The sequence below is a fragment of the bacterium genome (assembly GCA_037127815.1).
Lineage (GTDB): Bacteria > Patescibacteriota > Minisyncoccia > Phycocordibacterales > CAIZLB01 > CAIJKW01.
The window spans coordinates 57,672-173,014 of the sequence record JBAXXP010000001.1; the positions used below are offsets into that span (position 1 = coordinate 57,672).

122 protein-coding genes, 7 tRNA genes and 1 other RNA gene (2 of these 130 cut by a window edge) are annotated in these 115,343 nt (G+C 36.0%); 41 read left to right on the forward strand and 89 right to left on the reverse strand.

The features are described 5' to 3' along the window. The 11 genes from WCQ00_00340 to pilM all read right to left on the reverse strand — a co-directional run. A protein-coding gene (locus WCQ00_00340; protein MEI6042006.1) for a prepilin-type N-terminal cleavage/methylation domain-containing protein crosses the window boundary here: on the reverse strand, nt 1-133 show its 5' end (the start). Its footprint begins 569 nt before the window's first position; only the first 133 of its 702 coding nucleotides appear in the window; its start codon is at nt 131-133; its stop codon lies off the left edge, out of view. A gap of 41 nt (nt 134-174) precedes the next feature. After that, nucleotides 175-1,179, reverse strand: a complete 1,005-nt coding sequence (locus WCQ00_00345) for a prepilin peptidase (GenBank protein ID MEI6042007.1) — start codon at nt 1,177-1,179, stop codon at nt 175-177. A gap of 33 nt (nt 1,180-1,212) precedes the next feature. Beyond that, nucleotides 1,213-1,638 carry a type II secretion system protein gene (locus WCQ00_00350; protein MEI6042008.1) on the reverse strand — a complete coding sequence of 142 codons (426 nt, stop codon included), beginning with the start codon at nt 1,636-1,638 and terminating at the stop codon, nt 1,213-1,215. Nucleotides 1,639-1,844: 206 nt separating this feature from the next. Then, the gene (locus tag WCQ00_00355) at nt 1,845-3,056 is read right to left on the reverse strand and encodes a type II secretion system F family protein (GenBank protein ID MEI6042009.1); all 1,212 of its coding nucleotides are present in this window, start codon (nt 3,054-3,056) and stop codon (nt 1,845-1,847) included. 20 nt (nt 3,057-3,076) lie between these two features. Beyond that, a complete protein-coding gene (locus WCQ00_00360) occupies nt 3,077-4,138 on the reverse strand; it encodes a PilT/PilU family type 4a pilus ATPase (protein MEI6042010.1) in 1,062 nt (353 codons plus the stop codon). 24 nt (nt 4,139-4,162) lie between these two features. Continuing rightward, nucleotides 4,163-4,579, reverse strand: a complete 417-nt coding sequence (locus tag WCQ00_00365) for a response regulator (GenBank protein MEI6042011.1) — start codon at nt 4,577-4,579, stop codon at nt 4,163-4,165. A 91-nt stretch (nt 4,580-4,670) separates the two neighbouring features. Next, nucleotides 4,671-6,398, reverse strand: a complete 1,728-nt coding sequence (locus WCQ00_00370) for a GspE/PulE family protein (GenBank protein ID MEI6042012.1) — start codon at nt 6,396-6,398, stop codon at nt 4,671-4,673. A 10-nt stretch (nt 6,399-6,408) separates the two neighbouring features. After that, a complete protein-coding gene (locus WCQ00_00375; GenBank protein ID MEI6042013.1) occupies nt 6,409-6,951 on the reverse strand; it encodes a hypothetical protein in 543 nt (180 codons plus the stop codon). 4 nt (nt 6,952-6,955) lie between these two features. After that, complete coding sequence (locus WCQ00_00380) at nt 6,956-7,513, reverse strand: hypothetical protein (protein MEI6042014.1); 558 nt, start codon at nt 7,511-7,513, stop codon at nt 6,956-6,958. A 1-nt stretch (nt 7,514) separates the two neighbouring features. After that, on the reverse strand, nt 7,515-8,186 hold the full coding sequence (locus WCQ00_00385) for a hypothetical protein (protein MEI6042015.1): 672 nt from the start codon (nt 8,184-8,186) through the stop codon (nt 7,515-7,517). Between the two features lie 100 nt (nt 8,187-8,286). After that, entirely contained in the window at nt 8,287-9,408 is a 1,122-nt protein-coding gene (gene pilM / locus WCQ00_00390; GenBank protein MEI6042016.1) for a type IV pilus assembly protein PilM, read from the reverse strand. A gap of 118 nt (nt 9,409-9,526) precedes the next feature. Between pilM and WCQ00_00395 the strand changes: the two genes are divergently transcribed. Beyond that, on the forward strand, nt 9,527-10,216 hold the full coding sequence (locus WCQ00_00395) for a hypothetical protein (protein MEI6042017.1): 690 nt from the start codon (nt 9,527-9,529) through the stop codon (nt 10,214-10,216). A 126-nt stretch (nt 10,217-10,342) separates the two neighbouring features. Then, the gene (locus WCQ00_00400) at nt 10,343-11,671 is read left to right on the forward strand and encodes an aspartate kinase (GenBank protein ID MEI6042018.1); all 1,329 of its coding nucleotides are present in this window, start codon (nt 10,343-10,345) and stop codon (nt 11,669-11,671) included. Between the two features lie 62 nt (nt 11,672-11,733). Here WCQ00_00400 and WCQ00_00405 read toward each other — a convergent pair whose 3' ends face one another. Next, entirely contained in the window at nt 11,734-12,162 is a 429-nt protein-coding gene (locus tag WCQ00_00405; protein MEI6042019.1) for a hypothetical protein, read from the reverse strand. A 2-nt stretch (nt 12,163-12,164) separates the two neighbouring features. After that, a tRNA-Ser gene (locus WCQ00_00410) sits at nt 12,165-12,256 on the reverse strand. Between the two features lie 391 nt (nt 12,257-12,647). Here WCQ00_00410 and WCQ00_00415 point away from each other — a divergent pair. Further along, on the forward strand, nt 12,648-12,890 hold the full coding sequence (locus WCQ00_00415; GenBank protein MEI6042020.1) for a glutaredoxin domain-containing protein: 243 nt from the start codon (nt 12,648-12,650) through the stop codon (nt 12,888-12,890). A 40-nt stretch (nt 12,891-12,930) separates the two neighbouring features. Here WCQ00_00415 and ung read toward each other — a convergent pair whose 3' ends face one another. Continuing rightward, complete coding sequence (ung, locus tag WCQ00_00420; GenBank protein MEI6042021.1) at nt 12,931-13,611, reverse strand: uracil-DNA glycosylase; 681 nt, start codon at nt 13,609-13,611, stop codon at nt 12,931-12,933. A gap of 80 nt (nt 13,612-13,691) precedes the next feature. Here ung and WCQ00_00425 point away from each other — a divergent pair. Further along, a tRNA-Ser gene (locus tag WCQ00_00425) sits at nt 13,692-13,778 on the forward strand. A gap of 366 nt (nt 13,779-14,144) precedes the next feature. Here WCQ00_00425 and WCQ00_00430 read toward each other — a convergent pair. Together WCQ00_00430 and WCQ00_00435 are read right to left on the reverse strand one after the other, a co-directional pair. Continuing rightward, complete coding sequence (locus WCQ00_00430) at nt 14,145-14,423, reverse strand: hypothetical protein (GenBank protein MEI6042022.1); 279 nt, start codon at nt 14,421-14,423, stop codon at nt 14,145-14,147. A gap of 5 nt (nt 14,424-14,428) precedes the next feature. Beyond that, nucleotides 14,429-14,851: an Hsp20/alpha crystallin family protein gene (locus tag WCQ00_00435; GenBank protein ID MEI6042023.1), complete on the reverse strand. Its 423-nt coding sequence runs from the start codon at nt 14,849-14,851 to the stop codon at nt 14,429-14,431. Nucleotides 14,852-14,986: 135 nt separating this feature from the next. Between WCQ00_00435 and WCQ00_00440 the strand changes: the two genes are divergently transcribed. Continuing rightward, nucleotides 14,987-15,505, forward strand: coding sequence for an NADAR family protein (locus tag WCQ00_00440; GenBank protein ID MEI6042024.1), 519 nt, complete (start codon nt 14,987-14,989; stop codon nt 15,503-15,505). A gap of 54 nt (nt 15,506-15,559) precedes the next feature. On the opposite strand, the gene WCQ00_00445 is transcribed toward WCQ00_00440, so the two are convergent. From WCQ00_00445 to WCQ00_00470, 6 genes are all read right to left on the reverse strand, one after another. Next, nucleotides 15,560-15,976, reverse strand: coding sequence for a type II toxin-antitoxin system PemK/MazF family toxin (locus tag WCQ00_00445; GenBank protein MEI6042025.1), 417 nt, complete (start codon nt 15,974-15,976; stop codon nt 15,560-15,562). A gap of 71 nt (nt 15,977-16,047) precedes the next feature. Then, nucleotides 16,048-16,452 carry a large conductance mechanosensitive channel protein MscL gene (gene mscL / locus WCQ00_00450; GenBank protein MEI6042026.1) on the reverse strand — a complete coding sequence of 135 codons (405 nt, stop codon included), beginning with the start codon at nt 16,450-16,452 and terminating at the stop codon, nt 16,048-16,050. Between the two features lie 74 nt (nt 16,453-16,526). Beyond that, complete coding sequence (locus WCQ00_00455; protein MEI6042027.1) at nt 16,527-16,949, reverse strand: cupredoxin domain-containing protein; 423 nt, start codon at nt 16,947-16,949, stop codon at nt 16,527-16,529. Between the two features lie 26 nt (nt 16,950-16,975). After that, nucleotides 16,976-18,103, reverse strand: a complete 1,128-nt coding sequence (locus WCQ00_00460) for a sulfite exporter TauE/SafE family protein (GenBank protein MEI6042028.1) — start codon at nt 18,101-18,103, stop codon at nt 16,976-16,978. Between the two features lies 1 nt (nt 18,104). Next, nucleotides 18,105-20,462, reverse strand: a complete 2,358-nt coding sequence (locus WCQ00_00465; protein ID MEI6042029.1) for a heavy metal translocating P-type ATPase — start codon at nt 20,460-20,462, stop codon at nt 18,105-18,107. A gap of 81 nt (nt 20,463-20,543) precedes the next feature. Next, nucleotides 20,544-20,834, reverse strand: coding sequence for a metal-sensitive transcriptional regulator (locus tag WCQ00_00470; protein MEI6042030.1), 291 nt, complete (start codon nt 20,832-20,834; stop codon nt 20,544-20,546). 139 nt (nt 20,835-20,973) lie between these two features. On the opposite strand from WCQ00_00470, the gene WCQ00_00475 reads away from it, so the two are divergent. Together WCQ00_00475 and recG are read left to right on the forward strand one after the other, a co-directional pair. Continuing rightward, complete coding sequence (locus WCQ00_00475; GenBank protein MEI6042031.1) at nt 20,974-21,489, forward strand: hypothetical protein; 516 nt, start codon at nt 20,974-20,976, stop codon at nt 21,487-21,489. 7 nt (nt 21,490-21,496) lie between these two features. Next, on the forward strand, nt 21,497-23,692 hold the full coding sequence (gene recG / locus WCQ00_00480) for an ATP-dependent DNA helicase RecG (protein ID MEI6042032.1): 2,196 nt from the start codon (nt 21,497-21,499) through the stop codon (nt 23,690-23,692). Nucleotides 23,693-24,260: 568 nt separating this feature from the next. Here the strand turns inward: recG and WCQ00_00485 are convergent. Beyond that, nucleotides 24,261-24,333, reverse strand: a tRNA-Ile gene (locus tag WCQ00_00485). A gap of 74 nt (nt 24,334-24,407) precedes the next feature. Then, a complete protein-coding gene (ftsH, locus tag WCQ00_00490; protein MEI6042033.1) occupies nt 24,408-26,459 on the reverse strand; it encodes an ATP-dependent zinc metalloprotease FtsH in 2,052 nt (683 codons plus the stop codon). A gap of 626 nt (nt 26,460-27,085) precedes the next feature. On the opposite strand from ftsH, the gene smpB reads away from it, so the two are divergent. Then, nucleotides 27,086-27,535 (forward strand): SsrA-binding protein SmpB, encoded by a 450-nt coding sequence (gene smpB, locus WCQ00_00495; protein ID MEI6042034.1) that lies wholly within the window; start codon nt 27,086-27,088, stop codon nt 27,533-27,535. A gap of 43 nt (nt 27,536-27,578) precedes the next feature. Then, nucleotides 27,579-27,977, forward strand: a transfer-messenger RNA (tmRNA) gene (ssrA, locus tag WCQ00_00500). 276 nt (nt 27,978-28,253) lie between these two features. Here ssrA and WCQ00_00505 read toward each other — a convergent pair. Continuing rightward, complete coding sequence (locus WCQ00_00505; protein MEI6042035.1) at nt 28,254-29,033, reverse strand: hypothetical protein; 780 nt, start codon at nt 29,031-29,033, stop codon at nt 28,254-28,256. A gap of 1,055 nt (nt 29,034-30,088) precedes the next feature. Between WCQ00_00505 and WCQ00_00510 the strand changes: the two genes are divergently transcribed. The 5 genes from WCQ00_00510 (at nt 30,089) to rplT (ending at nt 32,715) form a co-directional block, all read left to right on the forward strand. Then, nucleotides 30,089-30,451 carry a hypothetical protein gene (locus WCQ00_00510; protein ID MEI6042036.1) on the forward strand — a complete coding sequence of 121 codons (363 nt, stop codon included), beginning with the start codon at nt 30,089-30,091 and terminating at the stop codon, nt 30,449-30,451. Between the two features lie 110 nt (nt 30,452-30,561). After that, nucleotides 30,562-30,849 (forward strand): DUF2103 domain-containing protein, encoded by a 288-nt coding sequence (locus tag WCQ00_00515; protein MEI6042037.1) that lies wholly within the window; start codon nt 30,562-30,564, stop codon nt 30,847-30,849. A 566-nt stretch (nt 30,850-31,415) separates the two neighbouring features. Beyond that, nucleotides 31,416-31,934, forward strand: a complete 519-nt coding sequence (gene infC / locus WCQ00_00520; GenBank protein ID MEI6042038.1) for a translation initiation factor IF-3 — start codon at nt 31,416-31,418, stop codon at nt 31,932-31,934. Between the two features lie 158 nt (nt 31,935-32,092). After that, complete coding sequence (locus tag WCQ00_00525; protein MEI6042039.1) at nt 32,093-32,278, forward strand: 50S ribosomal protein L35; 186 nt, start codon at nt 32,093-32,095, stop codon at nt 32,276-32,278. A gap of 44 nt (nt 32,279-32,322) precedes the next feature. Next, nucleotides 32,323-32,715 (forward strand): 50S ribosomal protein L20, encoded by a 393-nt coding sequence (gene rplT / locus WCQ00_00530; protein MEI6042040.1) that lies wholly within the window; start codon nt 32,323-32,325, stop codon nt 32,713-32,715. Between the two features lie 80 nt (nt 32,716-32,795). Here the strand turns inward: rplT and WCQ00_00535 are convergent, their stop codons facing one another. From WCQ00_00535 to WCQ00_00725, 39 genes are all read right to left on the reverse strand, one after another. Then, nucleotides 32,796-33,455 (reverse strand): hypothetical protein, encoded by a 660-nt coding sequence (locus tag WCQ00_00535; GenBank protein ID MEI6042041.1) that lies wholly within the window; start codon nt 33,453-33,455, stop codon nt 32,796-32,798. 43 nt (nt 33,456-33,498) lie between these two features. Then, nucleotides 33,499-34,920, reverse strand: a complete 1,422-nt coding sequence (locus WCQ00_00540) for an MBL fold metallo-hydrolase (GenBank protein ID MEI6042042.1) — start codon at nt 34,918-34,920, stop codon at nt 33,499-33,501. Between the two features lie 4 nt (nt 34,921-34,924). Then, nucleotides 34,925-35,323: a hypothetical protein gene (locus WCQ00_00545; GenBank protein ID MEI6042043.1), complete on the reverse strand. Its 399-nt coding sequence runs from the start codon at nt 35,321-35,323 to the stop codon at nt 34,925-34,927. A gap of 347 nt (nt 35,324-35,670) precedes the next feature. Continuing rightward, nucleotides 35,671-36,291 (reverse strand): nucleoside-diphosphate kinase, encoded by a 621-nt coding sequence (locus tag WCQ00_00550; protein ID MEI6042044.1) that lies wholly within the window; start codon nt 36,289-36,291, stop codon nt 35,671-35,673. Between the two features lie 38 nt (nt 36,292-36,329). After that, on the reverse strand, nt 36,330-39,182 hold the full coding sequence (locus tag WCQ00_00555; GenBank protein MEI6042045.1) for a TraM recognition domain-containing protein: 2,853 nt from the start codon (nt 39,180-39,182) through the stop codon (nt 36,330-36,332). Between the two features lie 8 nt (nt 39,183-39,190). Then, the gene (map, locus tag WCQ00_00560) at nt 39,191-40,027 is read right to left on the reverse strand and encodes a type I methionyl aminopeptidase (GenBank protein MEI6042046.1); all 837 of its coding nucleotides are present in this window, start codon (nt 40,025-40,027) and stop codon (nt 39,191-39,193) included. Between the two features lie 85 nt (nt 40,028-40,112). After that, on the reverse strand, nt 40,113-40,709 hold the full coding sequence (locus WCQ00_00565; protein MEI6042047.1) for a nucleoside monophosphate kinase: 597 nt from the start codon (nt 40,707-40,709) through the stop codon (nt 40,113-40,115). 60 nt (nt 40,710-40,769) lie between these two features. Continuing rightward, nucleotides 40,770-42,581 carry a tetratricopeptide repeat protein gene (locus WCQ00_00570; protein ID MEI6042048.1) on the reverse strand — a complete coding sequence of 604 codons (1,812 nt, stop codon included), beginning with the start codon at nt 42,579-42,581 and terminating at the stop codon, nt 40,770-40,772. Between the two features lie 111 nt (nt 42,582-42,692). Next, on the reverse strand, nt 42,693-43,967 hold the full coding sequence (gene secY, locus WCQ00_00575) for a preprotein translocase subunit SecY (protein ID MEI6042049.1): 1,275 nt from the start codon (nt 43,965-43,967) through the stop codon (nt 42,693-42,695). Between the two features lie 50 nt (nt 43,968-44,017). Next, a complete protein-coding gene (locus tag WCQ00_00580) occupies nt 44,018-44,458 on the reverse strand; it encodes an uL15 family ribosomal protein (GenBank protein ID MEI6042050.1) in 441 nt (146 codons plus the stop codon). Between the two features lie 24 nt (nt 44,459-44,482). Next, entirely contained in the window at nt 44,483-45,199 is a 717-nt protein-coding gene (locus WCQ00_00585; GenBank protein MEI6042051.1) for a 30S ribosomal protein S5, read from the reverse strand. 6 nt (nt 45,200-45,205) lie between these two features. Then, the gene (gene rplR, locus WCQ00_00590; GenBank protein MEI6042052.1) at nt 45,206-45,553 is read right to left on the reverse strand and encodes a 50S ribosomal protein L18; all 348 of its coding nucleotides are present in this window, start codon (nt 45,551-45,553) and stop codon (nt 45,206-45,208) included. A gap of 27 nt (nt 45,554-45,580) precedes the next feature. Next, on the reverse strand, nt 45,581-46,114 hold the full coding sequence (gene rplF / locus WCQ00_00595; GenBank protein ID MEI6042053.1) for a 50S ribosomal protein L6: 534 nt from the start codon (nt 46,112-46,114) through the stop codon (nt 45,581-45,583). A gap of 10 nt (nt 46,115-46,124) precedes the next feature. Continuing rightward, nucleotides 46,125-46,514, reverse strand: coding sequence for a 30S ribosomal protein S8 (gene rpsH, locus WCQ00_00600; protein ID MEI6042054.1), 390 nt, complete (start codon nt 46,512-46,514; stop codon nt 46,125-46,127). Continuing rightward, complete coding sequence (locus tag WCQ00_00605; GenBank protein MEI6042055.1) at nt 46,508-46,693, reverse strand: type Z 30S ribosomal protein S14; 186 nt, start codon at nt 46,691-46,693, stop codon at nt 46,508-46,510. Before WCQ00_00605 ends, rpsH begins: the two co-directional genes overlap by 7 nt. A 49-nt stretch (nt 46,694-46,742) precedes the next feature. Then, a complete protein-coding gene (gene rplE, locus WCQ00_00610) occupies nt 46,743-47,294 on the reverse strand; it encodes a 50S ribosomal protein L5 (protein ID MEI6042056.1) in 552 nt (183 codons plus the stop codon). 23 nt (nt 47,295-47,317) lie between these two features. Beyond that, complete coding sequence (rplX, locus tag WCQ00_00615) at nt 47,318-47,617, reverse strand: 50S ribosomal protein L24 (GenBank protein ID MEI6042057.1); 300 nt, start codon at nt 47,615-47,617, stop codon at nt 47,318-47,320. A 39-nt stretch (nt 47,618-47,656) separates the two neighbouring features. Then, nucleotides 47,657-48,025 (reverse strand): 50S ribosomal protein L14, encoded by a 369-nt coding sequence (gene rplN / locus WCQ00_00620; protein MEI6042058.1) that lies wholly within the window; start codon nt 48,023-48,025, stop codon nt 47,657-47,659. 9 nt (nt 48,026-48,034) lie between these two features. Next, nucleotides 48,035-48,304 (reverse strand): 30S ribosomal protein S17, encoded by a 270-nt coding sequence (gene rpsQ / locus WCQ00_00625; protein ID MEI6042059.1) that lies wholly within the window; start codon nt 48,302-48,304, stop codon nt 48,035-48,037. Between the two features lie 18 nt (nt 48,305-48,322). Further along, nucleotides 48,323-48,538: a 50S ribosomal protein L29 gene (gene rpmC / locus WCQ00_00630; protein ID MEI6042060.1), complete on the reverse strand. Its 216-nt coding sequence runs from the start codon at nt 48,536-48,538 to the stop codon at nt 48,323-48,325. A 20-nt stretch (nt 48,539-48,558) separates the two neighbouring features. Continuing rightward, nucleotides 48,559-48,981, reverse strand: coding sequence for a 50S ribosomal protein L16 (gene rplP / locus WCQ00_00635; GenBank protein ID MEI6042061.1), 423 nt, complete (start codon nt 48,979-48,981; stop codon nt 48,559-48,561). Nucleotides 48,982-48,998: 17 nt separating this feature from the next. Next, entirely contained in the window at nt 48,999-49,655 is a 657-nt protein-coding gene (rpsC, locus tag WCQ00_00640) for a 30S ribosomal protein S3 (protein ID MEI6042062.1), read from the reverse strand. 17 nt (nt 49,656-49,672) lie between these two features. Continuing rightward, nucleotides 49,673-50,131: a 50S ribosomal protein L22 gene (gene rplV, locus WCQ00_00645; GenBank protein ID MEI6042063.1), complete on the reverse strand. Its 459-nt coding sequence runs from the start codon at nt 50,129-50,131 to the stop codon at nt 49,673-49,675. A gap of 20 nt (nt 50,132-50,151) precedes the next feature. Further along, nucleotides 50,152-50,502 carry a 30S ribosomal protein S19 gene (gene rpsS, locus WCQ00_00650; protein ID MEI6042064.1) on the reverse strand — a complete coding sequence of 117 codons (351 nt, stop codon included), beginning with the start codon at nt 50,500-50,502 and terminating at the stop codon, nt 50,152-50,154. 298 nt (nt 50,503-50,800) lie between these two features. Further along, nucleotides 50,801-51,241 carry a hypothetical protein gene (locus WCQ00_00655; GenBank protein ID MEI6042065.1) on the reverse strand — a complete coding sequence of 147 codons (441 nt, stop codon included), beginning with the start codon at nt 51,239-51,241 and terminating at the stop codon, nt 50,801-50,803. Between the two features lie 191 nt (nt 51,242-51,432). Then, nucleotides 51,433-51,858, reverse strand: a complete 426-nt coding sequence (locus WCQ00_00660; GenBank protein MEI6042066.1) for a hypothetical protein — start codon at nt 51,856-51,858, stop codon at nt 51,433-51,435. 184 nt (nt 51,859-52,042) lie between these two features. After that, nucleotides 52,043-52,885, reverse strand: coding sequence for a 50S ribosomal protein L2 (gene rplB / locus WCQ00_00665; GenBank protein MEI6042067.1), 843 nt, complete (start codon nt 52,883-52,885; stop codon nt 52,043-52,045). 31 nt (nt 52,886-52,916) lie between these two features. Then, on the reverse strand, nt 52,917-53,213 hold the full coding sequence (locus tag WCQ00_00670; GenBank protein MEI6042068.1) for a 50S ribosomal protein L23: 297 nt from the start codon (nt 53,211-53,213) through the stop codon (nt 52,917-52,919). A gap of 23 nt (nt 53,214-53,236) precedes the next feature. Beyond that, nucleotides 53,237-53,989 (reverse strand): 50S ribosomal protein L4, encoded by a 753-nt coding sequence (gene rplD / locus WCQ00_00675; protein MEI6042069.1) that lies wholly within the window; start codon nt 53,987-53,989, stop codon nt 53,237-53,239. A 29-nt stretch (nt 53,990-54,018) separates the two neighbouring features. Then, nucleotides 54,019-54,621, reverse strand: a complete 603-nt coding sequence (gene rplC / locus WCQ00_00680; GenBank protein ID MEI6042070.1) for a 50S ribosomal protein L3 — start codon at nt 54,619-54,621, stop codon at nt 54,019-54,021. 30 nt (nt 54,622-54,651) lie between these two features. Then, nucleotides 54,652-55,005, reverse strand: coding sequence for a 30S ribosomal protein S10 (gene rpsJ / locus WCQ00_00685; GenBank protein ID MEI6042071.1), 354 nt, complete (start codon nt 55,003-55,005; stop codon nt 54,652-54,654). A gap of 44 nt (nt 55,006-55,049) precedes the next feature. After that, entirely contained in the window at nt 55,050-56,243 is a 1,194-nt protein-coding gene (gene tuf, locus WCQ00_00690) for an elongation factor Tu (GenBank protein ID MEI6042072.1), read from the reverse strand. 395 nt (nt 56,244-56,638) lie between these two features. Then, nucleotides 56,639-56,878, reverse strand: a complete 240-nt coding sequence (locus WCQ00_00695; protein ID MEI6042073.1) for a hypothetical protein — start codon at nt 56,876-56,878, stop codon at nt 56,639-56,641. A 1,057-nt stretch (nt 56,879-57,935) separates the two neighbouring features. Continuing rightward, nucleotides 57,936-58,694 carry a helix-turn-helix domain-containing protein gene (locus WCQ00_00700; GenBank protein MEI6042074.1) on the reverse strand — a complete coding sequence of 253 codons (759 nt, stop codon included), beginning with the start codon at nt 58,692-58,694 and terminating at the stop codon, nt 57,936-57,938. A gap of 79 nt (nt 58,695-58,773) precedes the next feature. Further along, a complete protein-coding gene (locus tag WCQ00_00705) occupies nt 58,774-59,856 on the reverse strand; it encodes a hypothetical protein (GenBank protein MEI6042075.1) in 1,083 nt (360 codons plus the stop codon). 73 nt (nt 59,857-59,929) lie between these two features. Continuing rightward, nucleotides 59,930-62,083 (reverse strand): elongation factor G, encoded by a 2,154-nt coding sequence (gene fusA, locus WCQ00_00710; GenBank protein ID MEI6042076.1) that lies wholly within the window; start codon nt 62,081-62,083, stop codon nt 59,930-59,932. Between the two features lie 89 nt (nt 62,084-62,172). Beyond that, on the reverse strand, nt 62,173-62,643 hold the full coding sequence (rpsG, locus tag WCQ00_00715) for a 30S ribosomal protein S7 (GenBank protein ID MEI6042077.1): 471 nt from the start codon (nt 62,641-62,643) through the stop codon (nt 62,173-62,175). A gap of 129 nt (nt 62,644-62,772) precedes the next feature. After that, nucleotides 62,773-63,189, reverse strand: coding sequence for a 30S ribosomal protein S12 (gene rpsL / locus WCQ00_00720; GenBank protein MEI6042078.1), 417 nt, complete (start codon nt 63,187-63,189; stop codon nt 62,773-62,775). A gap of 105 nt (nt 63,190-63,294) precedes the next feature. Next, nucleotides 63,295-63,915 carry a site-2 protease family protein gene (locus WCQ00_00725; GenBank protein ID MEI6042079.1) on the reverse strand — a complete coding sequence of 207 codons (621 nt, stop codon included), beginning with the start codon at nt 63,913-63,915 and terminating at the stop codon, nt 63,295-63,297. 14 nt (nt 63,916-63,929) lie between these two features. Between WCQ00_00725 and WCQ00_00730 the strand changes: the two genes are divergently transcribed. Continuing rightward, the gene (locus WCQ00_00730) at nt 63,930-64,184 is read left to right on the forward strand and encodes a bL28 family ribosomal protein (protein MEI6042080.1); all 255 of its coding nucleotides are present in this window, start codon (nt 63,930-63,932) and stop codon (nt 64,182-64,184) included. A gap of 47 nt (nt 64,185-64,231) precedes the next feature. Here the strand turns inward: WCQ00_00730 and WCQ00_00735 are convergent, their stop codons facing one another. After that, on the reverse strand, nt 64,232-65,326 hold the full coding sequence (locus WCQ00_00735; protein ID MEI6042081.1) for an MBL fold metallo-hydrolase: 1,095 nt from the start codon (nt 65,324-65,326) through the stop codon (nt 64,232-64,234). 131 nt (nt 65,327-65,457) lie between these two features. Between WCQ00_00735 and WCQ00_00740 the strand changes: the two genes are divergently transcribed. Next, nucleotides 65,458-66,057 carry a Fe-Mn family superoxide dismutase gene (locus tag WCQ00_00740; GenBank protein MEI6042082.1) on the forward strand — a complete coding sequence of 200 codons (600 nt, stop codon included), beginning with the start codon at nt 65,458-65,460 and terminating at the stop codon, nt 66,055-66,057. Nucleotides 66,058-66,186: 129 nt separating this feature from the next. Here WCQ00_00740 and WCQ00_00745 read toward each other — a convergent pair whose 3' ends face one another. The 3 genes from WCQ00_00745 to recJ all read right to left on the reverse strand — a co-directional run bounded on the left by WCQ00_00745 (nt 66,187) and on the right by recJ (nt 70,301). Then, entirely contained in the window at nt 66,187-67,614 is a 1,428-nt protein-coding gene (locus WCQ00_00745) for a ComEC/Rec2 family competence protein (GenBank protein MEI6042083.1), read from the reverse strand. A gap of 114 nt (nt 67,615-67,728) precedes the next feature. Then, nucleotides 67,729-68,529, reverse strand: a complete 801-nt coding sequence (locus tag WCQ00_00750) for a ribonuclease H (protein ID MEI6042084.1) — start codon at nt 68,527-68,529, stop codon at nt 67,729-67,731. A 5-nt stretch (nt 68,530-68,534) separates the two neighbouring features. Then, nucleotides 68,535-70,301, reverse strand: coding sequence for a single-stranded-DNA-specific exonuclease RecJ (recJ, locus tag WCQ00_00755; GenBank protein MEI6042085.1), 1,767 nt, complete (start codon nt 70,299-70,301; stop codon nt 68,535-68,537). A 23-nt stretch (nt 70,302-70,324) separates the two neighbouring features. On the opposite strand from recJ, the gene WCQ00_00760 reads away from it, so the two are divergent. Continuing rightward, the gene (locus WCQ00_00760; GenBank protein ID MEI6042086.1) at nt 70,325-70,783 is read left to right on the forward strand and encodes an HIT family protein; all 459 of its coding nucleotides are present in this window, start codon (nt 70,325-70,327) and stop codon (nt 70,781-70,783) included. A gap of 10 nt (nt 70,784-70,793) precedes the next feature. On the opposite strand, the gene WCQ00_00765 is transcribed toward WCQ00_00760, so the two are convergent. The 10 genes from WCQ00_00765 to WCQ00_00810 form a co-directional block, all read right to left on the reverse strand. Next, complete coding sequence (locus WCQ00_00765) at nt 70,794-71,324, reverse strand: ORF6N domain-containing protein (protein ID MEI6042087.1); 531 nt, start codon at nt 71,322-71,324, stop codon at nt 70,794-70,796. Nucleotides 71,325-71,393: 69 nt separating this feature from the next. After that, nucleotides 71,394-72,629, reverse strand: a complete 1,236-nt coding sequence (gene pgk / locus WCQ00_00770) for a phosphoglycerate kinase (protein ID MEI6042088.1) — start codon at nt 72,627-72,629, stop codon at nt 71,394-71,396. Nucleotide 72,630: 1 nt separating this feature from the next. After that, nucleotides 72,631-73,443 carry a triose-phosphate isomerase gene (gene tpiA, locus WCQ00_00775; GenBank protein MEI6042089.1) on the reverse strand — a complete coding sequence of 271 codons (813 nt, stop codon included), beginning with the start codon at nt 73,441-73,443 and terminating at the stop codon, nt 72,631-72,633. A gap of 101 nt (nt 73,444-73,544) precedes the next feature. Further along, nucleotides 73,545-74,705, reverse strand: a complete 1,161-nt coding sequence (locus tag WCQ00_00780; GenBank protein MEI6042090.1) for a hypothetical protein — start codon at nt 74,703-74,705, stop codon at nt 73,545-73,547. A gap of 29 nt (nt 74,706-74,734) precedes the next feature. Further along, nucleotides 74,735-75,238 (reverse strand): hypothetical protein, encoded by a 504-nt coding sequence (locus WCQ00_00785; GenBank protein MEI6042091.1) that lies wholly within the window; start codon nt 75,236-75,238, stop codon nt 74,735-74,737. Nucleotides 75,239-75,269: 31 nt separating this feature from the next. Beyond that, nucleotides 75,270-75,818, reverse strand: a complete 549-nt coding sequence (locus WCQ00_00790; protein MEI6042092.1) for a hypothetical protein — start codon at nt 75,816-75,818, stop codon at nt 75,270-75,272. Between the two features lie 12 nt (nt 75,819-75,830). After that, nucleotides 75,831-76,301 carry a prepilin-type N-terminal cleavage/methylation domain-containing protein gene (locus WCQ00_00795; GenBank protein MEI6042093.1) on the reverse strand — a complete coding sequence of 157 codons (471 nt, stop codon included), beginning with the start codon at nt 76,299-76,301 and terminating at the stop codon, nt 75,831-75,833. 3 nt (nt 76,302-76,304) lie between these two features. Next, complete coding sequence (locus WCQ00_00800) at nt 76,305-77,516, reverse strand: type II secretion system F family protein (GenBank protein ID MEI6042094.1); 1,212 nt, start codon at nt 77,514-77,516, stop codon at nt 76,305-76,307. A 44-nt stretch (nt 77,517-77,560) separates the two neighbouring features. Next, on the reverse strand, nt 77,561-79,345 hold the full coding sequence (locus WCQ00_00805; protein ID MEI6042095.1) for a GspE/PulE family protein: 1,785 nt from the start codon (nt 79,343-79,345) through the stop codon (nt 77,561-77,563). Between the two features lie 103 nt (nt 79,346-79,448). Next, nucleotides 79,449-81,299: an ABC transporter ATP-binding protein gene (locus WCQ00_00810; protein ID MEI6042096.1), complete on the reverse strand. Its 1,851-nt coding sequence runs from the start codon at nt 81,297-81,299 to the stop codon at nt 79,449-79,451. A 358-nt stretch (nt 81,300-81,657) separates the two neighbouring features. Here WCQ00_00810 and nusA point away from each other — a divergent pair, with 358 nt between their 5' ends. The 3 genes from nusA to WCQ00_00825 all read left to right on the forward strand — a co-directional run bounded on the left by nusA (nt 81,658) and on the right by WCQ00_00825 (nt 84,659). Next, nucleotides 81,658-82,923 (forward strand): transcription termination factor NusA, encoded by a 1,266-nt coding sequence (gene nusA, locus WCQ00_00815; protein ID MEI6042097.1) that lies wholly within the window; start codon nt 81,658-81,660, stop codon nt 82,921-82,923. 110 nt (nt 82,924-83,033) lie between these two features. After that, on the forward strand, nt 83,034-83,582 hold the full coding sequence (locus WCQ00_00820) for an inorganic diphosphatase (GenBank protein MEI6042098.1): 549 nt from the start codon (nt 83,034-83,036) through the stop codon (nt 83,580-83,582). A 27-nt stretch (nt 83,583-83,609) separates the two neighbouring features. Further along, nucleotides 83,610-84,659: a trigger factor gene (locus WCQ00_00825; GenBank protein MEI6042099.1), complete on the forward strand. Its 1,050-nt coding sequence runs from the start codon at nt 83,610-83,612 to the stop codon at nt 84,657-84,659. Nucleotides 84,660-84,749: 90 nt separating this feature from the next. Here the strand turns inward: WCQ00_00825 and WCQ00_00830 are convergent, their stop codons facing one another. After that, entirely contained in the window at nt 84,750-85,601 is an 852-nt protein-coding gene (locus tag WCQ00_00830; protein MEI6042100.1) for an RsmE family RNA methyltransferase, read from the reverse strand. Nucleotides 85,602-85,817: 216 nt separating this feature from the next. Between WCQ00_00830 and WCQ00_00835 the strand changes: the two genes are divergently transcribed. From WCQ00_00835 to WCQ00_00845, 3 genes are all read left to right on the forward strand, one after another. Then, nucleotides 85,818-86,399 carry an ATP-dependent Clp protease proteolytic subunit gene (locus WCQ00_00835; GenBank protein MEI6042101.1) on the forward strand — a complete coding sequence of 194 codons (582 nt, stop codon included), beginning with the start codon at nt 85,818-85,820 and terminating at the stop codon, nt 86,397-86,399. Between the two features lie 9 nt (nt 86,400-86,408). After that, the gene (rny, locus tag WCQ00_00840) at nt 86,409-87,962 is read left to right on the forward strand and encodes a ribonuclease Y (GenBank protein MEI6042102.1); all 1,554 of its coding nucleotides are present in this window, start codon (nt 86,409-86,411) and stop codon (nt 87,960-87,962) included. 218 nt (nt 87,963-88,180) lie between these two features. Beyond that, nucleotides 88,181-88,453, forward strand: a complete 273-nt coding sequence (locus WCQ00_00845; GenBank protein MEI6042103.1) for an HU family DNA-binding protein — start codon at nt 88,181-88,183, stop codon at nt 88,451-88,453. A gap of 131 nt (nt 88,454-88,584) precedes the next feature. Here WCQ00_00845 and WCQ00_00850 read toward each other — a convergent pair whose 3' ends face one another. Beyond that, complete coding sequence (locus tag WCQ00_00850; protein ID MEI6042104.1) at nt 88,585-89,604, reverse strand: C39 family peptidase; 1,020 nt, start codon at nt 89,602-89,604, stop codon at nt 88,585-88,587. A 53-nt stretch (nt 89,605-89,657) separates the two neighbouring features. After that, nucleotides 89,658-89,731, reverse strand: a tRNA-Gly gene (locus WCQ00_00855). 159 nt (nt 89,732-89,890) lie between these two features. Between WCQ00_00855 and WCQ00_00860 the strand changes: the two genes are divergently transcribed. Beyond that, a complete protein-coding gene (locus tag WCQ00_00860; GenBank protein MEI6042105.1) occupies nt 89,891-91,033 on the forward strand; it encodes a serine protease in 1,143 nt (380 codons plus the stop codon). Here WCQ00_00860 and WCQ00_00865 read toward each other — a convergent pair. The 5 genes from WCQ00_00865 to WCQ00_00885 form a co-directional block, all read right to left on the reverse strand. Beyond that, on the reverse strand, nt 91,011-91,388 hold the full coding sequence (locus WCQ00_00865) for an RNHCP domain-containing protein (protein ID MEI6042106.1): 378 nt from the start codon (nt 91,386-91,388) through the stop codon (nt 91,011-91,013). The genes WCQ00_00860 and WCQ00_00865 overlap by 23 nt on opposite strands. Before the next feature lie 35 nt (nt 91,389-91,423). Continuing rightward, nucleotides 91,424-91,496, reverse strand: a tRNA-Pro gene (locus WCQ00_00870). Between the two features lie 105 nt (nt 91,497-91,601). After that, a complete protein-coding gene (locus tag WCQ00_00875; GenBank protein ID MEI6042107.1) occupies nt 91,602-92,213 on the reverse strand; it encodes a YraN family protein in 612 nt (203 codons plus the stop codon). Nucleotides 92,214-92,728: 515 nt separating this feature from the next. Next, nucleotides 92,729-92,799: transfer RNA gene (locus WCQ00_00880), tRNA-Gly, on the reverse strand. Between the two features lie 41 nt (nt 92,800-92,840). Continuing rightward, nucleotides 92,841-92,912: transfer RNA gene (locus WCQ00_00885), tRNA-Arg, on the reverse strand. Nucleotides 92,913-92,993: 81 nt separating this feature from the next. On the opposite strand from WCQ00_00885, the gene WCQ00_00890 reads away from it, so the two are divergent. Beyond that, the gene (locus WCQ00_00890) at nt 92,994-94,520 is read left to right on the forward strand and encodes a CCA tRNA nucleotidyltransferase (GenBank protein ID MEI6042108.1); all 1,527 of its coding nucleotides are present in this window, start codon (nt 92,994-92,996) and stop codon (nt 94,518-94,520) included. Between the two features lie 599 nt (nt 94,521-95,119). Here WCQ00_00890 and WCQ00_00895 read toward each other — a convergent pair. Both WCQ00_00895 and xerA read right to left on the reverse strand, forming a co-directional pair. After that, entirely contained in the window at nt 95,120-95,920 is an 801-nt protein-coding gene (locus tag WCQ00_00895) for an exodeoxyribonuclease III (GenBank protein MEI6042109.1), read from the reverse strand. 19 nt (nt 95,921-95,939) lie between these two features. Beyond that, the gene (gene xerA / locus WCQ00_00900) at nt 95,940-96,884 is read right to left on the reverse strand and encodes a site-specific tyrosine recombinase/integron integrase (GenBank protein ID MEI6042110.1); all 945 of its coding nucleotides are present in this window, start codon (nt 96,882-96,884) and stop codon (nt 95,940-95,942) included. A gap of 124 nt (nt 96,885-97,008) precedes the next feature. On the opposite strand from xerA, the gene rpsO reads away from it, so the two are divergent. The 5 genes from rpsO (at nt 97,009) to WCQ00_00925 (ending at nt 101,473) form a co-directional block, all read left to right on the forward strand. After that, on the forward strand, nt 97,009-97,287 hold the full coding sequence (gene rpsO / locus WCQ00_00905) for a 30S ribosomal protein S15 (GenBank protein MEI6042111.1): 279 nt from the start codon (nt 97,009-97,011) through the stop codon (nt 97,285-97,287). A gap of 209 nt (nt 97,288-97,496) precedes the next feature. Continuing rightward, entirely contained in the window at nt 97,497-98,204 is a 708-nt protein-coding gene (locus tag WCQ00_00910; protein ID MEI6042112.1) for an NYN domain-containing protein, read from the forward strand. 8 nt (nt 98,205-98,212) lie between these two features. Continuing rightward, nucleotides 98,213-99,337 (forward strand): hypothetical protein, encoded by a 1,125-nt coding sequence (locus tag WCQ00_00915; protein MEI6042113.1) that lies wholly within the window; start codon nt 98,213-98,215, stop codon nt 99,335-99,337. A 112-nt stretch (nt 99,338-99,449) separates the two neighbouring features. Further along, the gene (locus WCQ00_00920; GenBank protein ID MEI6042114.1) at nt 99,450-99,803 is read left to right on the forward strand and encodes a TraR/DksA C4-type zinc finger protein; all 354 of its coding nucleotides are present in this window, start codon (nt 99,450-99,452) and stop codon (nt 99,801-99,803) included. Between the two features lie 86 nt (nt 99,804-99,889). Next, the gene (locus WCQ00_00925) at nt 99,890-101,473 is read left to right on the forward strand and encodes an ATP-binding protein (GenBank protein ID MEI6042115.1); all 1,584 of its coding nucleotides are present in this window, start codon (nt 99,890-99,892) and stop codon (nt 101,471-101,473) included. 65 nt (nt 101,474-101,538) lie between these two features. On the opposite strand, the gene WCQ00_00930 is transcribed toward WCQ00_00925, so the two are convergent. Continuing rightward, the gene (locus WCQ00_00930; GenBank protein ID MEI6042116.1) at nt 101,539-102,546 is read right to left on the reverse strand and encodes a peptidoglycan DD-metalloendopeptidase family protein; all 1,008 of its coding nucleotides are present in this window, start codon (nt 102,544-102,546) and stop codon (nt 101,539-101,541) included. A 372-nt stretch (nt 102,547-102,918) separates the two neighbouring features. Here WCQ00_00930 and WCQ00_00935 point away from each other — a divergent pair, with 372 nt between their 5' ends. The 11 genes from WCQ00_00935 to WCQ00_00985 form a co-directional block, all read left to right on the forward strand. Further along, complete coding sequence (locus tag WCQ00_00935; protein MEI6042117.1) at nt 102,919-104,895, forward strand: UvrD-helicase domain-containing protein; 1,977 nt, start codon at nt 102,919-102,921, stop codon at nt 104,893-104,895. A 53-nt stretch (nt 104,896-104,948) separates the two neighbouring features. After that, nucleotides 104,949-105,857 (forward strand): 16S rRNA (adenine(1518)-N(6)/adenine(1519)-N(6))-dimethyltransferase RsmA, encoded by a 909-nt coding sequence (rsmA, locus tag WCQ00_00940; GenBank protein ID MEI6042118.1) that lies wholly within the window; start codon nt 104,949-104,951, stop codon nt 105,855-105,857. Beyond that, entirely contained in the window at nt 105,857-106,696 is an 840-nt protein-coding gene (locus WCQ00_00945; protein ID MEI6042119.1) for a hypothetical protein, read from the forward strand. The genes rsmA and WCQ00_00945 overlap by 1 nt, the downstream gene beginning before the upstream one ends. A gap of 10 nt (nt 106,697-106,706) precedes the next feature. Next, entirely contained in the window at nt 106,707-108,536 is a 1,830-nt protein-coding gene (locus WCQ00_00950; GenBank protein ID MEI6042120.1) for a transglycosylase SLT domain-containing protein, read from the forward strand. Between the two features lie 82 nt (nt 108,537-108,618). After that, nucleotides 108,619-111,099: a hypothetical protein gene (locus tag WCQ00_00955; protein ID MEI6042121.1), complete on the forward strand. Its 2,481-nt coding sequence runs from the start codon at nt 108,619-108,621 to the stop codon at nt 111,097-111,099. Nucleotides 111,100-111,101: 2 nt separating this feature from the next. Then, on the forward strand, nt 111,102-111,800 hold the full coding sequence (locus WCQ00_00960) for a hypothetical protein (GenBank protein ID MEI6042122.1): 699 nt from the start codon (nt 111,102-111,104) through the stop codon (nt 111,798-111,800). A gap of 31 nt (nt 111,801-111,831) precedes the next feature. After that, a complete protein-coding gene (locus WCQ00_00965; GenBank protein ID MEI6042123.1) occupies nt 111,832-112,179 on the forward strand; it encodes a hypothetical protein in 348 nt (115 codons plus the stop codon). A gap of 26 nt (nt 112,180-112,205) precedes the next feature. After that, nucleotides 112,206-112,661, forward strand: a complete 456-nt coding sequence (locus WCQ00_00970) for a PrgI family protein (GenBank protein ID MEI6042124.1) — start codon at nt 112,206-112,208, stop codon at nt 112,659-112,661. Between the two features lie 8 nt (nt 112,662-112,669). After that, entirely contained in the window at nt 112,670-113,326 is a 657-nt protein-coding gene (locus tag WCQ00_00975) for a hypothetical protein (protein MEI6042125.1), read from the forward strand. A gap of 60 nt (nt 113,327-113,386) precedes the next feature. Continuing rightward, on the forward strand, nt 113,387-115,234 hold the full coding sequence (locus WCQ00_00980) for a DUF87 domain-containing protein (protein ID MEI6042126.1): 1,848 nt from the start codon (nt 113,387-113,389) through the stop codon (nt 115,232-115,234). A gap of 84 nt (nt 115,235-115,318) precedes the next feature. Beyond that, nucleotides 115,319-115,343 carry the beginning of a hypothetical protein gene (locus WCQ00_00985; GenBank protein ID MEI6042127.1) on the forward strand. It continues 437 nt past the right edge of the window, so 25 of the gene's 462 nt are visible here — the first part of the coding sequence; its start codon is at nt 115,319-115,321; the stop codon falls past the right edge of the window.

Consider the following 115,343-nt stretch of genomic DNA (forward strand, 5'->3'; position numbering starts at 1 on the left):
CAGTCTGATTAAATAATGCAGCACCCATAATTACAGCAAAAATACCAAGAACAACAATAAGCTCAATCATAGTAAACCCCCCATTCTTTAGCTTTACAATCTGCTTATTTTTTTTAGAAAAAATTACCTTCATTAGCTATATTGTAACACAACAGAAAACAAGAAAATAGTAAATTATGAATTAAATATCGCAAGAAAATCCATTACAGAAATATTTAAGAAGAATACAATCAACAGTCCAAGTATTAGGAATGGTGCAAACGGTATCTCACTTTGAAATTTAACAGAATACAGTTGCTTGAAATCACTTTGTATTCCCATTCTATTCTTTCTGTTTGCCGTCTTTTTTGATATAAATTTCATCACAGCAACGCCTCCCATTGCAATAAGTGATATTATTGCTCCAATCCAGAAGGCAAAAACAACAGCTGAGAAGCCATATTTAACTCCAAGAAGCCATCCGATTCCTAACCCGAGCTTTGCATCACCAAGTCCCATCCACTTCCCTCCTGAGATAAGCCAAATGAAATAGAATGGAAATGCAACGAAGATTCCAGAAAGTAGCATCATATACCCATCAAAGTTCAGTGGTATGCCAAAAAGAATACTAGAAGTTTCATAATTGAAGCTGAGAAAAATCTGAAGAAATGCTATAGCAGCAAATGCGTATGAGAATTCATCGGGAATAATTTTATGCTTGAAATCATAAACTGTCATCAGAACCAGCAAACACATAATTATTAAAGATACCCCTACAGATACACCAAAAATTAATGGCGACACCTCAAGTATTGCTGCGTTTTTTAAATATACAAACAAAAACAGAACGGCAGTGAAAATCTCTACCAATACATATTGTGGAGATATCTTACTTTTACACGTTCTACATTTTCCTTTTAGGAATATCCAACTGAAAATTGGGAACAGGTCTATTACAGACAATGTTCTTCTGCACGATGGACATTTAGAGCGACCCCCCAACCCCCTCCCTGTATTAAATCTATATAAAACTACATTCAAGAAACTTCCAATAATGGCGCCAAAAATAAAAAAGGCAAATGATAAGAAAATGGTCATGTCTATATAATACATTATTATTGGTGTGCTGGCGATTGGGTAGTTTCCAGCTGTATTTTGTGATTTTAGAACAACAAAAAAACCGAGCCGGAATATCTCCAAACTCGGTTTTTAATTCTCCCAAACTATGTCAAATTAACTTCCACAAACACCCCCCGTAACTGTATTTCCTGTTGTAGAAGCTGATTTTCCAGTACTATCTACACACCAATATGCGCCAGACGTCTTTGCTGCTACAGCCCAAGCTGTAGTTGATGCGGTACAATAAACGGAATTTACTGGTGAAGTTTTTGTCTTAACATCCGTTATAAGAGTTTTTAAGCCTGTATCTGCGATAAAAATACCACCGGTACAGTCAGCAGAACTACTGTAACTTCCAGCTGTCGAATAATACAACTCCGCCTGAGCTCTCATGTTTGAAAGCTCAGATTGGATAGCTGCATCCTGTCCTTTTGTTCTCGCTGTTGTAAGTGAAGCTAACACAACAGATGAAAGAATACCGATGATAGCAATAACTACCAAGAGCTCGATCAATGTGAAACCTTTATTTGAATTTTTCATAAACTATTTTTAAATTTAATTGTTATAACAATGAGACTGGCCGAAAACCGAAACTGATTTTTAACTTGATTTTGATTTCAAAATTACGTGAGTGTCTTAAATAGACATTCACGTATGTTTAATTATATACTATATATACAAATAGGCTATTTTGATGTGTGGATAGGTCATTTGCGTCCATTACTTTTTTCCTTCTTTCCCAATTACTACATAGATGAAGACACGTTGTAAATAGGAATCAAAACTGACGCGAGCAAGAATCCAACACCAAGACCAAGTGCAACAATCATAATAGGTTCAATCAAGTCCACAAGTGTATCAACTGCTTGCATAACCTCTCTTTGATAGAATTTAGCAAGAGTCTTTAGAATTCCACCCACATCTCCCGTCTCCTCTCCAACCTTAACCATCTGTACCATAATTCCTGGAATTTCTTTTTGATAGGGCATCAATGAATCAGACAATGACTTACCACCTCTAACCGCTTCCAATGCGTCATTCAACAAATCTTCATAAACTTTATTGTCCACAACCTTACTTGTAAGTTCAAGTGCTTTAACCATAGGAACACCAGAAATTAGCTGTGTGTTCATGTTATCTGCAATTCTTGAAAGATACAGTTTCTTATACAAACTACTTACATAAGGAATCTCTAATTTAAATTTTGCAAACGAGTCCTTGCCAGCTGGTGTTCTTGCGTAATAAATAAGTAAAATAATTCCTGCAATGAACACCGCCAAAAAGAAGAATCCATATCTCACCATAAAATTACTAAGTCCAATAACAATTTTTGTATAAATAGGAACCTCTTGTCCAGAATCAAGAATAATTGAAGAGATTTTTGGAATAACCACAGTAAGCATCAGAATCATAACGGCAAAGAATGTGAAGATAACAAAGGCTGGATAAATTAAGGCATTCTTAACCTTTGATGAAACTTCATAACTTCTATCAAGATAGTCAGCTAGGTATTCAAATGTCTCATCCAACTTACCAGACTCCTCCCCCGCCTTGATCATGTTTGTATAAAAAGAGGAGAAAACTCTTGGATGCTTTGACAAAGCAGATGACATGGATGTACCACCCTGAATATCTTCTGCAACTTCTGAAAGAATTATTCTAAGATTCTTATTCTCCATTTCCCCCGCTAGCAATCTAAAGATTCTAAGAGCAGAAACCTGCGCAGTAAAGAGTGTAGCCAACTGACGAGACAAAATAACAATATCCTTGTTTGAGATACCTGTACCAAAAATAGCCAAATCTCTACTTAAAAGACCTTTATCTTCAGCTGGCTTAATTGAGGAAATTGTCAGATTTCTTCTTTGAAGAGAGTTTATGGCAATATCAACATTGATTGCATCAATTGTTCCTTCACTCTCGGCTCCACCTTCTCCTATTGCTTTGTATTTGAATAACATCTTTTTTAGATTTGTTTAAATTATACCATTCTTTCTAGATTTTTTGGATTCAAAGAATGCTTATATGCAGATTCAATTGAAATTTCCCCACGTCTTACTAGCTCCGCAAGGGACCTATTCATATCAATCATACCATCACCCATTCCCGTTTCAATTACGGTATTTATTTCATATGATCTTTTCTCTCTAATTAAGTTTGCTGTTGCGTTGTTTGCAATCATAAGCTCAAAGGCAGGAACCATTCCACCTGAAATTTTTGGAATTAATCTTTGTGAAAATATTCCGGTTAAGGATGATGCCAGCTGTGTTCTAATTTGATCCTGTTGTTCAGGTGGAAATGAATCTATAATTCTATCAATGGTTTGCGATGCATTATTAGTATGAAGTGTTGAAAGAACTAAGTGACCAGTCTCGGCTGCTGTTACCGCAGCTGATATTGTCTCCGTATTCCTCATCTCTCCCAATAGAATAACGTTAACGTCTTGACGCAAAACTGAGGTTAGTGCAGCTTCAAAACTATTTGTATCAACAAAAATCTCTCTTTGGTCAATAATAGATTTCTTTTGTTCATACAAATATTCAATGGGGTTTTCAATTGTGATAATATGTTCTGCTCTTTCTTGATTAATAAGTTCAACCATAGACGCCAGGGTTGTTGACTTGCCTTGTCCAACTGGACCAACTACCAAAAAGAAACCTTGCTTCATTCTGGCAAAGCTTTCCAGAATTTCTGGTAACCCTAACTCCTTAAGTGTCTTTATTTTATTTTGAATAAGTCTAAGTGCAATAGTATGAGCACTTCTTTGTATATACGCATTACCTCTAAATCTTGACACTTCATTAAACTGATACGAGAAGTCCAACTCTTTATTGTCTAAAAATCTTTTACGAGAAGCTTCATCTATCATTAAATTTAACAAGGAATCAATATCATCATGTGTAAGAAGTGGTTTTTTAACTAATGGAATTAAAACCCCATTAACTCTAACTGTTGGATGTCTACCCTCAGACAAGTGTAAATCAGACGCCCCCTCTAGGGTAACTGTTGATAAAAGGTCTTTTAATTCTTGTTCGTAATTCATATTTTTTATTTTAATAGTTTAAAATTATATAGAAACACCTACCCTTCTATCTTTTGTTCTCTCTAAAAGAGCAAAAACTTCTGTGACAATTTCTGATGGAATAGATGTTGCCTTAACAATATAACCATCAACACCAAGACTTTTGGCCTTCTCAATATCAGATGGCTGTCCTTGATTACTAAGCATCATAATAGCAGCTCTCTTTGCTAGGCCGTCCACCCTGATTGCGTTCAACGCCTCTATGCCATCCATTACAGGCATTACAACATCCAGAAGAATGACATCAGGTTCGTATCCATCCTTTAGTTTGGTAACAGCAACCAAACCATTGCCAGCTAAAGTAACATCAAATCTATTATTGGTAAATTTTATTGAATACATATTCAATAAAAACTTATCATCATCCACAATCATTACTTTAAATGGTATATCTCCGTTCATGTTTTTATTATATCACAAAACAATTACAAAAAAATGTAGATAGTAACATTCCAACATAAAAAAAACACTTCTCTCTACGCAATAGATCTTACTAAACTTTACTGATTTCTTCCATCGGAATAACTTTATTTAAAGCCTTGATTGTAGCATCCTCTTTCATTAAAATCATACCTTGAGTTCTTGCATATTTTGTAATTGCAATTTCAGTTGGCTCTTTTAGAATAATTTCCTGCATTGTTTTATCCACCTCAAACATTTCAGTTACAGCGATTCTTCCTTTTGTTCCACGTGGACAATCTGGAGTGGGACTAATTTTATAGACGTCCTTCATTTCAGGAATAACCCCTCTAAATTCTGTTGGGATTTCTTCAAGGAATTTGTCAAAAATTGTCTTAATACTTCCTTCTACTGGAATTGTCGTAACAGCAGATTCATATGACTTACCAACAAGACGCTGTGCCATTCCCAAAATCAACGTAGGAGCAATAAGATAAGGGTCAATTCCCATGTCCACAAGTCTAGGGATAATACCAACAGCTGAGTTGGTGTGAATTGTTGATAGCACCAAGTGACCAGTAAGAGCGGCTTGAATAGCCAACTCCGCCGTCTCCTTATCTCTAATCTCTCCAACCATTATAATATCTGGGTCCTGGCGAAGAGTAGTACGCAATCCAGTTGCAAAAGTATATCCAATTTCTGGTCTAACCTGAGACTGACTTAATCCCTCAATATTATATTCAACCGGATCCTCAAGTGACAGCACATTGTTTTCTTCCAAATCAAGCTCCTTAACCATAGAATAAAGGGTTGTTGTCTTTCCAGATCCTGTAGGACCAGAAATAAGGATTAACCCATAAGGCTTATCTAATGCCTCTTTAATTAATTTAAGATTTCTCTCTGGAAACCCTAACTCATCAAGTTTTTGAACACTTTTTTGTTGATCCAAGATACGCATTTCAACTTTTTCTCCATAATATGTTGGAAATGTAGATACACGAAAGTCAATCTTTCTTCCGTCAATTCTTGCGGAAAAACGGTTATCTTGTGGCTTACGTTTTTCATCGAGCTTAATATTGGAAAGAATTTTAATACGCGCAACAAGAGCGTCGTGAACTTTTGCAGGCAAAACAATACTTGTATATAAAACACCGTCTACTCGGAAACGAACACGAACTCTATCCTTCATTGGTTCAATATGAACGTCAGATACTCCTCCCTCAATTGCATAACGTAAGATTGTTGCAACAATTTTTGTAACTGGCGCGTCTTCAATTATATTAGGTGCTCCCCCAACAGCAGGAGCCTTACCAAGATCACCTCTATCCTTCATCATTTCAACCTCTTCTGCTGAAAATTCAGTCTCTAAATCACCGAGAGCTTTATTAACTTCTCCGGCAATTCCATTATAAGCGGCTAATGCCTGGGTGAAATCATCCTCAGAGATAAGGAAGATTTTAAAAGGCATATTTGTCTTATTTGAAATAAAATTAAGAGCGTCTCTCGCCTCAATATTCTCAGGATCCACAATTCCAACCTCAAGAACTCCATCGGAAATACCAAGTGGAATAATTTTATAGTGATTTGCAGATTCTTCTGGAATATATTTTAAAACATCAAAAGCAATGTCCTTTCCGTCAAGTTCTCTTGTTGGTATTTTAAGATACTCACCTTTTGCTTTTACTATTGCTGTATTACTAATCTGTTTGGCACGCAAAATATCCTCTACAGATTGACCTGTGGTTGTTGCTTCATCTGATATGTATGGGATATCCTCCGCTGATATCACATTTTGCTTTGCTAATACGTCTAAAAAACTCATATTTATTTTATTATTGTGGAAGTGCCACTGGAACAGCTTTCTTTTTAGTAGCGCTTGATGTTGCGGCCGCTGGAGCGCTTGATGTTGCAGTTTTTGGAACGAGCACTGGAGATTTTACAGCGGAGGATGTAGCGGTTGAAGTTCCAGCCGTATTTGTAATATTACCAGATATATCCTGGAAACTACCTGATGATTGTCCGGAATCAGATCCGATTGGTGCAAAAGGATTTGGTCTACCAATTTCTTGGACTTGTATTTCTAGGTGATTATCAACTAACCCTAAAAATATAGGGTCCTTAAAGTAGGCCACTTTTAAATCAACACTTTGTATTGCAAGTAATTGATCAACGAAGCTCTTAGCTAATTCATTATTAGGCACAACAGAACCGGTAGATGCAGCGCCTGTAGTTGATGTATCAACAGAAGTTTTCTGAAGTGTTGAAGAGTCCGTAGTTGGAGCGCCGCTTGTGTAGATAGTATAAGCAATAAAAGCAACAATCAAAACTACGATTATGATGATTAAATATTTAAATTTTTTAAGTGTTTCAATCATGTTTTTATTTTAGCCAATAAGTCTGCAGGGTCACATTAAAATCATATTTATCATTGTCTGCTGCTGTAAAGGAAATTTCTGAAACATCAACTAGACGAAGGTTATCTTCAAGACTTTGTAGAAATAGAATAAACTGATCATATGATGTTGTGACGCCAAAGTTAAGCGCGATTGTTCCATATTTTTTGTTATCAGACCCTATGCTTGGTGAAGCATTCCCTGTAGCTCCAGTCTTAGATGCACCTCCGATAACCTTTGCGCCTCTTATATTTTGAGACAAAACAAGATTGGCGATGTGTTGAATATCGATAATAAGCTTAACGTTTTCTACTCCATCTGGGAGAAACTTATCTAGATTTTTTAATTGAACATCATCAATTTTCTTTCTATCAGATGTCAATTTCTCTCTCTTAACCCTTAACTCCATAGCCTTACCGTTTGCTTCATCTAATTTTTGAAGATCAGCTTGCTTTTGCTGAATTAATGCATAGTTTGGATTTATATAGAAAATAAACGCAGCTACGGCCGAAGCTATAAAAAATATTTGTGCGAGGGTTTTCATATTATTGTCCTGTTACATTAGCTGGTTGAGTAGTGTCGACCGTAGTATCAGATGGAGGAGTCCTCTTGTAAACCTGATTATTTGGATCAGACTTCATCTTGTAATAATTCAAAAGAGTAGGGTCAACTCCAGTTGTGAAAGAGAACACAGCTTTACCAGAAGCAGTTAGGTCAGGGTCACTAAAAATAGTGTTTCTAAAAACATTTCTTAATTTAGGATTAGTAAAAGCACTAGCTTGAAGCGCAACAGCTTCATAACTAACAGCCTCGCCACTCATGGAAATAGAAATTTTATCACCACCAGCGTTTGTATATTTGAAATTTGTGAATCTTGCATTCTTAAGTGTTGTATCCCCTATCACTCCAAATAGTACTGATGGAGCAACGTGTTGTCTCAAAAGAAAATCAGCGGAATTTATTTTATCATTTAAATGAGTAAACTCTTTGATGGTATTTTGATCGAATGAATTTCTGGCCAAATTTAAACTATTGTTTGTTGCTGCAATTTTGCTATCCAATTGATTGCTCCACAAATAGACAGCACCAGATGCCACACCACTTGCAATAAAAATCAAAAAAGAAATCAAGAAGAAAATATTTGAGCCAGCTCTTGACCTAACTGGTTCGTTAACCGGTTGCTTTGGTATAAATGATGATTGGAACTTTGTTTCCATAAGAATTATTTAAATATAGTATACCACTAATTGCAATTTTAATGCATTGTTTTTCAAAAGTTTTCCACAAGTAAAATCGTTTTTCACTCTTATACAGCTTTTATGACACCTCCTGAAGTCTTCTTAGCGCAATCCCAACAGCAACAGCAAATTCTAGCCCCGCATTCTTCAATACCCCCTCCAAAAAAGCAGGTGCCTCAACTTTACTGAATGGATCTCCAATCTCTACGGTTGTTTGAAAGTTTGCTGCGGCCATTTCTACAATCCCCTTCATAGCAACACCACCTCCTGTTAAAATAACCTTTGAGACAGTTTTATTAAATCTTTTTTGGTAACTCAAAAGTACACTATTTGCTTCTGAAAAAATATAATCCATAGTAAGAGAAATAATTTCATATATTTTTTGCTCATCAGCTGGAGCTAGGGTTCCAAGAGACCTTTTCATATGCTCAGCACTATCAAAAGTAACATTCATTCCCTTAGAGATACTAGTGCTAACCTCTTGAGATCCTTTATTTATTATATGCGATGATTTAATTATACCTCTTTCAATCATATAAATTTTTGTAGCCGCTGCGCCCATGTCAAAAATCATCACAGGCTCAATTTCCCCAGAAATCAAAGCTCTTGTACTACTGAACATCTCAATTTCAAAAAAACCAGTATCAAGCCCAGCTTGATTTACAATAGAACTATAATTACTGAGAACTTCATTATGAATTGATACAACCAAAACCTGTACCTTCTGTGGCACGTTTGTTTTTTCACCCTCTTCATCTTCTGCGTCCACAAAATCTAAATCACCATGTTCATTAGGGATTACCCACCAATCCATAGTCACTTCACTTATTGGAACAGGGATATATTTTCTTGCCTCAAGGGGAATCATTTCTTTTAGCTCCGCATCACTCACTTTTGGTAACTCAATAAGGGAAACAAGACTAGATTTAAATGGAATTGAAACTCCAGAAATAAGACTTGTGACATTCGCTTCCTTAATAATATCTTTTATAGCCTCTGCAATTTTCTCAGCAGGCAGGACTGCTACCTGCCCAACCTGAAGACCTGCATATGGAGCAAGGGCAATTTCTCCATATGTTTCAAGTACGGCCTTGCCACGATGCTTTTTTAATTGCACAACCTTGATAGAAGAAGAGCCAATATCAACACCAATGACGCTTTGGTTGTTTTCTTGGAAAATTCTTTGGAGAAAATTTGACATAGGTGTGTTATGTAAATGTATACAGTGTTGTCTTTACTATTTATACAATAAATAGCCATACAGACATTCTACTGTGCGTAACATTATTATTAATAGTATACACCATAAAAAATAAAATATGAACAATAAACAAATTAATTGTGAAGAAAAAGAAGACAAAAGAGAAAATAGCAAAATTAAATCTATTTTTTGCTATGGAGACGCCGATGTAAAGAAAATGATATGGTCATTTAAGACCGATAAGACATTTTATAAATCGCAAGACAGCCTTATTCCACTAAGGGCTGTAGCTAAAGAACTTGTGAATGAAAATTTGCAAAATATCATTATTTGCGTGCCTTCATCCTCATTTTGGCATAATAAAAAAAGTTTTGACCATATGCACTTATTTATAAGGAATTTAAGAAGATTTTTTGAAGGAATTTGTAAAAACAAATCATTTACAATCACAGATAAGCCGGTTTGCTCAAACTTTGAATATATCCCCTATTCAATAATTCCTCATTTGAACAAGGATTTACAGAAGGGATTAAATAAAAATGAGCGCAGTATACAAACAGTCGGAGCATATCAATTAAGTTATTATTTTAAATTCCGTATAAAATTACTCCTGAAAAAAATAACTAGTCAAACCAATCAAACAGATCAAAACAAGAGTCCTATATTGCAGATTTTAATTATGGACGATGTGATGACAACAGGCTCAACAATAAAAGAGTGCCGTAGGGTTGTATATGAATACTTACAAAAAATAGAGGCGGATGAAGTGGTGCATGTAAACTGTTTAACACTAGCTTATGAAGCCTAATATCGATAAAATACAAAGAAATGAAAAAATGGACATTAGACCTTAAATTATGTAGTATTTTGACCAGATAGATAGTAGTAAATTAAATCAATAAATCAACACACAACCAATAGAAATAGACACGCAATGAAACGTAAAGGTATAAATGCAAACATTAAAGTCGCAAAGTTTGGTGGAACCTCGCTTGCTGACGCAAATCAGATAAAGAAAGTTTTGGCCATCATTCAAGCAGACAGTGAGCTTCAATACATTGTAGTCTCTGCCCCAGGTAAGCGACATTCCAAAGACAAGAAAATTACGTCCCTTTTGGAGAAATGGCATCAGCTTCACAAAAACGGCCATTCCTACGCAAGAGTACAGAAAATTGTTAGCAATAGATTTTCTAAAATAGTTCAAGAGCTTGGAATCAAGCTGGATATTCATGCAGAAATGGTAGAAATTGCGCACTGGATTAACTCTGGTGCAACATTAGACTATGCAATCAGTAGAGGTGAATACCTTATGGGCAAAATTATTGCCATTGCTCTTGAATATGATTTTGTGGACCCAGCAACTTGCATTAATTTTAACAGGCAAGGACAACACATTGAGGATTATAAGCAGATTGGAAAAATCCTCAAAGGCAAAAAAGCTGTCATCCCAGGATTTTACGGCGCCTCGCAAGATGGATTCATAAAGACTTTTTCTCGAGGTGGCTCTGACATAACGGGGGCAATAATTGCCTGCGCAGTTAGAGCAGCTGTCTACGAAAACTGGACCGACGTGTCAGGCTTTCTAATGGCAGATCCCAGAGTGGTTGAGAGGCCGATGAAAATTGAATCAATGACTCACCGTGAACAACGTGAACTTTCCTATATGGGAGCCGGTGTATTTCATGAAGAAGCAATGTTCCCTCTTCGAAACACAGGGACTGCTATCAACATAAGAAACACCAATGATCCTAGCAATAGTGGAACGCTCATTGTTGCTGATGGTGGACAAGGAAGAAAACCGTGGGTTATCACGGGCGTTGCTGGTCGCAAAAACTTCACGTCAATTAGAGTGGAAAAGGCGATCATGAACAGACAGGTTGGATTTGCTAGAAAAATTCTCACCATACTTGAGAAAAATGATATCAGTTTTGAGCACATACCAGGGGGTATTGATACGTTAAGCATCATCATTAATGACAAACAACTTTATGGAAAAAAACAAAAGGTTGTGCGAGAAATTAGAAAGATATGTTCACCAGATTTGATTAAAATAACCTCGGGAATGGCTATGATTGCAATTGTCGGACAGGCCATGGTCCACCGTCCTGGAATTGCCGCAATTGTTTTTACAGCGCTCGCAAATGAGAAAATTAATGTGAAAATGATCAATCAGGGATCAAGTGAAATCAGTATTATCATCGGCGTCAAAAACGACGATTATGAGAATGCTGTACGCGCGATCTACGAGGGTTTTGTAGGATAGGGATTTTTCACAATCAACTTGGCCGCTTTGCGTTTTACGCAAAGCGGCCATTCTTTTGTTTATCATTCTACGCTAATCAATCCTTGAACAAATTTAAATATCTTTTCATAAGTATCCTTTGCAATTTCTGCTGTAACAAATTTTGGATCCTCCACTTTCCACCAAATAACTTTTTTATCATTCCTCAGAAAATCTGGAATATATGGCTCTTGTGCCATTGAAACAACAACGTTATGTTCTTCTAGCATCTCTGGGAGTAATCGTCTTGTCTTATTCATTCTTATATTCATGCCATTCAATTCCATTAAATCAAAGAAGTCTTCTGTTAAAAACACATTACACAAAAGCTGCCCCTCAGGTTCATCTACCGCCCCCGTATAAGTACCTGCTGAGTCAGAGTCGTTTGAATCTGTAAGCTTATTATAAATAGACATAGCCATCTGACTTCTGAACATATTTCCCTTGCATATGAATAAAACTTTTTTAGGCATTTTGGCGGAGACGGAGGGATTCGAACCCTCGGTGCCGTTTAAAGGGCACACCTCTTTAGCAAAGAGGCACGTTAGACCACTCTGACACGTCTCCAACATCATTAAGATAGCACAAAATAGAGTATTTTACTACATGATAATTACGACCAATTCAAGGTTTGACACCATCGGTAATTTAATATATCATTCAAACATGCATTTGAATGAATTAGCCAAGTTAATACGCACAGCCGGTGATGAAAGTAGGCTCAAAATCCTATGCATTATTTTTAATAAGAAGAAAATATGCGTATCTGACCTAGCAGAAGAATTGCATATGGGCATAGCCATCGTATCCCATCACCTTCAAGTCATGTCTCGTGAAGGACTAGTAATCCCTGTACGGGACGGCAAAAGAATTTGTTACGAGCTTCCCAAAGAAGCATTTATTAAAGACTTAAAAAAATTTATTTGTAAATACAAATAATAGACTAAAAAATTAAAATATGAATACAACAAATCACAAAGTTATAGTTTACGGAACTCAAACATGTCCATACTGTATATACGCAAAAGATTACTTCAATGAAAATAATATCCCCTTTGAAGACATTGATGTAACAAAGGATCAAGTAAAGGCACAAGAAATGATTACCAAAAGTGGCCAAATGGGAGTACCTGTAATTGATATAGATGGAAACATATTAATTGGATTCCAGCCTGAGGCTTTTGCAGAACTACTAAAATAGCTTATTTGGGGTCAGGCACCATGGTGCCTGACCCCAAATATTATTTCCAATCAATCTCCCTTACTCCACGTTTCTTAAGATATTTATTTGTCTTACTAAAATGCTTGGTACCAAAGAACCCCTTGTATACTGAGAATGGCGATGGATGCGCTGCCTCAAGTACAAGATGTTTTTTTGTATCAATTTTTTTACCCTTCTTTTTTGCATAATTTCCCCACAATATAAAAACCAAGCCTTCTCTCTCAGAAGATAACTTTTCAATTACAAAATCTGTAAATTCCTCCCACCCCTTTTTCTGATGTGACCCTGGAGCATGCGAACCAACAGTTAATGTCGCATTCAAAAGAAGCACCCCTTGTTTTGCCCATCTAGATAAATCTCCACTTTTCTGTGGAACTATATGTAAATCGTTCTCAATTTCTTTATAAATATTTTTTAACGATGGAGGTGGCGTAACCCCATCGTTAACAGAGAAGCACAGCCCATTTGCCTGATTTGGACCATGATATGGATCCTGACCAATAATCACCACTTTCACATTCTCAAACGAACATAAATTGAAGGCTCTAAAGATGTTTTGTTTTGCTGGATAAGTTTCAACTCCACCCTTCAAATACTCTCCATGAACAAAACTAGATAAAGCCTTAAAATACGGCTTTTTAAACTCACCCAAAAGAACCTTCTTCCAGGAATCTTCAATTTTGACTTCCTTATCAAACATTAGCTGTATTATAGGTAAAAAGGCAAAAAATTCAAATAAGTTTGAAATATCTCAAAAATAAGATATACTGCCACATACAAGGAGGATTGGATGAGCGGCTTAAATCAACAGTTTACTAAACTGTCGGCTTGGAAACAGGCCCGTGAGTTCGAATCTCACATCCTCCGCAAAATAATGGGCATAGCCCATATATTTTGCGAGAGTGCAGAATAGGTTGCGAAGCGACCGTAATTCTGCCTCCGCAAGTCATATTACCCTTAAAATTTGACACCCTCTGTATCTTTGTTAAACTATAGGTACAAATAGACTTTTAGTCGCAACCCCAAGCTTTTCCAAGAAGCTTGGGGATTAAATTTACAACATTTTCTATAATCTTATTATATTCAGAAGTATTTAGCCTACCCATTCTTAAGCCTAATCTTTTTGCATCATATAGCGCGGCAGAGACACCTGAAAAATAAAAAACCCACCCAATAGCTGACCCCTAGGCCTAAAACTATTGTGTGGGTTATTTTTATGTCAACCTTCCCCAACTAGCGAGTCAACACTCCAGTCCGATGAAACCAATTCAATAGCATTGCTGTTAACCATCCAACCACATACCCAACAATGAATGTAAATATAATCAAAGTCAGAGCGATACTAAATGAAAATGGCTGTACCTGAAATGGATTGTTAACAAAATGTAATCCAAATATCCAATCCATATAAATCTGGGCCCATCCGATAAGCACAAAAAGACTCCAACATAAGTGAAATCCTCCCATTATACTTCCTGTAGCTAGACCTACTTTATTTTTATTAAGATTCATGAGTGTTATTTATTAAGTTTTATTTTTACTGATTTCTCCTTTGACCCCTCAACAACGGGCATCGTAACCACAAGTACACCATCCTTATATTCCGCTTCTGTCTTAGAAGAATCTACAGCTTTTGGTAGTCTTACAGATCGAGAAAAGGAACCCCTCTTTATCTCCTTACTGTAGTAATCCTTTTTATCAACCTCCTTTTCTTCCTCCCTGCTGCCAGAAATTGTTAACATGTCATCCTCCAGTGAAATATCAAGTTCGTCAGACTTAATTCCAGGCAAGCTCATTTTTGCAATAACTTTATCTTTTTCTTCGTAAATATCGACAGCAAGATCCATACCCAATTTAGGCATAACCGGAAAAGATGGGAAAATGCGATCATCAAAAAATTTATCTACCTCACCAAATGGTTCCCATTTAATTATTTGCATAATATTAATTATTTTAATCGTTCCACTAATATAATATACTATCGCTCTAGGCAATTGATGATCGACCTATATATGGTAATTATCTCGCACTGCAAAAAAAAAGCAAACTATGCATAAATAATGTATAGTTTAAATATGAAAAAATTGCTTTATACAGAAGCTGGGCCAAATGGAACTGCATACAAAAAAGGAGAATGGGAGAAGTTTGCCATACACAATGAAAATGAAATAAAGGGCTTTTTTGGCGAATACAGATTTCTGAGTAATTTCTGGCCAGCAAAAGTATTTCTAGATAATGTAGAGTATTCAAGCGTAGAACTTGCATATCAGGCGGCAAAATGGAAACCTGAGTCCAGACAATTTTTCTCTACATGTACAGAATTAGATTCAATAGATTTCAATAGACAAAATATACCAGATGGATACCCTACAGCTATATGGGATTCAATAAAACTATCTATAATGGAAGATTTAGTTAAGCAAAAATTTGACCCAAAAATTAATCCTGAGAATTATCAAAAACTCCAATCTACAAACAACAAACATCTTGAAGAAATGAATTGGTGGGGTGACATATTTTGGGGAACAACAGAAAATGGAGATGGAGAAAATAATCTCGGTAAACTACTAATGGCAGTACGCAAAAATATCTAACTGTGTATTTGACATCCTTGTTTGATTTGATAGAATTCAAATACAAATCGACGCTTAGTCGCTACCCCAAGTCTCCACCAGAGGCTTGGGGATAAAATTTACTATATTTTTAATAACATCGTTATACCCTATTTTATCCAGCTTTCCAATTCTAGGACCTAGCCTTCTACTATCATAAAGCCTTATATGAGAAATCATTACTGATCTAGTCACTGATTTTAATTGGACTTTAATATAATACTTATTATCCTTATTTTGACTAGTCAAAGGAATACCCAAAAATAAATTTCTATTAAACTTTTTAAACACCAAAACGGGTCGTGAAAAAGTATCGCTTTTCCCGTTCTCTTCATCACCTATGTTTACTCCAATTGAACACCAAAAAACATCCCTTTCTTTAATTGAAGGAAATCTTAATCTGACATCTAAACCACTCTTTTTCACAGACCATTTTTCGAAGTCTTTTTCCACTAATTAATTTTAGCAAAATCACATGAGTTTTTGATAAATAAATTCTAAAGAAAAACGAAACAAAATAATTACTAGGAAAGCTTGGATGTACAGAAAGCACACCTTGTTGCCTCTTTTGGAATCTCACTCAAACATTCCGGGCATTCCTTCTTTTTTGGTTCCAACTTTTTCAAATCGCGCTTAGCTCTTGCGATTAATATATTTATTGGAGTTAGAACAAAAAAATAAACAGAGAAAACGATTATGAAAAATGACATTAGTGAATTTATGAAGTCTCCAACCATAAATTTACTGTCGTTGATTGTAAAGAAGATGCTTGAAAAATCAGGAGACTTAACCACAGCCCCAATCAAAGGAGTAATCAAGTCCTTAACAATAGCTTCCACAATCTTACTGAAAGCAGCTCCAACAGCAACTCCAACTGCCAAAGTAATCATGTTATCTCTTAATATAAATTCTTTAAATCCTTTTATCATATTTTTTTATTATATTCCTATTCTATCCTTAAACAGAATAACGTCAACTTTTAGCTCCCTATTATTTGCAGATATTAATTGAAATCTACTTCAAATCTATACATTCCCATTCCACATGTTCCATTTAGTATACCGGCAGCTTGGCTTCCAACATCAATATCCGTTGAACCAGTTTGTGGTAATATTTGATTAACATTCAAACTTGCAATTCTTATAGACGAGGAGCAATCAAATGTACCTCTAGTTTTGAATCTTATACTAGTTGGAATACCAGCCTTAGCTATACTCTTACTAGGATTATATCCACCCCTAACATCAATTTCAATAATTTGCTTTCCATCTACCACCGTGACATTACTCGCGTTACTATCTGTTTCTCCTGTTCCATTCACACCCCCAGTAATTCCAGACGCCCCATTGTTTCCACTCGATGAAACTATGAATGCCACTATAATTAAAAGTAAGGCAAATATTACTGCTGCTATGGTTGTTTTCATATATTGTGTTTTATCGGACATAAAGATTAAAAATTAAAGATTGGTGAAATAAACCCAATCGCCACCAAGCTATTTATTAAATTGAAGATAGCAAACATAATTACAATAAGACCAGCCGTCTTAAAGAATATCCCCTGTTTTGTGCTATTTTTTATACTAAATGAACTAAAGCTAATAAGTGCGAGAACTGGAAGCGTACCTAACGCAAAGGAAAGCATTGTTAAGGTACCGCCCATAAAACTACCTGTTGTTAAACTATATAATTGCATTGACTGAGTAAATCCACAAGGTAAAAAGAAAGTTGCAATACCTACGAGTAATGGAGTTAAGGTGTGATTTAATTTTGATACGCCGTGCGCTCTCTGTGAAATAAATCTTGGCATCCCCGGTTGTAGTTTTTTAGCCCAAGGAAAAACATCGAGCAAATTTATACCTAAGATGAACATTACAACGGCTATCAATATTCCGAGAATAAATGTTGCATAAGCACTTAATGTAAATGCACTTCCTACAGCACCAATTACTCCACCCAAAATAAAGAACGATATCAAACGCCCTCCATGAAACATTATTTGAGGTTTAATTCTATCTCCTTCTTTTGCAAAAGTAGCAGACATTGAAAGTAATAGACCACCAACAACTGCCATACATGATGAAAGTGATGCAATTATTCCGACTACAAACGATGTACCATATGTCACATTTCCTCCGCCAACAAGATTTATAAGGCCAACTTTTTGAAGTAGTAAAAATAAAATTAGAAAACCAAGTGCGACAGGACCTGCGATTTTAAAATCAGACCATTTTGAAACGCTTGCTCCTTTTGTGTGCTGAGAATTCAGAACACCTCCATCTTTAGACCCAAACACTTCTTTATGTTCCTCTCCAGAAGAAATTTTATATCCATGCTTTTCTACAAGTAACGACAACTCTTTTGCAATATCTTCCTCACTCTTACCTTTGAAATTTCCAATCACTTCAACACATCCCCCACCTAAATTTGCTACAGCTTTTTCCACCATTGCATGATCATTTAATTCAGTTTCAGTTAGAAGTACACAGGCGTTACAATGCATTCCCTTGATAAAGAATTTATATTTTTTAGACCCATCTATTTCTTCCTGCATTCTACCCGTATTATTTTGATTATGCATATTATTTTAATTTTTTAGTTTCAAGTCTTAGTGAGTTTGTCACAACAGAAACACTACTTCCGGCCATTGCCAATCCTGCGAAAACGGGATTCAGAGTTATACCCCATATTGGATACAGTAACCCAGCAGCTACAGGAATTCCAATTATATTATAAATAAATGCCCAGAAAAGATTTTGCTTTATTGTTCTCATTGTAGTTTGAGAAAGATCAAACGCCTGTGACAGTTTATTTAAGTCCCCATGTAAAAGCGTAATGCCAGATGACTCAATAGCAACATCAGTTCCTGTAGCCATAGCGATTCCAACATCAGCTTGAACCAAAGCCGGAGCATCATTAATTCCGTCTCCCACCATTGCTACTTTTTTACCTTCTGCCTGAAGCTCTTTAATTTTTCCAGCCTTCTCAGCAGGTAATACTTCTGAAATCACATTATCGATATTTGCTTGCTTGGCAATATACATTGCTGCCAAATGATTATCTCCGGTAAGCATCACTACTTTGATTCCACGCTTATGAAGTTTTGAAATCGCCTCCACTGACTCTTCTTTTAGAGTATCGCTAAGTGCAATTAATCCAATTTTTTGCGAATCAATCTCCACAATAACCACGGTCTTACCTTGTTCTTGTAATTCTTTTATCTTTTCGATTTCTTGCCCTCTACCAACATGACTTATCTCATTTAAATTTGGTTTGTGAACATAAATAATTTTCCCCTCACCTTCTCCTCTCACACCAACTCCTTCAAGTGCAATAAAATTTTCTATCTTAATAAGAGTAATATTTTTTTCAATTGATTTATTAACGATAGCTTCAGCAAGAGGGTGTTCTGAAAGTTTTTCAACACTGGCTGCAAATTGCAAAATATGATCATCGCTGAATTCCTCATGCAAAATAATAACATCAGTTACTTCTGGCTTTCCTTTTGTAATTGTTCCTGTCTTATCAAGTACCACCGTATCAACATTACTTAATTTCTCAAGAGCCTCAGCATCCTTAATCAGGATTCCGTATTCAGCCCCCTTCCCAACCCCAACAATGATTGCTGTTGGAGTTGCAAGTCCTAGGGCACATGGGCAAGCAATAACTAATATTCCAACAAAAGCTAAAATTCCAAAAGAAAGTGCCGACGAGAAACCAAGAAACATTGTTCCAACAGTTAGCCATACAGCAAGAGTGAGTATTGATACACCAAGAACAATAGGAACAAATACTGCAGATATTTTATCAGCAAGCGCTTGTATGGGTGCTTTGGAGCCCTGTGCCTCCTCTACCATTCTAATAATTTGTGACAAAAGTGTGTCTGCGCCAACTTTTGTGGCAATAAATTTAAAATTACCTTGTTTGTTAATCGTTGCACCAACAACCAAATCTCCAACTTTTTTTTCAGCAGGAATAGACTCCCCAGTAATCATAGATTCATCTACGCTAGACACACCTTCAATTATTTTCCCATCAACTGGAATTTTTGCTCCGGGTTTCACGATAACGATATCTCCAATCTGCACTTCATTTATAGATACTTCAACTTCAATTCCATCTTTTAAGACAAGAGCTATCTTTGCCTGCAGTCCAATTAATTTTTCTATTGCCTCTCCTGTTTGAAGTTTAGATTTTGCTTCAAGATATTTTCCAAATATTACAAAACCAATTACAACAATCGTAACATCAAAATATGTATATTCTGGAAGTTGCAACGCAAAAGCGGCTTGAGGAAATAGAGTTATAAAAATACTGTAAATGTATGCAGTTAATGTTCCAATACCAATAAGCGTATCCATATTTGCAACCCTGTATTTTATGAATCTAATAACCCCTTGCAGGAATGGTTGTCCAATCCAAAAAAGAACTATTGTTCCAAGTATCATTGTAATTGAATTAAACAATGACATTGAAATAGGTACCTCTGAAATGTACGATGAAAGCAAAGTCTTCATCAAGATATTCCACACCATGACAATAAATACTAAAATAGCCACGGGCAAAACAAACCAAATTTTATACCTCATCTCTGACAGCTCCTTATTTTTTTCTTCTTTTGATTGTCCAATACCTGTGTGAACACGATGTTCCTCCTCACTCATATTCTCCATACCTGGTCCCATACCATGATCTTCTACACGACTCATACCGTGAATTGCACTTTCATTTTCACCACTAAGTGTATAGCCGAGTTTTTCTATTTCATTATTCATTCTTTCTATTGATGTTTTTTCTGGATCAAATTCAACTACCGCTTTTTCAGTTGCAATGTTAACATTGACGTCCCCCACCCCATCTAATGTACCAATCTTTTTTGAAATTATTGCAGCACAACTAGCGCAATGCATACCTTTGATTTTTAATATTTGTTTTCTCATGTTTATATATAGTGAATTTTGAATTTTGGGGTCAGGCGATTTTGGTCGTAGACCTAAGTCGTGTGCCTGACCCCAAAACTTTTATTTTCTCTTAAGCTTATATACTTTTAGAATCTCAGCTTTTGCCTTTTCTGTTTGACCTTGTGCAACCTGCCTAAGAACACAATGTCCCAAATGATGCTCTAAAAGAAGATCTTCAACGTTAGATAGACCTTGTTTTGCAGCTGAAGTCTGAGTAATTACATCGATGCAATATGTATCGTTTTCGATCATTTGATATAACCCTCTGATTTGACCTTCTATTAATTTTAGACGGCGCAGAATTTTATCTTTCTTTTCATCTTTCTTGATATCTGTTTTTACTGATTTCATATTTCATATTTTATACCCCCTAGGGGGTATAGTCAATTACCTATAACTAGATCCTTCTAAAATCATAAGTTTGGTATTTCTTTATATTTTCTTTATAAACACAGGTCCTGCTGGATATGGTAAACTTAGGTACATAGACATGAAAAAAGAACCAAAAACAATAGCAGTAAATGACAAAATGCAGAAGAACTATACATATGCATTGGTTGAACCTGTTGGTAAAAATTTTGACCCTATCTTCAAGCCTCAACTTACACCTAAAGAAATGCTTGAACTGGGTGTTTTTGGTGGAAAGTACATGACAGACTGTGGTAAGGAGTTTCCTAAGGACTGGTACAAAGAAGCAAAACTCTCCCCTCTCAAATACGATGCCAAAATTAATTATTTTAAAACAAGAGCAAGTCAACCACTTTCTGTTTGGCGTGCCAAGGGATGGATTTATAAAGAAGATCCAAGAGGTTGGTTTCAATGGTATTGCAGATATTATATGGGGAGAAGGATTCCTGCTGAAGATAAAAGACAAATAAAAAGATGGTTTAATATGAGACGTCATGTTTCTCAAATAGTTAACAATTGTAGAACAGCAGATTTTAGCTGTCACACCAGACAGAGGCAAGCAGTTCTTCACTGGGCATATGATAGTAGAAAATTTTAAATAAAAAATGACAGAAAAATCCACACACCTTAAATTCATAGACTATCCCATTTCATCAGTAATCAGGGTTACTCCTGATCAAGTTCCACACCTTAAAAAATTAAACCTTTTTACTGTTGGTGATATTCTAAGGCACTTCCCCACAAGATATGGTGGAACATCTGAAGCCCAATATATCAAAGACCTAATGGTGGGCCAAAGCGCTACAATATACGGAAGAATTGGAAAACTAAAAACGGGTAAAAGTTTTAAGAGTAAGATGGCAATGGCCGAGGGCGTGGTAACCGACAACACCGGAAACATAAAAGTCATATGGCTTCATCAACCTTACATTGCAAAACTAATTCAAGAAGGAAGTTTGGTGAAAGTTACAGGTAAGGTTACAAAAAGAGGTGAAACAAATGGAATGATGAATCCAGAAATAGAATCTGTTGGAACTCTGCCAGACCAAATTGGTAGAAACCTTTTTGCAGGCAGTGAAACACCAATAGAACATTTTTCGCCAGTATACCCAGAGACAAAAGGGGTGACATCAAAATGGATTTATCACACACTTCAGAGAATTTTTAAGAATCCCCTTTTTGAATCAATAGAGGACCCAGTTCCCGCTGACATTCTTAAGAAATATAATTTACCAGCACTTAAAACATCTCTTGTTTGGATTCATACTCCTCAAAAGGAATCTGATGCTCAGGTCGCTAGAAAAAGATTTGCATTTGAGGAAGTGTTTTATATTCAAATTAAAAATCAACAAGTTAGAGCTATGGCTGAAAAAGAAAAGGCTTACATAATTGAACCATCAAAAGAGACTCTTGGAGAATTCACTAGCAGATTCCCCTTTGCATTAACCACCTCTCAACAAAAATCAATTAAAGATATTTTGAACGATTTTAAAAAAGGCACCCCAATGTCCCGACTTCTTGAAGGAGATGTAGGTTCAGGAAAAACAGCCGTTGCAGCAACTACAGCATACGGAGTTGTGACAACAAGACCAAAAGGCAAGGACTCAAAAACACAAAACTTTGGAAACTTACAGGTTGCATACATGGCCCCCACAGAAATATTAGCAAAACAACACTTCGAATCTTTTATTCAGTATTTCAAACATATGCCAATTTCTATTGGTTTTATAAGCGGAACGGGATGCAGAAAATTTCCTTCAAAGGTTAATCAAGGTGGATGGACCGATATTTCAAGATCACAATTATTGAAATGGGTTGAGGGTGGTGAGATTGCAATACTAATTGGAACTCATGCATTAATTCAAAAGACAGTAAAATTCAAAGATCTGGCGTATGTAATAATTGATGAGCAACATAGATTTGGAACAGCACAGAGACAGAAGTTAGCACGCAAGCATGATGTTGTCCCCCATTTACTATCAATGACGGCAACACCAATTCCAAGAACTCTTGCCCTAACTCTTTATGGGGATTTAGATTTATCTTTGATTGATCAAATGCCCACAGGAAGAAAACCAATTATTACGGAAATTATTACTGAGCCAAAAAGAGATGCAACATATGAAAAAATCAAAAAAGAACTTGCTGAAGGAAGACAAGTTTATGTTATTTGTCCAAGAATAGAAGAAGCTGATCCTGACAAGGAGCAAGCTCTGAATGTTAAATCTGTTGTAGAGGAAGCAAAAAGACTAAAGCAAAAAATATTTCAAGAATGGAATATCGATATTCTTCATAGTAAAATGAAGCCTAAAGAAAAGGATGCGGTTATGCAGAGTTTTGAAAGAAAAGAAATTGATATCTTGGTTGCAACAAGTGTTGTTGAGGTTGGGGTGAATGTTCCAAATGCAACAATCATTTTAATTGAGGGTGCTGAGAGATTTGGTCTTTCACAACTTCATCAGCTTCGCGGGCGTGTTATCAGAAGTAATCATCAAGCATATTGTTATGTACTAAGTGACAGCAAGAGTGACAAAACAGTTGAACGTCTCAAGGCACTTAATACTGCAAAGAATGGATTTGAATTATCGGAGATGGATTTGAAGTTGAGGGGTACTGGAGAACTTTATGGAGGTAAACAATGGGGAGTAAATGATATTGGAATGGAAGCAATAAAAAATATTAAAATGGTGGAGGCAGCGCGAGCTGAGGCACAGAAATTAGTTAAGGAAGACTCTACCCTATCAAAATACCCTATACTTAAAAAAACAATTGATTCAAAAAGAGAAATACATTTTGAATAGAGAAAGTAGAAAAAAATAAACAAAATTGGAAATAGAAATACCCGGCCTCTCTTCGAGAGGCCGGGTATGTTTCTGAACATTCAGCCTCAGCTGAATGCGAACTCCCGCTGGAGAATATCATTAGCAGGCACAGACTTTACTGTGCGACTACGTGCAATTTGCTCGGAATCATAAATCATTTGATCAATGTACTGTCTCCATGTGGAAACGTACCTCAGCCCCCTCAGGCTGACACAGAACTTCAAATGTCTTTCCTCGCAGACTATTTCAACAACCTGAACAGACCCCTCCTCAGTACCACACTCCACATGAGATATTTCATCCAGCACCCTCATGTAACTTGTGTTTGAAATTGGGTATTCAACATCATTAACAACCAAGATGTGAACCTGACGTCCCACAACATGGTGTCCTGACAATGAACATTTAAACGACAATGAGCTAGTTTTCATCACATAGTTTCTGGTTAGTATGAATTATAGAATGAAGAAAAATCAGTGCATCTCACTGATTTAAATCCGTTTTTTATTATATACCTCTCCAAAAAATATTCAAGAAAAACCTTTTGTGCGAGCACTAGGATTCGAACCTAGGACCGGTCGTGTATAAGACGACTGCTCTACCAACTGAGCTATGCTCGCATGTGCCCATATTACACCACTTTTAATCTTTAGAAAAGGGCTGTAATAAATAGGTAGTCAACCCCATCTCACACCTATATAATCTCCGACTTCTTCTTTGGCATAATTCCATTAGCAACCAAAATTGCATCAAAATCAGCTTGTTCCAAAGTTTCTTTATCTATCAATGCAACTGAAATAGCATCCAAAACATTACGCTTTTCAGTTATAACATCAAGCGCAATCTTATATGAATCATTCATAATTTTTGAAATTTCTTGATCAATCACAGCTGCGGTTTGTGCAGAATATTCTTGCTCCCCCACCCCTCTTCCAGACATAGCTCTACCGTTTCCCTCTAGTGCGATTGGACCAATTTTATCTGACATACCATATCTTGTAACCATGTCGCGCGCCAAGGCACTTGCAACCTGCAAATCATTTGATGAACCAGTAGTTAACTCGTCAAAAATATGTTTCTCAACAACATATCCACCAAGTGAAACAACAATGTCATCCAAGAATTCTTTTTTAGATTGTAACTTTCTATCCTCAAGAGGAAGCTTCATTGTGTATCCAGCTGCACGACCACGAGAAATTATGGAAACCTTGTGAACAGGATCTGCATGTTCTAGAACTGACGCAAGCAAAGCATGTCCCGCCTCATGATATGCAGTCAATTCCTTTTCCTTCTTTCCCAATAAATGACTTTTTCTTTCAGGACCTAATAATACTTTTTCAATTGAACGAATCAAATCATATTGCCCCACCTTAGTTCTATCTTCTCTTGCTGCAAGAATTGCAGCTTCATTAACCAATGAATGCAAATCTGCACCAGACAGACCTGATGTACGTGATGCAATAACATCCAAATTAACATCCTCAGCAAGTGGCTTATTTTTAGTATGAACCTCAAGTATCGCTTCTCTATCTTTTCTATCTGGTAGATCAATAATTACTCTTCTATCAAATCTTCCAGGACGAAGAAGTGCGGGGTCAAGAACATCCGGTCTGTTTGTTGCAGCCATCATAATAACTTTTTCTGTTGGTTCAAAACCATCCATCTCAACAAGAATTTGATTGAGTGTTTGTTCACGTTCATCATTTCCTCCGCCAATTCCAGTTCCTCTAACGCGTCCTACTGCGTCAATTTCATCTATGAATATAATTGCAGGCGCAGATGCTTTTGCTAGCTTAAATAAATCTCTTACACGAGACGCTCCAACTCCAACAAACATTTCCACAAACTCTGCACCAGACACAGAAAAGAATGCGACACCAGCCTCCCCTGCTACAGCGCGGGCCAAAAGAGTTTTTCCAGTTCCAGGAGCACCAGTTAATAATATTCCCTTTGGAATTCTTGCTCCAATTTTAATAAATTTTTCAGGATTTTTTAAGAAGTCTACAATCTCCGCCAATTCTTGCTTTGCTTCTTTTGCTCCGGCAACGTCTTTGAATGTAACTTTTGCTTTTGTATCATCAGGAGAAATCATTCTTGCTCGAGTTTGTCCAAAGCTCATTGCTTGCATATTGGCACCACGTGCTTGTTTTGATATGTACCAAATTATGAAAATCAAAAATACTATAGGTAGTGCAAAGGGAATAATATTTGCAGCCCAGAACCATGCACCTCTATCATCCTTATTCTCTATTTTTACTTGAGATAATTTCAAAGGATCAACGCCAAGATTTTTTAATGAATCAGAAAGTGAACTTTGCGCTTCTTTTTGAGTTGTTTTCTTTAATACAGATGCAATTGCAGCAATAGAAGTTGACGACGTAGTCGCTGGGGTACCTACGGGAATTACTTCAGCAATTGCAGTTGATGAAGTTGCTACACCCAGGTATTCAATATTAACCTTATCCCCCACAACCTCAACTCTTGAAACTTTTCCATCATTTATATCTGTTGCAAGTTCTGACAAACTTATTTCCTTTATAACCTCAGGAGTACTGTAGAACAAAACGTACATAGCAATGATTGCTATGAAGATAAGGAATGTGGCAAAAAAATTATTTAATATTAAACCACCAACCTCGGGCATCTTTCTAGGTACCTTTGGTGACTTAGGTGTTTTTGATCCTAGCTTAGACTTTTGCGATAAGTCCTTACCCTGATTATCTTGCTTATTGTTGTCTTTTGTCATTTGGGCGAAGTATAGCAAATAAGAACTAAATTTACCACAATATACATTGACAAAATCCTAAAATTATGTATTATATGGTTCCCATTAGATGGGTTCTCAGGACGCCACGTCCCATAACCGACTCACGTTAGTTATTTGGCTTCTGCAGATTGCGTAAAGACCAGCTAGACGATACCTAGGCTCCAGCAGGACGAGCCTAAAGCTTTAACCGAAAAGCTGCCTAGGTGTTGTCAATCTTTCAAAATGAAGAATTGGCTAAAAGAGAGGTGTATGTTCTGCTCATGCCGTGCATCAGACAATCTAAAACACCCACAAATGTATTCAGTTTGTTTGTTTGACTGAATGCAAGAACGCAATAGGAATAGTTTACGTCACAATGAGATTTAGGCGGAACTAAAACCATATTGTTGCGGAAAGTTTGCTGACAACTGATTTGACTCTGCCCTCATCTGGTCACTTCAGGTCTCAGTAATTCTCTTTTAAGGTCTCTTCGCCACTATGGCGGGGAGACCTATTTTTTTACCTAAACAATCCTTAAATACCAACGCCTCGTCATTAATACTGCTTTCAAACTGTTTGGATATGATATAATACCAAAGCCCCATCAGACACCAAGGTCAATCAAAATGAAAATTTTAGTCAAAAATCAAAAAGTCTTCTTTAATTACGATATACAGGACAAACATGTTGCTGGTATTGAGCTTTTTGGTCATGAAGTAAAATCAATCAAGGGAGGCCGAGGTAGTATGGAGGGTTCATATATTATAGTTAGAGGAGGAGAAGCCTTTATAATAGGGCTAGATATACCAGCTTTTCAGGCAAACAATACACCTGATGGGTATGACCCAAAAAGGAACAGAAGATTATTGCTAAAGAAGAAGGAAATACTAGCTTTAGCAGAAAAGGAGAAGGAAAAAGGCTTGACGATAGTACCAATATCGTTGTATAATGATGGGCGCAGAATCAAACTTGAGTTTGGTATTGCAAAGGGAAAGAAGAAATTTGACAAACGTCAGACTATCAAAACCCGCGAGAGTAACAAGGAAATCCTTAGAACTCTCAAGGACGGAAGATAGGTACCCCCCTAATCAAAATAGGAGTACGGTCTGACAATAATATGGGGATGACATGCTTCGACACATGTCTGTATTCTTTATGTGCGTAACCGAGTGTCCTAGAATCTCGTTAAACTTCAGGAAACCTTAGATGCAAAAGCCCAAAAAGCAGTTGTTTCTCCATTTTTTGGAGTAAACAGCTTTGCATTTGCAACGGTTAGAGCCTAGCTCGCCCTCTTGCAACGTTCTTGTCTACTCTTTCTGTAGGTAGATAAAGGGCGCAATATATACAGGATAGGTTTGTAGAGTTTCTTAGACTACAATCCAAAATCAATAAGATCGGTGACGCTGCGTTTTGATACTTTTATAGTATCGTCACTTAAAACCAAAAAATTGTCTACGTTACGTAGACTCATAAAGAAACAACGTGTGCACGCGGGTTCAATTCCCGCCATCTCCACCGACAAACATAAGCCACCAAGCGTAAGCGAGGTGGTTTTATGTTTGGCGGATAAAGATGACCGCCAGGAATTGAAAGGCGGAAGAAAAGCTCTGGGAGAGGTTTTCTGAGCCGGGGTCGCGAGTACTTAGCGAAGACGAGCCATGCGAAGTCTGAGCTTAGTAACTCGTGACCAATTCCCGCCATCTCCACAAAAAAATCTAACCGCCGAAAGGCGGTTAGATTTTTGTAGTATGCTGCCGAACGCAGCCAGAGAATCGCAACATAACTTTGATTAAATTAATTTAAGTATAAAGTTTTAGTTTCTTTATTTAAAATATAATAAAGCATTCTTTTGTCATTTTCTCTAAGGTACCCCAATTTATTAAATAGAACTGAATAATTTCCAAAACTTGTATTATTCAACCAAACTGTCGCAGTAACATCAAGAGAGGTTCCATTGGCTATAAAACAGTATTGATTGCCTTCAAAGGGAATATTTTTCTTTGAAGTAGAGCAATTAACTTTGGATGATTGTATCCCCTTAAATTCCCCTCCTTTAATTGAATAAGAAATTCCAGTCAGACCCTTAGTTGAATCTGTTGTGGTCATTGGGATGTAAAAATCATCCCCTTTTGCAGTAACACGCAGACGAATTTCATAACCTCCATATCCAGGATATATTGTTTGCATTAAGTTTGGTTCTTCAACGACAAGGTTTGGATTGTTGTCTTGGACAGCCTCTGTGTAAGCTGGTTTTACTATTTGCTTGTCTTCAGTGGGAGACACAACTGTTGTCTTCTTATTTACAGATGTATTTGTATTAACATTAGATTTCGTAGTGGCTTTAATATTAGACGTAGATGAAGTCGACCTTTCCATGGTCTTATTATCATCTTTTAATTTATTTTCCAACTCTGCAATTTTATTTTCTAATAAAGAATTTTTTATCATCATGTCTTTTTGATAATCTCCATTATTTTTCCAACCAAAAATGTTTCCAAAATAAACAAGTGCCCCACAAATAATTAAAATGGTGACAACAATGGTTATTAGATAAATCATGAATTTATTTTTCATACTATAAGATTAAACTAAACTATAAAATTTACAAGTTGATTGTCCTAAAATATCATTACCTTAGCCTACTAGTGCGAGTTTAATTCCCCTATTGTAATACCTAAAATACAAAATACTACCTACAAACATAACTGTTATTTAACTGTTGTTGCATTAAAATCGCCTCAGACGCCTCAAATACCAAAGAACGTAGTTGGTTCCAACTTTCAGATACAATGTCCACAAAATTAAGGAACGAAGTGACTATAATTTTGTAGGACTCATCCGAGCACAAGCGAGGAGGAGTATCACAAAAAAATAGTTAAAACCCGTGCAAGCGGGTTTTTCCTTTACACAATAATTACACCGTAGAGGAAAACCGTACATATTTTACAAACCCCACATTGACAAATCTCAATTAAATGCTTTAATAATACTTGAATCAGCAGATCTTTGAGTGACGCATGGGGGGGGTGGAATTTGACGGTATCTTTGAGGATATTTATATGTCTTTAAAGTTGCCGTCAAACAAAACAGCAATCAACAACAAACCATTGTCACACATACAAAAATGAAAATATCGACGTTCCTCCTAATTGTCATAAGCGCAATTTTAATCAAGGCATTCACCCTACACATAGAATCCTCAAAAATTATATATGAACAACTCCGGTATTCCGAAGTTCAAACGGACAGGGCGCTAGAAAACCTTACTGCTTCAAACCCAACATTGACCAACGATTACTTGGTGTCAATGAAGGAATTGTCTAGTCAGATTAAGAAGGCTAATGATTTTAATCGCAAGACCAATGCAATTTTTGGCAGCACATTCTTCTTTCTTTTTCTACTTTTATACAATCTCGCTGTGCTCCCTATCTTTCGATGGAGGCGGCATCAGAGAAGAGTAAGACGTTTACTTGAAAGACAACATGCAACAGCACAGTCCGCAAGCGCGTAATTACCCCCCTGCATCATTCTGATGCAGGGGGGTTTATTGACACCTCTACCCTTCCGCTATAAGCTATCATCAGCTAAACAAACTGCCAGCGACAGTACAAAACAGAACCTTTAAAATCATGGACTCATTCAATGACCGTCTACTTTATTATATTGGTTTACTTTCCAATGCTGACGACTCATACTCCCCCATTCAAATTAAATCACTAGCACTCGGCGTGTTTGTCACCGAAGACCGTCGTAATAGAGTTACTATCTTCTTTGATTCAGAAGAGTGGGAACTTGTGGACAATGGACAACAACAATGGATTACAGCAGGTAAAGTAAGTAAATATTATGGTATTGGAGCATTATGTTTTAATGGACATGAAATGAACTTCTCTAATGTTTGTCGTTGGGCGAAAAAGAGCCTCCGTCCAATTTTTACAGGCACATGGAACCCCAAAGATACCCAAGCTAATATCCGTCTAGCGTTGAGCTAAAAATCCCCTGCAACCAACAAAGTCCCCTATGGCCTAATTGGCTACGGGGGATTTTATTTTAGATAATTACACAACAATACAACATGCTATACTAATCATAATATAAAAATATGGCTCCAAAATTCTCTTCCAAAAAACTAACCAGAAGTCACACTACCCTAACAGATGCAGCTGGTGTAATTGTTAAGCATGCATCTCAAATGCCGGAGGTTTCAAAGATAAGTTTGGGAATTATCAAACCAATTTCTGTTGGAAAACAGAGAATAAAATTCCTCCCCATAACTGGTGGTGTAAAATCTATAATTCGAGGAAACTCATCGATTCAAGAAATTTTTATATATACAAAAGAACCTAAAACTACAATCAAAGTTTTAACGGATTATTTTAATAGTAAGTAAGGATGTTGGGTAAGAATTAAAAAAATCTGTCCATCAAAAAATACTTGACACTTTTTTAGATAGTAGTAATATTCAAATTACCACAAAACGTGCTAGCGCACACAGTGGCTGTAGGAGTCTCCCTTAAGCTATGGGTCCAAACCCCATCAGACAAACGAGATGAATAGATGTGCCAAGTGGCCCCCGAAAGGGCAACCACCACAAAAGCAGTCAAACAGCCAATCAAGTGGTCACGGGCAACGGACGCAAACCAACATGAGGGATTCAATCATCCAATGGTAAACGTAACGCCCCAAGTTTTCTGTCCGGAGTGTGTTCCTCCCCGTGCTGGGTCAAGCAAGCTTTGTTCTTGGCGATCAACAGCTTAATCCAGCACGGGCGAGTTTCCCACTCTATCAGTCTGACTAGTTCAGACTCACGCCGTCCAACCAATAGGTTGGCGGTTTTTTATTACCAGTTTTGTCACCAGATTTTTATCACTAGTTTTATTACTAGAAACAACGTTCTTTTGACAATGTATATAGCCAAACTTTAAATCAAGTGCTATACTGCTTTTAATACAAAATATGGCAACACAAACAACACACGTAAGAATCAATCATCAAATACGCGCCTCAGAACTGCGTATGTTAGGACCTGAAGGAGAAAACTTTGGAATAATGAAATTTGACGACGCCATGGCCAAAGCCAGGGAGCTTGGAATGGATTTGATAGAGATATCCCCTAGAGCCAACCCACCAGTTGCAAAAATCATGGATTATGGTAAATTTCAGTACGACGAAAGCAAAAAACAGAAGCAGGCTAAAGCCAATGCAAAGAATTTTGAAGTTAAGAGTTTACAGGTAAAAATAGGCACAGGAGAGCATGATCTAGCTTTAAAGGCTAAGAAAGCCTCTGAATGGCTTGCGGAAGGTCATAGAATCAAGTTTGACCTCTTCCTACCTGGTAGAACTAAGTACCTAGATGAGAAGTTCTTGAAAGAGAGAATGGACCGTTTACTACACTTATTAAGCACTGACTACAAAATAGCAGATCCAGCTAAGAAAAGTCCAAAGGGTTTAACAATCATTTTGGAGAAGGCATAGTTGGTACTTTGCAGGTTTTATCCTCGCCTACCTTGTGATAGAGGGCTGTGGGCTCCTTACTCCACCTGTACATCAATCACGTTCGTCTTAAATTATCAGTTAGTAATAAATGAATCAGTCTATAGTACCTAGTATTAAGTCTAGTTCAAATCAAAAATATGAAGACAAATAAGTCCTATTCAAAACGTCTTAAGGTCACTAAAAATGGTAAAATCATTTCAAGAGCCAAGGGACAAAACCACTTCAATTCAAAAAACAGTGGTAGACAGGGAATCGCAAAAGGTCGTACAGTAGAATTTGTTATGAGCACTCGTGATAGACGTCGTTTCTTGGCGCAATCATAATTTCGCATAATCTTAAAAGATTTTAAAAACATAATCAAAAATATATGGTACGTATAAAAAAAGGTGTTACAGCTCTTAAAACAAGAAGATATATTCTTAAAGCAGCTAAGGGATTCAGAGGACCACGTAAGAGTAAGGAGAAGCTAGCAAATGAACAACTTGTTCATTCATACGCAGCAGCTTTTGCTCACAGAAGAGACAAAAAGGGAGATTTCAGACGTTTATGGAATGTTAGAATAAACGCAGCAATCAGACCTTTCGGAGTTTCTTACAGTAAATTCATAGGAATGCTAAAGGCACAAAACATTGAGCTAGACAGAAAGACTCTTTCTGAAATGGCCCAAAATGCTCCAGCTTCATTTGAAAGAGTTGCAAAGCAAGTTCTAGCTAAGGCTGGAACTGAGGCAAAGGAGGTAGTAGAGATATTAGAGGCGTAAGTTTCAAAATAACTAAATAAAAAAATACCCTGAGTTCATCACTCAGGGTATTTTTTTATGCCCCCCCATCTTACCTCATTCTACAAAACTCGCTCCCCTTTGCTTCCGCCCACTCCATCATCGTTCTTGTAAGCATGTAAATGTTTCTTCTCTTTTGGTAGCATATCTAGCAGTCTTTCAACAAGACGCTTTGGATTATCATCAAAAATAACATGAGTATTTGGTCTATGACTTTTCTCCATGAATATTTTAAGCAAATCCCCTGTCTCCCACTCCTTACTTGTAAGTATTCCAAGAGGTTTTTGATCTTCATAACAAACTGCGAACTCATGAAGTGTTCCAATTCTACCAGGGCCGATAATCACAGCGTCACATGAGCGTGTAAAAAGTAGATCTCTGCCGTTGTATCCAAAACCTGTATAGATTATAAAATCCATATAGTCCACAGGTAATCTGTAAACATTTATATGCTCATCAGCACTGGATGCTGGTGAAAAACCAACGGAAATACCACCGGATTCTTTACAACCAACAGCTGACCAGTATGGAAAACCTGTTGTTGCCCCCGTTATAAGTATTGCTCCTTGTCTTGTTATCTCTCTTCCAACCTCTTTTGCAGAAAGGTATACATCCTCATTTAGAAAACCCATGTCCGCAGCACCAGATACACCAATTTTTGGTATCAGGTGATTTTTTTTATTGGTGTTATTTAAGGAATTAGTTAAAGGATTGGGGTTCATATTTATTTTATTATACAGCTAGTTATCTAAAAAACAAAATAAATTATTCAAGCACTACAACATCCCCCTCTTCTGGATGTACAGCATTAACTCCATCGTAATCTCTTAGGCGTTGAGCAAGAAACAATGATGCATTAGTCTCTCCCATCACAACAAAAACTTTTTTCACAGTTTCAGCTGTATCTTTCACAAATTCAATCAAGTGATCAGAATCCTTATGAGATGAGTATCCATCAATATGTTCTATTCTTGCAGCAATCTTCACAAGTTGATCACCAATTTCAACTTCACTTGCTCCTTCGCTAATTTTTCTGCCCAAAGTTCCAACGGCTTGATACCCCAAAAACAAGATTGTATTATTTTTATCACCTAAGTAGTTTGCCTCATGATGAATTATTCTTCCACCATTAGACATTCCAGATCCTGCCATTATAACTTTTGGATTTGGTTCCTTAAGTATCATTTTCGACTGTTCCGCAGAATCGCTTATTCTTAGGCCTGGAAAGGCGAAAATATCATGCTTCTTTGAATCTATGGTTGCTTCTGAATTAAAATCCTTTCTCATCTTTCTGTAGATTTCTGTAACCTTCAAAGCAAGTGGTGAATCTAGATAAATTCTCATTGAAGGAATCTCCTTGTGATCCATAAGTTTATGAATTTCAAATAGAATCTCCTGAGTTTTCTCTAGAGAAAATGATGGCATAATTAATGTTCCATTTCTATTGAAATTATCAATTAAAACTTTCTTTAGCTTTTCCAATCTTACTTCATTATCCTCATGGTTTTTATCTCCATAAACACTTTCCATTACCAAATAGTCAGCGTCTGTAATTTTTTCTGTGTCATGCAAAAGTGGTGTTGGACTATTTCCTAGATCTCCTGTGAAAATAACTTTTCTTGAGTATTCCTTTCCTCCTACCTCCCCCTTGTAAGTAACCTCAAACATTGAAGCACCGAGTATGTGTCCAGAATCTTTTACGTAAACAGAATAGCCTGGAGCCAGTTCTAGATTTTTGTGATATTCAATTGTTTTCCAATTTTTAAAAGAATCCTCAACATCATGGGCGTCATAAAGCGGAACAAGTTGCTTTCTTTCTGCATCTTGAGTCACAATTTTAAGAGCGTCAGCTAACATTATTTTTGTAAGAGCTAGCGTTTCCGGAGTGGAATAAATAATGCCTCTAAAACCTTCTTTTACCAACTTTGGAATTCTTCCTATGTGGTCCATGTGGGAGTGAGTTACTAGCAGAAAATCACAGTCAGCAGGATCATATATAAAATCTTTATGATTATTAGCATCAGCATCATGACCCCCCTGCTCTAATCCACAATCAACAAGAATACTTGTGCCGTCTGGCCCAGTTAGCAAAAAGTTTGCCCCAGTTACAGAGCCTACTCCTCCACAAAAAGTTAGTGTTAACTTACCATCTGTATTAACTTTACTGTCCTGTTTTTTATTTGTCATGTTTTTATTTTTGCTGAATTTTTGTTTTATTAAATAAGAATCTCCAAAACCAAATTGATAAAGCTCCTCCGATTATATCATCAATTACATCTTTAATCGTATCTATTCTAGATAATGGACCAAGCCCGTCTGTAATTCTAAAGTACCATTCAACACATTCCCAAAACACACCAACAGCTATAGCTCCTAAAAAAACCAATAAAACTCTGTTCTTATTAATTTTACGATTATTAAAGTGCTCAATTCCCGTTTGAACAAATAGTCCAACCATTATTCCACCAAGAATATGCATCGGTATATCAAACCATGGAAAAAGCCAATAAACTTGGTAAAAATTGGCATAGTAATTCACCGTGATAATAAAAAAAGCTACAAATAATGAAAAGTAAAATTTTGTTCGCATAATGATATTAGGCTTATAATAACATTATTATTTCTGCTAATCTATTTTTCGACAGAAACACAACACCCCTTGCTTTTAGACAAGGGGTGTAATGTGAGATGCTGCAGGTGTCGTCCCTAGAGATAAACTAGGTGGGTGTTCTACAGTTAAAGCTGAAAGCCTTAAGTGACGCGAACTCCCTGATTAAAAAATCAAGCTAAGTCGACAAATGCGGCACCTCACCCATCATTATATTCTAATTAACAGTTTTGTAACTATTTACAAAACGATAAAATCTTAGCCTATTTCTGCCGTATATTTCTGCCGTATATTACAGGCTCATTAACAAGAATCCGTTTCTATAATATCTACGCCATTAAATCACTGAAATCCTGATACATAATTTGTTCATGAATTGCCTTATATTCTATAACTTCATTAGAATTAAACCATTGTCCAATTTCAATTTGCGCCTCATCTACTGTACCTGATGCATGTACAACATTTCTAACAGCTCTTGATTGTGCTTCTGCCATCTCATAGGAGTCTAAAACGAAGTCACCTCTGATTGTTCCAACATCTGACGTTAGAGGCTCTGTGCCTCCAGTTAATTTTCTAACCACCGAGACCGCATGAGCTCCCTGCCACACCATTACAACAACAGGCCCCGATGTCATAAAGCTAACTAGTTTATTAAGAATATTATGACCCATTTCAACAGCGTTTGTTGTAGGTGGTTCTATTCCTTTATCCATAAACGATTTAATACTCTTTGAGCCAGCCTTTTCAAACCACTCTGGGTCATTTGTATAGTGCTTTTGAACCATCTCTCTATTTGGAACAGTAAACTTCAAAGCTACCATTTTTAGCCCTACCCTCTCAAACCTCCTAATAACCTCCCCCGTCAAACCTCTCTGTACACCATCTGGCTTAACAATAACTAGTGTTTTTTCATTTCTGTGCCCCGTCTCTTTAATTAGAATATCCATATTTAATTTATTACCTAATAAACTATATGATATTCCTATTAAACCAAATCAGCAAATGGATTATTTCTTGGGGCGGGAGTTGGTAACTCCTCTTTTTTGAATTTTTTAGCAATTTCCTCCTCAACAACGGCTCTATCTTGACCATACTTAAAGTACGAAAGTTCCTTTAGACTTTCAACAATCTCTTTTCTACTGCCAGTTGCCCATGTGAATTCTACACTAAAGGGCCTTACAGGCTTACCATTTGAAAGCATTTTGAGATACACATTCATATTGTCTATGTTCATAATATCTTTTGCTGTAAAGACTGGAGAGAATTGTTTTTCTAAAATCTCTGCATCCTCAGCACCAACACGAAGTGCTGCAATTGTTCCTACGTTTCCAAAAACAGAGTCCTTAATTTTATCATCCAACTGACTAATATACTGATTAGCAATATTTAATGATAGTTTATATTTTCTAGCCTCAGAAAGAATCGTAGAAATTGAAGGTGTGGTTACGTTTTGGAACTCGTCAATATATAGATAGAATGGAGGAAAATCTTTTCCAAATGAGTCAACTCTAGAAAGTGCGGCCATCAATATTTTACCAACCAAGACAAGTCCAATTAGTGATGAGTTAATGTCCCCCAATGATCCTTTTGCTAAGTTAACAAGCAAGATCTTTTTATTATCCATCACATCTCTGAAGTTGAAACTAGATTTTTCTTGCGCGATTATTGGACGCATAATGTCATTAGCAAGGAAAACGTCAAACTTAGATGTAATATAGGGAACCATGTTAGCAAGTGATGCTTCTCCCCCAGCCTTCTCAGCCTGTTCTGTCCAGAATTGAACAACCACAGGATTCTTACATCTTGAAACCTTCAAATCTCTAAACTTTTTATCAGCCATCACTCTTGAAACATCAAGTAATGTACATCCGGTTTCTGGATCTTCAACAACAAGCATGGTTGCATTTCTAAAGTATTGCTCAAACATTGGACCCATTGATTCAGGGGATCCAGCATATAGTTTTTGAAAAATACCGAACAACTCATTCACCACAAATATTTTTTGCTGAGGAATATCTTTATTGTATTCCAACATATTAAGAGCCATAGGCCTATCTACATAACTTGGGTCGAAGTAAATAACATCGTCATATCTCTCGGGTGGAATATGAGACAAGATATCTTGGACGTCACTTCCGTGTGGATCTATAAAACAAATACCTTCACCATTTTTAATATCCTGAATCATCATATTTTTCAAAAATGAAGACTTACCAGTACCAGTTTGTCCAACGGCATAAAGGTGTCTTAATCTATCCTCCTTACTAAAATAAATTGGGGTCTTTAGATTTCTGTGAACGTTATCACCTAGATAAATTCCTTCCTTCGATAATCCAACAGGAGCAGGCCCTGTACTTGCTCTTGTTTGTCTTAATTGAGAATCGATAACAACACTCTCCACAGGGAAATGCATCACTGTTGTTAACTCCTTCAGGGACAGTGGTAGTATAGTATTTTTATTGAAAACTCTATATGAGAAATCATGAACTAAATCAGCAAGAGAAGAATCTTTACTTCTTTTAAAGATTAGTGCATTTCCAAGGGAATTATTAAATTGACTGAACGATGACTCTATTTCAGTAAGCGTAGCATCCGCCTTCTCTCTACTTGCTGCAGAAACAATAATTCTAATATTCGATTCTATTACGGGCGAAGATAGTTTATTGGTTATTTGCTCAACAGCAATAGTATCAACAGGTTTTGGCTTGTCGCCTTCATCTTTCTTCTGACCCAGAATCATTTCTTTCCAAACTGTTTTAAACTCTTGTTTTGCAGTCTTTTTCAATTCGCCCATTACTGTGTGTTGAATATCAATTGCGTCCTTTAACTTATCTCCTTTTTGAATATCATTCAATGACTTTCTGTAAATTTTATTATAGTAGTCCCCGATTGGATTAAAGATGACTTGAATTGCTGCCCCTTCACCAAATTTATCCATTTTACTAAAAGTATTCAAAATAACATTCAATGGATCATAATCAAATTGTTCGTAAGTTTTGATTGGATAAACTTCTTTTTTAGAAAGAGTCGCTTCTGATCCTAAGGTAACTCCATCTGGATTAAAGATATTATATTCATCCTTCTTTTCTACAATTTTTGCATCTGGAAATATTGAAAGAAATTGTTTTTCAAAAAGTTGGTTTTTCTTGTCCGGAATTGCAACATAGAAGATAAATTCTTCACCTCCTTCTGACATTGATAGCTCAATTGAAAATTGATCACTTTCATCTGTTTGCCCTGTAGAACCACCACCAGAGACAGCAAGCATTCCGGCATAGAATTGCTCCATTGATGACAACAACTCCTTAAGAGGGCGCTTAGAATCGCCATCCTTACTCTTATTTTCAGGAAGTTGAATCTCATATACTGTCTTTCTCAAAATATTATCAAGAGGACTTTTTCCCTTAAGCCCAGGAGTTACATAACCTTTCTTAACATACTCCACAAGAAACCTATGAAAATCACTATCGATATGAGGACTACCAAAACCTCTGGCGATGTTCACGGCATTTAGAATCCCCTTCTCCAGAAGAATAGTCAGCAACTCCTCCATTTTCTTATCATGAGTTTCTGGAGTTAAATCTAAAATAATTTCTTCTGCCTTTGAATCAGCTATTTGAAAATCTTCATGCAAAACTTTTTTAGCATCAGCTAAAGTATAGTCTTGTATTTCTCTTTCTATCAAATCTTCTTTCTGCTCAAATCTCTCAGGACTTTCTGGGTGAGAAGTCAGGCCCGATTCTTTCTTGGCAATTAATGCCCTTAAATATTCCAACTCCTCTTGTGGAGAAGAAAAATTTTTACCTTCATGAGTTTCATTTGAAAAATTTGGTTCCATTAACTATATTATATAGTGGTCAACACTTCTGCGCCAGAGTCTGTAATCAAAATAGTATGCTCAGAATGAGTTGCTCTTTTTCCATCCTTTGTTCTGTATGTATAACCATCGTCATCAATTTTAACAACACCCTTTCCTTCTGCAATAATTGGCTCAATTGCAATAACCATTCCAGGTTTTAAAATTACACCTTGCCCTTTCATTCCATAATTGGGAATAAATGGATCTTCATGAACAGAATATCCAACACCATGTCCTCCAAATATTTCTACAATATTAAAGCCATATGTTTTTCTATAAAATGCTAACGCCTTTTCTACAGCATATCCAACGTCACCCGTTTTAATCCCTTTAGGATGGTCCTTTGGCCAATTCTTTAATGCCTCTATTGCAGCATCAAGACAAGCCTCTCCAGACTCTATTAGTTTTCTTCCTTTAATATCCACCTCGCCAACGGGGATTGTAATAGCGGCGTCAACAAAAAGGTTCTTATATGAAATACCCATGTCCAATGTAAGTACATCTCCTTCCTTTATGATAAAAGGTCTTTCATTTGGAATACCATGAACAACTACATCATTGCAAGACAAACAAAGTGCAGCAGGATATGGACGGTGAGCAATAGCTGGGGTGTATCCTAGAAATGATGGCACAGCGTCCTCTGCCTCAGTTAGTTCCCGTGCCAAATCCTCAAGCTCAGAAGATGACATATTGATTCTTACAGACTTCTTCAGGGAATCAAGAACGCGAGCCAGTTTCTCTCCAGCAACCCTTAGAATAGCAATGTCTTCTAATGGCTTAATAGTTGTTGTTTTTAAAGGCTTTTTTGGCGATGTCTTTGTCATATATATTACTTTACTCCTAAAGATACTAAATTACTAGCAGGCCGCTTCCACCCTATAATTACAAGGCGGCCTTTACAAAATCAGATTACCAGCTTAACTGAGCTGTTATATCAATAAATACTTTCTCAATTGTTTGCTCTCCATCCACCTCTATAAACTGATAACCTGGGTGAGATTTGAAATAATTAATAGCAGGAATCACCTCAGTATCAAACCAAGATAGTCTTCTTTCAAGAACTTCAGGCTGTATATCATCAGCTCTTCCTCTAAGGACTAATCTCTTTCTTGAGTGATCTTTATTTACATTAATATAAATAACAGTTGGTTTTGCAATTTTATAAAAGTCTATTGCTGTATCAAAAATAACAGCCTCTTGATATGAACGGGGCATACCATCTACAATCAAATGTTTCTCTGAATCCATTTGATCCACAAAAACTGAGGCCCAATTCCAAATAGCCAAAAAATCTGGTTGCCTTTCTCCATCCTGCAAAAGCTTAGCAGCGAGTTTGTTTGAATATTTATCACCCTTAATGAACTCACGAAACTTTGCACCAGTTTCAAGATAGAATGTTGGTCTTTTTTCTGGATCTCTTATTTCAATTTCCTGAATCAAAAGCTTGGCTTGTGTTCCCTTTCCACATCCAGATCTACCAATAAAAATAAAAGTACGTTGTGACATACTTTTATTATCGCATATATTTTGTTAAATCGAAACTTTTATTGGTCTACCCGATTTTAATTATTTTTCAGTAGAAACAGCATTAGAATAACAAGTACTCGTACCCACGACAACAAACTTATCCACTGCGTCTTTTGATAATTCATCTATTCCTAAGCCTAAACAAAATAATCTGTGTGTACCGACTGAAACAGATTCTGTAGAAGAACTATTTATTTTATTACCTACAACAGCTAAGGCGTCTGGTTGTACTGAAACCTGACCATATTTATTTCTTACATAACACTTTGTAACATTCTCAACCTGTAGCTGTATTGGGCATTTTTTGCCTTCATCTACTGTATTTGGGATAACTTTGAAGGACTTAACATTTATCTTAGGAAGTAAGACTGTGGTGTCAAAACCATTATTCCCTCTTCCGTCAATCCACCCTATCTTGTCTGTATTATTTGTTCCATCCTTATTACAATCAGGTGATGTTGTCTCTGAAGGTTTCCAATCTGTTCCAACACAGGAAAATCTCGTTACAATACCGTTATAACAATAACTAGTCTTTCTAGACGTTCTACATCCAATCTGTGCTGTACAACTATTTGAACCGCTTACTCCGTCACTATCTGTTACGGTTACGGAAGGACCTGAATGTCCACCGTATGTATCATAACCTGCGGTAGTGAAGTTTACCCCACCATTTGCAGGTGTTCCCAAGACTCCTGACCAGGTGTAAGTAGGAGTAAGAACACCAGATGGTGACGCTGTGTATGTAACGGGTTTATTAATTCCAACAGGATCAGGATTTAAGCAAGATACAGTCACGGGAACTCGATAGTCGCAAGTACCCGATGTAGCGCCACCGTTTGAACCAGCACATGTCCAACTGTTATGAACACCAGAAAGACTGACGCCATTGGACGATCCAGAGGAGCAAGCACCAGCTGACCCAGTTCCACAGACACCAGCAATAGGAGGTGTAACCACACCAGTTCCGCCTGTGCCACCAGAAGTGCCACCACCATTACAACCCTTAGCCATAAAACCCCCGACACCAACAGAATCTAAAACTCCACAAGAAAACACATCTGCTACAGTCTGCACAATTTTAGACACAACGTTTGTTACGGCTTTCCAGAGACTCTTAAACCAACTTGCATGAGCTGTTTTTGGCAGAAAAATATAGGCTAGCCCATTATTACCATATAAAACTGATTGTGTAAAAGTGAGATGTTCCTCTGGTTCTGAAATAGTTTTACTTAGAATACTGTTTACAATATTCTTATACGGCTGATAATCGGCAAGGTTCTTAAATGACTCAGTACTTTTTTTACTTTGGAAGAAAGATTTTACAACAAAATTTGCAGCAGGATCAACTCCTTCTGAAGCGCTCTGTATAGCAAGCACAGCTTTATCATTTTGTTTAAGATCATTATACACAAAAGCTTGACCCATGTAAGCAACAGAAATCATAAGAGGTTTGGTTTCTCTATCTATACCTTGATCTTTTGGAATTGACTCAATTAGTAATTGTCTAGCTGAAAGTGATTCATCAAATTTACCTATCTCATAATAAATACCAGAAAGATCAGCATATGCTATTGAATTATTTGGATTAAGCTCAATAGCTTTTTTGATATTTTTTAGAGCACTCACATAATCTTTTTTTACAGAGTCTGAACGACTCATTTCAAGATACTTTTGTGATGAAACGCTGTCAACAGAAGATAAAGGGTTAGTCTTAGCTATATCAGATTTGACGGCCAACTTTTCTAAATCTACTAGTGAATTACTAGATAGATTAGATTTATAATAAACAACTGATCCCCCAGCAACAATTATAGCTATCGAAAACAAAACAACATACTTTTTAATATTCATGTTTTAATTATAACTATAAAATATTTTATATACAATCAGATGTTTTTTCTTGCACATTAAAAGACGCCCTTAGGGCGTCTTTTAAATCATATAACTTTTACAAGGGCTATCCTAGTATTCTCTCATTGCCAATTGTGCATCCACCTTTTTAATTAGATCAATAACAACTTGAACAACAATCAAAAGAGATGTTCCACCAATTGTTAATATCTTTATATTGGTTACAGCTTGAAGAACAGGAGGAAGAACCGCGATTAATCCTAGGAACAACGCACCAACAAGAGTCAGTCTTCCAACCATCTTAGCCAAATGCTCAGTTGTAGGATCTCCAGGTCTAACTCCAGGAATGAAAGCTCCACCCTTTTGTAGGTTCTCTGAGATTGTCTTTGGATCAAAAGTTACAGCTGTATAGAAATATGTAAAGAAGAATACTAATACAAAGTAAAGTCCTGAATATATCCAAGGATTTTGCATCAGTGATGCCAAAACTTTTGAAGCTTCAGCAATCATTGGATTTCCAGTATATGCAAGCATATTGAATACCATTTGAGGTAACAACAAGATAGACAATGCAAAGATAATTGGAATAACACCAGCTTGGTTTAGTCTAAATGGAAGGTATGTTGATGAACCACCATAAATCTTACCCCCTCTAACCTGCTTAGCATAAGTTACAGGCACAGGCCTCTCTGCCTCAGTAATATAGACAACACCAAGTATTGCAGCTAAACCTATCACAGCCATAGCTATGAACATTGGTATTTGTGAAGCGTCTGTGTAAATGTATTGTAATTGTCCAAAGGCTTGTGGAATCTTACTTACGATACCTGCAAAGATTATAAGTGAAACACCGTTTCCAATACCAAACTCTGAAACAAGCTCACCAATCCACATAAGAATCATAGAACCTCCTACAATGATAGCTACGTTTGTAATCAAACTTAGTCCACCAAGATGACCAACAATGTTTTCCTTTTGTAAAAGCGCCAGGAAACCAAAACCCTCAACAACAGCAAGTGGTATAGTTAGAGCTCTAGAATAGAAGCTAAACTTTTTTCTTCCAACATCACCCTCTTCTGAAATCATTGACTTCATTTTAGGTGAAAGCATTGTACTCAATTGCATTATAATTGAGGCTGTAATGTAAGGACTTACTCCAAGCATTACAATTGAAAGAGTTGAAAGTCCCCCTCCTGAGAACATACTCATAAGACCGAAGAACTGATTATTATTTAAAAAGTTATCAAGAACAGCTTGATTAACACCAGGAATTGGAATGTTAGCAAATAATCTAAAGACCAAAAGAGCACCTAGTACAAAAAGAATTTTATTACGCAGACTTTTGTCTGAAAAAAGATGCTTAAGTTTTAGAAGAAATTTTTCCATATTTTTTGGTCAGAACTGACCGATTATTACAATAATTAACTGAAAACTTACTATTTAACTGATCCACCAGCCTTCTCAATTGAAGCTCTAGCTGAAGCAGAAACACCGCAATCTACAACATTTACTCCTGGGATTACCTCTTCAGTTTTTCCCAAAATCTTTATACGAGGAAGACGTCCTTTGTATACAGAAATTATACCCTTCTCAGCTAGCATAAGTGGTGAAACCTTCTCTCCAGCCTTAAATACAACAAGCTTAGTTACATCAACAATTGTTGGCTTAACTTGAATAGACTTGTTTGAGTTTTTACCAAGACCACGAAGCTTTGGAATTCTTTTAATAGTATCACGAAGTTCAGGTCTGATTTTTCTACCAGCACGAGCTCCTTGTCCTTTTGTTCCACGTCCTGAAGTCTTACCACGCTTTCCACCACGTCCAACCTGGACTGACTTCGCTCTTTTTGTCTTTGATTTTACGTTATGTAATTGCATAATAATTTGATTATAGTCTGAATATTAATTTTCTTTTACCTCAGCAGTAGCTGATGATGAAATTCTTGCCTTCTTGAATGAAGAAAGAGCCTTGATAGCAGCTTGTGCATTGTTTAGTTTGTTTTTTGTACCTGAACGAAGCTTTGCATTGATGTCAGTAATACCAGCAAGAACGATAACGTCACGAACTGAACTACCAGCAACAACTCCCTTTCCTAGTGCGGGCATCATTTCTACTCTTGCACTACAGTACTTAGACACAACTGCATGAGGAATACTTCCTGTCTTTGTTAGAGGGATGGTAATAAGCTTACTTTTTGCATCTCTAACAGCTTTTTCAACAGCAAGTGATGTATCAGTTCCTTTTCCTGTCCCAACACCAACCTTACCCTTTCTGTCCCCAATAACAACTGCTACAGCAAAGCTGAAACGTCTACCTCCAGCAGAAACTCTAGTAACACGTCTGATGTCAATCATTTTTTGATCAAACTCAGGCTTAGCTCTAGGTTCGCGTCTTGGTCCTCCTCTTCTGTCTGGTCCTCCACGTCCTCTGGGTGCTCCACCTGGGCCTCCTGGTCCACGTGATCCTGCGCCACCACGAGCTCCCCCTCTAGAAAAAGTTCCTCTTGTGTCTGCAGGTCTTGCAGCTGGAGCTGTTGCTGATGGAGCAGTTGTAGCTGCTACTGGAGTTACCGCTGCTTCTGTTCCCGCTGTTGTATTGTTGTTAAGTGTATCGTTCATATTATATTAAAATTCTAATCCGCCTTGACGTGCTCCGTCAGCTAATGAACGGATACGTCCTGTGTAATTAAATCCACCTCTATCGAAAACCACCTTTGAAACTCCAGCAGCCTTTCCAAGCTTTGCAATTTCTGTACCTACATTTAATGAAGAATCAGTTTTTGTTCCCTTCTTATCCTTAAGTGAAGAAGCTGCAGCTAAAGTCTTACCATTTTCATCATCAATTAACTGTGCATAAATATATGCATTTGATTTGAATACAGATAAACGAGGTCGCTCTGCACTACCAATAACCTTTGAGCGTATTCGCTTTCTTCGTCTGTCTCTTGATGATAATATAATTTTAGTTTTCATGACTTTTATGGTTTAACTTTATGCAGATTATGCAGCTTTCTTACCTTGCTTTCTCTTAATTACTTCTCCTTCATATCTGAATCCCTTACCCTTATATGGCTCAGGCTTCTTCAATGCTCTAACTTGTGAAGCTAGTTGAAAAACAGCTTCTTTGTCACAACCTGAGAAGATAACCTGTCCCTTTTCTGTAGTAACAGTTACACCCTCTGGTATTGCAACGTGAATTGGGTGAGAGAAACCAAGGTTTAGATTGATTTGATTTCCAACAACCTCAGCTTTATAACCAATACCCTCTAACAAAAGCTTCTTTGTAAATTGCTCAGTAACTCCTATAACCATGTTCTTAAGGTGTGAACCATAAGTTCCCCATAAAGCTCTTGCTTGTAGGTCATGCTTAAGTGGAATAACTGTTGCTGTTCCATTTTCTACTTTAATATCAAACCCTGGTCTAATCTCTCTTGAAAGAGTACCTTTTGGGCCTTTTACAGTTAGTAGAAAATCATTGAAGATAACTTCTGTTTTTTCCGGGATATTTATTATTTGTTTTCCTATTCTTGACATATTATTTAAATTACCAAATTTTGAACAAAACCTCACCTCCGACCTTTTCCTTTCTTGCTTGACGATCTGTCATAATACCGTTAGGTGTTGTCAGAATCAAAGCTCCATAACCATTAAGTACTGACTTAATTTCTTTAGCCTTTGTATATGTTCTGCGTGATTGCTTTGAGATTTGTTGAACTCCCTCAATCTTTGCTTTACCATCTACGTATATTAATTCAATTTCTAGAGTCTTAGAAACTTTCTTTCCTTTTTTTGAGTAGTCTTTAATAAAACCTTCTCTCTTAAGAACCTCAAGTATTGACTCTTTTAATTTTGAATAAGGAAGAGTTGTTGTAGCTTTACCAGCTACATTTGCATTCTTAATATGTATTATTATTTGTGATATTGGATCTACCATGATGATTTTTTAATTCCTGGGATTCTGCCTTCGTTAGCAGCCTCTCTAAAGCAGATACGGCACATACCGAAGTCTCGCATGTAACCGTGAACGCGACCGCATCTGAAACAACGTCTCACAATACGACTTGAGAACTTTGGTTTTTTGAGTGATCTTACGAATGTTGATGTTTTTGCCATATCTTTTGTGTTTTTGAATCCTAGCAGTTTAATGCCCTAAAGTCAACGTTTATTTAACGTCTTCCTTTCGGAACAAGAAGCCAAAATAATCCATTAATGCTTTAACCTCGGCCTTGGTCTTAGCTGTTGTAACTAAAGTTACAGCAAATCCGAAAACATCCTTTAATTCCTCATCAGATGTCTCAGCAAACACTGTATGCTCCTTAATTCCAAGAGTATAATTACCCATAGAATCAATAGCAGTAACTTTAATTCCTCTAAAGTCTCTTGTTCGAGGAAGTGCAACGTTTACCAATTTCTCGATAAAACTCCACATTCTCTCACCTCTTAAAGTAACTTGCCATCCTACAATGTCCCCCTCTCTAACCTTAAATGATGCAATAGATTTCTTAGCTGCTGTTTGAGTAGCTTTTTGTCCTGCAATCTTTGTTAGACGGTCTCCAATCAAAGCCTTCTTCTTTGGATCTTTAATTGAACCTTGTGTTGCAGAAAGAACAACCTTCAATACCTTTGGAGCTTGAAGCTTGTTTGTATATCCAAACTCACCCTTTAGGGTTTCGTATGTTTTTGCTGCTTTTTCTTTTACTGTTTGATGTTTCATAATATTTCTTTAATAATCAATAACTATATTGCCTTCCCTGTCTTTCTATCTATTCTAACCTTCTTGTCTCCAATAACCTTACTTCCAACACGAGTTGGCTTACCGCCGACAACGATTGCAACGTTAGAAACATGAATTGGCATAGCAACCTCTACAATTTGGCCCTTTTGAGTACTACTTTTAGCACGCATATGCTTCTTTAGAAGGTTAATACCCTCAACGACAACTTTTGAGTCATCAGGAATAGCTCTGGCAACTTTTCCAGTTTTACCCTTATCTCTACCAGCTATCACTATTATGTTGTCTCCTTTCTTGATTTTCATGTTTTTAAATTTATGTTGCAATTATTAATATTTTACGATTTATACAACCTCCGCTGCTAAAGAAACGATTTTTTGATATTTTTCTGACAACTCTCTTGGAATTGGTCCGAAAACACGTCCTCCAAGTGGCTCACCCTTTGTCTTATCAATTAGAACAACTGCGTTCTCATCAAATCTAACATAAGAACCATCCTTTCTTCTGAAGGCCTTCTTTTGACGAACAACCACAGCGCGGTGAATGTCTTTCTTCTTTACAGGCTTTCTTGGCTCTGCTTTTTGGATTGAGATAACTACTATCTCTCCGATTTCAGCATATCTCTTTTTTGAAGATCCAAGAACCTTAAACACACGGCCTATCTTTCCGCCGGAGTTGTCTGCTATTGAAACTATTGATCGTGGTTGTAACATATTGGTAGATTAAATTAACTTAAAGTGTTTATCCTTTGAGATTGGGCGACACTCGACAATCTCTACTTTGTCTCCGATGTTCTTTGTGTTTCCAGCATCGTGAGCCTTGTACTTTTTGTGTGACTTAACATACTTATTGTACTTAGGAACCTTTGCATATTGTTGTACAGATACCACAATAGTGTCTGTCATCTTATTTGAAGTCACAACACCAGCAAGCACTTTTTTATTTGATGCTACTGATTGAACTTCTTCTGTTGTATTAATTGTCTTTTTCATAATTTATTTATATTGCAATTATTTAACTGCTTTTTTAGCTTCAAGGATTCCAGCTTTAGTTTGTGTAGTTAATTCTGTAAGGATACGAGCAATATCCTTTCTTGTGTTACGTCCCTCTTTAACATTTCTAGATTTTGAACCTGCTCCGCTGAAACGGAAGGTCTGCAAAGAATCCTTTTTTTCATATAAGGTCTTCATCAAATCTTTTCTGTTTTTATTTTTAAAATCGTTCATTTCTTTATATTTAAATATTATTATTGCTCTCTACTTACTACACGAATAGTAACTGGTAATTTTTTACCTGCCTTTATTAGGGCATCCTTTGCTATTGCCTCTGTTACACCATCAACCTCAAAAAGAATTCTTCCTGGTCTGATTTCCATGCAGAAACCTTTTGGATCTCCCTTTCCTTTACCCATAGGTACCTCAGCAGCCTTTTGTGTAAAAGGTCTATCAGGAAATACTCTAGTCCACATACGTCCAGTTTTTCCAAGAGTTTTTGAAATAACCTTTCTAGCAGCTTCAATTTGGTTTGAAGTTATACGGTAAGGGCTAGTTGCCTTTAACCCATAAGAACCAAAACTAACATCAAGCCCACGAGTTTCCACTCTAACCTTCTTTGGGTTTTGACGTTGTACTTGCCACTTTCTATGCTTTACTTTTTTTGGTGCTAACATGGTAATATTTTAATTAATTATTTCTTGAAAACTTCACCCTTATAAATCCAGACCTTTATACCGATCTTTCCATAAGGTAAGTTGGCCTCGTAGTTCTTATAGTCAATATCTGCTCTAAGAGTTTGCAATGGAATTTGTCCTTTCTTAAGACTTTCTGTTCTTGCCATTTCTGCACCCCCAAGACGACCTGTCATATAAACTCTTACTCCCTTAACCTCTCTACACATCATAACCTTCTCAACCATTTGCTTCATAACACGTCTAAATGGCATACGCTTCTCAAGACCTTCAGCAAGCATTTGTGCAACGATAGGAGCACTTGATTCTGGTGATCTAACTTCTTCTATTTCTAGTTTAAGTAATGTTGTTACATCTTCACCATTCTTTCTCAAGAATTTCTCAACCTCTTTCTTAAGCTTTGTAGCTCCTTCACCATTTCTTCCGATTATGATTCCTGGGCGTGATGTTTTAATAATCAAACGAAATGTTTTGTCATTTCTTTCAATTTCAATATCTGAAACATATTGTCCACGCATCTTCTTTTGTAGCCATTCTCTTACAAGAATATCGCACTTAAGGTTACTACGGAATTTTGCATCAGTTGAAAACCATCGAGATTTCCAGTCTCTGATAATTCCTAGTCTATGTGCATATGGGTGAACTTTATGTGTCATACTAATTTATTATATTATTATTTGTTATCTTTTTTAGATTCCTTTACGACTTCAACCTTTGGAGTTGTTTTTGAAACTGCTTTAACAGCTGTTTTTGTCTTTTCATCTTTAGATGCTTTTGCAACTGCCTTTGTAGCTACAGGAGCAACGCCACCCTCAGAAAGGATTATTGATACATGACTTGAACGCTTGTTGATTCTTGAAGCTGACCCACGAGCGCGAGGCATACTTCTTTTTAGAACTCTACCTTTGTTTACTTGTATTTCTTGGATCTTAAGAGACTCAAGATTTGTTACTCCAACATTTTTTGCATTAGCAACAGCACTCTCTAATAGTTTACCTATTGGAAGAGAAGCTCTTTTGTTTGCAAACTTTAAAGCAACACGGGCTTGTGCAACAGTTTTACCACGGATTAACCCAGCCACTAGGGCTACCTTTCTTGGTGATTGTCTATAATTACTTAAAATTGCTTTCATGACTTTGACTTATTATTAAATTATTTCTTTTTAGCTGGAGCTGCTGTTGTCGCCTTAGCTGACTTAGCTGCGGTTATTTCTGACTGCTTCTTTGCAGCATCAAGTTCCTTCTGCATCTTTCCTCCATGTCTAACGAACTTTCTTGTTGGTGAAAATTCTCCCAATCTGTGACCTACCATTTCCTCTGTTACAAGAACTTCAACATGAGTCTTTCCATTGTGTACACCGAAGATAAACCCAACCATTTCTGGTGAGATTTGACTTCCTCTGTACCAAGTCTTAATTACCCCAGTTGTCTGAGGGTTTTTGCCTTCTATCTTCTTTAGAAGTTTTGGGGCTATATATGGTCCTTTTTTTAGTGATCTTGTCATTGTTTGTGTGAAAATAATAGCCCGTGTTGAGCCAGTTAACGTATACTAGCAAAAATAATGAAAGTGTCAACCACTAAAAGGCTTATTTTAGGCATTTCGATACTATTATTGTAAAGATTATGGTCTAATTTGGGTTTTTGACTAAAATGGCCAAATTTTGATGTTTTTTTTGCCGTTTTTTTTACTGTTTCTATTAACAATAATTTATAGAAAATTAGTAATTATATATAAATTATTCATCATAAGGGGGAGTGAAGGCTCGGCGGGGTAACCCCGCCGAGCCTAAATAAATTGCCGATCAAGATACGCTTTTAAACGCTTCGATTTCAGCTTCTGCAATAATGAACCGCTGCTCATAACAACGAAGTCTTTCCCACATTGGAAGTAATACAATTGAAGGATGGTCCTCTCTAAATTGCTGCCAAAGTGGAGTAAATTCCCAAAAATGGAGCAGGTGCTGAATCTCCTTTAGAGTTACCCCATTTTCCTTATAAAACTTTTCTACAATCAGATTTTGCTTTACCTGATCTCTAGTCCCAGAGAGCTTTTGACTTGCAAAATAAAGGTTTTCTAACATCTCAACTTTTTTCCTAATTGGCACTTCAAGATCAAGGATGCAGGAATCAGCTTCTTGAATATTAACCCAAAAAGCAAGTCTTTCCTCCGGAATACTGTTAACATCCCAAATCTGATACAAAACACGAAAAAATCGAGCTTTAGACATATCTAAAAATTTCATATTTTTGAGGGTGAGAGGTTGATACTTTGGATTTGACCCGTTTGGTCGATAGAAGGAGCAGATTTTGCACTCCGTACTTTATTTTATAACGCCATGCAGTTTTGTCAAAATTTAAAAGACTCATATATTAAAAGGCTCGGCGGGGTTCCCCCGCCGAGCCTTTGCTAAAACTTCAAATCTTAGTATACAAATCACGATAATCCGTCGGCAAACTCACTGTAGATATAACGCTGTTCAAACCTTTCCAGACGCTCCAAAGGAGGCAGATCTGCAACAGATACGTAATCCAAGAGGTAGTTCTTGAAAGGAAGGTTAGACTCCCAATAACGCAAGCGGAAAGCTGGATCTGGTCCAACACCATGTTCCCAGTAGAACTTGTCGCTAAAGAGCCCCCTTTCACTGGTATAGCTACCCCAATCTTCTTCACCAATATGAAAAGCTTCCAATGATTGTAACTGAATCTCCTTTGGCAAGCCTTCAATGTTTCCTCCTACAGGCCCAAAAAATTTATCGAGAAAAGCCATTCTTTCGTCTGGTGTTGGGCCGACTCCCCAAATTTGATAAAGATTATTCAAGTACTCATTGCGCCCGGTCTTTACTGAACTTAACTCTTTCATAGTTTTGTGTTTTTGAGGTTTGTGTACTTATTCAGCGGTCAGATGACCTATGTAAGGATGCTATTTGCACTCCTACTTTAGACTACACTCCTTAAAAATTTTGTCAAAAACAGACAAACAAAAAACCCGCATTTCTGCGGGGTTTTTGTTATTAAGACCAGCCTTCTGCTAATCAAACAAAATATTATCTTCTCTTTCCTACCTTTCTTCTTGTAACAATATGTTTGTTTGAGTACTTCTTTGCGCGTCTTGATTTTTGTCCCTTTCCAGTTGGCTTTCCGTAGATAGAAATAGCACGTCTTCGTCCTCTTCCTTGTCTACCTTCTCCTCCTCCATGGGGGTGATCAACTGGGTTCATGGCAGTACCTCTAACTGTAGGTCTGATACCACGGTGTCTACTAGCTCCAGCTTTTCCGATATTTTGCAAACGATTTTCATCATTTGAAACCTCTCCAATTGAAGCCCATGCAGTTTCTAGTATCTTTCTAACTTCAGTTGATGGCATCTTAACAAGGGCGTAACCCGCGTCATGAGCAATAACTTCAGCAAAAGAACCAGCTGAACGAACAAGCTTAGCACCTCCTTCAAATTTCAATTCTATGTTGTAAACAAATGTTCCAACAGGAATGTTCTTTAATGGAAGTCTGTTACCTGCTTTTACTTCAACCTTCTCGCCAACGATAAACTTATCTCCAACTTTTAGTGACTTTGGCAAAACGACGTATCGCTTTTCTCCATCAGTATAAGTTACGAGAGAAATAAATGATGTACGGTTTGGATCGTATTCAATTGTTTCGATCTTTGCAGGAATATCTTTCTTGTCATACTTAAAGTCTATTTGACGATAAAGTCTTTTGTGACCTCCACCTTTGTGTCTAGTTGTAATACGTCCAGTGTTGTTACGTCCTGATCCACGTCTAAACCCGTTTGTAAGGGGCTTGTATGGCTCGTCAGTAGTAAGAATCTGAGCGTAATTAACGATAGCCATGTTTCGGCGTGAGGGGCTTGTTGGGTTAAATCTTTTCATATAATTTATTTTACTTTGCGTTTCACGCTGATTATGCTAGGTCTATTTTATCGCCTTTCTTTAAGAAAACATAAGCTTTCTTAATAGCACTTTTCTTTCCGACCTTTCCGCGAACGAATACTGCCTTTGCAGGAGTATTAACGATGTTAACTTTTACAGGTTTTACCTTGTATAGCGCTTCAATAGATTTAGCTATAGATGCTTTAGTAGACCTTGGAGTAACTTCAAAGACGTATTGGTTTTCACCAGCCTTTACAGTTGCCTTTTCAGTAATACGAGGGCACTTTATAACTTCCAATTGATGCTTCTTGATTGATATCTTTGTCATAGCTTTTTTATTTAGGGTGTTGGTTACTTTATTTTTGACATAAGAGTAACAAACGCGTCTTCAGGTGAAGCAATGACCAAGTACTTATGCTGAAGAAGCGATATTGGATTAATATTTCGGAGCTCTGAAATTTCGAAGCTTCCTAGATTAGAAAATCCTCGCTTTACATTTTCTTCAAGCGCTGGAACTGTAATAAGAGCAGCATTTTTCTTCTTTGTTGCTAACTTATCAAAGCCCTTAACGTTTGAGAGTCTATCTATCATAGCTAACGCAAGTTTTGTCTTAGGTTCAACTAATTCTAGATTTTTGACGAAGAGGATCTCACCATCTCTCCACTTTGCGGAAAGAATTGTAAATAGTGCCTTAGCCTTCATTTTCTTGTTCACTTTTCTGTCGTAATTTTTCTCTTTACGAGGTCCGTGAGCAACACCTCCACCTACCCAGATTGGAGAACGAGATGATCCGTGACGGGCTTGTCCGGTACCTTTTTGCTTCCAAGGTTTTTTACCACCTCCAGCAACCTCGCTTCTATCTTTTGTATGTGCAAGTGGTTGTCTCGCAGCTGAACGTATTGAGTTTACAACTTGAGCGACAAGATCTGCGTTCCAAGGAATTCCGAAGATTTCCTTTGGAAGAGCTACAGTGCCAGCACTATTACCTCCCACATCGTAAATAGTTCCTTCTAGAGGAGCTACTACTTTCTCTTTTTTAGCTTTTACTACTTTCTCTGTCTTTGCGACTTTGATTGCAGCTGCTTTTCTTGATGTTTGTGCCATAAATTTAATTTAAGGTTAAGATAATTGTGCTAGGCGCGCACTTCTACTAATGTGCCTCTTCGACCAGGAACTGCCCCGCGAATAAATAATTCGCCGGTTTCCTTATTGTATGAAATAACAGTTAGATTTTTAACGGTTATTCTATCACCACCCATACGGCCTGCCATACGTGTACCTTTAAATACACGTTGGTAACCTCCGGCACCGATAGAACCTGGCTCGCGCTCACTGTGCTTTTGACCGTGAGAACGTGGGCCTCCGTGAAATCCATGGCGTTTTACAACACCCTGAAATCCCTTTGATTTTGAAATAGCTGACACCTCCACTTTTTCCCCAGGAGTAAGTTCTGGAGTAACGTCATCACCAATTGATGAATCCTTTAAACCAGAAATTTCTCTTAGGTATTGGAAATTACCAAGATCTTTCATCTGTCCTTTTTGTGGCTTGTTAATACGACGTGGACTTTTTGAACCAAATCCAATCTGAACAGCCTCATAACCATCTTTATCTGTAGTTTTAACTTGCGTTACAACCATAGGAGAGGTTTTAAGAACTGTGACAGGGTGGACATTGCCTTTTTCATCAAAAAGCTGAGTCATATTCTGTTTTGTTCCGAGAATAAATTTCATGATAGTTTGGGGGATTCACTGAAGAAAGTAAAACTACATCATTTTTACGTCGATATTCACACCTGATGGCAGACTCAAGTTAGTTAGAGCTTCAATCACCTTTGCATTTGGATTGATGATATCAATCAGACGCTTGTGTGTTCTCATCTCAAATTGCTCACGTGAATTTTTGAAAATAAACGATGAACGATTTACTGTATATTTCTTGATTTCTGTAGGAAGTGGAATAGGACCCACGATAGTAGCATCAAATCTTAGAGCTGTATCCATAATTTGTTTAATGGATGCATCAATGATTTTTGACTCATACGCACGAACACGTATACGTAGTCTTGATACGCTATCTTCTTTTGCAGTTTTCTTTTTATGTGCTTCTTTTATTGCCATAATGGCGGTTTTTTTAATAGTTTCTGAGTAAAATTCAACTAGAGTTAGGCTACGATCTTAGTTACAACGCCGGCTCCTACAGTTCTACCTCCCTCGCGAATAGCGAATCTTGTATTGTCTTCAAGAGCAATTGGGGCTACCAATTTAACCTTGAAAGTAACTGTATCACCAGGCATAACCATGTCTACGCCCTCCTTTAGAGTAACCTCTCCTGTTACGTCAGTTGTACGTACGTAGAACTGAGGTTTGTAACCTGAGAAGAATGGAGTGTGTCGACCGCCTTCTTCCTTCTTAAGGATATAGACTTCTGCTTCAAAATCTGTATGTGGCTTAACTGATCCTGGCTTTGCTAGAACTTGACCTCTTGCAAGATCATCCTTCTTAACACTTCTTAGTAGAATACCAGCGTTGTCTCCAGCTTGACCTTCTGACAATTGCTTGTTGAACATTTCAATACCTGTAACAACTGTTTTTTGAGTATCATGTAGTCCGATGATTTCAATTTCTTCACCGATCTTGATTATACCTTTTTCAATTTTACCTGTAACAACTGTTCCTCTTCCTTCAATTGAGAAAATATCTTCAATAGGCATAAGGAAAGGCTTATCAGTCTCTCTAACTGGTTGTGGAATATAGTTATCTAGAGCGTCAACTAATTCAAGAACCTTCTTTGACCATTCATCATCAATACCTGGAGCTTCAAGTGCCTTAAGCGCTGAACCTCTGATAACTGGTGCATCTTCGTCAAATCCGTTCTTTGCTAGAAGCTCTCTGATTTCTGCCTCAACTAGGTCAAGCATGTCTGCATCATCAACCATGTCACACTTGTTCATGAATACAACAATCTTTGGAACACCAACTTGCTTTGCAAGTAGAACGTGCTCGCGAGTTTGTGGCATAGGTCCGTCAGTAGCAGCAACAACCAAGATTGCGCCGTCCATTTGAGCAGCTCCTGTGATCATGTTCTTGATGTAGTCGGCGTGGCCTGGTGCATCAATGTGAGCATAGTGTCTTGCGTTTGTAGTGTACTCACTGTGTGAAAGTGAAATTGTAATACCACGAGCCTTTTCCTCTGGGGCCTTGTCAATATCTCCGATTGACTTAATTGTAGCCTTCATACCTGCTCTGTTAAGAACATTAAGAATAGCTGCAGTTAATGTAGTCTTTCCGTGATCAACGTGTCCAATTGTACCCACGTTAACGTGAGGCTTTGAACGATCAAAAATTTCTATTGCCATATATTTGCTTGATAATTAAATGAATATATCGATATTTATATGGATATCTCCATAAATCTTTATACTCACCAATTAATAAAAATTAAATTAATAAGTTTCTAAATTTTATCCCCAGTGCTTCTCTCAGTAGTTTAGCTTAATTATGTTTGATTCTTAATACTGCCTTAAATCAAAAAGAAGATTGGGATAAAAAACCGCCAAAAGGCGTCTAATGGATAATATCAGAAGGTGGGGGTTTGTCAATGTCAAAGCTATAACCTACCCCCCCCCACTTAAGGTTAATCAACCCTGAATTCTGTTTCGGTCTTTTGACCATCGTCAGACAAGATACACATCTTATGACAGAACCCGTTCACTCAACGGGCAGAGTTGCACAGTTTATGTGCTTTATTACGCTATTCACATAACATTTCGAGGTATTTATCATCAAAATTTTCTACCTCATTCCAATCTTCACCTTGTCTTTTGACAAAAATGAAGTCTTCAACCCTTAAGGTTGTATTTGAAAAGACGAAGGCACAGCCTTCCTCTAGGGTCTTAACGGTTTGGAAATAAGCCATATAGGCAAATCCACCACCCGGGGCAAAACCCCAGCACTTAACCCATGTTACCTTTGCTTTTTGTGTGTTTTGCATAGTTATAAACGTCCTAACTTTAGAGATTAAGGCACTCGTAGCTACACAAAACGTTAAAAAGAACCACTGTTTCGCTTTTTTAAGCTCATCAGTCGAAGTACGCACTTCGAGACAGAGGACGGATAGAACGTCTATCCGTGATTTACTACAAGTACTCTATCGAGCAGTTGTAATTTCTGTTCAAAAGGTAGTTTTCTCTACCTCGGCTTTTCATCTCGCGATAAAAGCAGAACTCAAAGCAATTATTTGCTTTGAACGTACTCGCGATAATCCGCAAGGGACATCACGAGCCCGTCAACGACGACGTAGGTCATGGTTTATACTTTTTGAAATGTTCATTGCTATTAACACACTGTATTTTGGCTAATATTTATTAATTCTATTTAAGGACTCAAAATCAGCTCGATTTTGGATTAAATTAACAGTGTTTACTTATCTGTGTTGTAGTATAGCCATGTTCATATTTTTGTCAAGATGTTTTGACACTTTGTTTTTATTTTGTCATTTGTACCCTTTTATATAGCCATATTTAATCAATATAAAAGTAAATTGATAACAACAAAACTCTATAAAGGGTATACAAAATTAGAAAATATATTATATTATGTTTTTTTATATTGCCAATCTAATTACCCAAGAATAAGGTCGTTTTAGCTTAAATCTATTAAATGTCTAAATTGCTTGACAAAAGAATCAGACATGCTACATTGTGATACGGAATTTGACTGTACTTTCGGCTATAAAGCCGACAGATCAAAGTGTTCTAACCCAAAAGTGCAATGCCCGATTAACCCTAAAGGAAAGGTGGCTTGTCGTGAACCTAGCCGGGTTTTCACGACAGGCCTCTGAGTACTAAAAAAGGGACTTGTTTATAACTTCTGGGCATAGTAACCGCAAGCACACCATATACACCACCACCACAATGCATGATTAATTAGAATGATTGTCCTTTTTGAAAACCCTTCATATTTGTAAACCTCCCCACCAAGGTAGTTCACAAACAAAAAAAGCTCGGTTCCTACCCAGGAACCGAGCTAATTTTTTACCTAATTTTTTCTTATTTACCTTCCTCTATATTTTTAAAGGCTAATTCAAACAAAGAGGTTAGGGTTTCCGCAAAATCCTTATTATAAACAATCATTCCACCCAATTTTGATCCCAAAGTAGCTATTCTTACCTTATTGTTGTAAATACTAATATCGCAACTTAAAGGATACTTTTTACCATCTACGAACAACCTATTCCCCAAGTTAGCACTTCTGTCAATTTCCCCTTTTGAATACGTATATATTGATTTACCGGAAATTTTCTTATCTACCCTTATTTTACGGAATCTATTACTATCGGCCTCTGAAAACAGACTTTCTATTAAATCCTTTGGATAAATCATATACATAGTGCCGCCTTTGTCATCTTTTGATTGGAAAAGCTCCTCAGTCATACTTATAACGCCCTCTTTTCCTTCAAAAAATTTAACTACAGGCTTTTCAGCATCCTCTCTGTAAATACTCTTAAGTTGTGGAACTATATCCTTAAGTCTTTTACTTTGTTCATCCAGCTGTATTTTACGTCTTTCAATATAAGTCTCCAGTCTTTCTGGTGGTTCAGCTTGGTATCTAACCTTTTTATCAACTAAAACTTCAAATATTAGCCCTTTATTTGAAAGCGATTCAAGTACTGGATAGATAGTTGTACGATTAATTTTAGTCTTCTCAGCTAAATCAAGTACAGAATCATTGTCTACCTCCAAAAGAGACAGGTAAACCTTTGCCTCTTTCTCTGATAAACCTAAATCTTCAAGATATTTTTCAAACATAAGCATATTATACCATAGAATATTTAAATTTCGTTTTAATAGACAATTTTTGGTTTTAAATTGTACTGCAAATGTAGGATTATTTACCAAATATTCCAGATAATAGATTGTTTACACCTTGCCAGATTGAAGCAAATAACCCAAAATTAGACAACTGAGATACCTTAGTACTAATTTTAACAACACCGGTACTTGTTGCGTTAAACTTAGGATTGTTTGTATCCGTAATTACAATTTTGTAAGGTTTATCATACTGAACAGCCTGACCAACAATATCCCAGGTTACACTTGCTTTTCCTCCACCTAAATTGGAACCAGCTGTTACTGAGCCTAAAATACTAGTTCCAACCCATCCAAAAGGAACTAACCCAATACTCACAGAATCAGTAGAAGATAAATTATTAGACGTCCAAACAATATCTTTTGTTACAACTGTTGTTTTTGTCTTAATATAGACCTTCAGATTAGGGTTACTAGTTGTTGTAGTAAAAGGTACCCAAGTCTCATCAACACTCAGAGATAATAAAGACAATGAACAAGGCAAGGAGATAGTAAGAGGAAATTGATTAGTAGTTTTTCCAGTATACAGAGCTCTTGCTTGAACCTTAGCTACTTGCCCTATTTCGTAATTATTACACAGAATATAGTTCGGAACTGTCAAAATTTCTGTAGTTGAAGCAGCGTTAATTTGCTTAATTAAAACACTATCGATATACAAAGACCAACTATTAACCTTTGAATTTGGGATATATAGATTACCGATTTTAAACGAATGATTACCTGGGTTGCTCTCAGTATCCACAGAATATATGTAAGGAGATGTTGTTGCAAGAACAATAGTTGAGGTAGCTACTGTTGAGCTTGCTAATTGCTTATTTAGCGTCTGAAGCTGCAGATTTAATGAGATTAGATTTTGCTGTAGTGTTGCAACAGAGACATCCGCTGAGGATAACTGGTTTTGAAGTGCTAAAATCTGTGAGTTTATTGATGAAATTTGAGTTCGAAATGAGCTAATCTGTGCAGTTGTTGATGCAATATCCTTTTTTGTTGAGTCTATCTGAGTTTGAATCTGTGCTGTTGTTGCTGCGTTTGTAATGAAGGGTGACACCAGCATGGAAACGCCTATCAGCGATAGTGCAACCAAATATATTTTTATTTTCATAAGTTATATTATACAACAAAAAAACAACCCCTAGTTTGAGGAGTTGTTTTTTTTGTGGATAAGTTTTATCAGATTATTTTCTTGCCTCAACGATAGCCTTCTCAACGTTAGCTGGAACTGTATCGTAGTGATCAAATTCCATTGAAACTGAACCTCTTCCCTGTGTCATTGATCTAATATCTGTTGTATAACCGAACATTTCAGATAGAGGAACCATGGCTCTAATAACTCTAATTCCACCTGGTCTATCATCCATTCCTTCAATTTGACCTCTCTTTGATGAAAGTGAACCGGTAACGTCTCCCATGAATTGTTCTGGTGTTAGAGCTTCAACCTTCATTATAGGTTCAAGAATAACAGGTCTTGCGCGTCTTGCTCCCTCTTGGAAAGCTTGAGAAGCTGCAATCTTGTAAGCGATTTCTGATGAGTCAACATCATGGTATGAACCAAATGTTAATTCACAAGATACATTTGTTAGAGGGAAACCAGCAACAATACCTCTTTCCATAGCTTCCTTAACTCCCTTTTCAACTGCTGGAATGAATTCTGTTGGAATAACACCTCCCTTAATTGAGTCAATAAACTCAAAGTCAGCTGTTCTATGAACGTTTTTAGGAATTTTAGCTCCTTCCTCAAGTGGCTCTAGGTGCTTAATTGTCATTCTAACGTGTCCATATTGCCCCTTACCTCCAGATTGCTTAACATATTTATGTTCAGCTTCTGCACTTCCTAGAATTGTCTCTCTGTATGCAACCTGAGGAGCACCAACATTAGCCTCAACACCAAACTCTCTCTTCATTCTATCAACCATAATTTCAAGGTGTAGTTCACCCATTCCAGAAATAACAGTATCTCCAGTTTCTGTGTTTGATGTAACTCTAAAAGTTGGATCTTCATCACCTAATTTCTTAAGTGCAACACCCATTTTCTCTTGATCAGCCTTTGTTTTAGGCTCGATTCTAAGTGAAACAACAGGTTCTGCAAATTTAATAGGGTCAAGAATGATTGGGTGATTTTCATCACAGAAAGTATGAGATGTCTTTGCTTCCTTAAGACCAACAGCCGCAACGATTTCTCCTGCAAAAACTTTCTTAACATCCTCTCTTTTATTTGCCTGAAGTCTAACGATACGCCCAAGTCTCTCCTTATTTCCTGTTGTTGAGTTGTAAATATATGAACCAGCTTCAATTGTTCCTGAATAAACACGGAAGAATGTAAGTTGTCCAACAAACGGGTCAGTTTGTAGCTTGAAAGCAAGAGCAGAAAAAGGCTCTTCATCTGAAGCGTGTCTTTCAATTACATCTCCTGTTTCTGGATCGAGACCTTTTATAGCAGGAATATCTAATGGAGATGGAAGGTAATCGATAACAGCATCCAAAACTAGTTGAACACCCTTATTTTTAAGAGCAGAACCTGTGAAAACTGGGAATACCTTGTTCTCAATAACTCCTTTTCTAAGAGAAGCCTTAAGCTCATCTATTGTAAACACAGCGTCATCACCTTGTTCTAGATATCTGTTCATCAACTCTTCATCAAATTCAACACACTTCTCTACAAGCTCTTGTCTTCTCAGCTTTGACTCATCAAGCATGTCAGCAGGAATTTCTTCTTCTGTAACAGTACTTCCCATATCTCCTGTAAATGTGTATGACTTCATCTTAAGAAGGTCAATTACTCCAGACAGATTCTCTTCTTCTCCGATTGGAAGTTGCATTCTTATTGCATTCTTATTTAGTCTATCCAAAATTGATTGATATGATCTCTCAAATGATGCACCCATTCTATCTAGCTTATTAATAAAACATATACGTGGAACGTGATATTTATCAGCTTGTCTCCAAACTGTCTCAGATTGAGCTTCAACACCAGCAACCCCATCAAATACTACAACTCCACCATCAAGAACCTTTAGAGAACGTTCAACTTCAACTGTGAAGTCTACGTGACCTGGTGTGTCAATAATGTTGAAACGGTGCATCTTAGAAAGATCCTTACCCATGTAAACTGGATTCCAGAAACAAGTAATAGCAGCTGCAGTAATTGTAATACCACGCTCTTTTTCTTGTTCCATCCAGTCTGTTACAGCTTCACCTTCATGAACCTCTCCAATTTTATGGCTCATTCCTGTGTAATAAAGAACACGTTCTGATGTTGTTGTCTTTCCAGCATCAATGTGGGCGATAATACCGAAGTTTCTAATTTTCTCTAATGGGTAATCACGTTGCATATATTAATTTAAATTTATTTATTTGTAAGTTATTTTACCATAAAACAATAAACCCCGCAGGTGTTATTGAGGGGTTTATTGTTACCAAACTACCAAGCGAAGTGAGCAAACGCCTTGTTAGCATCAGCCATCTTGTGTGTATTCTCCTTCTTTCTTACTGCCTCTCCTTCATTCTTTGAAGCTGCAATAATTTCATCTGCTAATTTAAGGTGTATAGGCTTTCCCTTCTTTGCGCGAGCTGCATCAATAATCCATTTCATAGATAGGAAAGTTCTTCTTTCTTGTCTAACCTCTCTAGGAACTTGATAGTTTGCACCTCCAACTCTTCTTGATCTAACTTCAACCATAGGAGCTGTGTTTTTAAGAGCTGTCTCAAAAACTTCCATTGGGTTTTCTGTCTTCAATGTTTCCATTATTGCATCAAAAGTACCATAGATGATCTTTGTTGCAGTTTCCTTCTTACCACTCCACATTATGTAGTTGATAAACTTTGCGACAACATCTGACTTATATTTCGTATCCGGTTTAATCGTAAACTTCTTTTTTAATTTTCTTCGCATTGTTCTGTAATTAACGTAATTTTAATAATTTTATTGATAATACGCGGTTCATAGATTTTATTCAGTACCTCAACAGCTTTGTTAAAGACTTACTCTACGAACCATTTTGTACATTTTTAGTACAGCAGCTTATTTGGCTGCTTTTGGGCGTTTTGCGCCGTAAGCTGAACGTTGTTTTCTACGCTTTTCAACACCTGCACAGTCTAACTTTCCTCTTACTACAGTATATCTAATACCAACGTCCTTAACGCGACCACCTCTTAGAAGAACAACGGAGTGCTCTTGTAGGTTGTGACCCATTCCAGGAATGTAGGCAGTAACTTCTATACCATTTGTAAGACGAACTCTTGCAATCTTTCTGATAGCAGAGTTAGGCTTCTTAGGTGTTTTGGTTGTAACTTTTGTGCAAACTCCTCTTTTGAAAGGTGAGTTATAGAACACTGGTCTATTTTGCTGTGTGTTAAAACCGCGAGTAAGGGCAATAGCCTTACTCTTCTTGCGAGTTTTTGAACGATTCTTCTTAACTAATTGGTTTAAAGTGGGCATGCTTAAATTTACGAGTGTATATAAAATACACTAGTTGTCATAGACTACTATACATAGGCATTGAATGCAAGCCTGTTTTAGGGTCAAATGAACAGTGTAGATGAGTTAAATCATTCTAAGACCTGAAATAGCATAAGCTATAAAATAAACTACGGGGATAATCAATTGCCATAGGAAGAATACGAACAATAAACTAAATAGAAGACCGTATCTCTCAAGGGTGTGCATTATGTATCTTGCCTTTTGTGGTAAAATTGCTGATAAGATACGAGATCCATCAAGTGGTGGTATAGGTACTAGGTTAAATGTAGCTAGAACTAGGTTTGTTAACACTATTATCTCCAAAGCTACTATTGCAGGCCCTGGTAGTCCTAATCCAAAAAACCTTATTGTTAGCCCTGCAATTACAGCAAGCACTATATTTGACAATGGTCCCGCAAAAGCAACCAGTGCTTCACCTTTTTTTCCTGATTTTAAGGCGTTAAAATTAACAGGTACTGGTTTTGCCCAACCAAGAATGATTCCGCCGGGTAATATGGCGCAAAGTAAGGGTAATATTATAGAGCCAAATGGATCTATATGCTTAATTGGGTTCAAAGTAAGCCTTCCCATTATCTTGGCTGTTTGATCTCCCTGACTTAATGCTGCTAATCCATGGGATACTTCATGAATTACTACTGAAAATACTAGTATCGCTATTGAAATTATTATTGTTGCTATGTCCATAGAACTATGATAACATGCCTACACATATGGCAAAAGTCTGCGCAATAACAAAAAGAAGTTCATTGAATGGCGGCGGGTATTCAAACCGTACTCGTGCTACTCAATTCAACTCAACAGGGCTAAGACGTAGATACGCAAATCTTCAAAAGAAGCGTATTTATGTTCCTGAACTTAAACAAACATTAGTACTTACAATCTCAACTAGAGCTATTAAGACAATACAAAAGAACGGAGCTTTCGCTACACTTAAGAAAGCGGGAATCATTTAATTAGTTAGTAGGGATTGGGTAATAAAGTTACAGACACAACAAAGTAACTATTCATTAAAATACACCGTACCAGAAATGGTTCGGTGTATTTTTATTTCTACACCCTTTCTTAATGGTTCATACGAGAGTCCGTCTATCAAACTTTTGGAAGCAAAAATATCCAGTACCTCTTGATGTGGGTGTCCGTATCTATTATCTATTCCGTACGACAAGACAGCATCAGTTGGGTAAAATTTCTTAATGAAATCTTGTGCTGATGAAGTCTTTGATCCATGATGTCCAACTTTTAAAATTATCCTACTGAACTCATTTCTTAAAAACATCTCACCTGTTATAGATGTAAAATTTGGGAACCACTCAGGAAAGTGCGTTGCTGATTCCGACTTCACCAAGGCTGTAGTTTTATAAACAGAAACATTAGGCAGAGCTGAAGCTAAAACTTTTTCAATCTTTTGTGGAGCATCTGCTGTAGCTAGGATTAAATCTTTATTTTTTATTAGAGTAACAACAGAAAATAAGTTATCTTCTTTGACCTCCGTTTTATTCAAAAAAGTAGTCATACCAGAAAATGATGGGGATAAGAAATATACACCTTCGCTCTTGGAGAAGATTATATTTTCTCCAGCAAATACTGGTAGCGTATAATTTGTAGACTTGTTGATAATAAGATCCTTAGAATTATTATTGTTGTTGTTGCCATTATTATTGGAATATCTTTTATTTTTAATAATATTGATTATTTTTTCAGAAGTAGATCTGGCTTCATAAATTGGAGAATACAAAATTAACCCAACCTTATACGAAGCAAGGATGTTGTCTATTTCTCCAACATGATCAGAATCAGGGTGAGTCAAAATAATCACGTCAATTTTTCTTCTATATTTTCCGAGTATTTTTTGTAGCTTCTCAACTATTCCACAGCCTGGTTTACCAGTATCGATTAGCACCGTTTGGTTTTGTTTAGTTATGTAAAGTAGAGAGTCGCCTTGTCCTACATCAATAACATAGGAACCTTGAAAATTACTTGCATCATCAATATTACTCTGGCTACTGACCCAACTCTTATTTTCCTTGAGTATGGAGATATAGAAATTTCCCGATGTTACAAGAATAATTAAAATTGCCAAAACTAAAATCGACACAATTTTACTGTGGTACAATAGACGCACACCCACTCTATAGAAGGTGTCGATTTGATACAGAAACAATAGCCCTATATTCTGTAGAATCAATTTTAAATAATTATTATATAAATTGTACATAAACTAAAAACATGACTTTCATTGAAAAAAAATTTATTATTCCGGAACTTGAAGGTATAAGCTCAAAGACAATTGAAGAGCATTTAAAGCTTTACTCAGGGTACGTTAAAGGTGCAAATCTTATACAAGAAAGGATCACAGGACTTCGTAGTTCTAGTGAGGAAATTACAAATAATACTTATTTGATCTCTGAACTGCAAAGGAGGTTCTCTTTTGAATTTGATGGAATGAGAAACCATGAATACTACTTTGAGCAATTTGAAGGAGGTCCAAAGATTATAGATGAGCAAAGTGCGCTAGCTGAAAAAATCAAAGAGACATGGATATCTGTTGAACTATGGCTTGCGAGATTTAAAGAAATAGCAATGACAAGAGGTATCGGATGGGCTGTCCTTTATTTTGATAAAAAGACAAACACCTTAGAACAATCATGGGTGGAAGAACAGCATCTAGGACATCTTGTTGGAACAAATGTAATCCTTGCGTTAGACATGTGGGAGCATTCATATATGCTAGATTATGTACCAAATGAAAAGAAAAAATATGTAGATGCATTCTTTCAAAACCTGAACTACTCTGTTGTTGAGAAACGGTTCACAGAAGTGGTGTAGATTTAGAAACACGAATCCTCACCTAGGTAATAAAGTGAATATTTACCCCTCCCCACCTGCGATATAGAAAAACAATATTATGTTTCATCCATCAATTTTGATGGATGTTTTTATTTTTCTCTAATACTTTTATGGAGCAATCGGAGTTAAGTATTTTCTATAAATTGCTGTGGAGATGGGTATAACTGTTATGTACCAACAAAAGATAAATTGATTTGAGGTTTTTCCAATCTCAAGAATTGCTGAATCTAAACTCGAAACATACTTAACAACAAAGAGCATGTAGGAAAGAAAAATATGTGAAACAGGAGCGAATAACATACCGAGATCAACATTAATGAAACAAAGAACCCCCATGAAGAACACAGCAAGCATTGCAAAGGGAATAAGAGGTACCACAATAATATTAGCTAAAATTCCATATACAGATATTGATCCAGAGAACTTTAATAATAAAGGAAGAGAAAATATTTGCACAGCAAAAGAAGAAGACACGATTTCTCTAAGTCCAAATCTGTCCGTTACAAAACTGAAGAAATGCTTTGATGCATTACCTAGAAGTATAAGTCCTAAAGTACAAGCAAAACTTAATTGAAAAGAAGGATCTCCAATAATAATTAATGGGTTCTGGATTATCATCAAGACTCCAGCTGCAAGTACAGCCTCTAGGGCACTATAATTTAGATCAAAGACTCTAGAAAAAATTCCTATCAAGGACATTATCAAGGACCTAATAACTGTAGCTCCACCACCAACCATTATGCAAAACAATATAGTTCCGATTGATCCTAAAATACCCGTTGCGAGTTTTGGTAAAAATGATAAAACTGAAATTATTACTTGCGATACAATGGAGACATTGTATCCAGAAAGTACGACCATGTGAACAAGTCCTGATCTCTTAAAATCTTCTAATGTTTTTTTGGAAAGCTCACCTTTCCCAGTTATTAATATTCCGGAACCAAGTGCAGACTCCTCTCTGTTACCTAATGAAAGTTTAATCTTCTCTACAAAAGAATTTTTAAAATTACACAGAAAACTCTCTAATTTATATCTAGGGTCTAGTCCATAACTCTTAGTAATTTTTGCATTTACTATTTCAAATTGTACACCTCGTGCCAGAAGAAAAATATCAGAATCAAAATCCTCCGTTACCTTCGGCAGACTCAGTGTTCCTGTGAATTTTATTTTATGACCCAAGCTACAATCTGTGCAATTCGTGATTATTCTTATCTTGTCTTTTCTGTAGGCTGGATCAAAATACCTTCTAATGTTTAGAATACTAAAAACGCCTTGAGTCCAATTATTTTTACTTTCCCTTTCAGGCGCCTTAATCTCAACAACAAGACTTTTCTTGAACCCAAAATTATCAGGTTCCTCTGCTATAACACCGATCAGTTGAACTTCCTTGTTTACCCTCTCCATCATGAACAAAGATCTTGATGTCACAAAAAAATATCTAAAGTAAATTAATATACAAAATATAATTAGTACAACTAACCAAATTGTTATGATTTTGGATTTACTTCTTTTCTTGTAATACCAATCTGAGTTCATCTATGGATTATAGATAATGAAGATGAGTTTTCTATAAATATTTTCTAAAGAAAAAGCCTAGAAATTATAAATTTCTAGGCTTTTTAAAATTTTATATTTTCACCTCTACCACCACTATCGTGACATAAAATCTTTTGTTATCTTTTCTTGATCAGCTAGTGATACAGCTTTTTTAAACAGAACCCCTTTTTGTCCTTTAACTTTTTTCTCACAATCTGCCCAACTTTTGTCATAGCTTATAACCCCTCCGACTTTACTAACATAAGAATACGCTTTAGCAGAACTTGAAGAACTTTTGGACGCTCCATTTTTTTTCTTATCGTCTTTAGCTTCTTTAATTAAATCGGGATTATAAAAAACATCCAAAATTTTTAAGTCTGTATAATCAGATAATTTCCCATTAAATAACTCTGGTTTTATATCATCAGCAAAACCTGTTGCAATTTGATCACAGATTTCATTACCCTCAACACCGGCATGACCCGGCAAAAGTATCCAATCAATTTTTTTACCCTTAATTAATTCTGACATTGATTCCCATAAATCCTGATTTTTTACAACATCACCAGATGCAGTTTTCCAGCCATTTTTTGCCCATCCAAAAACCCACGCAGTTGATCCATTTACAACATATTTTGAGTCTGTATAAATATGAAAAATTGAAGATCCTTCAATTTTAGATTTCTCATAGTACTTTAGTCCAGAAATAACGGCCTCCAACTCCATTCTATTATTTGTAGTCACAACCTCCCTCCCCCCTAACTCTTTAACATGCAATCTGTCAAAATTACCAGATTCTTTTTTGTCAGAAAAACTACTTGATTCTCCAGTTACTACGATTGCTCCATAACCACCCCTTCCTGGATTTCCTCTGGAAGCTCCATCTGAAAATATTAAAACTGTGTTTTTTGACATATAACTTAGATTATATCAACAATTCTGATTCTTAGCACAGCAGGAAATGAGAAAGTGGATTTCTCTAAATTACCCAGGACGGTTCTTCTGACAGGGTTCCCTTTTTTGATTTCTTCATCAATTTCTTCAAAAATAGCCGTGTCTGCAAAAAACTGAATAGCCTTAAGTTTACCAAAAGTCATCTCCATATGCTCACCTTTCTTACCAAACATCTTAATGCCGTCAATTTTTATGTCTTTAAATACAAACAAGGGCTTCGCATTACCTTCACCAAATGGCATCATTTTTTCTAATTCGCTCCACATTTTCCAAGTAACCTGTTCTGGTAGCAGGATAGCATCAGCAGTATATTTTTGAACCTTTGACTCTTCTGAACTTATTCCGTAAAGCGCCTTAAAGCTTTCCTTAATTCTGTCTCTAAATTCATGTATACAATCATCATTTATTGAATAACCTCCAGCAAAGGAGTGCCCACCTGCATTTATAAACAATTTTGGGTGTTTTTCCTGAATATCACGCATTATCGAGACAACATCACAGAAACCATCTGATCTACAAGACCCCTTAATCATACCTTCGCCTCTTCCCCACAGAAAAACTGGTACCCCATAGTCTTTTACAAGGGTTGTGGAAACTAAACCAAGCAGTGTAGGGCTCCAATCAGGGTTTCCTACAACCATAATGTCATCACCATCCAATTTCAGCTCTTTTATCAATTTATGAATGTCCTTACTCATCTTTGCAACTACTACCTTTCTCTCGTCATTGATAGAATTCAAGTGTTTCACCATACTTTCAGCCTCAGAAGCATCTGTTGTAGATAAAAGAAGAAAAGCATCCCTTGGATCAGCCATTCTTGATGCAGCATTGATTCTAGGTGTAATCAGAAAGGTTATATCCTCCTCTACCAGGTCCTTTTGAGACATCTTTAGAGCTCTAAATAGCTTAATAAGGCCAAGTCTTTGGGTTTTTCTCAGAACCATTAGACCAAATCTGGCAAAAACCCTGTTTTCATTAATCAAAGGCACCATATCAGACAATGTTGCTATACCAACCATGTCCAATAGCCATTTTTCCCAACCTTCCTTGATATCAAACTTGCTTTCATGGGCTTTATCGTAAGAAATTAAGGCTTGAACGATTTTATAGGCAACCCCAGCTCCACATAGCATCTTGTCTGGGTATGCGCAATCCAGCCTTTTTGGGTCGACAACGGCACAGGCTGGGGGTAATTCCTTATCTGGCAAGTGGTGATCTGTAATTATAACGTCAATTCCAAGCTCATTAGCTCTTTTTACAGTCTCAACATCTGTTATTCCACAGTCTACAGTTATAACAAGCATCCCTTTATGATTAACATCAGCCTTATTCTCTATCGCTAGAGCTTCAATTACATGCAAGTGAAACCCAAAACCCTCTTTGTGCCTGTGAGGGATGTAATTTACAAAATTAGTGTATGAAACCTTCTTAAAGAAATCATGCAACACAACAGAAGCGGGGATACCATCGGCATCAAAATCACCATAGATAACAATTTTTTCATTATTATTCATAGCTTTATTGATTCTTATAACAGCCTTCTCCATATCCATCATCAAAAATGGATCATGTATGTGATTATCATAGTCTGGATTAAGAAATGCTTCCCTTTCGTCCGGTTTCACACCTCTGGCATTCAACAAATGATCAAGCATTGTATTGCCAGACCATTCTCTGACCTCATAATTCTTAATTTTTTTAGTTTTTTTATCTTTAGATCTTTTCAATATCATGATTCTAGCATAAAATAGACAACATGACTGACTCAAACAACGACAATACATTTCAGGACACAAATAATAACCATAATGAAGACTGCGTATTCTGCAAAATTATAGATGGAACAATACCTGCTTATAAGGTATATGAGGATAGTGAAACACTTGCGTTCCTAAACATACAACCCAATAACTATGGTCAAACATTGGTTATTCCAAAGGATCACACAGAAAATATATATACAATATCTGATGAATTACTTTGCAGAGTGATGTTAAGTGCCAAAAAGGTGGCTATTGCCATAAGAAATGGTACCGATGTAGATGGAGTAAATATAATAATAAATAATGAAGTTGCTGCAGGGCAAGCTATAAACCACCTTCATGTGCATGTTATACCAAGAATAAATGATGATGGATTCAAAAACTGGGAACCAAAGGAATACAAGGAGGGCGACATGAAGGTTTATCAGGACAAGATTGTAGCAGAACTTTAATCCCAGTATTCTATCTGACAACAAAACCTATTGGTTCTTTAGGTGTTTCTTTTTCTGTGATAATCAACCTTATAATTCTAAATATCTCTTTAAAATCAGCCTCGTTGTTTAATTCCATTTCTTCAACTTTTTGCTTGAGGTCCTTGTAATCGTCTACCATCTCACGAAGTCTCGTAAAAACTCTCATAATTTGAATATTTACTTGAATAGCAAGCTTGCTATTCAGTACGCCAGAAAGCATAGCTACCCCTTGTTCTGTAAATGCCAAAGGAGGTTTTCTTAGGCTTTTTTTAAGGCTGGGATTGGATATCACATTTTGTGATATCCAATTGTCTGTTTCTTCTCGCGTAAGCTCGAACATAAAATCATTTGGAAATCTATCTAAATTTCTTTTTACAGACTGATTCAAACGCATTGTTTGCACCTCATATAATATTGCCAAATCTCTATCCAACATCACCTTCTGTCCTCTAATAATATAAATATTATCTTTTATGAGACTAATGTTTAATGAAACTTCTTCTATCTGTTTTTCTTTCATAAGGAAGAATATAACAAATAGACATGAAGTTTCTATAAAGAAATTCTAAAGAAAAACAGTAGAGCTTACTTATCTCAATGCCTCTATACCCGGCAGAGTCTCATTTACTAAGAAATCAATCATAGCCCCTCCCCCAGTTGATACAAAAATATTATTGTGACTCTTGGCCGCACCACTTACACCATTAGTATTTTCTGGCAACTCGTCCAACCCAAGTGATTTTACAGCAGCAACAGTGTCACCTCCTCCAATTGCGCCCTTAACACCACTTTCAATTAAAAGTTTTGCAAGAGCAATTGTTTGATCGGTGAAACCATTTTCATAATTACCAAGAGGACCATTCCATAGAACAAATTTTGCTGAAGTGATTAGTGGCTTAATTACATCCATAAGGGACGCGCCTGCATCTACAATAATATCGTTATCAGATACCTCTCCTATTTTTTTAGCAGAAACTTTTTTGATATCATCAAAATCATGCACAACAACATCATTTCCGATAATTAATTTTGGATTAGAGACAACATCAGAGATATCTACTGAACCGTCTGAGACTAATGACCTACCAACATTAAATCCACGAGCTTTATAAACATCGTTAACTAATGCTCCACCCAAAACAACAGAATCTGCCTTATCCAAATATTTTTTAATCAAAGGTAATTTTGTATCAAACTTAGCACCACCTAAAATAAAAACAAAAGGATGAGGAGGGTCAATTGCTTCACTCAATGAAGTTATTTCCTTCATTAATTGAATACCAGCAAAGTGTGACAAAAATCTTGGAACTCCAATAACTGATGCATGCTTTCTGTGAGAAACAGCAAAAGCATCATTTACATAATAATCAGCATAACTCGCAAGTTCTTTTGAAAAAACTTCATCATTACTTTTTTCACCTTCATTCACCCTAAGATTCTGAAGAAGAATAATTTCACCATCCACCATGGAATCAATAGTCTTTTTTACATTTTCTCCAACAACCTCACTAATATACCTAACGTTAAGATCAAGTGAGTCATTAAAGTGTTTAGCTACAATTTCCATTCCAGATCCATCCTTTGTTTCTATATGTGAAATCAAAACAACTTTTGCACCGCTGTTTTTCAAAAGATTTACAGTAGGAAGAATAGCTCTCATTCTTAGATCTTCAACTATTATTCCATCGATAATTGGAACATTAAAATCAACTCTTACCAGGAAGGTTTTAGATCTAATTTTATCGATAGTATCATCATTATTTTTTACAAATTCCTCAATTCCAATTATCCCTTTTGTGATTTCCGTTAAATTTTTATCTGACATTTTATTTTTTCTTTTTTAATTTTATTTTAGGCTTCTTTTTTTCAATATTAAGTGATTGGCAAATACTTTTAAGACCCTCTGGTTGCCACCCTGCGCGCCCCACAAGAAGCCCATCAACATCTCCATTGTGAACCAGGTCTTGCGCATTATCAGGAGTCACAGAACCTCCATAGACAATTTTAACGATACTTGCAATACTTTCTCCCCAATTGTCTTTTAAATATTTTCTGATTAAAATTACAATCTGGTGAATTTCATGTGCTGTTATTGCTATATTCTGTGAATTATTTACAGCCCATAGTGGTTCATATGCAATAACTAAATTAGCAAACTGCTGACGTGATGTATAAATAAGAACTTCCTTAAGTTGATTTTTAATAACAGTTAAATATTCTGCGTCATTATCTCTTTCTGCCTCGCCTACACAAACAATGCCAATCATTCCAGCAGCAAGAACTTTTTGCAACTTTTGAGCTATAAGAGAAGTATCTTCACCTATCGCGCGTCTTTCAGAATGACCAACTATTATATGAGAAACACCTGCGCTTTTAAGCATTACCGCGGAAATCTCTCCAGTATGGGCACCTGATTCAAATTTGGATATGTCTTGTGCGCCAATTTTTATCTTACCTTTTGGTCCACCAGCCATTTGGGATAATGTCGCAATAAATGGAAAAGGTGGGCAAATAATAGTCTCCGTCATCTTCAACTTGTCTACACCCCTTTTGATTACAGCCATCTTAGCCTTAGCTTCAACTAAGGTATTTGGCGTCATTTTCCAGTTTGCAATTACTAAGATCTTTTTTGGCTTCATATATTTAAAATTATACCAAAAAAAATAAAGTTATACACAAAATAGTAGTGGAAAACATGTTGTAATATTGAATACGCAAGCAAAAAACTTTTGAGTCTTATCTACTCTATCTCTTTTAGACTGTTTATACCCCAAATAGTAGAAGTACTTGAATTAAAGTTTATATTTACTAAATATGGATCATAGGTAATACTTGAAGAATTAGCCATACTTAAATGATTAGCGAAAACAGCCTTTGTGTTTGAAGTATTCGATAAGTAAATAGCGCCGTATGGAGCAACAAGAAAGGCACTGGCTAGAGCAGAGTTACTTATACTTATAGCCGGGTCACCACCAGTACAATCAATATTGGTGCAACCGTTTGTACTTTCAGATACTAATATAATATTACTTCCCAAAGTTCCGCTTCCGCCTAAATATGCGGAGTTTTTCATTATAATTGTTCCTCCAACTACTATAGTTTCTGATTTTGATCCATAACTAGGACTAAGTTGAACTGTGGAGGTGTTATCAAGCTCTACATTGCCTGTTACATAAAGTGGCCCCCCAAGTGTTAAAACACTACTTTGATCCAGTTTAAGATTACCAATAATTTTAGCCGCACCAATTGTTGATGTCGCCTTACCGTTTAAATCCAAACCTCCATTAATAATAATTCCTGAGCTAGCCTGATTCTTCCATCCATTTATGTCACTGTCTGATATTGGCATATTTACGGAGTTGGTGGAGGTTGAAAGGGTTCCTGTTATCAGGGACGTATTTAGCAGCAAACTGCCATCTAATGAAAAAACATCACCATGTATTACAGAACTATTATCCATTCTAAGACCACCAGACGAAAGCCATGCTCCATAATTAAATGAAATATCCTTGTTTGAACTTAAAATAGTTTTTGTCTTTCTGGCAAACAAACTGTATGCACTACTTGAAATGACTTCTTTTGTACTTGAATTAACATCAGCAATTGAAATACCTGTATTACTATTCAAAATTGACAAACTAAGTACTGATGGAACAATCTTTCCTTTGTTTAATCGGTATAAAACTTCTTCATCTCCTGTTAATGAATTCAATAGGGACTGTTTTGATGTTAAGTAATCACTTGTATTTTTAACCTGGTCAGCAATAGGTAAAGATAACCCAAATAGAATAATTGTAGAAATTGCTAGTGTTAATATAACAGCAATTAAAACAGCTTGGCCAGACTCTCTATTTGGAGCTTTCTTTTTTTTATTCTTTGTTTTTAATATGCGATTACTCATTTTAGCTTATTTAATAATACAACAATTGTCTATCTTAATATATAGGAATTATAAAAATTCTCTGACAGATATTGATCGGAACTTGTTCCATTATCTATCGTCATCTCAACCTTGAAACCATTAAATGTTGATGTAGACATGTTTCTAAAGGTAAGGTTTGTAACCCTTACATCAGACAGACTTAAAGGTCCTACATAAATATTATTTTGGTCAAGAAAAACCTGATTGTTTAATAAATAAATTTTTGTTGTAGTGGAATGTCCAGCACCATCATAAGCTATCAAGGAAATTGATCCAGTGGCATTATCAAATTTTGTATTCACAATGTCTATTGCAGAAGCACTATTCACCTGATTTTCAAAGGCAGCAACAACACCTACAGCACTCCTTTCTATATCCCTAGAGCTTTTTGAAATTAGATATGTTCTTGAGGCTGAGTCAATCAAGCTCAGTAAGGTAAAAAGCAAAACGGTCATTAGACTTATGTATATAACAGTCTCCATCAAGGAAAAACCTGATTGTTTATTATTCATGTTTTTATTCATGTGATAGTTGGAATACATTTTATTTATTATATATATTGTGAATATATGAAGTTAACGACCTTGTGGATGTTGCTCCATTTTCCTGCCACGAAACGCTTACAACATATCCTCTAGTGTCTGTATCCGGCACACCTCCCGAGTCTACAATATTAAAACTAGCAATATCTCTATTAATTGGTGTAAAAACTACAGTTCTGGTAAATTTATTATCTACCAGCGATATGGTTGTGGTAGCTTGCCAATTTTTATTACTCTGATTCCAATATAATCCGTATAAAGTATTATTGCTTAACACTCCTATGTTTTGCCATGAGGCATTTCTCATACTATTAATTGCTGTAACGCCTTCTTCAGCAAGCATTCCAGCTTGAACTCTTTGTGTAGATCCAAAGCCCAACTTACTTATTCCTGTTTCTAGATTTATAATCAAAATTAAAGATAGACAAATTATACTTGAGCCAATTAGTATTTCAGCAAGACTAAAACCTCTATTAAGGTTTGTATGACTAGTACAACTAGTCATATCATGCTTCTTTGATCTAAATTTTAATTGTTTTTTTAAAAACATACCTATTTTTTATTACTTAGCTTCAATTATACCAGTTCCTGAAATTGTTATTGTTTTTGAATATGACGGTGTACCAACAACAATAGTGCCGGTTGCATTTGGTGCTCCAGTAATCTTTGCAAAGTCTACTTCATTTTTATGTGACGAAAGATTCACACTTGAAATCTTTATATCAGTTTCCAATTCGTATGTCAGTATGTTGTTTCCACCAGCTTTTGTAACGCCAGAAAACATAATTACAGTTGAGGATGAAAAAGATACCCCATAAGACGAATCATTTTTTCTATTAAGGGACATGTTTTTAGTCTTTTCTATTGTTGAAACGACTGAATCAACATCCTTTTCTATAGCCTTCTTTTCTCTAATATTAAAATAAACTTTTGCTGAAATACCGGAGATTATAGCGATCAAAGCAATAACAATAATCATTTCCATTAATGTAAAACCAATATTTTTAGTTGTTTTTTTATTTACAGTATCCATAGTTTATATATTATTCATCACAGAATACATTGGAGTAATCATTGAAATAGCAAAGAACCCAACAGCAGCACCAATAAATACCATAAGGACTGGCTCAATAATTGTGGACAAATCTTTTGTTTTTTGATCAACCTCATTTTCATAAAACGTTGCAACCCCAATTAGCATTGTAGAGAGTTTACCAGTTTCTTCTCCTACACTAATCATTTCAGTGACAAAAGCGGGGAATATTTTACCCTCCTCTTCAAACACAACAGACATGGGCTCCCCTTTTGTAACAACTATTTCTAGTTTCTTTAGAGCTCGTTTATAATTGCTGTTTTGTAAAACTTCTCCAGTAATTTTAACAGCGGTTATCATATCCACCCCAGCTGATAGTAAAGAAGACAATGTTCTCGCCGTTCTTGCGGAATTACTTTCAATTACAATTTGCGAAATCACCGGGATCCTTAGAACAGCATCGTCCAACACCTTCTTTCCCAGTGAGGTTTTGAAAAAATAATAAGTTCCCATAAAAAAGACAACTAGCCCGACAAAAGAAAGTATAATATTTGTTGAAAGAAAATCACTTACAGCGATAATAAATTTTGTACTACCAGGTAGCTCTGTTTTTAAATCTTTAAATGTCTTAGTAAGTCTAGGGACAACATATATCATCATCATAAAACCAACTATTATCATAACCATGAATATTATAGCTGGATACATCATCGCTCCTTTAATTTTCTTTTGCAAAAGATAGGTCTTCTCCATTTGTATAGACACATCTTTTAGTGATTGAGATAAATTACCAGACTCCTCTCCTGATTTAACCATAGAAACAAATATGGAGGGGAATATTTTTGGATATTCAGACAAGGCCTCATTAAAAGTCTTACCGCCAGAAATAGAAACATTTAGGTTTCTAAAAATTTCCTTTAGTTTTGTGTTTGGCGTTTGCTTCTCAGAAACACTGAGTGCACGGGAAAGAGGCAGACCAGCTTCAAGCATATTAGAGGTATTTCTCGCAAAATTTATTTTATCGATATTTTTAATGCTAGAAAATAAACTGAACCCCCTTTTGTTACCACCACCTTTAACTTTTTCTTCCTTTACAGAAACTAGCGTTTCAGATCTCTTTCTAAACTCCTCAAAAAAAGCAGACTTATTTTGAGCCTCTATATCACCACTATATTTTTTGTTCTGACTATTGATTGCTGTAAAATGATATTTCATATTTTATTGATGGAAACCCTACCTACCCCTCAACTTCTATATATTTACTCTGATGATGCAACCCTAAGTATTTCCTCTACAGAAGTCCTTCCTTGTACTGCTTTAAATATACCATCTTCAAACATAGTAAGCATCCCTTCTTTTCTTGCTTGTTCTTGTATTTGATCAGATCCCGTTCCTTTCATTATCATTTCCTTTATTGTAGAAGTAACCTTAAGAACCTCGTGAATACCAATTCTACCCTTGTATCCGTCTTCACTCTCTTGATCTGCGACGGGTTTATAAAAATATATATTTGACCAATCTGCAGTATCGGCAACAATGTGTTCCTCCTTTAAACATGTCAAAACTTTATCTAGATCTGTATATCTTCTTAAAGAATCCAATTGTTCTTTGTTTAAAATATACTTTTCTTTAGATACCCCCAACTCCCTAACAAGTCTCTGTGCAATTATTATCTTTAGAGTTGAAACAAGAAGAAACGGCTCGCATTTCATATCAATTAAACGAGGAATCGCGCCAGCAGCAGAGTTAGTGTGAAGTGTTGATAACACCAAGTGACCAGTTAGGGATGCGTTTATAGCCAATGAAGCTGTTTCATTATCTCTAATTTCTCCCACCATTATAATATTTGGATCCTGTCTCAAAAGAGATCTGAGTCCAGAAGCAAAAGTTAGGCCAATTTCTGGTTTAACCTGAGTTTGATTAACTCTATTCATTTGATATTCAACGGGGTCTTCAATTGTAGAAATATTTACATCCGGTTGATTTAAAATATCCAATAATGTGTACAGTGTCGTCGTCTTACCAGATCCAGTTGGTCCTGTTGTTAAAATTAACCCCTCTGAATACTTACAAGCCTCATGAATCAATTCCAAATCTTTTCCATGGAATCCTAAGTGTTCAAGTGTGAAACCTGTCATATTCTCTCTGAGTAACCTCATAACAGTCTTCTCTCCATAATATGTAGGTAAAACAGAAACACGAAATGAAACATTTTCTCCGCTTGATTCGATTTTAAATCGCCCATCCTGTGGAAGTCTCTTCTCATCCAGTTTAAGACTGGCTAAAACCTTAATTCTAGCCGTTATGCTTGGGCCAATATTCTTAGGTAGTACCATTGCATCATGAAGAATTCCATCAATTCTATACCTAATAACTACATCATTCTCCATTTGCTCTATATGAATGTCAGATGCACCCTGAAGAATAGCGTGTTTTAACAAGGTATCAACTATTCTAACAACAGGCAGGTCCTCTGCTAGTTTTTTTAACTCTTCACCACTGGTTTCATCGGCTTTTGGGGCTCCGGGTACAATACCACCGATATTGATTCCTTTTAAACCCTTAAGTGAGGATACTTCTTGTTGAATAATATCCCCAAAATCAGCCTTTAGACTTTTTTGATACTGAATTAAGGCCGACTTCATTGACTCTGTTGTCGTCAACCTTGGTAAAATCTTTAAACCAGTCTTCTTTTTAACAAAATCTATAGCGGAAAAATCTGTAGTATCAAGCATTGCAACCTCTAGAGAATCATCTCTTTTTCTAAAAGCGATGATATTATGTTTTCTAGCAATAGGCTCAGGGATTAAAGAAAGAATGCTAAACTCCAGTTTTTCACTACTAATATCAATAAAAGGGATACCCAAGATGTATGACTGCATTCTTCTGTAATCATCAGCGGATATCTTACCCTCAGTAACCAATACCTCACCTAGGGGAATTCCCTCTTTCAAGGATTTTTGTTCAATTTCATTCAATTCAGAACTTGCAACAAGTCCTGAATCAATAACAAGCTTTTTAAGCTGATTAGGGTCAATAATCATTTGTGTAAATTATATCATGCAACCTATTTTAATTCTATAAATAATTAATACTTTTTTGTGTACAAAAAATAATTTTCTTAAATAAAATAATAATAAATTAATATTATATATTTGTTTCGAACGATTTCTTTTGTAACTCGAAAAGGTTCTTGTATATACCACCTTTAATTTTCATTAACTTTGCATGACTATCAAACTCCTTCAATTCTCCATCCTCAATAACCATAATTCTGTCTGCGTTTTTAACAGTATTAAATCTATGGGAAATTAAGATAACAGTTTTATCAGCTGGCAAGTTCTCCAGCTCTTGGAATATTTCCATTTCTGCAATTGAATCAATCGAAGCTGTAGGTTCATCAAGAATCCAGATTTGTGGATTCTTATAGAACATCCTAGCGAGAGCAAGTTTTTGCCATTGACCAACGGAAGGTTCTACTCCATTATCAAACTCTTTTCCTAAATGAGTTTCGTACCCAAATTCCCAAGCAGAAATAAATTCATGCGCTCCAGATCTTTTTGCTGAATCAATCACCCTATCTAAATCTAATGGAATGCTAGTATCACCCAAAGCTATAGCTTCTTTAACTGGTAATTTATAATGCGCATAATTTTGCGATAAAAAACCTAGTTTTTTATAATAACTAGACAGATCAATCTCGTCTATATTTTTTCCATTAATCAAGATTAGCCCTTCTGTAACATCATAAAATCTCATTATCAATTTTGTTAATGTTGTTTTTCCAGCACCATTAACTCCAACAATTGCAATTTTTTCCCCTGCTCTAATTTTAAAATCAAAACCACTTAAAATGTTTGTTTTCGTATTTGGGTAGGTGAAAGAAACATTTGAAAATTCTATCTCCGGAGTTTCTTCATTAAGTTTTATGTGTCCATTTTTAACAGCCTTCTCTGTACCTAGAAATTTAAAAGTATCATTTATAAAATTATTATTGCTAACCAGAATTGCAAAACCTCTAAAGATAGTAGAGAGTGAGTCTCTGATATCTGTCATTCTACCTATAAGGAAAATGAAGGTACCCACCTCTAGTGTCTTATCCACGACACCACCCATTAAATTGAATACAATTACAGCCATAGCAACCACCTGAATAAGAACCGTTACATTTGTGTACTTAGATCTCCTTGCTTCATTACCATTTATTTCATTATTAAATGTACTCAATAGTCCGCCAATTATATTCTTGAAATAATCTTTAGTCTTGAATATTTTTATCTCAGTTAATGTAGGGACATCAGAAAAGTACCACGCCAACATATGATACTTACGCTTAATTTCAGCTTTTGCATCCCATATACCATAAGCTCTTTCCCCAAATTTAATTTGTAAAAGAAGATTTGGAATAATTGCAATAATCATCAGTGGGGCATACCACCATTTGAAGTAAAATAACACAAAAACAACTGAAAAAAGAGTTATGAATTTACTGAACATAAAGAATCCCCAATCACAAAAACGAACTGTCTTATCAATATTCTCATCTACTCTAGACATTAGATTATTAAAATCTGGATTTTCAAAAGTTTGAACATCTATCTCATTTTTCTTTTCTATAAATACGAGATTAATGTATTGGGCAAAAAAAACATTAAATTTGGCGTCTATATAGTCGTACCAAACATCTGCTAATTCAATAAATAAAGGTATGGACAGGTAGACACAAACAATCCCAATTAGAGTTGGATCAAAAAGTGTTGTTAAATTACCAGAGGTTATTTTGTTTATAAACAAAGCAGCAAACCACGATAAAACAATAGGTAAAACTGCTGAAATAGTTAGTAACCCAATTTCAATCGGTATAAATTTCTTATCAAATACCCACACAAGTTTTAATACTTTGTAAAAATTTACGATTACAGAGGTACTCTTTGGTTTCTTTTCTCTATCCTTACTGGATTTATTATTTTTTTCGACGGTATTAGTATTTGATGTCATGAATATTATGTCGTTTATATAGGCCTTATATTACAATTATTAGCCCTGAATTCTTATTTTATCCTTTGTTGGAATATCTTCGTGCCCAACCTCAATAATAGCTACGGGCTTTACTGGTTATTGCCACTTTCTTCAAGTTGCATGAGTTTTTCTGTTGAAGATACTTATGTTGAAAATATTAGCATTTTTTTGACCTATTTACCAAAAGATGATATATTAATGAGGTCTCAAGTTATGTTCGCCCAAAAGGCGGGCTAATTTTTTTCCCAAGACTATCAAGAGCCCAAATATACGGCCATAAATATAGTTTATTATAAAGGAGACACTGCCACTAACAATTAAATAACAACTAAATATTATGTTTGATCTAAAAGTAATTCATTCCGTCCTTGACCAATTAGAAGAAGAGCGCGGAATTCCAAGAGAAAAAATCCTAGAAGCTATAGAATTAGCCCTAGCAACAGCCTATAAGAAGGAATATGGAAGAAAAGGCCAATATATAAGAGCAATTTTCGATTTAAATACAGGAAACGTAGAATTCTGTCAGGTAAAAACAGCTGTTGACCCGGAAACAACCATTTTTCCAAATGAAGATGGGACCCTACCAGAGTCAGCTTATGAAACAAATGAAGATGGTGAGGAACGTACAATTTTCAATGACGAGCAACACATTCCATTGGATATTGCTAGAAAAATCAAAAAAGACATTCAAGTTGGTGAGGAACTAGTTTTTCCACTTGAAACTAAGGCAGATTATGGAAGAATCGCAGCTCAAACTGCAAAACAAGTGATTATTCAGAAGATTAGAGAGGCAGAAAAGATTTCTGTACTTAATGAATTCGGAAAAAAGGAAGGTGAAATTGTATCAGGAACAGTAGAAAGAAGTGAAAGAGGTACAGTTTTCATAAATATGGGGCGTGCTATAGGTATTCTTCCATATGATGAGCAAATTCCAGGAGAACATTACAATCAAGGAGAAAGAATCAGAGCCTGTTTGATGCGTGTTGAGGAAACTCCAAGAGGTATCTTCCTTAGACTTTCTCGTGCTACACCTCAATTTTTAGCAGAATTATTCAAAATAGAAGTACCTGAGATAGGAGCCGGAACAGTTGAAGTAAAAGCTGTTGCCAGAGAAGCCGGAGCAAGATCTAAGATTGCAGTCACTGCGACAGATTCACATATTGACCCAATTGGATCAATGGTTGGACAACGTGGAGTTAGAGTAAATACAGTTATGAGCGAACTAGGAGGTGAGAAAATCGATATTATTGACTGGTCTGAGAATCCGGCTGAATTCATAGAATCAGCCCTATCTCCAGCAAAAGTAGTAAACATAACACTTAATGAAGTAGATAAGACAGCAACAGTTGAAGTAACGGAGGATCAACAATCACTAGCTATTGGGAAAAGTGGTCAAAATGCAAGACTTGCTGCCAGATTAACAGGGTGGAGAATTAATATTCAAGCCGTTAAAGGTGATGAGGGGGCTGAAAATGAAGAAGCTGCTGATCTAAAGGCAGAAAAAGAGGAAGTAATTAATGAAGCAGATGTTGCAAAATTAATTGCAGACGGCGTACTTACAGAAGAAAAGACTGAGGAAGAGTCAGTTCTGGGAACAGAATAATCTAAGACTCCGACGGAAACATAATTTGACCAAAACAATACAGACCCTTGGGGTGGAGGCTGTTTGACGACATATATTAGACGAATAACAATTACAAAATTAAAATAAGTATGATGACAAGAATGAATTTATGGCACGACATAGAGCCTGGAACAGCTGATGAGATAGTTACAATTATCGAAATCAACAAAGGCTCAAAGAATAAATATGAAATAGACAAAAAAACAGGTCTAATTTCTTTAGACAGGGTTGGTTATACAACTCAAGACTATCCATTTGACTATGGGTTTGTTCCACAGACCCTCTGGGATGATGGTGACCCACTTGATACAGTAATATTAACGACACACGCGCTTATGCCAGGAATAATGACACGTATTCGTCCTGTTGCAATCATAAACATGATTGATGATGGTGATTCAGATGCAAAAATTGTTGCAGTTCCTGTTGGAGACCCGCGATGGAATAATGTAAATGATTTATCTGATATAAATCCACACACCATTGAGGAAATTGAACACTTCTTTCTAACATACAAACTTATGCAAAATAAGGTTGTAACGATCGATAGTATTGAGGGCGCACAGAAAGCAAGGGATGCATTTGAGAGAGCGAAGAAACTTTATCAAGAAAAGTTTGGAAATAGCGAGTCAAAATAAATTAATCAGCCAAAATAAAAAAACAACATGCCTTTTACAATCACAAATAAACAAAAACTTCCAAATTCAGAATTTGAAATTACTGGGGAACTTAAAGCCGAAACGGTTTCTGGCTTTCGCGAACAAGCTTTAAAGAGCTTTAATGGAGAGACAAAGGTTTCTGGATTCAGACCAGGTCATATTCCAGAGAAATTATTAATTGATAAGTTTGGAGAATTAGCAATAACAGAAGAGGCTGGAAGACTAGCTCTTGAGCATCATTACGGAGAGATAATTCAATCTCTTGATATCAAGGCTGTTGGATCTCCTGCTGTAACAATAACTAAGGTTGCGCCAAATGAAGCTTTTGGATTTAAAATAAAAACAGCCTTAATGCCTGAGGTTAAGATTGGAGATTATAAAAAAGCAGCAAGTAAAATAATGGCGGAGAAAGTAGAAGTTAAGGTGACGGACAAAGAAGTCGATGATTCAGTAGAGGAATTAAGAAAGCAAGTTGCACATGAAGAACATCATGCACAAAACCCAGAGGATCATGGGCACGATCATGGCGACCTAGCGCTTCCTGAAGTAAATGAGGATTTTATAAAGAAATTTGGAGACTTAAAGAGTGTAGAGGAATTTAAGGAGAAAGTTAAAGAAGGAATAACTGCTGAAAAAACTCGCAAAGAGAAGGACAAGAAAAGATTAATGATAATGGAGGAGCTGATTAAGAATTCTACTATTGATATGCCTCAAATGCTTATCGATTCAGAATTAGACAAAATGGTTGCAGAAATGTCATCAAACATTTCTCAAATGGGTCTATCTATTGAGGATTATCTTAAGCATGTTGGAAAGACAATTGAGGATATGAAGAAGGAATGGACACCAGATGCAGAAAAAAGAGCAAAGACACAATTGTTACTTAATAAAATTGCTATCGATGAAAAAATAGAAGTTTCAGAAGATGCAATTAAAAAGGAAGTTGATGCATTACTTAATTACTACAAGGATGCAGACCGTGTCAGAGCAACAATTTACATTGAAACAGTGATGCTAAATGAAGCTGTTTGGAAATTCTTGGAGGAGGTTAAATAAAATACTTTTAAAAACACGCGCGACCAGAGACTGGCCGCGCGTGTTTTTGTATACAAATAAAGAATTACAATATACAAACTTCCTTTAAAACTAGTTATTAACCAACGCAAGCAAAGCAATAGCCGCTGTCTCTGCCCTTAAAACATTCTGACTAAATTTAATAGATTTAATTTTTGAATCCTCAAACAACTTAATTTCTTTTGGAGACCACCCCCCTTCTGGACCAATCAAAAATACTAGGTCTGTATATGAACTCTTCTTCTTAAGGACTTCGTTTAGATTTGAACCATTTTGATTACAAACAAAAGCTCCAACCTTCTTATTATCTATTAGACCCAGCTCTTTGATTGCCTCAGTAAGCTTTTTTATAGGGTGCATTACAGGCACATCACTTCTTCCACATTGTTCAGATGCCTCAACCAATATTCTTTGAGACCTAGTCATATTTAAATCCTTCTTGATTGTTCTGTCTGTAACAATAGGAACGATTTGAGAAACACCAAGTTCTGTTGCTTTTTGAAGAACCAAATCAAAATTATCATTCTTAATTAATGACATCAACAGTGTTATCGAAGTCTTTGACAGCTGATTATTAGACGTAGAAGTATTTTCATCTTTTTCCACGACTTTGCCAACTGAATTACCAGTCTTTGATATTTTTTTTCTAATATCTGCTTTTATATCCTTATTTGGAGCAACATCCTCAGTATTCTCTACTTTAGTTATCTCCAAAACCCTAAGAACAGCCTCACTATTATCTAATTTTTCAATAATGCATAGATAATCATATCCTGAACCATCAAAAAGTATTACCCTACTACCTGTAATATATCTAAAAACCTTCTTCCATTGGCTTAAAACAGGCTCATATTCAAAAGCTCTTAAAACTACCCTTTCCTTTGCGTCAATCTTATCTTTTATAAAAAATCTATGAAATCTCATATTAAATTATGTTAATTGTACTTAAAATTTTAGTTTATTTTCAAATTATACGCTGTTTGATTTTTCTTAAAATTAAGCGTATTCTTTGAACCATACAGACATCCAGACAAAGCCCTAGATCAATAATTTTGAACCTACTGTGGATAACTCCACAAAAGTACCAAAACCATGACAAATCCAAAACTCAGATAAACCCACTATTATATATAATACACTTTGAACATGTTAATTCCAACAGTTATAGAAAAATCACAATTTGGCGAGAGGGCATATGATATATATTCAAGACTTCTAAGAGAAAATATCATTTTTCTTGGGGGACCAATCGATGATAATGTAGCAAATATTGTTATCGCACAATTACTATTTTTACAAGCAGAAGATCCAAAGAAGGATATCTCTTTGTACATTAATTCACCAGGGGGTTCAGTTACAGCAACCTTGGCGATGATTGATACAATGAATTACATCAAGAATGATGTTTCAACAATCTGTGTCGGACTGGCAGCATCAGGTGGTGCATGGCTACTTTCAGCTGGAAAAAAAGGAAAGAGATATGCATTACAAAATTCAGAAATGATGATTCACCAACCACTACAAGGCGGAATAGAAGGACAAGCATCAGACATAGAAATCACAGCAAAACAAATCATTAAGACAAAAGAGAGATTGGCAAAAATGATGGCAGAAAACACTGGACAACCATTAAAGAAGGTTGAAGCTGATGTTGATAGAGATTTCTATTTATCAGCAGATGAAGCAAAGAAATACGGACTTATCGACAAAGTTCTATCATAATTTAAAAACATGATTACAAACCAAATAGCCCTTTCATTAGCAGTAATGACAGGTGGCGTAGGTTTTGTTATTGGATACTTAATCAGAATATTGGTTGCGCTAAGTACAAAAAACTCTCTTGAACTTAATGCAAAGAAAATTAAAACAATAGCAAAAGAGGAGGCCGTTGAAATAATATCTAGAGCTCAAAATGATGCAACGGAAATCATGTCGGACGCAAAAAAAGAAATAAAAGAAAAGGAAGAAAATATACAGAAGAATGAAGATCGATTAATAAAGAAGGAACAAATGGTTGATAGCAGACAGATTGAAGTTGAAAAGGACATCAAAAAAATTGATGAAGAAATAGAAAAGATACGTTCTAGAAAAAATAAACTCTCCGAAGATGAGGAGCAGCTTAAAATATTAAAGGATCAAGAGAGCCTTGTTATAGAGCGTATTTCTGGATTAACAAATGAAGAAGCGAAGAAGATTGTGTTTGATAAAATTGAAAAAGACTCAGCTGATGACCTTGTTAATAGAATGAATAAGTTTGATTTGTTTGCAGAGGATTCACTTGAGGATAAAGCGAGGGAGATACTAACAACGGTAGTTCAAAGACTTGCTTCTTCTGTTAATGCAGAAATATTTTCTTCTGCTGTTCAAATTCCATCTGAGGATATTAAAGGAAAAGTTATTGGAAAAGAAGGAAGAAATATTAAAACTTTTGAAAAAGAAACGGGTGTTGAAGTTTTGGTTGATGAAGGACAGGGATACATTACATTGTCATGTTTTGATCCAATAAGAAGACAGGTTGCAAAAATTGCATTAGAAGCACTTATTGCCGATGGAAGAATACAACCAGCAAGAATTGAAAAGGAAGTTGAAATGGCGAGAGACTCAATAATAAAAGAAACAAAGAAATTAGGCAGCATGGCATGTTATGAAACAGGTGTCGTTGGACTTGATCCACGTATTTCAACAATCCTAGGAAGACTGCAATATAGAACTAGTTACGGACAAAATGTATTGCAACATTCAATAGAATGTTGTCATCTTGCAGGAATGTTAGCAGAAGAACTTGGTGCTGATGTTGCAGTTGCAAAAGCAGGTGCGCTACTGCATGACATTGGAAAAGCACTAGATCATGAAGTTACAGGAAGTCATGTTGATATAGGGAAAAAACTGCTGGAGAAGATGGGTGTTGATAAAAAAATAATTCAAGCAATGCAATCGCATCATGATGAATACCCATATGAAACACTAGAGGCTAGAATTGTTCAAACAGCAGATGCTCTTTCTGGAGGACGTCCCGGCGCAAGAAGCGACACTATGGAAAACTATATTAAGAGACTTAATGATCTTGAAGATATAGCAAACTCTTTCTCTGGAGTAGAGAAATCTTATGCACTTCAAGCTGGACGAGAAATCAGAATTTTTGTTTCACCAGAAAAAATATCAGATTATGATGCAAAAAATATAGCTAGGAATATAGCTATTAAAATTGAGAGGACATTGAAGTACCCAGGAGAAATAAAAGTTACAGTGATAAGAGAAAATAAGATTGTTGAAATAGCTAGGTAAAATAAGGGTATTTCTGGATATTTAAAAAAATCTGGCTAATTAGTAAATGAAATGTTTTAACAAAATCGGCTCAATTTATTAAAAATTGACGAATATGTCAAAATGTGTCAAAACTTTTTTAATCTATTAAAGCTATTGATTCAAAATATGGCTTAATATATAATCAATAGCGAGGTTATAGCGGTCGACAATTATAAAACACAATTACTTGTACAAATATGAATAAAGCAGCATTGGTTGACAAAGTAAATGAAGTACTAGGAACAACAAAAGTTCAATCTGAGGAAGTTGTAAATACTATCTTTGATAGTATTACAGCTACACTTAAGAAAGGCGAAGAAGTTTCAGTAGCTGGTTTCGGTATCTTTTCTGCAAAGAAGAGAGCCGCACGTTCTGCTCGTAACCCAAGAACAGGAGAAATCGTAAAGGTTGCAGCTATGAATGTTCCAAAGTTTAGAGCAGCAAAGGCTCTTAAGGAAGCAGTTAAATAATTTCAGTAAGTCGGTTAGATAGTTTCCACTTAACAAAATACCCCAGCGCAAGCTGGGGTATTTTGTTAGTTTGCTATATTTAATCAATAACTTATACCCCCTATTTTCTATACCCACCAACACAGATATAGTTATCTCACAATCACGGCCTGGTTAGTAACCCCTGGAACTGCATAGAAATTGTCCATTAATTTTTCTGTTGTCCAATACTCAAAACTTCTTCCATTAATAGGATCGTTTAAATAAAATCCTGATGGATTGTCCTTTGGACCGGCAACACCAACAAGAACTCTGGCGTGTTCCCCTTTAATTGCTGTGACCTCTCCCCCGCCTGGAACTTTCCATGAATAAGCGGGTGTAGCCATTGATGTATAACCCCAAAAAACAATAGGATGACCCGCCCTTATTTCACGAGCCAGTGTTGTGGCAGTTATGATTGTTTCATACGACGCGTCTCTCCCGTATGAAATTGCCGCTTTCATAACTGGCGCACCATAAACCCCATACCCCCCAAAATCATCACCTACCCCAATACTACCGACAAACATCTCCCTCGGATCATCCCATTCGTTTAATTCAACATTTTTTGGCCTAGGTTTATAACCAAATTTCTGAACAATCTCCATGTCATCAGCAATATTTATTCCATAATACGCAAGTGCCATTCTAAGTGAAGCAGCTTCACAGCTATTCCTATACTGCTGTGCGAAATATGGAACTTTCAGTTTGAATACATCGGTTGGTTCAATTACAACTGGAACCCTAGTCTGTATCAATGCTGGCGTTGATACTGCTACGGGCGCCATTATTGGTGCTTGTTCTGTTTTTGTTTCTATTGGTATTGTAATTGCAACAACCTTAAGTTCTACTTTCTCCTCAGAAGGCTCGTTTTCAGAAATAGATGCTTCTTTTGTCACTAAATGCACAGTATTTAGTGTACTGTCTTTTTCATCACTAACTGTGGCGACTACCGTCATGTCATCAGAAGCTCTCATCAAACCACTGTTTGTATTAGCGGTGACAATGAAGCCACCATAGACATTGTCAGCCTTAGTAGGTGTTCCATTTTGTGATACAGATGATTGTGACTCAGAATAAACAGTATTAACCCTCGTATTTACAGGGGTTACCAAATTTATTCGTATATACAACGAAGCCATTATTATCAAAAGAGCGAGAAAGATATAAATCTTTATTCTCATCATGGTGCGGGATAAGGGAATCGAACCCTTGTCTACTGCTTGGAAGGCAGTCATTCTACCACTAAACCAATCCCGCTTACTTTTAAACTATACCAAAATTAGGATAAAAGTAAATACTTTTTATTTAATCGTGCTAAAATAGTATTAATAAGATATATTTTGATAGGAACAAATAATACTCAGGTAATCATTAAAACTCAAAATGAACAACATTGAATTTATAATAAGCACCATTATGTCCCTTATAAAACAGGTTTTTATAATTATAGTTGCAGTTTTTAGTCTATTCACGTCAACACTTTCTATCAGCCCAACCATCCCCTCAGCGAGCAATTTAACAGGTACAACATCTGATTACACAAAAGAAAGGGCAAACAAAAATACGAATGATATAATCGCTGTTTTTAACCCACTTACACCAAAGGACGACATAATAAATACGTTAGATGGAGCGACAAAGAATATTAAACTCAATCTTTTGAACCTTACAGCTCCAACCTATCAGGTGATTGATGTTCAAAACAACAAAACAACATCAAATATTCCCGAATCACCCAAAACCTCAACAACAATAGATGCTTTAACAAAACCTCAACAAACAGAGTCTGTTATATCGATAAAATCAAAAGGATCCGAAGAAAGCGTTATAAATATCAGATGTGAGAACAAGACCAAGAATACTCTAAAGGTAATAACTGGAAGTGGAATAATAATAAGCTCTTCTGGTTTAATTTTAACAGCAGCCCATGTTGCAGCACCAGTTTATGCACAACAACTTAATAACTCATATAACTGTTATGCTCGAATAAACAATCCTGCCTCGGGGAAATACCCCCTTAAGGTAGTTTACATCGATCAAGCTTGGATAAATAAGTACTACTCTGTATTTGATAAGACTTACACAGAGACAGGTGAACATGATGTAGCAATTCTGAAAATAGATAATTCAAATTCTAAATTGACCCCAAGTGAAATAATTAACCTTAATAATACTGCCTTTGCGGCCTTATCTACTGAAGTTCCAAGCGTTGGTCAATCTATTGTAATAAAATCTTACCCAGCTGATGTTTATGGCAAGTTAGGTGTCTTTACGGTGCTTCCAAGAAAGTCAGAAATAAATTCTATCGACAAGATTACAGACTTTAATGGAGGCCTAAGTAGTTTGGACCTAATAGAGACCTCACCAAGCAACCTGGGGCAATCTGGGGCTTCAGGAGGGGGTATTTTTAACAACCAAGGACAACTGATTGGAATTATATCTAATATGATTTCATCCAATATTTTGTTTAAAAATAAAGTAAGAGCTACGTCTATTAGATATATGAACGATGAAATAACCAAAAATGGAGGGAGATCTATCTTCGAAGATAACCTATAGGTGCATCGTTCTTTTTTTCATCAGCTTTTAGTCCGCCGCTATTAAATGCATCTAGAACAAATTTTTGCTGAATTTTAATCACAGTATCCCAATTGTCATCAGGAGATAGATTATTAGTCTTTTCATGACCACAAGTCTCACATCTATTTGTGACTCTATATTTATCTTTCTTTAGCTCTATCTTTATAGGTTTCATAAGACCTTGGCATTCTGAAAGTCTGTCACCGGGATTAATGTCAACGTGTTTACTCCATAAACAGTTTGAACAGTGATCTGTGTAACCATCCCCTTTTACCTCAACTCCACATACTTCACATGTAAAGTTCTCTTTTTTCTTTGTGAATTTTTTACTCATACGAATTTCTTTTCTTACTTATACTAAACTATTTGTCGGGGCGCCGGGATTCGAACCCGGAGTCACTTGCTCCCAAAGCAAGCATGTTAGCCGTTACACCACGCCCCGATTTGTAGAAATAGCATATCACACATATTTTATTTTTGCCAATATTAGATGTTACATAAACATTAGCTTAGTCTGGTTTAAAAAAATAATGTAAAACACAGTCAATTAGTTGAAAAGCGGCAAAACCTTAACCTTACAGCTCACAAGGTTTGTTTTTGTTACACGTGAACCAGAATGATGAAGACTTATACAAATACCGAGGAATTTAAGGCTTTCTTCCTTAATATCAAAGTCCATACAATATTTTAAGGCCATCAATCTGACTTTTCTTAACTTCTCCTTCGTTAGGTTGATCTCTGGCTTCAGCCACTCCACACCCTTTCCGTCTCTAATAACACTTATACTAGGGCCAAAAAGGTCGTCTCCCCCACTGTCTTGATTAGAAGGGATTCTAAGGGTTTTAACCTCGACTATGTAATAATAACCGTCTTTTTGCGCAATTATATCAATCTCACCTATTTTATTCCTATAATTTCTATCAACTATCTGAAAACCGCGTTTTTCTAAAAAAACTACAGCTATACTCTCACCAAGATCACCAACCTTCTTATTTGAATTGCTTTTATCCCCTTTGTCTATCACATCTTCTTTATTATGACTTTTAGATCTTATTCCGAGTTTTATTCTTGATTTGTCCTTTTTAGAACCCACCTTACTTACTTCCACACCCCTTCCTGTGTCAACTTTGTCCTTTTTTGATTGTTCTATTATGATCATTGTTTATTATTTATTACTATTAACAAACGGATGATATACAAACCAGATGAAGAACCTATAAAGATTTATTAAAGAAAAGCAAAAGAAAAGATGTACTTTTTAAGAAAAGAGACAAAATATATAGATCACCTTCAACCTAGTGTTTCTCATGAAACGTTGAAAATGAGGTTACAAACGGGTTAAACATACAAAAAAACACCATTTAGTAGCAAAATAAGGGTTTCATAGGAAACACCCCGTATTATTGTCAAGAAAATAGCAATATTTTACTAAAAGACAGTGGATAGCCACTTATCCACACAATTAAACCTTATTTATAGCCATATATTGCGTTTTTCCTTATAAAATAGCATTTCTGTATAAGCCTGATTTCTATGTCTTTTATACACATATCCACGGAGTTATCCACAGTCTAGGACATTTTATAAGTCACTTAGGGACAAAAATGCCGTCTCATACCAATCTTAACTACACCGCAATAACCAACCATTCTTTATGATCTAACTATCAAATTGTGCGGGTAGGGAGAATCGAACTCCCGTCTCGTCCTTGGCAAGGACGCATTCTACCACTAAACCATACCCGCATATTATTTTGCTTTATTATTATAACACTAAATTATAATTGTGCACCCGCCAGGACTCGAACCTGGAATAACGGTTCCGAAGACCGTTGTGATATCCATTTCACCACGGGTGCATATTCCATATCCTGATCACCACTGAGACAGTCTACATCATAGATAGCAAAAAATCAAAAGGTGTACTAATATTCTATATAATGACTACTAAAGACATAAACAATAATCCAATAAAAGAACTGAGTAACAAACTACTAAAAAAAATAGACCAGGGTAGTGTTCCTGCCTATATACAGAATATCGTCATCAAACTGCAGGAAGCGGGCTTTTCAGCTTATTTAGTAGGGGGTTGTGTAAGAGACCTGATATTAAAGAAACAGCCAAAAGACTGGGATATTACAACAAGCGCAAAACCTGAAGATATAATCAAAACTTTTGAAGAGACATTTTATGAAAATGACTTTGGAACTGTTGGTATAAAAATAAGAAAAGGGACAGGGGAGACAGAAATAGTAGAAGTTACACCCTATAGAACAGAAGGTGATTACTCAGATAGCAGACATCCTGATGAGGTAACTTTCAGCAGTAATATAAAGGACGACCTTCTGAGAAGAGACTTTACAATTAACGCAATGGCATATGATTCAGTAAAAGACACTATAGTTGATGAGTTTGAGGGTTTAAAGGACATAAAAGACAAGGTCATAAGGGCAGTAGGAGACCCAGTTAAACGATTTCACGAAGATGGACTCAGATTGATTAGGGCGGTTCGTTTTGCTGCCGAATTAGGTTTCATGATTAACATAGACACACAAGAAGCTATCATATCGGAATCCGGGGTTCTTAAGAAAATTGCAACAGAAAGGATTAGGGAAGAATTCGATAAATTACTTATGTCTAAACAGCCTGCCTTAGGTATAGCGATGGCTCAAAAGCTTGGTTTGTTGAGTATTTTCTGCCCAGAACTTGAGGGAGCGGTTCATGTGAAACAAAACCAAGCCCATTCTTATGATGTTTTTGAGCATCTCTTGAGGAGTTGTCAGTGTGCTGCGGACAAAAATTGGAGGCTGGAGATAAGATTAGCTGCTTTATTCCACGATATTGGAAAGCCACCAACAAAAAGGGGTAGTGAAACAAGTGATATAACCTTTTATGGACATGAGGTTGTTGGCGCTAAAATGTCTAAAGTTATATTAGAAAGGATGAAGTATCCAACAAAAGTTATTACAGTTGTTACAAAACTGATCCGTTGGCACATGTTTTTCTCGGATACTGAACAAATAACACCCTCAGCTGTCCGAAGAATGATAGCAAATGTTGGCAAGGAATACATTTGGGACTTAGTAGACCTAAGAATTTGCGACCGTGTAGGAACGGGAAGACCCAAGGAAAACCCTTACAGACTTAGAAAATACAGGGCTCTTATTGAGGAGGTGATGATGGACCCAATTGATGTGGGGATGCTTAAAATTGATGGAAATACGCTGATTAAGGAATTAAACATACCAGCAGGGCCAATTATAGGACTAATTTTAAATGCTTTACTTGAGGAGGTTCTAGAGAAACCAGAACTTAACACACAAGAGTACCTTACAAAAAGGGCTATAGAAATTTCTATGTTTCCCATGAAACAACTCAAGGAACTATCTGAAAAGGGGGTATTAAGAAAAAAAGACCTAGAAAATGAGCAAATAGAGGAAATCAGAAAAAAGCACGATATTAGATAGAGTTTAACCATTACCCAAATTCAAAACAAGTAACTAGACAATAAGGTGCATACTCAATAAATACAAACTAACAAAAATACCGCTCTATAGGCGGTATTTTTGTTAGTTTTTTAAAATGTAAAACTCTTTATAGAAAGAGCCTCAGTACTGGACGCAACAAGGTTATAGTTATTATGATGCGGCCGTACTAAGGCCCTCGAAACAAGTGTGGGAAACGAAACAAGTAGAAACGATTGAGAAAATTGAGATATTTATTTAATTGTTGTGGGTTGTCTCTATGATTATGGGGTAGGCCAGTGTAAGTCCTGTATTCTCCATTTAAATGTGATGCCCAGATTAGAGCTCACTAAGCTAATTTTGGGAGAATTTAAAATGTCCTTTATTACCAACCAATCCGTATCATTAAGACTTCCTCAAAGAACTATTTGACCCGATGTTGGGCCGCTCATCTGTCCTTTATTCTAATTCATATTAAAGACATGTAAAGGACATTATCGTAAATTCTTGTGGATAACTTTTTATTTATTTATTATTTCATTCTGACCGCTATGATAAAGGACATTCTAGTGTTAAATATTTTGTGAAATTATTTAATTATTCTACTGAAATAAGTTATCCACAACTAATTTTACTGGGCAGTGATCTGAACCTGTAAAATCATCTTCTATTGTGCATGATTTTATTTGATTCATAATTTTCTTCGATACAAAAAAATAATCTATTCTCCATCCAACGTTTCTTTCTCGAGCAAACGTTTTCATGTCCCACCAAGTATAAGCGTCTATTTTATGTGGGTGTAACTCCCTAAAAACATCTACATACCCAGCTTCAATGAATTTATCAATCCAAATTCTCTCTTCAGGTAAAAATCCTATACTTTTTTTGTTTTGTTTCGGTCTAGCTAAGTCTATTTCCTCATGAGCCACATTAACATCACCACAAAAAACAACACTTAAGCCTTTGTTTGTAAGCTTTTTACAGTATTTCAAAAATTCTTTGTAAAAATCAAGTTTATACTGAAATCTCTCTGGGGCGCCCCCTCCATTTGGAAAATAGCAGTTAATTAGTGCCCACTTATCAAAAATCAAACATATCATTCTACCTTCCTGATCCATCTTTGGTATTCCAAACCCATACTCAATTTTATTTGGAGTTGTTAATATGTCCTTCATATATATTGCTATTCCACTGTATCCTTTTTTGAGTTTAGAATGATCAAAATAACTAACGTAACCTTTAGGGTTTAGTATTTTTTCATCTAACTGATCTACGTGTACCTTGGTCTCTTGCATACACATAAAATCTGTGTTCTGTTGCATAATTAACTCAAAAGACCCCTTTCTGTGTATAGCTCTTAAACCATTTACGTTCCATGAAATTATACTTAATTGTTTTTTCATTTTATTAAAGACATTATTTTTAATCATTCTTCTCCTTACGTCCGTGAAAGTTTTTGTGTATGTCTTTTAGGTGTTTGTCTGTTACGTGTGTATATATTTGTGTCGTGACAATACTTGCATGCCCCAGAAGAGCTTGCACAGAGCGTAAATCGGCTCCATTTTGCAATAAATCTGTTGCAAAGCTGTGTCTTATAACGTGAGGTGTTACTTTTTTGGAAACCCCAGCACTTATTGAATGGTGTTTAACAAGTCTTTCAACAGACCTTGGTGTTATATCAAACATCAATCCACTTGTAATATCAACTCGCTTCTTTAAATACTCCCTCAACGCCTGTTTTGCTGTCTCAGACATAAAAACCACTCTGACCTTGTCTCCCTTACCTCTAATTGAGAATTCGTCTTTATTCAAATCAAGATCCCTGGGCACGGAACATAATTCTGAGACACGAAGCCCTGTTGAAAACAGAAGCTCCATTATAGCCTTATCTCTTAGCCTCTTTTTTTCATCTTTCTCATTATCTGGAGATTTCAGTATTCTTTCGAGCTCTTCTATTGAAATATGGTCAATTTGCCTCTCCGGGACCTTAGCAAGCTCTATATTATCAGGAGATAATATCTGTAGACCTCTTTTAGCCATATACTTTAAATAAGCCCTTAAGGCAATAAGGTAGTAGTTTTGAGTCCTTTTTTTAATAAAACTAGTGCCTGTTTTTGTTGCAAATGAACGCCTGTTTAGGAAAAGCCTGTATTCTCTTAGTTTTTCCTCAGTTATGTCTGATGGGCAATCTGATTTAAGAAATTCTAGAAAAAGATCGAGATATCGATTATAGTTATCGACTGTTTTTAAACTCCTACCTTTTTCAATCTCTGTATATTCTAAAAAGTGGCGTTTTAAAGTCCCCAAACTCGATTTTACATCGGTCTGGCCACCAAACTTATCATCAACAGAGTTATTGTGCGACATGCTTAAATTATATCACCTATATTAGACTGTACAAACCTATTGTACCAACAAGACTACTGAGAATAGCCCTGAACACACAAAAACACTTGCCTGCAATGTTCTTTTGTGATATTATCTCAAAACCATGTTAACCAAGACAAAGAAACAAAAAATTATAAAAGAAGTGCAGATTCACGCAACTGATACAGGAAGCGCTGAGGCACAGATTGGAATTTTAAGTAAAAGAATTGAAGAATTAACAAAACACCTTAAGATTCATGCTAAAGATAACCACTCAAGAAGAGGGCTTCTTCAAATGGTTGCAGACAGACAAACACTTCTAAAGTATTTGCAAAAAAAGAACTCTGCTAGATACGATGTTGTAATCAAGAAACTTGATTTAAAGAAAAAGTCAGCCAACTAAGCATCTAGTCTAGACAATATATAAAAACGCTTTCGTCTTTATATATTTTACAAACTCCGTCAGATTCTATATTTTTTAAATAAGCTACCCAGTCAACATTAGGACAATTTTTAAATAATTTTTATAAATAGTTTCATTTGGGCTCATGGTATTTTAATAAAACACACTTAGACCATATTAAATGGTTCATTTTAAGCATAATTTAAGACATGACAGTAATTAAACACAAACAACAACGTGTTGGAGTTTTTATTGATACACAAAATCTTTATCACAGCGCAAAGAATCTTTATCATGCGCGAGTAAACTTTGGGGCAATAATGAAGGAAGCTGTAGCGGGTAGATCATTAATAAGAGCGATAGCCTACGTTATAACAACAGAAAGTGGTGATGAAACCAATTTTTTTGATGCACTTGGTAAGCTAGGGATAGAAACGAAAACTAAAAATCTTCAAATTTTTAGTGGGGGAGCAAAAAAGGGGGATTGGGATGTAGGTTTGGCGGTGGATGCAATTAAACTAGCACCAAAATTAGATACAGTTATTATTGCTTCTGGCGATGGAGATTTTTGTCCCTTAGTTGAATATCTACAAACAAACGAGGGTTGCCAAGTAGAAGTTATTTCTTTTGGAAAATCTTCTTCTCAAAAACTAAAGGAAGTAGCTGATGACTTTATCGACATGTGTGACAGTCCTTCAAAATACGTTATGATGCAGAACTCACAACAAAACACCGGAGAGAGGGGTAATAGGCAAGAGAGACCTAATAAAGAGATTCAAACGAGACCAAAGAATAATCCTGCACCAAAAAAACAATCAAAAAACTCTAACGAAAACAAACCTATTACCACAAACACAAGAAAGGATTTTGATTTTTTTGACCCTGAAGAAAGACCAGATTCAAAATTTGATATATAATAATATTAATGGATCCAATAGAACAAAAACCAGCACGATTATATCCAAATGCAGATAGGGGATCTGCAGGGATTAACGTCATGCCAACTAGACTTAGTACCAACGCTGACGATCCTTCAAAAAAAGAAGGCGACACAAAACCGCTAGTCCACATACAAGATGTATTATCTCAGAAAAAAAACGATACACCTTATAAAACTAGTTCCGTTCACACATTCAAAGATGATATGGCGGCAGAATCATCGAAGGGAAATTTTTCTATTGGTAAAATTGTTATGGCCAACAGCAAAAAGGCGCATGAAGAGGAAAACAATAATAGAAACGCACAAGATACAAACAACCATATCGGGATTAAGTTAGGTGTAATATTTTTATGCATAATAATAATTGGAGCGCTTGCATACCTGGGTTTAAACTTAGCAAAAACTCCACAAGAGGTAAGCAACCAGGCAAACCCCACAGAACAGGTTGTGAATGGTATTCTGTACTCCGAACAAAACGTAACCTTACCGGTTAACAATAAGACAAAAGCCAACATATACAAAGATATTTCCAAAGAAATATCTTCAGTGAAAATCCCAACAGGCAAGATGAAGTCTCTTATCTTTACATATCAAGAGGGGGCAAGTACCACACAAATATCTGCCTCTGATTTTTTAAACCTGATTGCACCTAGCGCACCCGACATACTTGTTAGAAATATTAGGAAAGAATATGTCTTCGGATATTATTCTTACGACACAAGTGAGCCTTTTATTATCCTAAAATCATCAAATTACGACTCTGTATTTGCTGGAATGTTAGATTGGGAAAAAAGCATGTATGCAGACTTGGGAGAACTACTAGTAAATAAAGATTCTATATCTGTAGCACCAACAAACATCACATCAGCATCAACTACCTCAACAACACCAACACCATCAACAACAGATACCGTTATAAAAACAGAATATGATACAGGTTTTGTTGATAAAATAATTTCTAATAATGACACAAGGGTTTTGTATAGACAAAATGGTAATATTGCGTTCTTTTATACCTTTTTCAATAAAGATACTGTCATTATCGCAACAAGCGAACAATCACTTCGTGAGATTATTTACAGACTTACATCAGGTAAAATAACAAGGTAATCGTCTTTGGTCATTTGGGTGGCAACGACAGTATTATTTCTTTATAAAAACTTCTGTTTTATTTTATAATTACTTTATAGAAACTTTATACCTTATTTGATACAATATACAAATGAACTTAGATATACAAAAATACAAAAACAAATTAGAAAATGAATTAACTAGACTGGAAAAAGAAATACAAGAAATATCCCAAAAAGAAAATGGAACAACATGGGAAGCTATTCAAACAGAAACAGGTGAGGATACTGCAGACAGGGAAGACGTTGCAGAATCTATTGAGAATTACGCATCAAATGTCTCCATCACTTCTGATTTAGAAAAGAATATTATTGATATAAAAGAAGCATTGTTTAAGATACAATCAAACACATATGGTCTGTGTGAAGTGTGCCAGACTGAAATAGAAGAAGATAGATTAGATGTTCTTCCTGAGGCTAGGACTTGCAAGGAACACATGAAATAGTTTTGTTTTCTTGATATTTTTATAACAGTATTTGTCTTTTTATATCCTTGGATTTCTGGTATTTTTTAACCTGTCTCATATAAAAATTGTATATATCTTGCAAAGGAATAACCCAAGAGGGAATCTTGTGCCAACTTGTTGATGTTGAATTAGACATCTCAAGAGGTCTTTTTTCTTTTTTAATTGTAGGTTTAGCTGATAAGTGTATTGGAGAATCCAGGGAAAGAATAATTTCTGCTATTAAAAACAGCGGTTTTTCCTCTCCAAAAACAAAAAATCATAAAATAACAGTCTCACTTGTTCCTGCCGGTATTAAAAAAGAAGGTGTATTATTAGACCTTCCTATTTCCCTTGCTTATCTTGCTGCCTCTGGAGCTGTAAACAAAAAAGCTTTAGAAAACTCAATTTTTATTGGAGAACTTGGCTTAGATGGATCTATCAAGCAAAATAATTCTCTAGCCTCCATCATTAGTTCACTTCACAAGGAACAAACCGGTAGAGTAAATCCAGTTATTTTATATAGCAATTTTGAAGATAAACAGACCAACCTAATTAAACAATTAAGCATTGAGGGAATAATAATTCATAAATTTACCTATTTAATGGACTTAATAGTATTTCTAAATACTGGGGTACAGAACAAAGAAAATGATAGTAAGGGGGTGTTGATGGAAAAAAACCTCATTACAAATATAAGCAACGGTGCTAGTAATGCAAATGCAAGCAACAGCACTTGTACTGACATAATTTATGAGATTGATTCTGTTGTTGGACAGGAAAAGGCAAAAAGGGCTATTTTAATATCAATGTGTGCCGGATATAACATAATAATGGCGGGGCCGCCTGGTGTTGGTAAAACAATGCTAGCAAGAAGTATGCACCAACTTCTTCCCACCCTAAAACCGGATGAATATATAGAAGTACTTTCCACACACAACAAACTAGAGAGACCCTTTAGATCCCCTCATCATACAAGTAGTTATTCCTCAATCATCGGAGGAGGGAGTCCTATAAACGCAGGTGAAATTACAAAGGCTCACAAAGGAATTTTATTTCTTGATGAACTACCTGAATTCAACAAAAATATTATTGAATCCCTGAGACAACCCCTTGAACAGGGGATAATACAAATCAACAGAACAGGTAATACTGTCACATTACCTTGTAAAATTATGTGTGTTTGCGCAATGAACCTGTGTCCCTGTGGTAACAGAGGTATACCAAAAAAAGACTGCATTTGCAATGGAAACAAAATTAGTATCTATCAACAAAAAGTATCACAACCTTTTTTGGAGCGCTTTCATGTATCTATAAATTTACCTCACGAGGTTAATCACCATAAAAAAACACTAAAGGCGCCAAATGGCCTTATGGGTTATCAAATGACAAAAACCATAAATCATTTTAACAAAATGAGCGTCGCTTTTTTATGGAACGATACTGAATCAGAACTACTTGATGAGAATTCAGAGCGAAGAAGTTTTTCCATGAGAGCTATAAAACAAATCAAGGATATAACAGAAACCATTTGTCTAATAGACTATATTGAGTCAAACTTGCTTAGTATGCAGTTGCAAACCAGGAATACAGAACTTGATTCAAAACAAAAACTTATTATCCAAAAGAAACATCTAATTGAAGCCTTCTCCTACAAAAACAACCTCTGGTAAGCCAGAGGTTGTAAAACAAGAACTTCATCACTCTAAATTATAAAGAAGGGTTAGCTTGGTGAATATTAGAATGGATTTCTCCCTCCACGAACCTCAAAGTGCAAGTGAACTCCTGTTGATTGACCTGTGTTTCCCATTCTTCCTATTTGCTGACCTTTGTTAACATGTGATCCTGCGCTTACTGATGTTGAACTTAAGTGACCATACAAAGTTTGTGTTCCATTGGCGTGCTTGATAACCACATAATCCCCATAACCTCCATTCCAACCACTATTTTTACTAATGATGACAGTTCCTTCAGCAGCCGCTAATATTGGAACGAAAGCCCCACCAAATGAGGCTAGGTCTACACCATTGTGTCCATGAAGACCTTGGGTTCTAACACCACCGTTGACTGGTCTTTTAAAATACCCAGCTAAATTTGAAGATGGTTTTGGTGAGGGTTTAACTTTGGTTGGAACCACTTCAATTTCAGCGTTTGGAATTATAATCTCTTGGCCAACAATAAGACCTGCAGACTGGTCTATGTTGTTGTAACTTATGATTTCAGCAACATCTGACTTAAATTTCTTAGCAAGATCTTCTACATGATCACCTTTCTTTACTGTATATTTAATACCGGTGATTGGTAAAATAACAATTACCTGATCTGGTTTAAGTTCAGTTCCTGATTTTAGATCATTTGCCCAATAGATAGTATTTGATGTAACGCCAAACATTTTGGCAACCAGCGCGATAGTATCTCCTTTTCTAACTGTGTAAAGACTAATTTGATCAGAGTTGTTTCCTTCATCAACAAGAGACCCATCTAGGGCGCTGTTTTCATTTGTGACAGCATAGCCATCAACAATAGACTTATCTTGAGCCGCATTAGCACCAGCCACCTCAGCACTGTTCGCCGCCTCCAACAGATTTATGTTGTTTATATTTAATTCAGGGTATGCCAAAGCCTCTTCTGTGACAGCCACAGCGTTTGAAGAAAGAACCTTGTTTTGTGAATTACCTAAAATACCAGACTTTACCCAATCCAAAACACCAAAAACATCCGCTTTAGCATAAAACGGATATATCATTACGGTCAAAACAAGCAAAATTATTGATGTTTTTGTGACCTTTTCTATCGCTCGTCCTTTTTTATGACGCAGAATTTCTGTAGGTCTGTTTTTAGGATCGAGGTCTTGAGGGGTTATTAAAATAACTTTAGATTAATTGATAGAATTTCTCTGGGTATAATAGGGCTTAAAATAAAGCATTATTAGTTAGAACAAACTGTGTACCTATATATGTTAGAGATATTTTGAATCAAAGTCAACGGTTTTATTAAGACCAACACAATAGTAAAAATAGGTCAAACGAGATAAAAAAAGGGTACTAGCCAGCTTTGTGATATAGTATTTATACTAAAAATAAAAGTAAATAATCGTAAAAATAAATTCAAATTAAAAATGCATCCACAAACACAATCACAAGCATTAACCGGTCTAAATGAAATGCAAAAAGAGGCAGTCACAACACTACATGGACCTCTACTTATATTGGCTGGGGCTGGGGCTGGCAAAACAAAAACCGTTACACACAGAATTCTAAACTTAATAGAAAACGGTGTTTCCCCTGAATCAATTCTCGCTATTACCTTTACAAATAAAGCCGCTAAGGAAATGCGTGAGCGTGTGGAACATTTAATTGGAAGCAGCAGAGAGATGAATCTACCTATTCATAACTTCTCAAAGCCTTTCGTATCAACATTTCACTCCCTTTGTCTAAATATATTAAAAGAGTCAGGTGACGCAATTGGCATTCCTCGTAATTTTACAATTTACGACAAAAGTGATTCCAAACAAGCCATAAGAGAGGCCGTAAACTCACTTGGTTATGACATTAAAATGGTTGAACCTAATAAAATAATGTCTATAATTTCAAGAGAAAAGAGCAATTTTTCATCTATTGGGGCGTATGAAGCGGTAAATGGAGAAGATCATTTTGGGGCGATAGTAACAGCGGTCTGGAAAAAATATGCTGAGGCACTTTTTAAAGAAAAAGCTCTTGATTTTGACGATTTATTATATAAAGCGGCTGTTCTCCTTAAAACAAAGCCTGAAATTAGGGCTATGTATCAGAATCGATTCAAATTTATTCATATTGACGAATATCAGGATACAAATGGTATTCAATATGAGCTTGCTCGTCTTTTGGTAGGACCTGAACATAATATTGCCGTAGTCGGGGATATTGATCAGGCTATTTATAGCTGGAGAGGGGCCAATATAAAGAACATTATGAAATTTGAGACTGATTATCCAGAAGCTAAGGTTATTTTACTTGAAGAAAACTATAGATCCACAAAAACGATACTCTCTGCAGCAAATGAAATAATTAAGAAAAACATATTTAGAAAAGACAAGAATCTGTTCACAAACAATGAGGATGGGGAATTAATAACCCTATATAACGCTTATGATGAGAACGATGAAGCAAATCATGTAGCCAATACATCTAGAGATTTAATAGCTGAAGGCAAAAAAGCGGAAAAAATAGCCGTTTTATACAGAACAAACTCACAGTCGCGTGCTCTTGAAGAGGCTTTTCTTAGAAAAGGCATAGATTACCAACTCCTAGGAACAAGATTCTTTGAAAGAAGGGAGGTTAAAGATGTTATTTCCTACGCACGAGCAGCACTTAATCCAGAAAGTCTTGCTGATATAAAGAGAATAATAAACACCCCAGTAAGAGGAATCGGAAAGGTGACGCTCATTAAGATAATGGCTGATCAAACAGCGGGACTTCCTTCTGCAACAAAACTTAAGGTTGATAACTTTTACGCATTACTATCCAGTATTAAGAACCAAATTGAAACACAAAGACCATCGGTTGCAATAAAATTTATTATTGAAAAAACAGGAATAGAGGCAGCACTCAAAGCAGAGAATGATAAAGAAGAAGACCGAGTTGGAAACATTAGAGAATTAGTAACACTTGCTACAAGATACGATGACATGCCAGGAAAAGAGGGAATTGAAAAACTTATCGAAGATGCCGTGCTCGCTAGTGATCAAGATTCTTTAAATGAAAAGACTGCAAAAAATAACGGAACAGGTGTGAAACTTATGACCGTTCACGCTTCCAAAGGTCTAGAGTTTGATTATGTTTTTATAACCGGACTGGAGCAAGATTTATTTCCAAGTGGTAGATCATCAGAAGGAAAATCCGGAGAAGATCAAGAGGAAGAAAGGAGATTATTTTATGTTGCCTTAACCCGTGCTCGCACAAAACTTTATTTATCTTACGCTAACATGAGAACAATCTTTGGAAGCAAACAAATCAATTTACCATCTGAGTTTATAAAGGACATTAGTGATACACTTATCGAGAGACATGATCAGGAAATATCTGGGGGAATAAAATCTATTTTTATAGATTTCTAGATCTTAAATATTGTAAATCAATTAAGAGTTTCAAGCAGAAAAATATATTTCAAATGAAAAATCCAAATTTAAAAAACAACAGAAGAAGACTCACAAAACAAACAGAACAAGAAGGTTTCATTTCTTCAGGTGAGCCAGTGGGGGAAACAATGAAGGATTCTGTGTTTGCAAAAAAATCTCTTGGTCAAAATTTTTTAAAGTCCCAAAAGGCACTCAATCAAATTATTGAGGGTGCTGGTGACCTAAGGGATAAGACAGTCCTTGAAATTGGCCCTGGAATGGGTTCATTAACCGAAAGACTAATCAAAACCCCCGCAAGCAAAATAATTCTAATTGAGATGGATGATAGGCTAATTCCAATACTTACTGAGAAATTTGCTGATGAAATTAAAAACAAAAGAATGGAAATTGTTCATGATGATATTTTAAAAGTAAATTTAAATTCAATTGGTCTTACAAAAGGTAATTACAGTTTGATTGCAAATATTCCATATTACATAACAGGTGCAATTATAAGAAATATTATTGGTGGTGATATTTATCCAGAAAGAGCTGTGGTTTTAGTACAAAAAGAAGTTGCAGAAAGAATAATTTCTCGTGATAAAAAAGGAAGCCTATTGTCTATCGCCGTGAAAGCAATTGGCGATCCAAAAATAATTGGCAAGGTTCCAAAAGGTGCCTTTGTTCCATCGCCAAAAGTTGATTCCGCAATACTATTAATTGATAATATTTCAAAAAAAACATTTGACGAAAGTTCTAAAAAAGAAAAAAGGTTTTTTGATATCCTACACGCTGGTTTTGCACACAAAAGAAAATTATTGAAGAGCAATTTAAAAGAACATAATATTTTTATTGATGCTGAAAAAGCATTAGAGGTGTGTAATATAAAAAGTGACGCAAGATCTGAAACATTAACATTAGAACAGTGGAAAAAATTATCATCTCTTGATATACTTTACTAGTGAAAAATTCTAATTCTCATAATAAAGTTTTAATACTTGGTGCGATATGTATTTCAATTCTAGCTGGAGTTCTATCTTACAGAATTGCAGATATTAAAAATCAGCAAGACTTAAATAAGCGACCAAAAATTTCTGATGTTTTTGACATAACGGGGGAAAAAGAGGACCCTACAACCAACAGAATTTTAACAGCCATAGATAATTCAAACAATTCACTTGAAGCATTGTTACCCCAAGTTGATCCATTCACAATAACAGATAGTGATTCAGCAACAGCGAGAATGGCAAAACAAGTTTATTCTGACTATGTTAATCAAGAGGCAGGAAACTCTGATCTAACCGTAGCAGACATAGCCCAGAATGCCTTAGGTCAAATGTCAGGTTCAGACATGCCAAGGCTTAAGTATAATTTTAATAATATTACACTAACCGAGAGGTCTGATAGTGAGGATTTGAGACTTTATGGAAATAATTTTGCGGAAATATATACCAGAAATTTAAACTTAGTCGCACAGAATCAACAAAAATACTCAAATAGCTTAGCAGCATTGGCGGATGTTTATGAGAATATAAGCAAGGAATTACTCAAAATTAAATGTCCAATCGGTCTTTCTTCGTATCATCTAACAGTTGTAAATAATTTTCAAGTTCTAGCTGACTCATTTAGATTAATAGACATGCAAAGTCAAGATCCTGTTAAATCTCTTCTTGGTGTTAAATCAGCCAAGGAAGCAGGAGCCGAAAACGATCAAATGTTTATAAATATTAGTAAGTATTTTAAAAAGAATGGTATAATTTTTAGCAATAATGAAATAGGGGTGATATGGAACTCCAACTAAACAATTAAAAATGAACAAAACAAAAGACAGCAATATTTGCAAAAAAGATGGTGGAAAAAAAATTGGCATAGTAATATTTTTTTCTTTAGCTTTTTTAATTTTTAGTTTGGGTGTCGCCAGTGCTCAAACAAATCTTACGGACAACCCACTTTTAAATCTAGCTCCTGAACCACCAGCTGCATCAACTCAAACCAAAGTAGACACAGCAGGAGCTCCAAAAGCAACAGTAGTTACAGAGGGTGCACCAAAAGCAACAATTGTTGATGAAAGTGGGGCCAGTAACGCTTCAGCAAATAAAAGTAATACTGGAACAACGGCGGCCGCACCAGGTGGAGCAGCATCCTCTGTAACATCAACTGGAGCTTGCGTTGGTGGTCAAATGCTTGCAAAACTAATGACAAGCGCCATTTCAGCTGGAATAGGCGCCTTAAAAGGAGGAACAATGGGTGTTGCAGAACGTTTGTTAAATGTACCATCAACAAACGCACTAACGGAGTCAGCAAGAAACCAGGAAGCTAAATTAAATGCTGAAAATGGTATATTTATTTTTGGTGTTCAAACTGGAATAAGTTGGGATGGAATTGCATACTGTATTGTAAACACAGTAATAGATTATATTGTTAATTCAACAATTCAATGGGCAAACTCAGGATTCAAAGGAAACCCTGCCTTTATCAGAAACCCTCAGCAATTTTTTAAGGGATTAGCAGACCAAACAGCAGCACAATTTATTAGAGAGGTTGCGTATAATGAAACAGGTATAGATGTCTGTAAGCCATTTAGAGTTGTAATTGCAACAGGTTTAGCTGGTAGTTATTCTAATTTAACAAACGGAAAGTCTATACAGTCTTGTTCACTATCACAAATGCAGCAAACAGCAATGCAGTCAGGAAAATATTCAATAACAACCCCTACGGATTGGATTGCTTTAACAAAACCTCAGAACAATAAGTATTATTCATATATAAACGCAGGGGAAGAGATGAGCAAAAGAGTTGCTGTCAAAAATAACACAGCAAGACTTGACCTTTCAATAAACAGAGGGTTTCTTAGTTACAAAAAATGTAAAGATGAAAGCAAGCCAGAAAGCAAAACAAACCCTTGTGACACACTAACACCGGGATCAATGATTGCTGATTCGCTGTCTACAACACTAAATATACCAAAAAACAGACTTGTATCAGCTCAAAAATTTGATCAAATGGTTGATGCGATTGTGAACAACCTGATAAAGATAGCGTTGAGCAAGACGCTTGAAAGCGTAACTGGACAGGCCCCAACAGCCGCTGTTCAATCAGACTATTATAATATAGTAGCAAACAACGCAACAGCTTATAATGCTGCAAATATACCTACAGGCCCAGTTGGGCAAGGTGGAACTATAGGTACTTCCGGAGGGCCTCTTCTTCAGCAAATATTGAGTGGTGCCACTTTTTCTAATAACGATTGGAATACCTATGCCGTACAACAATTGGTTGCATCGGGTATAGCCAACCTACCAGTTAGTGATGCTTCAACATATTTTTCAGGCGGGGTACCATCAGTTCAAGGATACTTAAGTATAATGGCAGCAATAGCACAAAAAGAATCTGGTGGTCAAGCAAAACCAGCAAGATACCAGGAGACAAAGATTGGTAATGGTACCACATATTCAGTGGGATTAATGAGTCTAACACCCGGAGATTTGGGCACAGGAAATATGACATACGATGACCTAGAAGATCCATATAACAACATTAGAATTGCCGTAGGAATTATGGCCAACTTAGTAAGAAAATATGGTGTTCTTCATGGGCCAAACAACACAGGATTATCAGCATATTGGTCAACGTTTAGATAGGGATAATGTGTAAGTTAAAAATAACCAAAATGGTTAATAAACAACTTATTATTTTTTTAAAGATGGTATATAATATTAACGAATGAATCTGTTTAAAAACACAACAATAAAAACAAAAGTTTCTTTAGTGGTGGTGTTTTTATTCTTATTTTTAACACACAATAAAGTGGTATCGGCTAGTCCGTTCGATGACCAAGTTAAAGCTGCAACACAGCAGGAGTCTGGGATTGTTAAAGACTCTAATGGCCAAATAAGTACAGCACCAGTAGGGTGGTTCTCAACTAACTATGGCGAACTATACAATGCGGCGACCCCTGAAAAAAAAGCATTGATGACTCCAGAGATGTCAAAGTTATATGACACTATATTACCTTTAGAACAACAACTTATTGGTCTAAATAATGATGCGAATGCAGGCAATCAAAGCCAAAGAACACAACTTGCTTTATCAATTGCACAAGCAAAAGTAGCCTTTAAGACAAACCTTGGTCTTGGTGCTACAACCGAAGAAGCTACTGCTGCACAACTTCAAGGTCAGGTTATTTTTTGTCTAGGTGGATCCGGCGTCATTCCAACATTGAATATCCCTGGATGTATTGCAATCGTATCATATGAAATACTATATTTAACATCTTGGGTTCTTTGGGTTGCAGCACTGATGTTTGATTGGACAATTGCATGGAGCCTTTCCATGCGAGATATTGTTAACAGCTTTGCCGCAATACAATATGGATGGGAGACCTTTAGAAATGTTATTAACTTGTTCTTCATACTTATTCTTGTTTACATATCTATAGCTACAATACTTCAAATAAGTGGATATGGTTACAAGCAATTACTTGGAAAATTGGTTATTGCAGCTTTTTTAATTAACTTTAGTATGTTCTTTACTGAAATTATAATAGATCTAAGTAATATGACAGCCCTTGTTTTCTATAAGCAAATAATGGTCGATGCAGATAAGTTTGCGTCCTTAGGATCAGCTGGAGCACCAGGCGGAGCTTCTACTACAACAAATCAAAACCTTTCTCTTGGAATAATGAATGCACTTGGTTTGCAGACAATTTGGGGTGTAGGCCAAGCCAATAAAGGACTTGGTACGGCTTCTTCATCACAAACACAAGGAAACAATCCGGCTGTAACTGGGGGAGGAAGTGTTGCTGCAGCTGGAACTGGTCAGGCTGCTATTATTGACCCTTGGAAGATGACTCTTGTTGGTCTTGGTGGATCTGTCTTCATACTAATCCTGTCTTTTATTTTCTTTGCTGCTTCCTTAATGTTTATGGTAAGGGTACTTATATTAATTATTCTTATAATTACCTCACCAATCGCATTTTCAGCAAACGTGCTACCTGGTACAAAATTCTTGTCCGATAAATGGTGGAAACAACTCAATAGTAATGTTTTGTTTGCACCCGTCTACATGGCTTTAATGTTTATTACATTAAAAATGATTTGGGGAGGAAGTAATCATGTTACAAACTTGCTGTCCTTGCTTGCTAACGAGAGCGCAAGTGGTATGCAATCTATAGTATTCTTCTTGTTACTATCTGCCATGTTGGTTGCCTGCCTTACTGTAGCGTCATCCTTAGGTGCAACAGGGTCTAAGACAATGCAAAGCTGGGGAAAGAGTGCTAGTTCAGGTGCAAAGAAGTTTGCAATAAACAGAGCGGCAGCTCCAGTTAGTTACATAGCAGACAAGGCATCTAAAAATGCTTTTATAGCAAGAAATGCACCTATACTTCTTCAGGGCGCAGACAAACTTGCTCAAGCAAAACTTGGTGGAACTTCAACATATAGATCTAGAGTTGCTGATGACAAAAAGATGTATCAAGCAAGAGGGGATTTAGTTAAAAATGCAGTTACAGGAGAGCTTATCAGAGGTAGAAACGAAAGCTTAAAAGCTTTTGATGATAGAAAGAAAAACCAAACAGAAGCCGGGGAGATGGCACAAAGGAAACAATTAGGAGTGGGTGAAGGTAACGAAAACGCCTCAATGAGATTTAATAAGGGGGCTCAACAAGCTAGACAGGATTTTATGAATAAATCTGAATCTAAAAGTAAAGACAAAGAGGTCAGTGCCGCAACGGTAGAAAAAAATCAAAAAGAAATATCTACTGGAGCGATAGCTTTAATCTCTTCAATGAAGGCGTCTGGGGCCCTTAAAAATTTACACCCCGATGAAGCCAAAAAAACAGAGGATATAATGAAAGAAATAACTGATGCAAGTGATGCAAAAAAAGAGGTAACACCAGAAATGATTGGAAAGCTTGTTCAAGAATCAAAGGCTCCAATTGATACCTTATCAAAAACAATAGCAACAATGGAAAAGAACATGGAGAGATATGCAGGGGTGATTAAGAACACAAGAGATCCATCAATGCTACTTGCTGCAACTCAAAAACTTGGGGCTATGCAAGCGTCCCACACAATAGCTTCTCAAAAGAGGACTGATATTAAAAATCTTGTTGAACAACAAAAAGCTTTGGCAAAAAGGTCTGAAGATATAGCAATGCAACAAAAACTTAGAACAGTCACTGAAGAAAACAAACCTAAAGTATAATTATGACAACATTTACAGAACAAGAATTTATAGACAAGATGAATTTACTGCCTGCAGAGTTACAAAAAAAACTTCTTTTACTTGATTATGATGATGATTTCATTAGTATCATCAATTATAATAGTATTAAGCCAGCAGAAACTATCAACGCAATTGGTTTGGCCGTTAGGTTGGTAGCTCTTGGTTTTTCCTCAAAGCAAGAATTATTTGAATCTGTTTCTAATGAAGTCTTAGTTGAAGATGAAGCCAGACACATATTCAGTGAAATAGACAGAACAATACTAGTACCAAACAACCTTAAGGGTATTATCGAAACAGGAATAGAATTACACACTGAAGGACAAGAGGATGCAACAAACACTGAAGACAAGTATTCAACTCACAACATCACAGAAACAGCAGAAGACATTCTGAAAGAAATTGAAAATCCAACACCAGCTACGTCCTCAATGGTTTCTAGTTTTAACAAACAAACTACCACAACACTGACGGCTGTAGGGCCTCATGATCAGCTTTCAGTCGATGGTTTAACTAATGAGTCCTCAAATATTATAAAGAATCCTCAAAACACAGCAACACCAACCGATACAACACCTGCACCAAACAAAGAAGGACAACTTGAAGCAAAATTAACAGAAACTGTGATTCAACCAGTAAAATCAACATATTATAAGGTAGATCCATATAGGGAGGAGATGTAGGTACCTATAAATCAATTGAATAATTAAAAACATGACAGCAACATCCATAGAAAGAAACACAGAACAATTTAACAAGCTTCCTGAAAGCTTCAAAACAGCAATTAAAGCTAGCGATTATGATAAATCACTAGCTTTAATTTCAAAGGAACATAAACTACACATTGATCAGTCTTCTATGTTAGAGGAATTATTAGCAAAACTTATTTTTGGAGATATTGAATCTGAAGATATCATTTCTGAGATGAAATCAAAGTTAAATCTTTCAAAAGAAGAGGCAACAAAGATTGCCGCAGAACTTGATCAGATGATAATTAAAGAAATTAAACGTAATTTAATGAATATTCAGAAGGAGACAACTGTAAAAGAAGACGTAGAATAATTGTCATGATATAATTGTTTTGATAAATGAGATATCAAACACCACAATTTATTGAGGAGGAAACAAAACTATTTGGCCCACTTACTTTTAAGCAGTTCGTATATCTAATTGGAGGAGCTGGTATCTCTTTTGCTGTATACAAAATGCTTCCGTTTCTTTTGGCAATACTAATAATCGCACCTGTTGCTGGAGCCTCGCTTGCTTTGGCTTTCTATAAGATAAATGAAAGACCTTTTATAGACGCCGTGGAAGCAGCCTTCTATTTTATTATATCAAACCGTCTTTACACGTATCAAAAAATAGATAAACCTACTCAGCAATTAAGAACTTCACAAAAGACAATGATTGCCCCCGTACCTAAGATTGGGGCATCCACAAGCAGACTTAAGGATTTGGCATGGAGCTTAGATATCAATGAGAATATAAAAGATAAAAGTAAGGACAACTTTGATATGGGGGTTAATGATAAAATAAAAATATAATTAATAAAATGGCATCAAATCAAGAAAATTTTTCAAAACCTACACAAGATTTTGTCCCTATAAAAGAAGTTAGAGATGGAATTGTTATATTAAAAGATGGTTCTATGAGGGCTATTCTTCTTGCTTCTTCTATTAACTTTGCATTGAAGTCTCCTGAAGAACAACAGTCTGTTCTTTATCAGTTTCAAAACTTTTTAAATTCAATAAACTTTTCTATACAAATCTTTGTTCAATCAAGAAGACTAGATATTACGCCTTATATTAACCTTCTTGAAGATAGAATAAAATTCCAATCAAGTGAACTTATGAAGGTTCAAACAAGGGAGTACATGGACTTCGTTAGAAATCTAACTGAGTCAGTAAACATTATGACAAAAAGTTTCTTTGTTGTTGTTCCATATTCTCCAACTGTACTTAATAAAAAAGGGGGTGTGTTTGGAGGTATGTTTGGAGGTAAAAAAACATCTAAAGAATCTGAGAATGACGAGTATCTTCAGTTTGAAGAATTTAAAAGCCAACTTCAACAAAGAGTAGAGGTTGTAGAACAAGGTCTTGTTAGATGTGGAGTTAGAATCGCTCAACTTGGAACTGAAGAAATCATTGAGTTCTTCTACAAACTCTTCAATCCAGGTACTGTTGAAAAACCAATAGATATGTCTAAGTAAGTTTTGGTTTGTTGATATCTGGAATTTTTTTATATTTTAGAGTACAATTAAAATAATAATATGAGCCTATTAGATTTTTTAAAGAAGCCTCAAGAGGAATCTTCACCAATTAGTTCCATTCTACCTAAGGAAATTTACCAATCTGGTGTTTTAGAACTACAAGACATAATCGCACCTTCTGGTTTAAAAATAAGTCCAAAGACAATCAACTTAGGAGAGAAGATTGTTAGAACATTCTTTGTTATTTCTTATCCAAGATTTTTATCATCGAACTGGTTTTCTCCAATAATTAACCTCGACAAGGTTTTTGATATTTCGATTTTTATACACCCAGTAGACACAGCTACTGTACTTAGACAATTTACAAAAAAAGTTGCTGATATTGAAGTTGATATAAGTACGAGAGAGACTAAGGGATTAGTTAGAGATCCGAAGTTAGATACTGCCTATCAAGACCTAGAAGAGCTGCGTGACAAGCTACAGCAGGCACAGGAGAGACTTTTTGACATAGGTCTATACATTGCTATATATGGTGAAGACGAGCAAGAATTAGACAAAATTGAATCAGAAATAAAATCTATTCTTGAATCAAACTTGGTTTTCATTAAGCCCGCCCTTTTCCAACAAGAACAAGGCTTTCAAAGTGTTTTACCAATTGGTGAAGACAAGCTTGGGGTTCACTCTAAATTAAACTCTGAACCACTATCAAGTATTTTCCCATTTATTTCTTTTGACCTTACATCAGATAAAGGAATTCTTTACGGTATAAACAGACACAACTCAAGTCTTATTCTTTTTGATAGATTTTCACTGGAAAACTACAACTCTGTAACATTTGCTAAAGCTGGTTCCGGAAAATCTTATCAAACAAAACTAGAGATTATTAGATCTATGATGTTTGATACAGATGTTATAGTACTCGACCCAGAACGTGAGTATGAATACCTTGCTGAAGCAACTGGTGGTAGATATTTTAATATTTCCCTAACATCAGATCACCACATCAATCCATTTGACCTACCGGTTCCAAGAGAAGGGGAATCATCATCAGACGTTCTAAGATCAAACATTATTAACCTTGTTGGATTATTTAGAATAATGCTTGGAGGATTAACAGCAGAGGAGGATGCTGTTGTTGATAGAGCCATCACAGAAACTTACGCCCTTAAAGATATTACTCCTGAATCAAACTTTGCAGCCGCAGAACCTCCACTTATGTCAGACTTTGAGCTTGTTCTTAGTGGAATGGAAGGGGGAGAGTCATTAGCACAAAGACTTACAAAGTACACAAAAGGAACATGGGCTGGTTTTATCAACAGACCATCAAACGTAGACATCAACAAGAAGTTTGTTGTTTTTTCACTTAGAGATATGGAAGAAGAACTGAAGCCTGTTGCTATGTATATTGTTATGCACTATATATGGAACGCTATTAGAAAGGAGCTTAAGAAAAGACTTTTGGTCATTGATGAGGCATGGTACTTAATGAAATCAGAAGATACAGCTTCATTCTTGCTTGGTCTAGCAAAAAGAGGAAGAAAGTATTATTTGGGACTTGCTACAATTACACAGGACGTTGAGGATTTTTTGAAGTCTCCATACGGTCTTCCTATTATTTCAAACTCTTCTATTCAAATCTTATTAAAGCAATCTCCATCTTCTATTGATATTGTTCAAAAAACATTTAACTTAACGGATGAAGAAAAATATTTACTTCTTGAATCTGATGTGGGGGAGGGGATGTTTTTTGCTGGTCTAAAACACGTAGCAATCAAGGTTATTGCATCCTATACGGAGAATCAAATAATTACATCTAAGCCATCAGAGGTTCTACAGATTAAAAAGGAAAAGGCAGAACTTGCTGCACAAAAAGAAGAGGAGATGGATAAATTAAAAAAGGTTCTATAGAAAAACAAACACCCCACCGCTCATTTTATGAATAGTGGGGTGTTTTTATATATTATTATCTTGAAATCTGTTAATATATAACTAATGAATGAAAGGCAGGCCAAAAATC

Excerpts from the sequence above, each read along its gene's own strand:
- WCQ00_00365 (MEI6042011.1), bottom strand. The coding sequence starts at position 4,579 with ATGAACGGAGATATACCATTTAAAGTAATGATTGTGGATGATGATAAG.
- rsmA (MEI6042118.1), top strand. The coding sequence starts at position 104,949 with ATGAAAAATCCAAATTTAAAAAACAACAGAAGAAGACTCACAAAACAA.
- WCQ00_00795 (MEI6042093.1), bottom strand. The coding sequence starts at position 76,301 with ATGGATACTGTAAATAAAAAAACAACTAAAAATATTGGTTTTACATTA.
- WCQ00_00730 (MEI6042080.1), top strand. The coding sequence starts at position 63,930 with ATGCCTACACATATGGCAAAAGTCTGCGCAATAACAAAAAGAAGTTCA.
- WCQ00_00895 (MEI6042109.1), bottom strand. The coding sequence starts at position 95,920 with ATGAAAAAACAATTAAGTATAATTTCATGGAACGTAAATGGTTTAAGA.
- WCQ00_00910 (MEI6042112.1), top strand. The coding sequence starts at position 97,497 with ATGACAGTAATTAAACACAAACAACAACGTGTTGGAGTTTTTATTGAT.
- rplX (MEI6042057.1), bottom strand. The coding sequence starts at position 47,617 with ATGAAAATCAAGAAAGGAGACAACATAATAGTGATAGCTGGTAGAGAT.
- ung (MEI6042021.1), bottom strand. The coding sequence starts at position 13,611 with ATGTTTGATAAGGAAGTCAAAATTGAAGATTCCTGGAAGAAGGTTCTT.
- WCQ00_00760 (MEI6042086.1), top strand. The coding sequence starts at position 70,325 with ATGACTGACTCAAACAACGACAATACATTTCAGGACACAAATAATAAC.
- WCQ00_00930 (MEI6042116.1), bottom strand. The coding sequence starts at position 102,546 with ATGATATATCCGTTTTATGCTAAAGCGGATGTTTTTGGTGTTTTGGAT.
- WCQ00_00415 (MEI6042020.1), top strand. The coding sequence starts at position 12,648 with ATGAATACAACAAATCACAAAGTTATAGTTTACGGAACTCAAACATGT.
- WCQ00_00960 (MEI6042122.1), top strand. The coding sequence starts at position 111,102 with ATGACAACATTTACAGAACAAGAATTTATAGACAAGATGAATTTACTG.
- WCQ00_00535 (MEI6042041.1), bottom strand. The coding sequence starts at position 33,455 with ATGAACCCCAATCCTTTAACTAATTCCTTAAATAACACCAATAAAAAA.
- rpsO (MEI6042111.1), top strand. The coding sequence starts at position 97,009 with ATGTTAACCAAGACAAAGAAACAAAAAATTATAAAAGAAGTGCAGATT.
- WCQ00_00455 (MEI6042027.1), bottom strand. The coding sequence starts at position 16,949 with ATGAAAACAACCATAGCAGCAGTAATATTTGCCTTACTTTTAATTATA.
- WCQ00_00745 (MEI6042083.1), bottom strand. The coding sequence starts at position 67,614 with ATGAACTCAGATTGGTATTACAAGAAAAGAAGTAAATCCAAAATCATA.
- WCQ00_00890 (MEI6042108.1), top strand. The coding sequence starts at position 92,994 with ATGACTACTAAAGACATAAACAATAATCCAATAAAAGAACTGAGTAAC.
- WCQ00_00475 (MEI6042031.1), top strand. The coding sequence starts at position 20,974 with ATGAAAAAAGAACCAAAAACAATAGCAGTAAATGACAAAATGCAGAAG.
- WCQ00_00435 (MEI6042023.1), bottom strand. The coding sequence starts at position 14,851 with ATGCAAATAATTAAATGGGAACCATTTGGTGAGGTAGATAAATTTTTT.
- rplF (MEI6042053.1), bottom strand. The coding sequence starts at position 46,114 with ATGTCAAGAATAGGAAAACAAATAATAAATATCCCGGAAAAAACAGAA.
- WCQ00_00605 (MEI6042055.1), bottom strand. The coding sequence starts at position 46,693 with ATGGCAAAAACATCAACATTCGTAAGATCACTCAAAAAACCAAAGTTC.
- WCQ00_00830 (MEI6042100.1), bottom strand. The coding sequence starts at position 85,601 with ATGAGATTTCATAGATTTTTTATAAAAGATAAGATTGACGCAAAGGAA.
- WCQ00_00505 (MEI6042035.1), bottom strand. The coding sequence starts at position 29,033 with ATGAAAAATAAATTCATGATTTATCTAATAACCATTGTTGTCACCATT.
- smpB (MEI6042034.1), top strand. The coding sequence starts at position 27,086 with ATGAAAATTTTAGTCAAAAATCAAAAAGTCTTCTTTAATTACGATATA.
- secY (MEI6042049.1), bottom strand. The coding sequence starts at position 43,967 with ATGGAAAAATTTCTTCTAAAACTTAAGCATCTTTTTTCAGACAAAAGT.
- rplR (MEI6042052.1), bottom strand. The coding sequence starts at position 45,553 with ATGAAAACTAAAATTATATTATCATCAAGAGACAGACGAAGAAAGCGA.
- WCQ00_00970 (MEI6042124.1), top strand. The coding sequence starts at position 112,206 with ATGAGATATCAAACACCACAATTTATTGAGGAGGAAACAAAACTATTT.
- rpsC (MEI6042062.1), bottom strand. The coding sequence starts at position 49,655 with ATGACACATAAAGTTCACCCATATGCACATAGACTAGGAATTATCAGA.
- ftsH (MEI6042033.1), bottom strand. The coding sequence starts at position 26,459 with ATGACAAAAGACAACAATAAGCAAGATAATCAGGGTAAGGACTTATCG.
- WCQ00_00920 (MEI6042114.1), top strand. The coding sequence starts at position 99,450 with ATGAACTTAGATATACAAAAATACAAAAACAAATTAGAAAATGAATTA.
- WCQ00_00655 (MEI6042065.1), bottom strand. The coding sequence starts at position 51,241 with ATGAAATTTTTAGATATGTCTAAAGCTCGATTTTTTCGTGTTTTGTAT.
- WCQ00_00915 (MEI6042113.1), top strand. The coding sequence starts at position 98,213 with ATGGATCCAATAGAACAAAAACCAGCACGATTATATCCAAATGCAGAT.
- rplT (MEI6042040.1), top strand. The coding sequence starts at position 32,323 with ATGGTACGTATAAAAAAAGGTGTTACAGCTCTTAAAACAAGAAGATAT.
- WCQ00_00355 (MEI6042009.1), bottom strand. The coding sequence starts at position 3,056 with ATGTTATTCAAATACAAAGCAATAGGAGAAGGTGGAGCCGAGAGTGAA.
- WCQ00_00395 (MEI6042017.1), top strand. The coding sequence starts at position 9,527 with ATGAACAATAAACAAATTAATTGTGAAGAAAAAGAAGACAAAAGAGAA.
- WCQ00_00550 (MEI6042044.1), bottom strand. The coding sequence starts at position 36,291 with ATGGATATTCTAATTAAAGAGACGGGGCACAGAAATGAAAAAACACTA.
- rpsQ (MEI6042059.1), bottom strand. The coding sequence starts at position 48,304 with ATGAAAAAGACAATTAATACAACAGAAGAAGTTCAATCAGTAGCATCA.
- xerA (MEI6042110.1), bottom strand. The coding sequence starts at position 96,884 with ATGTCGCACAATAACTCTGTTGATGATAAGTTTGGTGGCCAGACCGAT.
- WCQ00_00525 (MEI6042039.1), top strand. The coding sequence starts at position 32,093 with ATGAAGACAAATAAGTCCTATTCAAAACGTCTTAAGGTCACTAAAAAT.
- WCQ00_00370 (MEI6042012.1), bottom strand. The coding sequence starts at position 6,398 with ATGAGTTTTTTAGACGTATTAGCAAAGCAAAATGTGATATCAGCGGAG.
- WCQ00_00800 (MEI6042094.1), bottom strand. The coding sequence starts at position 77,516 with ATGAAATATCATTTTACAGCAATCAATAGTCAGAACAAAAAATATAGT.
- rplP (MEI6042061.1), bottom strand. The coding sequence starts at position 48,981 with ATGTTAGCACCAAAAAAAGTAAAGCATAGAAAGTGGCAAGTACAACGT.
- WCQ00_00660 (MEI6042066.1), bottom strand. The coding sequence starts at position 51,858 with ATGAAAGAGTTAAGTTCAGTAAAGACCGGGCGCAATGAGTACTTGAAT.
- WCQ00_00975 (MEI6042125.1), top strand. The coding sequence starts at position 112,670 with ATGGCATCAAATCAAGAAAATTTTTCAAAACCTACACAAGATTTTGTC.
- WCQ00_00810 (MEI6042096.1), bottom strand. The coding sequence starts at position 81,299 with ATGACATCAAATACTAATACCGTCGAAAAAAATAATAAATCCAGTAAG.
- WCQ00_00845 (MEI6042103.1), top strand. The coding sequence starts at position 88,181 with ATGAATAAAGCAGCATTGGTTGACAAAGTAAATGAAGTACTAGGAACA.
- WCQ00_00375 (MEI6042013.1), bottom strand. The coding sequence starts at position 6,951 with ATGATTGAAACACTTAAAAAATTTAAATATTTAATCATCATAATCGTA.
- WCQ00_00725 (MEI6042079.1), bottom strand. The coding sequence starts at position 63,915 with ATGGACATAGCAACAATAATAATTTCAATAGCGATACTAGTATTTTCA.
- WCQ00_00580 (MEI6042050.1), bottom strand. The coding sequence starts at position 44,458 with ATGCAATTACATAACGTAAAATCAAAGACAAAAAGAGCGAAGTCAGTC.
- WCQ00_00360 (MEI6042010.1), bottom strand. The coding sequence starts at position 4,138 with ATGAATTACGAACAAGAATTAAAAGACCTTTTATCAACAGTTACCCTA.
- WCQ00_00700 (MEI6042074.1), bottom strand. The coding sequence starts at position 58,694 with ATGTTTGAAAAATATCTTGAAGATTTAGGTTTATCAGAGAAAGAGGCA.
- WCQ00_00790 (MEI6042092.1), bottom strand. The coding sequence starts at position 75,818 with ATGTTTTTAAAAAAACAATTAAAATTTAGATCAAAGAAGCATGATATG.
- pilM (MEI6042016.1), bottom strand. The coding sequence starts at position 9,408 with ATGTCAAATTTTCTCCAAAGAATTTTCCAAGAAAACAACCAAAGCGTC.
- map (MEI6042046.1), bottom strand. The coding sequence starts at position 40,027 with ATGACAAAGACATCGCCAAAAAAGCCTTTAAAAACAACAACTATTAAG.
- rpsJ (MEI6042071.1), bottom strand. The coding sequence starts at position 55,005 with ATGGCAATAAAAGAAGCACATAAAAAGAAAACTGCAAAAGAAGATAGC.
- WCQ00_00740 (MEI6042082.1), top strand. The coding sequence starts at position 65,458 with ATGACTTTCATTGAAAAAAAATTTATTATTCCGGAACTTGAAGGTATA.
- nusA (MEI6042097.1), top strand. The coding sequence starts at position 81,658 with ATGTTTGATCTAAAAGTAATTCATTCCGTCCTTGACCAATTAGAAGAA.
- WCQ00_00545 (MEI6042043.1), bottom strand. The coding sequence starts at position 35,323 with ATGCGAACAAAATTTTACTTTTCATTATTTGTAGCTTTTTTTATTATC.
- WCQ00_00430 (MEI6042022.1), bottom strand. The coding sequence starts at position 14,423 with ATGAATCTTAATAAAAATAAAGTAGGTCTAGCTACAGGAAGTATAATG.
- WCQ00_00965 (MEI6042123.1), top strand. The coding sequence starts at position 111,832 with ATGACAGCAACATCCATAGAAAGAAACACAGAACAATTTAACAAGCTT.
- WCQ00_00380 (MEI6042014.1), bottom strand. The coding sequence starts at position 7,513 with ATGAAAACCCTCGCACAAATATTTTTTATAGCTTCGGCCGTAGCTGCG.
- recG (MEI6042032.1), top strand. The coding sequence starts at position 21,497 with ATGACAGAAAAATCCACACACCTTAAATTCATAGACTATCCCATTTCA.
- WCQ00_00935 (MEI6042117.1), top strand. The coding sequence starts at position 102,919 with ATGCATCCACAAACACAATCACAAGCATTAACCGGTCTAAATGAAATG.
- WCQ00_00465 (MEI6042029.1), bottom strand. The coding sequence starts at position 20,462 with ATGAGAAAACAAATATTAAAAATCAAAGGTATGCATTGCGCTAGTTGT.
- rpsG (MEI6042077.1), bottom strand. The coding sequence starts at position 62,643 with ATGCGAAGAAAATTAAAAAAGAAGTTTACGATTAAACCGGATACGAAA.
- WCQ00_00980 (MEI6042126.1), top strand. The coding sequence starts at position 113,387 with ATGAGCCTATTAGATTTTTTAAAGAAGCCTCAAGAGGAATCTTCACCA.
- pgk (MEI6042088.1), bottom strand. The coding sequence starts at position 72,629 with ATGTCAGATAAAAATTTAACGGAAATCACAAAAGGGATAATTGGAATT.
- WCQ00_00765 (MEI6042087.1), bottom strand. The coding sequence starts at position 71,324 with ATGAAAGAAAAACAGATAGAAGAAGTTTCATTAAACATTAGTCTCATA.
- WCQ00_00570 (MEI6042048.1), bottom strand. The coding sequence starts at position 42,581 with ATGAATATTAAAAAGTATGTTGTTTTGTTTTCGATAGCTATAATTGTT.
- WCQ00_00955 (MEI6042121.1), top strand. The coding sequence starts at position 108,619 with ATGAATCTGTTTAAAAACACAACAATAAAAACAAAAGTTTCTTTAGTG.
- WCQ00_00385 (MEI6042015.1), bottom strand. The coding sequence starts at position 8,186 with ATGGAAACAAAGTTCCAATCATCATTTATACCAAAGCAACCGGTTAAC.
- WCQ00_00875 (MEI6042107.1), bottom strand. The coding sequence starts at position 92,213 with ATGATCATAATAGAACAATCAAAAAAGGACAAAGTTGACACAGGAAGG.
- WCQ00_00555 (MEI6042045.1), bottom strand. The coding sequence starts at position 39,182 with ATGGAACCAAATTTTTCAAATGAAACTCATGAAGGTAAAAATTTTTCT.
- WCQ00_00670 (MEI6042068.1), bottom strand. The coding sequence starts at position 53,213 with ATGACAAAGATATCAATCAAGAAGCATCAATTGGAAGTTATAAAGTGC.
- WCQ00_00405 (MEI6042019.1), bottom strand. The coding sequence starts at position 12,162 with ATGCCTAAAAAAGTTTTATTCATATGCAAGGGAAATATGTTCAGAAGT.
- WCQ00_00950 (MEI6042120.1), top strand. The coding sequence starts at position 106,707 with ATGAACAAAACAAAAGACAGCAATATTTGCAAAAAAGATGGTGGAAAA.
- WCQ00_00860 (MEI6042105.1), top strand. The coding sequence starts at position 89,891 with ATGTCCCTTATAAAACAGGTTTTTATAATTATAGTTGCAGTTTTTAGT.
- WCQ00_00400 (MEI6042018.1), top strand. The coding sequence starts at position 10,343 with ATGAAACGTAAAGGTATAAATGCAAACATTAAAGTCGCAAAGTTTGGT.
- rplV (MEI6042063.1), bottom strand. The coding sequence starts at position 50,131 with ATGAAAGCAATTTTAAGTAATTATAGACAATCACCAAGAAAGGTAGCC.
- rplN (MEI6042058.1), bottom strand. The coding sequence starts at position 48,025 with ATGTTACAACCACGATCAATAGTTTCAATAGCAGACAACTCCGGCGGA.
- WCQ00_00750 (MEI6042084.1), bottom strand. The coding sequence starts at position 68,529 with ATGTCAAAAAACACAGTTTTAATATTTTCAGATGGAGCTTCCAGAGGA.
- fusA (MEI6042076.1), bottom strand. The coding sequence starts at position 62,083 with ATGCAACGTGATTACCCATTAGAGAAAATTAGAAACTTCGGTATTATC.
- rplE (MEI6042056.1), bottom strand. The coding sequence starts at position 47,294 with ATGAAACATCAAACAGTAAAAGAAAAAGCAGCAAAAACATACGAAACC.
- WCQ00_00695 (MEI6042073.1), bottom strand. The coding sequence starts at position 56,878 with ATGCAAAACACACAAAAAGCAAAGGTAACATGGGTTAAGTGCTGGGGT.
- WCQ00_00350 (MEI6042008.1), bottom strand. The coding sequence starts at position 1,638 with ATGAAAAATTCAAATAAAGGTTTCACATTGATCGAGCTCTTGGTAGTT.
- rpmC (MEI6042060.1), bottom strand. The coding sequence starts at position 48,538 with ATGAACGATTTTAAAAATAAAAACAGAAAAGATTTGATGAAGACCTTA.
- WCQ00_00565 (MEI6042047.1), bottom strand. The coding sequence starts at position 40,709 with ATGTCACAACGTACTTTTATTTTTATTGGTAGATCTGGATGTGGAAAG.
- rpsL (MEI6042078.1), bottom strand. The coding sequence starts at position 63,189 with ATGCCCACTTTAAACCAATTAGTTAAGAAGAATCGTTCAAAAACTCGC.
- WCQ00_00510 (MEI6042036.1), top strand. The coding sequence starts at position 30,089 with ATGGACTCATTCAATGACCGTCTACTTTATTATATTGGTTTACTTTCC.
- WCQ00_00825 (MEI6042099.1), top strand. The coding sequence starts at position 83,610 with ATGCCTTTTACAATCACAAATAAACAAAAACTTCCAAATTCAGAATTT.
- WCQ00_00820 (MEI6042098.1), top strand. The coding sequence starts at position 83,034 with ATGATGACAAGAATGAATTTATGGCACGACATAGAGCCTGGAACAGCT.
- mscL (MEI6042026.1), bottom strand. The coding sequence starts at position 16,452 with ATGATAAAAGGATTTAAAGAATTTATATTAAGAGATAACATGATTACT.
- rpsH (MEI6042054.1), bottom strand. The coding sequence starts at position 46,514 with ATGGTAGATCCAATATCACAAATAATAATACATATTAAGAATGCAAAT.
- WCQ00_00515 (MEI6042037.1), top strand. The coding sequence starts at position 30,562 with ATGGCTCCAAAATTCTCTTCCAAAAAACTAACCAGAAGTCACACTACC.
- WCQ00_00785 (MEI6042091.1), bottom strand. The coding sequence starts at position 75,238 with ATGAATAATAAACAATCAGGTTTTTCCTTGATGGAGACTGTTATATAC.
- WCQ00_00460 (MEI6042028.1), bottom strand. The coding sequence starts at position 18,103 with ATGCATAATCAAAATAATACGGGTAGAATGCAGGAAGAAATAGATGGG.
- rplD (MEI6042069.1), bottom strand. The coding sequence starts at position 53,989 with ATGGCACAAACATCAAGAAAAGCAGCTGCAATCAAAGTCGCAAAGACA.
- WCQ00_00470 (MEI6042030.1), bottom strand. The coding sequence starts at position 20,834 with ATGAAATCAGTAAAAACAGATATCAAGAAAGATGAAAAGAAAGATAAA.
- WCQ00_00805 (MEI6042095.1), bottom strand. The coding sequence starts at position 79,345 with ATGATTATTGACCCTAATCAGCTTAAAAAGCTTGTTATTGATTCAGGA.
- WCQ00_00585 (MEI6042051.1), bottom strand. The coding sequence starts at position 45,199 with ATGAACGATACACTTAACAACAATACAACAGCGGGAACAGAAGCAGCG.
- WCQ00_00705 (MEI6042075.1), bottom strand. The coding sequence starts at position 59,856 with ATGAAAATAAAAATATATTTGGTTGCACTATCGCTGATAGGCGTTTCC.
- recJ (MEI6042085.1), bottom strand. The coding sequence starts at position 70,301 with ATGATATTGAAAAGATCTAAAGATAAAAAAACTAAAAAAATTAAGAAT.
- rplB (MEI6042067.1), bottom strand. The coding sequence starts at position 52,885 with ATGAAAAGATTTAACCCAACAAGCCCCTCACGCCGAAACATGGCTATC.
- infC (MEI6042038.1), top strand. The coding sequence starts at position 31,416 with ATGGCAACACAAACAACACACGTAAGAATCAATCATCAAATACGCGCC.
- WCQ00_00540 (MEI6042042.1), bottom strand. The coding sequence starts at position 34,920 with ATGACAAATAAAAAACAGGACAGTAAAGTTAATACAGATGGTAAGTTA.
- rny (MEI6042102.1), top strand. The coding sequence starts at position 86,409 with ATGATTACAAACCAAATAGCCCTTTCATTAGCAGTAATGACAGGTGGC.
- WCQ00_00440 (MEI6042024.1), top strand. The coding sequence starts at position 14,987 with ATGAAAAAATTGCTTTATACAGAAGCTGGGCCAAATGGAACTGCATAC.
- rpsS (MEI6042064.1), bottom strand. The coding sequence starts at position 50,502 with ATGACAAGATCACTAAAAAAAGGACCATATATAGCCCCAAAACTTCTA.
- tpiA (MEI6042089.1), bottom strand. The coding sequence starts at position 73,443 with ATGAAGCCAAAAAAGATCTTAGTAATTGCAAACTGGAAAATGACGCCA.
- WCQ00_00780 (MEI6042090.1), bottom strand. The coding sequence starts at position 74,705 with ATGAGTAATCGCATATTAAAAACAAAGAATAAAAAAAAGAAAGCTCCA.
- WCQ00_00865 (MEI6042106.1), bottom strand. The coding sequence starts at position 91,388 with ATGAGTAAAAAATTCACAAAGAAAAAAGAGAACTTTACATGTGAAGTA.
- tuf (MEI6042072.1), bottom strand. The coding sequence starts at position 56,243 with ATGGCAATAGAAATTTTTGATCGTTCAAAGCCTCACGTTAACGTGGGT.